Below are 106,076 nucleotides of genomic sequence, written 5' to 3'. Positions count from 1 at the left end.
GCCTAAGCCAATAGCCGCAGACAGCATACCGCAGCCTGCTTATTCTTTTATTGTGTCAAAACAAATAAGTTAAACCTGAATAGCCGATTTACTGGCTGTTCGCAATAAAAACATTTTCGAATGAAAAGATAATTTTAAATCACAATAAGTATGAATATGAGGAAAATTGTTCCGATGATGATGATGGTTGTGTCGCCTTTGATGGGTATGGCTCAAAATCAGTCGGAAATCAATGAAAAGAATTTGGACAAGTCTGTCCGACCGCAAGACGACTTCTATGAGTTTGCCAACGGCGGATGGAAAAAGTTGAATCCTTTACCAGCTTCCCGCAGTCGCTTTGGCACGTTTGATCAGTTGCAGGAAAACAACAACAAGCGTATCAACGAGATCCTGGCAGGACTGAAGAAGAAAAGTCACCCTAAGGGGAGTATGGAGCAGAAACTGGCAGATTTCTACAAATTGGCTTTGGATCTTGATCGCCGCAATAAGGAGGGACTGGCACCTGTGAAATCTATTCTTGGCGAGATAGAAGCTGCCAAGACAGTTGAGGACCTTCGTCAACTCCAATTGAAGTACGCTGTTCAGGGCTTGGGTATGCAGTTCGATGATTATTTCGATGCTGACCAGAAGAATGCAGCCATGAATATCCTGAATATCTCGCAGGGCGGATTGACATTGGGCCAAAAGGACTATTATGTCAATAATGATTCTGCAACAGTTGCCATCCGCAACGCTTATCATGATTTCATCGACAAGATGTTCCAACTTTACGGTTTCAACTCTGACGAATCTGCCAAGCGCCGTGATGCTGTCTATCGTCAGGAAATATTGGTTGCATTGATCTCTAAGAGTATGACGGATCTGAGGGATCCTGAAGCCAACTATCATAAGATGACTTTGGATGAGTTTAATGCGGCCTATCCCGATATTCCTCTGAAGAAATTTACCGATGCTGAAGGGATCAAACCAGAATATGTTCAGACCGTGGTTGTCGGACAACCTGAGTTTATGGCAGGTCTGGACAAGTTGATCACTTTGCAGACTCCTGAAGACATCAAGGCATTGATGGAGTGGAGCGTCATTGAGAACTCTGCAGAATATCTCACTGATGCTATCAGGGAGGCCCAGTTTGACTTCTTCGGCAAGACGATGAGCGGCCGTAAGGAAGACTATCCTCTCTGGAAGCGTGCATCCGATCAGGTACAGGACCAAATGGGCGATGTGCTGGGCAAGATCTATGTCGAGCATTATTTCCCTGAATCTTCCAAGAAATATATGGAGGGCCTGGTGCATAATCTTCAGGTCAGCCTCGGAGAACGGATAGACGCACAAACTTGGATGAGTGACACGACAAAAACTGCCGCACATCAGAAACTTAACAAGTTCCTGATTAAAATAGGTTATCCTAACAAGTGGAAGGATTATTCCAAACTGACTATCGATCCTTCACGTTCTCTTTATGATAATGCCATGGCTTGTGCGGTCTTCCACCATAATCAGCGCATTGAAGAGCGGGCAGGTAAACCTGTTGACCGCGATGAATGGCTGATGACGCCTCAGACGGTGAATGCTTATTATAATCCGACGACCAATGAGATCTGTTTCCCTGCCGGAATTTTACAGTTTCCTTATTTCGACCCGAAGGCAGACGCAGCATTCAACTATGGTGGCATCGGTGTTGTCATCGGTCATGAGATGACCCACGGATTCGATGACCAGGGCCGCCAGTATGATTCTGATGGCAATATGAAAAACTGGTGGACAGCCAGTGACGCAAAGAACTTCCAGAAACGTGCCCAACTCTATGCCAAGTTTTTTGACAATATCGAGGTATTGCCCGGACTCCACGCAAATGGAGAATTGACACTTGGAGAGAATCTTGCAGACCACGGAGGCCTTCAGGTTTCCTTCAATGCCTATAAGAAGGTGACCGCTCAGCATCCTCTGAAGACGGTAGACGGTTTTACACCTGATCAGCGCTTCTTCCTGGCTTTTGCAGGAATATGGGCTGATAATATTACAGACCAGGAGATCCGCAACCGTGTTAAGCGGGATCCTCATGCTTTGGGTAGATGGCGTGTCAACGGTGCTCTTCCTCATATAGACGCTTTCTATAAAGCCTGGAATGTGAAGAAGGGAGACAAGATGTATATCCCAGAGAATGAACGCCTGCAATTGTGGTGATCATTCCGGATCATAATAAAATGCGCAGATATCATTTCATATCTGCGCTTTTTTTGTGCTTTTTTCTATTGTTTGATCGTTGGAATATTTCCCCGTTCTTTCTCGTATGGAGTGTGATTTGTATTACTTTTTTAACCTTTCCCTATTCAAAATGATGGATTCTCTAACTTTTTTTAAGATAAAGTGTTCGTTTTGTCCACAAAATTAAAACATCATGATGATTTATAGATAAAAATAATTATCTTTGTGGCACAAACAAACTCAAAAAGCAAGGTAATATGGGATTATTCACAAAGAAGAGCATCAGCAGTCTCATGGCGGAGGCTTCTGACAAACAGGGAATGAAGAAAACTTTGACAACTGGTGCTTTGATCGCACTGGGGGTTGGAGTTGTTATTGGAGCCGGGTTATTTTCTGTCACGGGTATTGCGGCGGGAGAGCACGCGGGGCCGTCTATTGTCATCTCTTTTGTGATAGCTGCCATCGGTTGTGCCTTTGCAGGATTATGCTATGCTGAGTTTGCTTCGTCCATCCCAGTCTCAGGTAGTGCCTATACCTATTCGTACGCGACAATGGGGGAATTCGTCGCTTGGACCATCGGATGGGACTTGATCCTGGAATATGCCGTAGGGTCCTCTACCATTGCCTCGAGTTGGTCGGGGTATTTTAATGAACTGCTGCACTCCTTGGGTTTTACGTTAGACCAGCAGTTGATGATGACTCCTTTTGAGTCTGTCGTACTTCCAGGGGGAGAAGTTTTACATGGGATTATCAACCTTCCTTCTGTTTTCATCGTGATCATTATGTCCATGATCCTGATCCATGGGACAAAAGGGTCAGCACGATTGAACAACGTCATCGTTGTTCTGAAAATAGCGATTGTGCTGATCTTTATATTTATCGGATTCCACTATATCAACAAGAGTAATCTGACGCCTTTTATTCCCAAGAATGAAGGGAGCTTCGGAAAGTTCGGCTGGACAGGTATTCTCAGGGCGGCGGGAATGATCTTCTTTGCGTATATGGGTTTTGATGCGGTGTCTACTGCTGCCCAGGAGACCAAGAATCCGCAGAAATCTATGCCCTATGGCATCTTGGGGTCGCTATTGATCTGTACGATACTCTACGTCTTGTTTGCCTATGTGCTGACGGGCGTTGCCAATTATAAGACGTTAAGTGGGTCAGGAAGTGACCTCGCTCCTGTAGCAACGGCTATCAATCAGATGGGGAAGCCGGGACCCAATGGCACGATCATTCCTTCCTTCCCATGGCTGAACCGATTTATTGTGGTGGCGATCCTTTTGGGATATTCTTCTGTCATCCTGGTCTTGCTGCTTGGTCAGAGCAGGGTGTTCTATTCCATGAGTCGTGACGGGTTGGTCCCTTCGATTTTCTCGCACCTGCATTCCAAATATAAGACACCGGCCAAATCAAATCTGCTGTTCATGGTTTTCGTCTCTTTGATTGCGGCATTTGTCCCCGGAAAAGTCATCGGGGAGATGAGTAGTATCGGGACTCTGTTTGCATTTATACTGGTATGTCTCGGTATTATTATCATCCGCAAGAATAATCCCAATGCCAAACCTGCTTTCAGGACGCCATGGGTGCCTGTCATTCCTATTCTCGGTGCGCTGGTCTGTCTGGTGATGATGGTTTCCTTGAGTATCGACACGTGGCTTCGTCTCGTCGTATGGATGATGATCGGTTTTGATATCTATATCGTACGTGGATCGAGACACAGCAAACTCTCGGAGAATGATTCCATCCGGGAAAAGCAGAGGACGAGGAATGTCACGACAATGTGCGGACTATGCCTGTGCGTGCTGCTCGCGGTGCTGACGTATGTACATCATCTCTCGGAAGGTGCAAATGACTTGGACTTGATCATCTTCAATCTGATCATCCTTTTCCATTTGGTCTATTATCTGATGTTCCGGTTTGTGTTGAAAATAAAGTCTTGAGGAATACGAATCTGTATTCCTCTATACTGGAAACCGGATTTTTGATGATTGGGGAGACCAAGAGAAGATAGGTCTCCCTTTAGAAATAGAAACTTGGAGATCAGAACACCTGCAGATAACAGGAGTTGTGATCTTAACCCGTCTGTTACGGTTGACTTCACTATTGGAACCACTTGGTGTAACAGTTGTATCGGGTCGAGGCGAGTATACTTGATGTGGAAAGAATCTTATTTGATCTTTGCGCCTAATCTTTTCCCCTTATTCAAGATCCTTTGAGGGATGGACTTCTTCCCTTTGGTACCGGGATAAACTAATTTGCCGATAACCTTGAATCCTGAATAATGCAGTATTTCCTTCATGGCATGATTGGTGTTCGTCGTTTCCCGAAATAGGAAACTGAAGGGCCATATCGTGGTAGAGGCTGTGACGATAATGGCTTTCTTGCCTTTGTGCAGAGCGATAGGGATACCTGACTTGGATTCTCCCATCATCGAAGGAACGATGCGGTCAAACATCAGTTTCATCTGTCCGCTCATGTTTCCCCAATACACGGGAGTGCCTAAGATAAGTGCATCGCACCATTTGATTTCCTCTGCCATGTGATGGCCGTCATCTTCGGGTAAGACGCATGTGCCGGATGCTCTGCATTTCATACAACCGGTACAGGCATGGATCTTCAGATCATTGACGTTGATCCAATGGACGTCTGCTGAATCGACGTGGTCCGCAATAGAGTGGAGCATTTTTGCAATGTTTCCGTTTTTGCGCGGACTACCGTTGATAACAAGTACTCTCATTTTTAATGTTTTGTATAATTGATCGCTACATTTATAAATGTGGCAAACTTACAAAAATAAAATGACTTGAACCTTTTCTGTCTGTTAAATTCGCCCATTTCGGGAATTTCTGATAGGGAATCTCCAGACTGATGGGCATTTTCTGTAGATCATGAATACGACCTCCATATTGTCTTGAATGAACGGGCAAAATCCTCAGATATAGAGTTATTTTACTTTTTGTCAAGTCAAGGCTTTATCATCTCAGAATTTTTATCTAAATTTGTACCTGAGTTTATTAGGGAAAGGATATAAATATGCCATTAAGATTACCGGACAAATTGCCGGCTATTGAAATTCTGAAAAAAGAGAACATCTTTGTCATGGATGAGACAAGAGCTCATAGCCAGGAGATTCGTCCCTTGAAAATTGTTATTCTTAATTTGATGCCTTTGAAGATTACGACTGAGACGGATCTGATCCGGCTCCTTTCCAATACCCCTTTGCAGTTGGAAATCAATTTCATGAGGCTGAAGACCCATATCCCCAAAAATACGCCGGTAGAGCACATGGTCATGTTCTATAAGGATTTCGACGAACTTCGGAATCATAAATTTGATGGCATGATCGTCACGGGCGCTCCTGTGGAGACGCTGGAATTCGAGGACGTAGAATATTGGGAAGAGGTAAAGGGCATCTTCGATTGGGCGCGTACTCACGTGACCTCTACGTTGTATATCTGCTGGGCGGCACAGGCTGCCTTGTACCATTTCTACGGCATTCCCAAATATCCTTTGAAGAAAAAGATGTTCGGGATTTTCCGCTCTCGTATCCTCGATCCGTTACTGCCCATTTTCAGAGGATTCGATGATGTGTTCTATATGCCTCAAAGCAGACACACGGAAGTTCATCGGGAGGATATCGATAAGGTTCCTGACCTGCAGATCATAGCGGAGTCGAAGGAGAGTGGGGTTACAGTGGTGATGTCCCGTAACGGTAGGGATTTCTATCTGACCGGGCATTTGGAATATGCGCCTTATACGTTGGATAAAGAATACAAGCGTGATTTCGGCAAGCGGAATGACGTGGACATCCCGAAAAACTATTATATAGACAATGACCCGCATAACAAACCGCTCGTGACATGGCGGTCTTCTGCCAATTTGTTTTATAGCAATTGGATCAATTATTACGTTTATCAGGAGACACCATACAATATTGAAGATATTAAATAACCTGAAATACAGAACTGAATCGGCGATATCGGGAGTTAATCATGATGAGGAAGTTAGAACTTTTGGCTCCTGCAAAGAATTTGCAGATCGGCATTGCTGCCATTGAACATGGTGCTGATGCTGTCTATATCGGTGCTGATGGATTCGGTGCCCGTCAGGCTGCGGGCAATTCAGTAGAAGATATCAGGCAGTTGTGTGAGTATGCTCACCGGTTTGATGCGAAGGTCTATGTCACGGTCAATACGATCGTATATGATCAGGAGTGGGCTGCTGTCAAGGAGTTGATGGCGAGACTGGCTTCAATCCATGTTGATGGAATACTCATACAGGATATGGGACTCCTGGAGTTGAAAAATCAGACGGGCCTGCCTTTCCATGCCAGTACACAATGTGATGTCCGTTCTGTAGAAAAGGTCCGCTGGTTGAAATCTCTGGGATTCCAGCGTGCTGTCCTGGCCCGTGAACTTTCCTTAACTGAAATCCGTAAGATTCATGAGGCTGTTCCGGATATTCAACTTGAGGTCTTTGTGCACGGCGCGCTTTGCGTGAGTTATTCCGGTGTGTGCTATGCTTCTCAGAAAGCTTTCGGACGTTCTGCCAATCGAGGGAACTGTGCACAGTTTTGTCGCTTGAAATTTGATTTGGTGGACAGCGAAGGAACGGTCATCGAAAAGCAACGTTATATGTTGTCCCTGAAAGATCTTTGTCTGGCAAGTCATCTGGAAGAGTTGGCTGATGCAGGAGCAAGTTCTTTCAAGATTGAGGGTAGACTGAAAGATGCTGATTACGTAAAAAACGTGGTATCTGCCTATTCCCGTGAGTTGGACCAACTTGTCAAGAGACGCCCGGAGGATTACTGCCGTTCGTCACGTGGACGAGTGGCATGGTCCTTTCAACCTGACTTGCAAAAAACTTTTAACCGGGGCTTTACCACTTATTTCCTCAATGGCAGACAGGAAGGAATAAGTGCTATGGATACGCCAAAAGTGACGGGTGAATACGTTGGTGTTGTAAAGGAGGTTCATCGTGGAAGTTTCTCTGTTGCCGGGACAACTTCTTTTGTCAATGGGGATGGACTCTGTTTCTTCAATGAAGGTCACGAGTTGGAGGGTTTCCGGGTAAACAGGGTGGAGAACAACTGGCTCTTTCCGCAGCGCATGCCGGCAGGTCTGAGGAAGGGCATCCGGCTTTATCGAAACCATGATGAGGCTTTCCGGAAAATCCTTGAAGGGCAGACTGCTGAACGGAAGATTCCTCTTCAGTTGAAGTTGTCTGTCACGGATAGAGGTGCCCGACTCGAGGCTACGGACGACAGGTGCTCTGTAGAGACTACACTCGAAATGACTTTCGAAAAAGCGAGAAACAACCAGCGTGAGAATATGAACCGCCAGTTGACGAAATTGGGAAATACCTCCTACACTTGTCAACAGGTGGCGTTTGCTGAGGGAACTACTGACTATTTCGTACCCAACAGTTTGCTGTCAACCCTCAAACGGAAAGTGATTGACGAACTTGAGACAGCAAGCAAGGCGGGGAGGACTCAGTCCAGGGCTGTACAAACTGCAGTTCCTGTGCCTGATAAAAGCAGTACGGAGTCTCCGGCCTTTAATTGGCAACCGGAATACGGGCATTTTCCTTATCTTTATAACATCAGTAACCGGCATGCAAGGGATTTCTATTCCCGTCAAGGCCTGAAGGCAGATGGGACGGCCTTTGAACTTCGAAACCTTTCAACTCAATCGGTTTCACAACCGCTCATCATGCAGTGCCGCTATTGCATCCGGTATGCACTGGGATTCTGTGTGAAGCGGGGCGGAAAGCGACCGACCTGGAAGGAACCTCTGTCACTCGTCTTGCCAGACGGGAGGAAATTTAAACTTGAATTCAACTGTAGAGTTTGCCAAATGAATATATATGCAGAAAACTAGAACCATAGTTCCGATACTCCTGCTCTTGTTATTGCTGACCGGTTGCTATCACCGGCAAGCAAAGCAACAGGGTGCGCCCTTTGTCCAGTACAGTGCAAAGCAACTTGATTCTATTTCCTTTTCTACAACACACCATTACACTTACAGATATAATTTCCTGGTCAAGACAGATTCCCTGGTCCTCTATGCCCAGCAACCGGTGGAAATTGTCAATAATATGAATACGGATTCTTTCGCCGTCAAGCATAATACCTTGTTGGTCGTTTCTGATATTCATATCGTCCCTCAGGATTCCGTAGATTCTGTATGGATACAACTGGGTACTGAAAATGCGCAGTTTGGCTGGATCCATGAGTCCAAACTTCTTCCGAATGTTGTTCCTGACGACCCGATTTCAGAATGTATTTCCTTGTTTTCTGATACGCATCTGATGATCTTCCTGATTATCATCATTGTCATCGGGTTTGCCTATCTTCTCAGGACCATCCTGAAAAAGAATGCCAAAATCGTGCATTTCAATGATATCGACTCTTTTTACCCCACGCTGCTTTGTCTGATCGTTGCTTCGGCGGCAACGCTCTATGCCAGCATTCAGATCTTTGCTCCGGATGACTGGCAGGACTTCTATTTCCATCCCACATTGGATCCTTTTCGGGTTCCGACAATGCTTTCAGTCTTCCTGATTTTGGTGTGGTCGATATTGATAGTCGGTCTGGCAGCCCTCGATGATGTCCGGAAACAGTTACAGTTTGGCGATGCCGTGCTCTATTCTTTTGGTCTGGCTGGTGTCTGTGCCATCGATTATATCCTGTTTAGTTTCAGCACTTTGTATTTCGTGGGATACGTGTTGCTGGCGTTCTATTTCTATTTTTCCATCGTCCAATATCTGAAGCATGATCGGGTGAAATATGTTTGCGGCAATTGCGGCGCAGAACTCAAGCATAAAGGACGCTGCCCTTATTGCGGGGCGATGAATGACTGAGTCGTCAGTCTGATAGGGGCGAGTCACCTCGATTTCCGTGTCTGTCCAATAGCTTTATGTCTTGTCCTCTATTCTAAAGTGATAACCTGAATACTTATTTTAGAGGCTATGTCTGAATGCTGTAGCGACAGCGCATTAGACTTTTGTCAAGAGATATCTGTAGAATGTCCGACAACCCTTTTCCTTCCTTCTTATCTTCTTCAAACACCATTATACTGTTCTTTCTCAAAGGGTTAGAAATTTCCTTATAAATGAGGATTACACACGTTTGAAGAAGTTCGTACCTTTGCAAGCGAATAACAATACCAATTATGAACTATCAATCGATTATGGCCGCTGCCTTATTTGCAGCAACGGCATTGCCCTTGCAAGTAATGGGAAAAGGAGGACCGTCGACAGACCTTTCTGATTCTTCTCGTGTACATGATCTGGATGAGGTCGTCGTGATCCGCCAACCTAAGGAATTTCTCCGACTCCGCCAGCAATCTTTAAGCAGTACAGTGATGACGTACAAGGAGATGTATGCCTTGGGCGTCCGGGATCTCAGGGACTTGTCATCTTACATACCTTCCTTTGTGATGCCTGACTATGGGTCACGCTACACATCCTCTATTTATGTCAGAGGCATCGGAAGCCGTATCAACAGCCCTGCTGTGGCTCTTTATATGGATGGCATGCCGATTATCAGCAAGGCTGCTTTCAACTTCCATACTTATCAGTTGGACCGTGTCGATATCCTGCGTGGTCCTCAAGGTACGCTCTATGGGCAGAACTCTGAAGGCGGACTGGTCCGCATGTACTCCAAAAATCCTTTGTATTACCAAGGTACTGACATCGATCTCGGAATTGGTTCCAGACTGTATAGGAATACTGAATTTGCGCATTATCAAAAATTGAATGATCGATTGGGAATGTCCATAGCCGGTTTCTATGATGGCCAGAATGGGTTCTTCAAAAATCAGACCACTGGCAAACGGGCAGACTTGTTCAACGAAGCTGGTGGCCGGTTGAGACTGGTCTACCAACCCTCCAACCGCCTGAATCTGGACTACACGGCAGATTACCAGTATGTGAATCAGAACGGGTTCCCTTACGGTGTCATGGACCTGGAAAGCGGAAAGACTGCTGCGCCTGCCGCTAACCGCCAGTCTACTTATCGCAGAAACATGCTGAACACAGGTCTGACCGTGACTTACAAGGCTAATCGTTTTGATTTCAATAGTACTTCCAGTTATCAGTACTTGCGGGACAATATGTTCATGGATCAGGATTACCTGCCGCAGGATTTCATGCATCTCCAACAAAAACAGTTGCAGAACGCCCTTACACAGGAGTTTAATTTCAAGAGCAATCGCCCCGTGGGAGGTTTCTGGAATTGGACCGTCGGGACATTCTTTTCCTCTGAATGGCTGCGTACAGACGGACCGGTGTACTTTGATAAAGATATGACGACACCTATAGCAACGGCTATCCAGCAGCAGATGTATTCGGCTATCGTGGGTGCGATGGCTGCCCAGATGATCCAAAAGGGTATGCCTCAGGCTGCCGCCCAAGCTGCAGCCCAGAAAGTTGTCGATGGTGCGGGAGGCGTAAGTTTGGGCGTTGAGATGGGTGCGCCTGGTGTCTATCATACGCCTCAGTATAACCTGGGCCTTTTCCACGAGAGCAGTTTTGATATCACGGACCGCTTGACCGGTACAATCGGCTTGCGCTATGACTTCACACATACCAAGATACACTATCAAACTTCTGCCTATATGTCTATGTCTGCTGACGTGATGGGGACGAAAGCCACCAATCTCCTCTCCACTATTCTTGATGGCAAGACAGACGATGACTATAACCAACTCCTGCCTAAATTCGGACTGAACTACCGGATTGACGAGCAAGGGAGCAATGTTTATGCGACAGTGAGCAAGGGCTATCGTGCGGGAGGTTATAATTTCCAGATGTTCTCTGACATCCTGTCTGCTGAACTCAATGCCAATGCGGCTAATGCCAGGAGTGGGGATTATGTCATTCCTCACACTGACGCAGACTATCAGCGGATTGCAAAGACCATTTCCTTCCGCCCGGAAACGAGTTGGAACTATGAGGCCGGTACTCATCTGAATCTCTTTGACCATTCAGTACAATTTGATTTTTCCGCTTTCTTCATGCAAATCCGGAATCAGCAACTCTCGGTCATGGCCAACAAATATGGTTACGGACGCATGATGGTCAATGCCGGAAAGAGTTACAGTTGTGGTATAGAGGCTTCCCTTCGGGGCGTATCATTCAATAATCATCTGGACTGGGCAGTCACATACGGGTTGACACATGCAGCTTTCAAGAACTATCAGGATAGTATAGAAGAAGACGGGGTAGAAAAACTCGTGGATTACAAGGACAAGAAAGTGCCTTATGTTCCTATGAATACTTTTTCTGCCAGAGCAGACTACCGTTTCGATGTGTCTGCCGGTTGTCTGAAAGCTATTATTTTAGGCGCCAATGTTTATGGTCAAGGCAAGACCTATTGGGATGAACTGAATACTTATTACCAAAAGATCTATGCCGTATTAGGTGCTCATATTGATGCTGACTGGGGATTCATGAAGTTGAGTTTCTGGGGACGTAACCTGACGGATACCAAGTACAATACTTTTTCGTTCCAGAGTTCTGCGTCGGGACAGAACCTGACTTTCGCGCAACGCGGGAATGGTATCCAGTATGGTGTCGACCTGAAGTTTCATTTTTGACCTACGGAAAATGCTGTAGCGACGTTGTGATAAACGTCTGCAATTTGATATATATTTACTGTTTGATGAGGAGCCGTATGCGATAGTCGTGTACGGCTTTTTCATTTCTGTTTTGCGAGGGTTTCATGGAACCTGTCATTCTGTATTCGGGACCGGATACCAGTATTTCTTCAGATATCAGAAATGAAATAAATATGCACAAATATATTAATTTTCATATAGAAACAGTATTAAATTGCAAAATAATGAAACTAAAACGTGCCTTTTGAGAAATATTTGTGTATCTTTGTCAAAAAGAACACAACTAAAAAGATGTAGTATGGTATTGGACATCGAGATGATTAGAAGTTTTTATGCATCTTATGCTGACAGAGTGAATAAAATCAGGCAGTCCCTTCAGCGGCCTTTGACGTATGCCGAAAAAGTGCTGTATTCCCATCTCTATGACTTCGGGCAACTGAGGCCTTACAAGAGGGGTGAAGAATATGTGGATTTCCATCCTGATCGTGTCGCTATGCAGGATGCGACTGCACAGATGGCACTTCTCCAGTTTATGAATGCCGGCAAGTCTGCCGTCGCTGTTCCTGCATCTGTCCACTGTGACCATCTGATTCGTGCTGACATCGGCGCCAATCAGGACTTGTCCACGGCAAGAATGACGAATAAAGAGGTCTACGACTTCCTGAATTCTGCTGCCCGTAAATATCATATCGGTTTTTGGGCTCCCGGAGCCGGCATCATTCATCAAGTGGTACTTGAAAATTATGCTTTCCCCGGTGGCATGATGCTGGGAACGGACTCCCATACACCTAATGCCGGAGGATTGGGCATGGTTGCCATAGGCGTTGGCGGTGCTGATGCTGTAGATGTCCTGACCGGTCAACCTTGGGAACTGAGAATGCCAAAACTGATCGGCGTGCATTTGACGGGACATCTGTCCGGATGGGCTGCTCCTAAAGACATTATCTTGAAGATCCTTGGTATCCTGACTGTCAAGGGCGGAACCAACGCGATCTTGGAATATTTCGGAGATGGCGTCAAGACGCTGTCTACTACGGGAAAGGCGACGATCTGTAATATGGGAGCAGAATTGGGGGCCACCTGTAGCCTGTTTCCTTTTGATGAGAATGCTGACGAATATCTTTGCGGTACGGGTAGACAGGAGGTCGCTGTGCTGGCGCGGCAGAATGCGGCACACTTGCGTGCTGACAAGGAGGTGGAAGATGATCCTGAAATGTGGTATGACCGGATTTTGGAAATCGACCTAAGTCAGATCGAACCTTATTTGAATGGTCCTTTTACACCTGATGCCGCGACTCCCATCAGTCATATGAAAGCCAAAGGACCGGCTAACGGCTATCCGATGAAAGTGGAGGTCGGTTTGGTCGGGAGTTGTACGAACTCGAGTTATCAGGATTTGGCACGTGCTGCCAGCATAGCCCGTCAGGCCGTGGAAAAGCATGTACCGATAAAGGCACAGTTGATCATCAACCCCGGTTCAGAACAGATACGTTGCACGGCAGAGCGTGACGGTCTTCTGGAAGATTTCAGGAAGATCGGGGCAGTGATCATGGCAAATGCCTGCGGCCCTTGCATCGGACAATGGAAGCGTCACACTGACGACCCTAACCGGAAGAACACGATAGTGACGTCTTTCAACAGGAATTTCCGCAGGAGGGCAGATCAGAATCCGAATACTTATGCATTTATAGGCAGCCCGGAGATGGCAACTGCATTGGCGATAGCAGGCAGACTGGATTTTAACCCGATGACTGATACCTTGCTTGACAGTGACGGCAACAGTGTCAAATTGGATGAACCGAAAGGGTATGATTTTCCTCCTAAAGGTTTTGTGTCTCATCTGGAACCTGAGAAGAAAGGGCTTCAGGCACTGGAAGATGAAGGTCTGTTCATTCCTCCTGTCAGCGGTGAGTTGAAAGTGGAAGTCGTCATCTCTCCAACTTCCCAACGGCTGCAAAAACTTGAGCCTTTTGCGCCTTGGGACGGCAAGGACTATGAGGATATGCCGGTATTGATCAAGACGAAGGGGAAATGTACGACTGACCATATCTCTATGGCAGGGCCTTGGCTGAAATACCGGGGACATCTGGAGAATATATCGAAGAACCTGCTGATGGGTGCCGTGAATGCATTCAACGGGGAGAGCAACCGTGTGAAGGATCAGTTGGACGGGCAATACAAGGAAGTATCGGCTGCGGCACTCGACTATAAACAACATGGATTGAATTCGATCGTAGTGGCTGAAGACAATTATGGTGAAGGATCCAGTCGGGAACATGCAGCTATGGAACCCCGATACCTGAATGTGAAAGTTGTCCTTGCCAAGAGTTTTGCCCGCATACATGAGACGAATCTGAAAAAACAGGGGATGCTGGCTCTGACTTTTGCAGACAAGAATGACTACGATAAGGTTTTGGAAGATGATCGCGTCTCTGTGGAGGGACTGAAAGACCTTGCTCCCGGACACCAACTGACAGTGGTCTTGAAGCACGCTGATGGGAGCGAGGATCGCTTTAAAGCCAATCATACTTATAATGAAACACAGATAGAATGGTTCAGGGCGGGTAGTGCACTGAATGAGTTGAAATTGAAAGAACGGAAGAAATCATGAAGAACTTTTTATAGGGACAGAGGGCAGATATGAAAAGACAAACTTCCAAAGCTAATATGGGTGTTGCCCCGATAGAAAAACATTATTGAAATATTGAAGGATTTAAAAGGAAGGAAGACTAAGCGATATGAAAAAAGAATATTTAATCTACAAGTTGTCTGATGAGGTGAAAAGCTCTTGCAAGATTCCTCAGGAAGCTTTTCAGAAATACGGTGTGAAGAGGGGCCTTCGTAATGAAGACGGTACCGGTGTACTGGTCGGACTGACGAATATAGGCAATGTCGTGGGGTATAACCGTGATGCAGAAGGGAAACTCAGTCCCTGTGACGGAAAGTTGTTCTATCGGGGATATGAGTTGGATGACTTGGTCAGCCCGCTGTTGAAAGAAAAGCGTTTCGGTTTTGAGGAGATTGCTTATCTGGTCCTTTCCGGTGAACTTCCTGACAAGGAAGAACTCGAGGCTTTCAAGGAACTTTTGAACGACAATATGCCGCTGGACCATCGTACCATCGTGCATATCATCGATCTGGAAGGTTCCAACATCATGAATATCTTGGCACGCTGCGTTCTGGAAATGTATACTTTCGACCCTAACCCTGATGATATCTCCAGGGATAACCTGATGAGGCAGAGTATCGAACTCATTGCAAAGTTTCCGACGATCGTGGCTTATGCTTATAATATATACCGGCATTCGGTGCAGGGTCAGAGCCTGAACATCCGACACCCTAAAGAGAATCTGAGCATCGCAGAGAATTTCCTCTATATGCTTCGTGGAGGCGGCTATACTAATCTGGATGCAAGAATCCTGGATCTGCTCCTGATATTACAGGCGGAGCACGGCGGAGGTAACAACTCTACCTTTACTGTCCGTGTCACTTCCTCTACCCGAACGGATACCTATTCTTCCATTGCAGCCGGCATCGGGAGTCTGAAGGGTCCTCTGCATGGTGGCGCCAATATCAAGGTCGTCAGTATGCTGCATCATCTGAAGGAACAAATCAAGGACTGGACGAATATCGATGAGATTGATACCTATCTTACCCGGATGCTGAATAAGGAAGCTTATGACAAGACCGGACTGATCTATGGCATTGGACATGCGGTGTACACGAAGAGTGACCCGCGTGCCGTGGAGTTGAAGAAACTCGGTGGCGAACTGGCTAAGGAGAAAGGCCGAGAGGAAGAGTACCAGTTCCTCACGTTGCTCGAGCAGGAGGGCATCAAATGTCTGATGAAGCACCGTGGAGGTACCAAACCTGCTTGTGCCAATCTCGACTTTTACAGTGGTTTTATTTATGAAATGTTGGGGTTACCTGAAGAAATCTACACGCCGATCTTTGCGATGGCACGTATTGTCGGTTGGACAGCTCACCGTATAGAAGAATTGAATTTTGAAGGCCGCCGCATCATCCGGCCTGCCTATAATAATATTCTGAAACAGAAGAAGTATGTGCCTATCAGTGATAGGTAATTGACTTGATGGGTATCCATAGATGGAATCGATTGGGAGCGGACTAAACCCTCCCAATTGATCGTTTATCCGTATTATTGATATACTGTAGAACTGTAAATGCACTGGCCTTTGCAATGATCCTAAAAAACAGTCCTAGAGTTTTTTGCATCATTACTGAAAAACATGAATAGATCGCGGAGTTGGGAAAGTCGGCCTCTATTCTTTTTTCCGCCCTTGCGTATGGCTTGAAAGCGGGTATCGAGGAACAGGTTTTCAACTAATATAAGATTTAAAACTGTCATCCGGTTTTAAGGTTAATTGCCGTATGCTCTGTACCCAATCCTGTCCATATGTCCTGCCCATTTTTACCTTATTATATATGGGAATAGAATTATTGAAAATGATTTGACTTTCGTCTGACATGGCCTGATACTTTTCTTTTCTGTCAGTGCACTTCTTCACATCTGAAGATGCATGTCCATTCACTTTATAAATACTTATCCATTCATTTCGTTGTTGCACAACTATAGGCTCTATCCACAGCTTTATGAGGTATCATTAATAAGTTTTCTGAGGTCCTGTTCAAGTGTTTTTAGGGGTTCTGTTCAAGTGCTTTTAGGGGTTCTGTTCAAGTGCTTTTAGGGGTTCTGTTCACGTACGTCCTTACATTGTCAATACGTACGACATGAGACCCTAATGACGTACGTCCTTACACCCTAATAACGCACGTCAACAGATTAACATAACCGTTTTGTCCACCAAAAGCCCCAAAAGGGAACGAGGAGGGAACGTACAGGGAACGAGGAGGGAACGAGAGGGAACGGATTTGTTTTCGGCTTGTCTTTGATCTCTCTGCAAAAGAACTACAGAGGGACGGTGATTACCGGATACTTTGCCGGTAAGTGGAAACGGGTTGAAGGGTTAAAAAACATCCTGTATCCGGGGGGTGATGTTCCGGATATAGGATGCGTAAGTCTTCGCAGATGTAATAGTCTATCTGATGCCAGCAGATTCGAGAGTTTTAACGACTTTATCATCTACCCATGTGCCGTTCTTCTTCTCGAGGCAGATCTGACGGTATTTATCCAATTTCTCTGCAGCTTTTTCTGCCGCAGCCTGAGCATAAGGATTAGAGGGAGCCTCCTCAGGGGTAATGCGCATAGTGTGGGCAGCCCTGACCAGATCTTTCACCACCTCTCCGCCTACGATAAGTCCTGCAGCGGCAGGGACAAAGGCATCGCTTGCAGGAATATCCCTGCGTTCGGTACATTTCCTCATATCCTTATTCGGACAGATGCAATGGAAGCGGCAACTGATGGTCGGGTCGTCGATCTGTTTCAGAGGTTCTTCTTCACTGTATACTACTTTTAGGTGGGGGATATGCAACTTCCGGAGTTTCTTCCGGACAACTTTTGCCAGGGGATCCATCTTCGTCTTGTTGATGTCTGCAACTCTGAAAGCCGTCGGATCAAGTTTGTCAGCTGCTCCCATGCATGAGAGGATAGGAATATGAAGAGCGTAGCAGCGCTTGATGAGTTCGAGTTTTGCGGTGACGGTATCTACGCAGTCTACCACGTAATCAAAACGCGTCAGGTCGATATCATCGGCGTTGGAAGGCATATAGAACATCTGGTATTTATGCACGATGCATCTCCTGTTGATATCGTGAATCCGCTCCTCGGCAACATCTACTTTATGTTTCCCTACTGTAGAAAGCAGGGCGTAAATCTGGCGGTTGACATTCGTCAGGCAAATGCGGTCATCATCGAAGAGATCCAGTTCTCCTACACCACTGCGGGCGAGGACTTCCGTGACATAACCGCCTACACCGCCGATCCCGAATACGGCTACACGTGAACCGTTGAGGGTGTCGATAGCCGGTTTCCCCAATAACAATTGTGTTCTTGAAAATTGATTTTGCATACCTTTTATAATCTGGCTGCAAAGTTAATGAAAAAAAGTTTTTTGGAAAAATAATCAATGCTGAATCCTTCAAAATAGACCTGAGAAAGGGAAGAAAAAGAAAGACCTTCCAATAGTTGGTGTCCTATTGAAAGGTCTTGTAAGAAGAACCTTGTCTTCGTTAAGGTTCATTCAGAGATCATTTGACATATTTTCCGTTGAGGCTCTCTTTGAGGATCTCGACCAATTCATCCTTGGTGAGTTCGTGATAACCGACATCTGCGATGATCGTGCCTTTGACGATCCCCGGAATCGTATCCTCCGTTGCTCCAAAGTCTTTGATGGACAAAGGCAGTCCGATTTCCTGCATCCAAGTTTTCAACGCATCCAGTCCTTCTTCGGCTACCTGTTGATCTGACTTGCCGGCGGGAGAAACATTCCAGACGTTTTCTGCAAAGCGTTTGAATTTAGGCAGTCCATATTTCATGACCAGGTGATAGTAGGGCAGAGACACTGCAGCCAAGGTAAAACCGTGAGGGGCATGTGTCTGGGCGCCAACAGAATGGCCGATCATATGGACCTCCCAGTCTTGTTTCTTCGCACAACCGATCAAGGAGTTCAAAGCCCATGTTGCCGTCCACATGATGTTCGAGCGTGCCTCATAGTCTTTGGGATTCTTGACAGCTATACGGGAAGCGTGTATCAACCCACGCATCAGACCCTCTGAGATATAATCGGAGGTATTGTCGTCATCTCCCGAGAAATATTGCTCCATGATATGGGACATAATGTCGAAGATACCGGCTTTCATCTGGTTCTCCGGAACGGTGAAGGTGAAGGTCGGGTCGAGGATGGAGAACTGGGGCATCAGTCGGTCGTCAAAAACATGACCGACCTTGAACTTGTTTTTCGCATCAGTGATTACGCTGCCGGCATTCATCTCAGATCCTGTCCCTGCCATAGTCAGCACGACGCCTACAGGGATGATTTTCTGACCTTCGTCCGGGTCCTTTTGATCAATGAAGAATTTCTTCCAGGGATCTTCGGTACAATGGACAGATGCAGCGACTGCCTTGGAATAGTCGCAGACAGAGCCACCGCCTACAGAGAGGATGAAATCGACATTGTTGTCTTGGGCTATCTTGATGCCTCCGAGCAGTTTATCGAGAGTAGGGTTGGACATGACGCCCGGATCTTCTACAACCTTCTTGCCTGCTTGGTGCAGAATTTCCATGATCTGGTCATAGATGCCGTTGCGCTTAATGCTTCCGCCACCATAAATGAACATAACGGTATGTCCGAAACGTTTCAGTTCTTGGTTGAGATTCTTCAGGGAATCTTTTCCAAAATAAAGTTTAGTTGGATTTTGATAGTAAAAATTTCCTAACATGATTTTGTCTTTTAATGAAAAATTATCTTTTATACATGCATCAGGTCACTCATGATCTCATTGGATATATACAGCCCTCCACGAGTGAGAGAGAGCTGTTGATCGGTTATTTTCAAATCGTGTAATTTGAGATAGGGTTCGGCACATTTCAGGAGGAAGTCATGCAACGCTTTGCCGTATTCCACTTCCATCCTTTTCAGGTCGATGCCCTCGCGTGTTCGCAATGCCGTCGTGATGAGGTCATCATAGCGGGTGTTGAGGTCGAGAGTCTCTTTCTCACAGGGAATCTTGCCCGATTGGATGCTTTGAATATACTGTCGCAAGTCGGCGATGTTCCATTGTCTGGATTTCAAATCGTACGAATGGGCAGAGGCCCCGATCCCGATATAGGGTATTTCGTGCCAATAGGAGGAATTATGGCGACTTCTGAAGGGTGAGGCAACCACTGGGCGATTGTCCCAAACTCCCTCTGAAGATGAAGACATTTTCTTGGTTTTAGAATCGGTCTTTCTCCCTTCTCCTTTTTGGGGATTCTCGACCAGTTTTGCGAAATTGCTGATCTCGTATTGCTCGTACCCGCTCTCATTGAGCAACTCGATCAGCGTCTTGTACATCTCCAGACTCAATTCATCATTGATTTCGTGGATCTTTCCTTCTTTCAGGAGGCGAGTGAGGGGAGTATTGTCTTCGTACATCAGAGAATAGGCAGAAATGTGTTCTACCTGCAAGGTCAAAGCTTCCCGGATATCTTCTATCCACTCCTGCAGTGTCTCTCCGGGGAAACCGAACATCAAGTCGATGCTGATATTCTTGAAACCGGCCATGCGCAAGTTGCGGACCGCCTGTTTGATCTGTTCCGCCGTATGACGTCTGTGAATGAATTTCAGTCGTCTGGGAGAAAAGGTCTGGGCACCGATGCTCACGCGGTTGATGCCAAGCGCAATCAGTTCTTGTGCCAACTCTTCTGTGACATCATCAGGATTACATTCGATCGTTATTTCTTTGAAAGTGTTATTCGGTTGGAAGTTTCCGAGAACAGTACCGTGACCGTAGACCATAGCGATGCAGGCAAAAAGTTTCTCCAGGTTTTTCTTTGACAGAAGACTCGGGGTACCGCCTCCCAGATAAACGGTCTGTACAGGTTCCGTAGGTTGGCGCATTGTCATTTCTTTGCAGAGTGCATCCACATAGTCATCCTGGAGTCTAAGAAGGGTCGTACTGTAAAAGCCACAATAGATACACCGGCTGGCACAAAATGGAATGTGTATATAAAGTCCTGACATCTGCTATTGATAGAATTATTATGTTGTAAAGATACATATTTTTTGTTGTTCCCTCATCTATTCTCGGAAGGTTTTTCGTAAATCGATTTGTTTTTTTAGTTATTTTATAGAACTGATCCATTATTCCTCCTGCTTTCAAATACACGGTGAACTTTTCGTTCCTGATGACAAGCTCTGGTGGGAAGGGAATTGTGTCCGATGTTTTGCTCGAATCTTCCGGCAGTAAGGTTGTCAGATGGTCAGGTTAATATGTTTTAAAATCAGATAGTTTTGAAGGGATTCTTTTGAGGTGTGCAATAAAATTATTAAATTAGAGCCCAGAAAGCGGAAGTTTCCCTTTGTACCATGGTCGAATCTATCATTTAAATCTATAACGCTATGAGAGTATATCAAACTAACGAAATCAAAAACATCTCGCTGATCGGCGCGTCAGGTAGCGGCAAGACGACGCTTGCCGAAAGTATGTTGTATGAGGCTGGTGTCATCAAGCGCCGCGGTTCTGTGGAAAACAAGAATACGACGAGTGATTATTTTCCTGTCGAATTAGAATATGGCTATTCCGTGTTTCCTACTGTTTTCCATGTGGAATGGAATAACAAAAAACTCAATATCATTGATTGTCCGGGAAGTGATGATTTCGTCGGTGGAACGATTACTGCTCTGAACGTGACCGATGAGGCGCTGATCCTCATCAATGGTCAGTCATGGCCTGATGTAGGGACTCAGAATAATTTCCAGTATGCCCAGAAATTGAAGAAGCCGGTGATCTTCCTCATCAATCAATTGGACTCTGAGAAATGTGATTTTGAGGATATCGTATCGAATATGAAGGAGTTCTACGGTCCTAAATGTGTCCTCATCCAATACCCTCTTCATACCGGACCTGATTTTAATTCACTGATAGATGTCCTTCTGATGAAGAAATATTCGTGGGGACCTGAAGGCGGAAAACCGGTGATCGAGGAGATCCCTTCGGAAGAGATGGACAAGGCGATGGAATATCATAAAGCTCTCGTAGAAGCTGCTGCCGAGAATGATGATACTTTGATGGAGAAATTCTTTGAGAGTGAGACGCTCACAGAGGATGAGATGCGTGAAGGTATTCGAAAAGGACTGGTGGCTAATTCGATGTATCCCATCTTTTGCGTGAGCGCCAAGAAAGATATGGGTGTGCGCCGTCTGATGGAATTTCTGGGCCATGTCGTGCCTTTCGTGAGTGAAATGCCTTTGCTGCACAATACCAGGGGCGAGGAAGTCAAACCTGTCAGTACCGGTCCGGAGAGTTTGTATTTCTTCAAGACCGGAATGGAACCTCATATCGGTGAGGTGAGTTATTTTAAGGTGATGAGCGGAACCGTCAAACCCGGTGATGACTTGACTAATGCTGATCGTGGCAGCAAGGAGCGTTTGGGACAGATCTATGCTTGCGCAGGGGCTCATCGAATCCCCGTGGAGGGCTTGGAAGCCGGTGATATCGGATGTACTGTGAAACTGAAGGATGTGAAGACCGGCAATACACTTGACGGGAAGGACTGTGACTGGCGCTTTAATTTCATCAAGTACCCTAACCCCAAGTATTCCCGGGCCATCCATGCCGTCAATCAGGCTGAAACTGAAAAGATGATGACGGCCTTGATGAAAATGTCTCAGGAGGATCCGACGTGGATCGTTGAAAACAATAAGGAACTGCGTCAGACGATCGTCCATGGCCAGGGTGAATTTCATCTGCGGACATTGAAATGGCGATTGGAGAATAATGAAAAAATACAAGTTAAATTCGAAGAACCGAAAATCCCGTATCGTGAGACGATCACCAAACCGGCGAAGGCTACTTATAGGCATAAGAAACAGAGTGGCGGGGCTGGCCAGTTCGGAGAGGTACACCTGATCGTGGAACCTTATGCAGAGGGGATGCCTGATCCCGTCGTCTATCATTTCGGGGGGCAGGATTATAAGGTGACCATGAAAGGGAAGCAGGTGATCCACTTGGACTGGGGAGGACAACTCGTCTTCATCAATTCTGTCGTGGGCGGTGCCATTGACGCGCGTTTCATGCCTGCCATACTCAAGGGTATTATGGACTGTATGGAGCATGGTCCCTTGACCGGCAGTTATGCAAGAGATGTCAGGGTCGTGGTCTACGATGGCAAAATGCACCCCGTAGATTCCAATGAACTGTCTTTCATGTTGGCAGCCAGACATGCTTTTTCTGAAGCTTTCAAGAATGCAGGACCGAAGATTCTGGAACCTATCAATGATCTGGAAGTTGATGTCCCGTCTGCTTTTATGGGCGATGTGATGAGTGATCTGCAGGGACGCCGTGCCATGATTATGGGGATGGACAGTGAGGCCGTCTATCAGAAAATCCAGGCAAAGATCCCTGCAAAGGAATTGTCTGACTACAGTATTGCTTTAAGTAGCATGACCGGTGGCCGGGCCAGTTTTACGACCAAGTTTGCCAGTTATGAACTTGTACCCAGTGATGTTCAGAAAGCCCTTATTGAGAAGCATGAAGCTGAACAGTCCGGTGAAGAGAGCGATTGAATGAAGACCGCCCTCTGCCTTATCCGTGGAAGGTATCCGGAGCATGTCCTATATTCCATGCAGAGTATCTTCCCGGAGTTGAGGCTTGAATCACGAAGAATCACTTATAGAGATTATTCCCAAGAATTGGCATCCAGTCGACAGTAGGTATGTTTTCAAGTTTCAAATGTACGTAATTTGAGACTGTAAAAGAGAGGAGAAGGGCGTCAACTCTATAGGTGAGGATTGGTCCTTCTTTCTTTGTGTCTGCCGGTAAAAGTCCACCAGTTTTTTCTGTTTCGGTAAAACAGGTGGATTTATCTTTGTGAGACAGGCAAGTTGAGTTTTGGGAAACGGAGCACCAACAGAGAGCGAGGTATAATTCGAATCTCTGAAAAGTTCTGGATGATGCTCAGCGCATCTGATCCGGTCTTCATAAAGGCCTGTTTCTTAGATAGGTTACGGGTGTGGGAGGTCCTGATTTTTCCCGAATAGGACATTTTTGGCATTATTAAGAATGACTTAATTATATATATATAAATAAAATATGGAAATATGGTTAACTTCTCTTAATTTCATAGAAATCGTTAACAGACGTGTGTTAACAATTTAAGAAAAATACATATCTTTGCGACTATGAAGAAGAGGACAATTTGGACGATAGCAGTTATCATGGGGATTTCATTTCTCGCCTTATTATTCCTGCAATTGAATTATATTGAGGAAATGGCAGAGATGAAGAAGGAGCAGTTTGATGAATCTGTCAACCGTGCCCTCTATCATGCTTCGCGTAATCTGGAGTTGAATGAGACCCTGCAATATCTGGAGAAGGATGTCAATGCGACGGAACTCGCTGCCCACAAGCGCGATTCCGTGACCAATAATGGGAAGTCGAATGGCTCCTCCCAGCAACAGTACAAGCAGATCCCTGTCAATGGACAAGGTTCGATGTATCCTACTTTTGAATTGAAGACCCTTTCACGTAAACCGTCGCAGATTCCGAAGGCAATGATTTTGAGAAATGACCAGAATACGATCACGGAAGCTCAGAAATCGTTGCAGGAAATCGTCAAGAACAGGTATGTCTATCAGAAGTCATTACTGGATGAAGTCGTCTATTCCTTACTCTATTCCGCTTCCGACAAACCGTTGAAGGAACGCATTAATTTCAAACTTCTGGATCAGGATCTGAAGGCGGAATTGATGAACAACGGTATCAATATACCTTATCATTTTGTCATCACGACTGCTGACGGTCGGGAAGTTTACCGTTGTCCGGATTATACCTCGAAAGGGGAGGAGTATACTTATTCCCAACCGCTTTTCAGGAATGACCCCCAGTCGAGTATGGGAATAGGAGTCATCAAAGTTCATTTCCCGACGATGAACAGTTATATCTTCTCGAGTGTCAGATTTATGATCCCGAGTATCATCTTCACCCTGATCCTGCTGGTGACGTTTATCTTGACTATCGGCATTATCTTCCGGTCCAAGCGCTATTCCGAAATCAAAAATGATTTTGTCAATAATATGACGCATGAGTTGAAAACGCCTATTGCCAGCATTTCCCTCGCAGCTCAGATGATGAATGACAAGAGTGTGATCAAGAGTCCTCAGATGATGACCCATCTGGCGGGGATTGTAGATGACGAGTCCAAGCGCCTCCGGTTCCTGGTGGAGAAGGTCCTGCAGATGTCCATGTATGACCGGAAGAAAGCGGTCTTGAAAAAGCGCAAACTCGACCTGAACGAAATGGTCGAACAGATCGGCAATTCCTTTACGTTGAGAGTCGAGCATACGGGAGGAAAAGTCTATACTGAAATAGAGGCGGTGGATTCCACCATCTATGTGGACGAAATGCATTTCCAGAATGTGATATTCAATTTACTTGATAATGCAGTGAAATACCGCAAACCCGATGAGTCGCTCAATGTCTATCTGAGAACGTGGAATGAAGGGAACAAGGTATGCCTTTCTGTCCGGGATACAGGATTGGGAATCAAGAAGGATAATCTGAAAAAGATATTTGAAAAATTCTATAGGGTCCATACCGGCAATATCCATGATGTGAAAGGCTTTGGGCTGGGCTTGGCCTACGTGAAGAAGATGGTAGATCTTCACGAGGGTGAGATCCATGTAGAAAGCCAATACGGCAAGGGGACGACCTTTACGATTAAACTCCCGTTTATTGCTGACGACTAAAGGTTATGAATAGGATTTTGTATTGCTTAAATAAGAGAGATTCGGCTTTGACGACCATGAAAGATTGAATAAGGCTGATCTATATAATGAAGATATTAATATACTTATAAATAAATTAGACTATGGACGAAAAAATCAAGATTTTACTTTGCGAGGATGATGAGAACCTCGGCATGTTGCTTCGTGAATATCTACAAGCAAAAGGTTATCAGGCTACACTTTGCCCTGACGGTGAAGTTGGCTATAAGGAATTTTTGAAGGATAAGTATGACATCTGTGTCTTGGATGTGATGATGCCTAAGAAAGACGGATTCACCCTTGCTCAGGAAATACGTCAGGCTAATTCTGAAATTCCGATCATCTTCTTGACTGCGAAGACACTCAAGGACGATATTCTGGAAGGCTTTAAGATCGGTGCCGATGACTATATCACAAAACCGTTCTCAATGGAAGAACTCGTCCTGCGTATCGAGGCTATCCTCCGCCGTGTACGTGGAAAGAAAAACAAGGAGTCTACGCTGTATCATATCGGTAAGTTTACTTTCGACACTCAAAAGCAGTTGTTGACGATCGGTGAAAAACAGACCAAACTCACGACGAAGGAAAATGAGTTGCTGGCTCTTCTCTGCTCTCATGAGAATGAAATCCTGCAGCGCGATTTTGCCCTGAAGACCATCTGGATCGATGACAATTATTTCAATGCCCGGTCAATGGACGTGTACATTACCAAACTCCGGAAGCATCTGAAGGATGACGATCAGATCGAGATCATCAATATCCATGGCAAAGGGTATAAATTGATCGTTCCTGAGGCAGAGTAAACTGAAACGGCATGGGTCTTTACCGGGTTTGCAGGTTGAATAGGCCTGATATGAAGGATTCTATAGTAAAGATCGGGCTCTTCTAAGAATAAAAGAAGAGAAAAATTTGGACATTAATAAAAAAAGACGTACTTTTGCACTGCATTTGACTTTTCGGGATAACCGGAAGCCAGATGCAGTGTAGTGTTTATATCATTAATTAATTATTTAAGTAGTATGAATCAATACGAAACCGTTTTCATTTTAACTCCCGTTTTGTCTGATGTTCAGATGAAGGAAGCGGTCGCTAAATTCAAGAAACTGCTCACCGATAATGGTGCTGAGATTCTGAACGAAGAGACCTGGGGATTGAAAAAAATGGCTTATGCTATTCAGAAGAAATCTACAGGTTTCTATTGCCTGTTGGAATTCAAAGCAGAGCCATCAGTTGTTGAAACTCTCGAGACAGGCTTCCGCCGTGATGAGAAGGTGATCCGTTTTCTCACAGTGAAACTTGACAAGTATGCAATCCTGTATGCTGAAAAGAGAAGAAACAAATTAGGTAAAGTTAATAAGGAGGCTTAATCATGGCAGAAAATAAATCTGAAATCCGTTATTTGACAGCTCCTTCCATTGATACAAGGAAGAAAAAGTATTGCCGCTTCAAAAAGAGTGGTATCAAGTATATTGACTATAAGGATCCTAAATTCTTGAAGAAATTCCTGAATGAGCAAGGCAAGATCCTGCCACGTCGTATTACAGGAACATCGTTGAAATATCAGCGTCGTCTGGCTAAAGCCATTAAGCGTGCACGCCAGATCGCATTGCTTCCTTATGTAACCGATTTGTTGAAATAATAAGAGGAGGAAACAGAATGGAAGTTATACTGAAAGAAGATATTATCGGACTTGGATATAAGAACGATATTGTTAAAGTAAAGGATGGTTACGGACGTAACTATTTGATTCCGAAAAGAAAAGCTGTTATTGCCTCAGTATCTGCCAGAAAACAACTGGCTGAGGACTTGAAGCAACAGGCTGATAAGATCGCAACCTTGAAGGCTGAAGCTGAAAAGAAGGCTGAAGCTCTGAAAGACGTTTCTCTTAAGATCATCGTTAAGGTTGGTCCTACAGGAGTTACTTATGGTAGTGTGAATGTTGCCACTGTAGCTGATGAACTTTCCAAGAAGGGCTTCGATATTGACCGCAAGATCATTACGATGCATGACATCAAGAAGGTGGGCAGTTATGAAGCAACAATCCATTTCTTCAAGGATGTAGAGTTCAAACTCCCTGTTGAAGTAGCAGCTGAGGAGAACGAAGCACCCAAGGCAGCACCGAAAAAGAAGAGTGCTGAAGCTCCTAAGGCAGAGAAGGCCGAAAAGGCAGAACCTGCTGCAAAAGAAGAAAAACCTGAAGCAGCAGACTCTCAAGAAGCTGAGAAGGAAGAAGCTCCTGCAGCTGAGTAAGACTGCTTTCTATGAGTGTGATTTTATCGCAATCAATTGATATGAAATCCCAGTTACCTGTGATGGTAATTGGGATTTTTTTGTATCTTTGCAGCGAATAAGAAAAAGTACAATTCAATAATATTGTTTTAAAAGATGAAAGCTTTTGTTTTCCCTGGACAGGGCTCACAATTTGTGGGTATGGGTAAAGACCTGTATGATAAGTATCCTTTGGCAAAGAAATTGTTTGACCAAGCAGACGAGATCCTTGGATTCAAGATAACAGATATCATGTTTGCCGGTACAGATGAGCAGTTGAAGGCTACAAAAGTCACTCAACCTGCTGTGTTCCTGCATAGTGTCATTTCAGCATTGTGCTTGGGAGAGGGTGAGAAACCTGCTATGACCGCCGGACATTCTCTGGGTGAGTTTTCTGCTTTGGTCTATTCCAAAGCTCTGTCGTTCGAGGACGGTCTCAGACTTGTTGCTGCCCGTGCCAATGCGATGCAGAAGGCTTGTGATGCTAATCCCGGGACAATGGCAGCCATCATCGCCCTTCCTGATGAGAAGGTCGAGGAAATCTGTCAGAAAGTGTCCGTGAAAGGCAATCAGGTCGTACCTGCAAATTACAACTGCCCCGGACAACTGGTCATCTCCGGAAATCTCGATGCTGTGAAGACGGCATGTGATGAACTGAAAGCTGCAGGCGCCAAGCGTGCACTCGTTCTGAAAGTAGGAGGGGCTTTCCATTCCCCACTGATGCAACCTGCCAAAGACGAACTTCAGGCAGCTATCGAAAAGACTCATTTCGCTGCTCCTGATTGTCCTGTTTATCAGAATGTAGACGGCCAGCCTCATACTGATCCTGAAGAAATCCAGAAGAATCTTATTGCGCAGTTGACTAGTCCTGTTCGTTGGACAAAGAGTGTTCAGAACATGATCGCTGCCGGTGCCGATGAATTTGTGGAATGTGGCCCTGGAAAGACCCTTCGTGGAATGATCGGCCGTATCGACAGAAATGTGAATGCTCATGCGCTAGAGGCTTAATGGGTAAAATTATCCTTTATCAGGTACTTCCCCGTCTCTTCGACAATCACAATACGACGAGGGCAGTATCGGGTACATTAGCAGAGAATGGCTGTGGTAAATTCAGTTCATTCTCTGCAGATGTTTTAGACCGTATCCATCGAATGGGGTTCACCCATATCTGGTACACAGGTGTGATACGGCATGCTACTGTCACAGACTATTCTCCTTTCGGGATTCCGCGTCAGCACCCTGAGATCGTAAAAGGCAAGGCTGGTTCTCCTTATGCCATCACTGACTATTATGATGTCGATCCTGATCTCGCTGATGATCCTGACAAACGGATGGAGGAGTGGAAAGCTCTGATTGAGCGGACTCATCAGGCCGGAATGCGTGTGATTATGGATTTTGTACCTAATCATGTCGCCCGCGAATACCATTCTGTCTGCAAACCAACTGGTGTAAAGGACTTAGGAGAGGATGACGACCCCACCAAATGTTTTTCTGCCGGTAATAATTTCTATTATTGCGGGGCTCAACCTCTGGACCTGAGTCAGGTTCTCAGGGCTCACCCTGTAGAGTCTTCGTTGAAACCTTATTCCGAATTTCCTGCAAAGGCTACGGGAAATGATTGTTTTCAAGTATGCCCTTCGGGGAATGACTGGTATGAGACGGTAAAACTCAATTATGGTGTCGACTACTGTGATCCGAATGGGCGGAGCAATCATTTCCAACCTATTCCCGATACATGGGATAAGATGACACAGATCCTGCTCTTCTGGGCAGGCACCGGCATTGACGGTTTTCGTTGTGATATGGCGGAGATGGTACCTGAGGCTTTTTGGGCCTATGCCATAAAGTCAGTCAAGGAACGTTTTCCCCAACTCATTTTCATTGGAGAAGTTTACAATCCTGATCTGTATCTCTATTTTATTAGTGCCGGTTTCGATTACCTCTATGACAAGGTGGGCATGTATGATGCCATGCGTGCAGTGATCAGGAACGAGAGACCTGCATCTGATATAACTGTCCAATGGCAGAATAAAAATAACATCTTGGGGCATATGCTCTATTTCCTTGAGAACCATGATGAGCAGCGTATCGGTTCTGACTTTTTCTGTGGCAACCCACAGCAGGCTGTTCCGGCAGTCATCGTCAGTGCTTTGCTCCAGCAGAATCCCTTTATGGTCTATAGCGGACAGGAGTTTGGTGAACGGGGAATGGATGAGGAAGGTTATAGCGGCCGTGACGGCAGAACATCGATCTTCGATTACTGGTCACCCGCCACATTGACCCATGCTTATGAGGATGACAATGGTCTGACAGCACAGCAAAGGGAGTTGTCCGTGACCTATGCCATGATCTTGTATACTGCTGCTCACGAGAAAGCAGTGGCTGAAGGAGAGATGTTCGATCTGATGTATGTCAATCCTGCCTCTGATCATTTCGACAACCGGAAACAATTTGCCTTTCTTCGTAAATACGGGGATGAGGTGCTGTTCGTTGTGGTGAATTTTTCTTCGGCCGAAGTCAATGTCAGGGTGAAGATACCCGGACATGCTTTTGATTATTTACATCTTCCCGAGAAGCGGGTTACGGCAACCGATCTTTTCTCAGGGGATATATACACGATGGACTTGTTGAAGGATGGCGAGTACCCGATGACGATAGAACCCTATAATGGCCGTGTCTATAAATTCAATTTAAATATGGATGACAGAGGATTTGCTCTCAATGAGCATCACAAGGAAGAATTTCCGCCAGCTCACACAGCAGAGCATTTGCTCAATCAGTTGATGATACGTAAGTTTGGCTGCGGGCGAAGTCATGATGCCCACATCGAGAGGAAGAAAAGCAAGATCAGTTATATTCTGGACCACCAGCCTTCACGACAGGATATCAAATGGATAGAAGATGAGATGAACCGCCTGATCCAGGCTGACTTGGTCGTCAGGTATGAGTTGGTGGACCGTGAACATATTCCTGAAGGTGTGAAACTCGACTCGCTGCCGGAAGACGCACACGAGATGATACGCCTGGTCCGTATAGGGGATTATGATGTCTGTCCTTGCCTCGGCAAGCATGTCCGCTCCACTTCCCAGATAGGACGCTTTGTCTTGCTGGGAACAAATTGGGACGGCATGAAGCGTTCTTTCAGAATCCGCTATAAGGTGATCCCTTGACAGGCAGTGCTCTGCAGGTTTCAGTAAACTTGGAGTATTGTGTATCAAAAAGGCCCCTGATGATTTCTCATCAGGGACCTTTTGAGTTTTAGAAATAATTTACTTTGTTTCTTGTTCCTCCTTCATGTCTACAAACTGGCCATTCTTGTCGAAAAATTCATATTGCAAGAAAGCTAATTTCTGAGAAGGAATAACGTGTACGCCGAATCCGTATTTGAGTTGCCACTTTAATCTCAAAGAGAAAATTCCCTTATTGATATAGGCGGCGACATAGGGATGTACGTTCAGATAAAATTTCTTGATACCGATCTTGTTGACTAGTCGGTCAATCTTGCGCTCGAGTTGGTCAGTAAACAGGAAACTGGCTTTGATCTTTCCAGTGCCGTTACATGTAGGGCAGGTTTCTTCCACGTTTACTTCCATGACCGGACGTACTCTTTGACGGGTAATTTGCATCAGACCGAATTTGCTCAGAGGAAGGATGTTGTGTCTGGCACGATCCTTCTGCATGTCTTTGCACATGCGCTCGTAAAGCATTTGGCGGTCTTCCGCCATACTCATATCAATGAAGTCGACAACGATGATGCCTCCCATATCACGGAGACGCAACTGTCGTGCCAACTCGTCCGCAGCACCTAAATTAACATCTAAAGCATTCGCTTCCTGATTCTTCTCGTGGGTACGTGTTCCACTGTTGACATCCACCACATGCAGTGCTTCTGCATGATCGATGATCAAATAAGCGCCGTGCTTATAGTTCACGACACGACCAAAACTGGCTTTGATCTGTTTGGTGATATTAAAATTGTCAAAGATTGGAACCTTACCTTTGTAAAGTTTGACTATATCCGTCTTTTCCGGGGCAATGATCGAGATATAGTTTTTTACCTCTTGCTCAACATCTTTGTCATTGACATAAATGCTTTTGTAAGTGGGGTTGAAGAGGTCGCGCAGCAAGGCGACGGCTCTATCAGTTTCTTCATAAATCAGTTGGGGACGCTTTTGGGTCTTCTGGACCTTGACGATAGCATCAGCCCAGCGCTTGGTGAGAACCTTCAGTTCTGCATCCAGTTCAGCAACCCGTTTGCCTTCAGCCACAGTCCTTACGATAATACCGCAATTCCCAGGTTTGATACTGCTTACGAGTTGTTTGAGTCTGGCCCTTTCAGCGCCGCTTTTGATTTTTGAAGATACAGAGACTTTATTTCCAAAGGGGATGAGTACCAAGAAGCGCCCTGCAAAGGATAATTCTGCCGTAAGACGGGGGCCCTTAGTAGAAATGGGTTCTTTAACAATCTGAACCATGACCTCTTGGCCGACTGAGAGCACTTGTGCAATGCTGCCAGCTTTGTCCAGATCTGGTTGGTGGGATGCTTTTGCAAATGGATAAAGTCTCTTGCGATCACTTTGTACCTGTTTCAGATACTTTTGGTAAGAGTTGAATTGACTTCCTAAATCAAGATAATGAAGAAAGGCATCGCGTTCATAACCAACATCTACGAAACAGGCGTTCAGCCCGGGCATCAGTTTTTTGATCTTTGCCACGTAGATGTTCCCAACAGAAAAAGAAGCTTCCCTTGTCTGTTCCTGGTATTCTACCAATTGCTGGTCTTCCAGTAAGGCAATAGCAATTTTTTTCTGTTGTACATCAATTACAACTTCGCTGGTCATTTCTTTCCGTTGAACTAATTTGACCATTTGACTTATTGTCTATTCATGGGGCAAATGCATTACTGTTGTACCTGATAATAGATTAGATTGATATGGCGTGCAAAATCTTTTGCCTGTCATTCTGCATCAAATGGCTCTTAATTTAGAATAAGTAATTAAAAAGGGTGGGCCAAAAAGAGTTGATCCGCTCTACGGCACACCCTCAGTCTGAACAGACTGGAGCTATTTGCTCTTATGTCTATTCTTGCGTAATCTCTTCTTACGCTTGTGTGTAGCCATCTTGTGGCCCTTCTTTTTCTTTCCGTTTGGCATAATACTAAAAATTAAATATTGATATTTTAATTCTGATCTTCAGATAGGTGACGAAGGAATTTATTCATTCTTCATTTCCTGAATAAAACTTTTTGCAGGTTTGAAACTCGGGAGGTCATGGGCAGCAATCGTCATCGTCGTATTCTTGGAGATATTGCGAGCGGTCTTGGCTGCTCTGTGCTTGATGATAAAACTTCCGAATCCGCGCAGATAGATATTCTCCCTGCTCAACAGATTCTTTTTAATGCTGCTCATAAATGCCTCGATGACAGCCGTTACTTCTTTTTTTGACATGCCTGTGGCCATTGCAACTTCTGCTATGATCTTTGCTTTAGTCATTGTATTACAATATCTTTTATTATTTATTTCAATGAATTGCAAAGATAGTGCTTTTTATCGGAATATGAAAATCTATTTTACTTTTTTGCTAAATAATATTTCTAACTGCCTGAAAATCTTACTTTTAAAATCATATTGCTGACTCTGCCGTTTATTTTTTCCTATACGTTCTTTCGATTGTGATAAATTTGTTAACTTTGCAAGATAAACAATTAGCTTTTAAAATATGAAACAAACCAAGATAGTAGCTACTATAAGTGACCTAAGATGCGATAAGGATTTTATACGTAAACTTTTCCATGCCGGCATGAACATTGTGCGCATGAATACGGCACATGCAACTGAAGATGGGATTCGTAAGATTGTGGCAAATGTCAGGGCCGTTTCGCCCCATATCGGCATTATGATTGATACGAAAGGTCCGGAAGTCCGGTCCACTGATGTCAAGGAACCTATACCTTATAAAACAGGGGACATTGTGAAAGTCTTCGGACGTCCTGAAATGGATACTTCCCATGATATCATCAATGTCACCTATACGAATATTACGGATGACGTGAAGATCGGCGACGACCTGTTGTTTGACGATGGTGCCATCGATATGAAGGTGATTGACAATACGGGACCTATGCTGGTTGCCCAAGTCCTCAATGACGGTGTTTTGGGGGCTCATAAGAGTCTGAATGTCCCCGGCGAACATATTGACCTGCCAGCCCTGACCGAGAAGGACAAGCGGAATATACAGTTGGCTATCGATCTGGACATTGACTTCATTGCCCATTCCTTCGTCCGCTCTGCTGATGACGTCAATGCCGTTCAGAAGATACTGGATGCCCATCATAGTGATATCAAGATTATATCCAAGATTGAGAACCAGGAAGGCGTGGACAATATTGATGAGATCATCGATGCCAGTTATGGGATCATGGTTGCCCGTGGTGACCTGGGTATAGAAGTGCCTATTGAGCGTATCCCCGGTATCGAGCGCCGCATCATTCGGAAGTGTGTCATGAAATGTAAACCTGTCATTGTCGCTACGCAGATGCTCCATACGATGATCGGTAACCCGCGTCCGACACGAGCTGAGGTGACGGATATTGCCAATGCTATCTTTTACCGTACTGACGCTTTGATGCTGAGTGGTGAAACGGCTATGGGCAAGTATCCGCTCGAAGCAGTTCAAACGATGGCTCGTGTTGCTGAACAGGCTGAGAAGGACCGGGATCCTTTGAATGACATCGATCCGACGACAGGAAAGCAACCGATAAGCCAACGCCTGTTCCTGGCTCACGCTACAATTGAGGCTACTCGGAAACTGGGTGTCAAGGGGATCATAACGGATAGTGAGACGGGGCAGACAGCCCGTTATCTGGCTTCCTTCCGCGGACCTACTCCTATCTTTGCCATTTGCTATAAGGAGAAGACACAGCGTTGGCTGAATCTGAGTTATGGCGTGGCTGCCGTCTATCAGAAAGGTGAGATCTCCAACCAGGAGATGTTTACTGCGGCTGTCAGAATGCTCCGATTGAAGCATTACTTGGGAATGAAAGACAAAATCGCTTATCTGAGTGGCAGTTTTGGCGAAGGTGGCGGAACGACTTTCGTGGAAATCAATGATGTCCGGAAGGTCTTCGACAAGAGTTATCAGTTCAAGTTGCCTATCGGCTCTGAGAAGAAGGGTGAGAAAACTGCTCCCAAGGCGAAAAAGCAACGGTAAGGATTTCATCCTTGGCACCTGACTGTTGGTGTGAGGAGGTCCGTTGTTTCGGAGCACATTCCAAAAGTCGAATTTAAAACTTTTGAAGTGTGATTCCTGAAGAAGTTCAGGATGTTCCTTTTTCTAATCGAAGTCTCAAGAAAAAAACAACCCCGAAAGTTGAATGAAACTTTCGGGGTTGTTTTTGTGTTATCGGAATAGTACTGTATCTTTAGAGATACGACTGAATGACCGTACCTGACTGAATGTCAGGGTTCATTCTGCACATTCATCGAGGTGGGATATCTTCTTTATTCTCCTTTCATGACGACCACCGTCAAAAGATGAGGCGAAGAAAGCATCGAGGATCTTTGCTGCTGTCATCAGGGAAATGAACCTGCCTGGCAGTACCAGTACATTTGCGTCATTGTGATGGCGTATCAAACTTGCAATGTCTTCATTCCAAGCCAATCCTGCCCTGATATCCGGATACTTGTTCAAAGTTATTGTCATGCCTTCGCCCGTCCCGCAAATGGCTATTCCGGGATAAACCGTATGGTTTTCGATGGCCTGACCCAATTTGTGTGCATAGTCAGGATAGTCTACGCTTTCCAAACTGTCAGTGCCGAAATCCTTGACTTCATATCCCTTTTTAATTAAATATTGAAGGACAAACTGTTTCATAGGAAATCCGGCATGGTCACAAGCTATTCCTACTGTCTTTGTTTCCATAAAAAATCATTGGTTATCATACAGGGCAGGGAAGGTTGCCCTTCTCTGCCCGTACGGATCATTCTGCTAAGAATTCCTTTACTTGTTTGTATACATTCTCTCCAGTGAACCCTAGTTTCTCATCCAGTACCTGATAGGGTGCCGAGAATCCGAAAGTGTTCATACCGAAGATCTTTCCTTCAGTGCCGACAAGTCCTAGAAGTGTACTTGGAAGTCCGGCTGTCATTCCGAAGATCTTAGAGCCTTTGGGCAGTACACTTTCCTGATAGGCCTTGGACTGCTCGCGGAACAGACCTTCTGAAGGTGCGCTGACGACGCGTACCTTGATGCCGTCCTTGCGAAGGAGGACAGTGCCAGCCTCAAGCGTGGAAACTTCAGAACCGGAAGCGACGAGTATGACATCGGGGTTTTCATCAGAGCCGGCAACAATGTAAGCGCCTTTTCTGGCCATCTGATAGTCATTGCCCTCCGGAAGTTTTGCAATCCCTTGTCTCGAGAATATAAAGGTCGTCGGGGAATCAATGTTCTCCATTGCCATCTGCCAGCAAACTGTCGTTTCGTCTGCGTCAGCAGGCCGGAAGACACGTAGACCGTCTTTGCCGTTATGTCTCTTGAGTTGTTCCATTAGCCGCAGTGTCGCTTCTTGCTCGACCGGTTGATGTGTAGGTCCGTCTTCACCTACTCTGAAAGCATCGTGGGTAAAGATGAATTTGACAGGTACACCCATCAGTGCTGCCAGACGTATGGCACCTTTCATATAGTCGGAGAAGACAAAGAAAGTCCCCATAGCGGCAATGACACCACCGTGGAGCATCATGCCCATACACATGTCGGCCATAGCAAACTCGCTGACGCCTGCCTGGAAGAAGGCTCCGCTGAAATCACCTTTTTGCAAACTGTGGGTTTCGTTGAGGAACCCGTTGGTCTTGTCCGAATTGGATAAGTCGGCAGATGAACAGATCATGTTAGGAACTTCATGAGCGAGAACTTTCAGACATGCTGCAGAGGCGGCACGAGTGGCGGATCCGTTCTTCTGTACTACTTTGCTCCAGTCTATCTTTGGAGGACGGCCGCTGAACCATGTATCCATTAAAGTTTTCTTCTCCGGATTCTCTTTAGCCCAGAGGGCTTCTTCCTGATGGCGCTTGGCAACGATCTTCCTCAATTCTGCCTGGCGGTCGGCATACAGTTTCTTGACATCATCGAAGATGACGAAAGGATTCTCGGGATCTCCGCCAAGATGCTTGATCGTATTGATGAAAGCACCGTCTCCTAAGGGGGAGCCGTGAGTCTTTACATTGTGTTCATAACTTGTTCCGTCTGCCTTGAGAGATCCTTTGCCCATCACCGTATCACCGATAATGAGAGTAGGGCGGTTCTTTTCTGCAAGACCTGCGTTCAGAGCTTTGCGGATTTGGTCCACGTCATTTCCGTCGATTTCGATGACGTTCCAGTTCCATGATCTGTACTTCATGGCCGTATCTTCAGCCATGACGATGCTCGTCTCTGTCGAAAGTTGGATACCGTTGCAGTCATAGAACATGATCAGATTGTTCAGTCCTAAGGCGCCTGCCAGTCGTCCTACTTCCTGTGAGATACCTTCCTCTATGCCGCCATCAGAGATGTACGTATAGATCGTATGTTGCATCATAGTCCTGCCCAAGCGTGCTTCCAGAAATTTTTCTGCGACAGCAGCCCCTGCACCAAGTGCATGGCCCTGTCCCAGAGGACCGGAAGTGTTCTCGATGCCTCTTTCCACGTTTCTCTCCGGATGACCGTGACAAGGTGACCCCCATTGACGGAAAGTCTTGATTTCGTCCATCGTGAATTTACCGGAAAGGAGGAGTACTGAATAGAGCATAGGACTCATGTGACCCGGATCCAGAAAGAAGCGGTCACGTCCCGGCCATTCAGGCTGATCAGGATCATAGATCAGATATTCTGAAAAAAGAACATTGATAAAATCAGCGCCACCCATAGCACCGCCCGGATGACCCGAATTAGCTTTTTCTACCATTGATGCAGCCAAGATACGGATGTTGTCAGCTGCATGGTTCATTATTTTTTTATCGTTCATTACTGTTTTATTTTATCGCTCCTACAAAAGTACTATTTTATATTCAATACTACAATGGATTTTGCAGGGATTTTCAATTCCAGAACGTTATTTTTTAATTTTGCATTCTTGAAATTAGCGGGTTTTACAATATCCGGATGCTGAAAATCATTGAAGTCATTGATATTTTTAGAAGTCAGAATTTGTCCGCTTACGCTCTTTGGAGAAGCGCCGTTCAGGCGGATAGACATATTTTGAGAATGTTCCAGGTCAATATTGCAGAGTGACAGGATGATGGATCCGTCTTTCTTCTTGGCTGCTGATGTACTGATGAGAGGGACGGATTCCTGATCCTCGGTATGATTTCCACATACCAGTGAGGTTGGGAGATAGGTGGCGTCCTGAAAACCTTTGTACAAAGAGAAGACATAATATGAAGGTGTCAGAACCATATGACCTTTGCCTATGGTATCAGTGAGGATCATGGACTGCAGGACATTGACGACCTGCGCGATATTGGTCATCTTCACACGATCAGTATGTTTTTGGAAGATATTCAGGGTCAGTGCGGCCACCATGGCATCGCGAAGGCAGTTCTGCTGATAGAGATGCCCCTTGATCGTACCGGGCTCTTCATCCCACCATGTGCCCCATTCGTCCACCATGAGTCCTATCTTCTTCTGCGGGTCGTATTTGTCCATGACGGCAGATTGCTGTTTGATGATGGTGTCCATCTGTTCACAGGTATAGAGGGTTTGGTAATATTCCTTGTTGGAGAAGCGGGTAGCAGAGCCTTTATGTTTCCAGTCTCTTATGGTATAGTAGTGAAGGGAGATACCCTGCATCCGGTTACCGATGTTTTTCATGAGTACATCAGTCCAGTGCGTGTCAGGGCCACTTGCCCCACTGGCAATGCGGAAGAGTTTGGTACTGTCGCTGTAATCTCTCAGATAGGTGTTGTAGCGGCGGAAGAGATCACTGTAGTATTCCGGGCGCATATTGCCACCGCATCCCCAGGCTTCATTGCCTATGCCGAAGTACTTGACTTTCCAGGGGTGGTTTCTCCCGTTTTGCCGGCGAAGTCTGGCCATTGGCGTATCCCCGTCAGAGGTCATATATTCCACCCACTGGGCCATCTCCTTGACCGTTCCACTGCCGACGTTGCCACTGATGTAAGGTTCACATCCGAGCATCTCACAGAGGTTGAGAAATTCATTGGTACCAAAGGAATTGTTTTCTATCGTGCCCCCCCAGTTATTGTTGCGCAGTGTAGGGCGCTGGCTTTGAGGGCCGATTCCATCCATCCAATGATAGTCATCGGCGAAGCAGCCTCCCGGCCATCTCAATACAGGAACTTTCAGATTTTTGAGCGCCTGGAGGACGTCACTGCGATACCCTTTGACATTCGGGATATTGGAGTAGGGACCTACCCATAGTCCCCCATAGATGCAAGAGCCCAGGTGCTCTGCGAATTGACCGTAAATCTCTCTGTTGATTTTCTGTTTGCCTTGATTGGTCTGAATCGTCAAGGTCGCATTCTGACCGCATGCAGCAATGATGACTGCCATTGCAAAGAATGTTGTCGTGAACAATCGTTTCATGTTTATGTTTTGATTAAAGATAATATTTGAGATGATTTTCAGTATATAAGTTAGTTGTATCAGTCGTGATAGAATTCTTTTTCTGTAAACTGCGCAAGTTTGAGGTACTTCTGATAGAGCGGTGCGTACAAACGCGTATTCTCCGGATTCGGTTCATATTCTTTAGAGAACCCGCTGTTCATGGCAGCGCTGGCATCTTCCACTTTGCGGTAGACGCCGGCAGCGGTAGCGGCAAACATGGCAGCACCTAAGGCACAGGCTTGATCGGTGTTGCAGACTTTGATCGGTTTGTTGATCACGTCACACATCGTCTGCATGACAAAAGGCGATTTCAGGGCGATGCCGCCGATCCCTATCACGTTATTGATGGGGACACCTTCCTCTTCAAAGCGGTCCACGATGGCTTTCGTGCCATAGGCTGTCGCCTCCACGAGAGACCTGAAGATCTGCGGAGCCGTCGTGCCCAGTGTAAACCCTGAGATGGTCGCTTTCAGGAATTGGTTGGCGTCAGGTGTTCTCCTGCCGTTCACCCAATCTGTGGCGAGCATTACAGATTCTTGTATGGGGATCTTTTCTGCATCCTTTGTCAGTTGGGGAATGATTTTATCACAGATCTTGTCGAGTTCTTCTTCTGAGAATTTGTCTGCAAAGAAGTTGCGGATGGGGTATTCGAGAATATGCCGGAACATGGCATAGACATCTCCGAAAGAGGACTGTCCTGCTTCGAGCCCGACCATGCCGGGGATCACGCTGCCGTCAACTTGACCACAGATTCCCTTGATGCAATTTTTGCCTATTTCCTGATAGGATGAGACCATGACGTCACAGGTCGAAGTTCCGATGACACGAACTAAGGTATGGGGTGTCACACCGGCGCCGACAGCTCCCATATGACAGTCGTAGGCGCCTCCGGCAACAACGACATTTTCACTGAGACCGAGTTTGTCAGCCCATTCCTTGCAGAGATGTCCTACCGGTTCGGCAGCTGTCTTATTCTTGTTGGAGATATGCTCACGGATGGTCTTCAGTTTAGGCTCCAGGAATTCGAAGTAGTCTACAGGTGGTAATCCTCCCCATTCTGCATTCCACATCGCCTTGTGTCCCTCTGCGCAGCGTGAACGGGTCAGTTGGTCCAGTGCAGTCGTGCCTGTCAGTACGGCAGGCAACCATTCGCAGTATTCGACGATAGAACAGGCTTTTTCTGCCACTGCCTTATCCTCTCGAAGGATGTGCATGGCTTTGGCCCAGAACCATTCTGCCGAATAGATTCCGCCCACATATTTGAGATAATTGACAGGATAGCGGGCCGTTTTCTCATTGATTTCCTTAGCCTCTTTTACAGCCGTATGATCCTTCCACAGGATGAACATGGCATTGGGATCCTCTGAAAATTCAGGCAGCAAAGCCAGTGGCGTCCCGTTCTTATCAGTTAAAGCAGGAGTTGAACCGGTAGTATCGAAAGCGATGCCTACCACCTCTTTAGCTACTTGAGAAGGACATTTACTCAAAGCTTCCTTGACGGAAGACTCGAGGACCTCCAGATAGTCTTTAGGATGCTGACGCCATTGATTGGTTTTAGGATTGCAATATAATCCTTTTTGCCAGCGGGGATAATATTTTACACTGGTGGCCAGGATTTCTCCTGATTCGGCATTTACGATAAGTGCACGCGCTGAATCACTTCCATAGTCGAGGCCGATAACATATTTTGCCATAATAAATTCTTTAGTTAGTTCAGTTATAAGGTATGATCCATCTTTTTGAATTGCATCTTTTCACGAGATGGATGAAAGCATATTGAGTCTTCCATCCAACTATCTTAAAAGAAGTCAGAAGGTCTTACCTTTTGATGCGAGATCTTTTTCATAGAAAGATTCCTTTTCTTCTAGAGATGAATCTTCCAAGTTGTCAGAATATAAATGACCGGACAGATGTATTCCGTCCGGTCATTGTTCATCAGCGGAGAGCTTTATGCAGCAAATAGTAAACTTCGTTCCAGCGCAATTCCTTCTTGAACTGTTCCGGATCGGTGTCCTTGTTGATGATGCAAGCTTCGATGTCTGCTATGACAGCATAATCGCGCCAGAATTCGTCCGTCAGACCGAAAGAGAAACAGGAATGATGTGCCCCACCGGCTTCCATCCAGCATCCCACGCCTTTCTCGAATGTTGGCTCAGGGATCCAAAGTGCTGAAGCGACAGGCAGTTTGGGCAGTGGCTTGCTCTTGATGAGGTTGACATCATCGGCAATGAGGCGGAAGCGGTTGCCGAGGTCTACGATGGTAGCTGTGATACCGTGGCCTTGCTTGGTGGTAAATACCAGGCGTGCCGTCTGACTCTTTCTGATTCCGATGCCGAGGAAGTGAACTTCCAGACGAGGTTTTGCTTCTTCAGAGATGTCCGGATTGACCTCCAGCATGTGGGATTCCAAGATAGCTGTCTTGTCACCGTCGAAATCAAGGGTATAATCCTCCAGAAAAGAGGTGCCAGCTCCTAGTCCCTGACTCATGAACCATGTCGTACGATAGAGTGCGGCGCTCTTCCAGTCACCTTCCGCTCCGAAACCGAAACCGTCATGCATCAGGCGCTGAGAAGCGAGTCCAGGAATCTGATCAAAGCCGCGGCCAGTCTTCTCGACATTGTAATCGCCCAGGTCATCGAAGTTGGTCGTAAATCCTTTGGCACCGAAGTCTTTGAGAACGGCACGGAGGGTCAGTTCTGCCTTTGCAGAATTCCAGATCTTCTTATAACCTTCAGATTTCTTGTCTTTCAAATTGTCTGCTACGGTATATTCCTTGAAATAGACATTGTGTACCAGATCGTCCACTTCAGCGTCTTTGACCTTGTCAAAGTATTGCATGACGGTAGAGAAAGGACAATAGTCTACGTGATAGCCGAGGACCTGTTCGGCAGAAACCTTGTCGCCATCAGTCACGGCGACGTTGTTCATCTGATCACCGAAACGGAGGATCAGGCAATCGTGAGCGTCAGCCCAACCAGCACAGACACGCTCCCATACAGCAATGTGGTCTTGTGTCTTGCCGTCTTTCCAATAGCCGATGACCGTCTTGCAAGGTTTCCGGAGACGGGCGATGATATGCGCATATTCGCGGTCACCATGGGCACTTTGATTCAGGTTCATGAAGTCCATGTCCATCGTGTCATAAGGAATATGCTGGTTGTACTGGGTATGGAGATGGAGGAGGGGCTTCTGCAGAATCTGCAAACCGTGGATCCACATTTTTGCAGGAGAGAAGGTATGCATCCATGTGATGACGCCGACACATTTCTTGTCACAATTTGCTTCAGACATCACAGCAGCAACTTCATTGGTATTATTGGCGGTGCCTTTATAGACCACCTTAATAGGCAGACGACCGGATTTGTTCAATCCGTCTACCATCTCTTTAGAATGTCCATCCACTTGTTTGACGGCGTCTCCACCATAGAGGAGTTGAGCGCCGGTAACAAACCATACTTCAAAATTTTCAAATGTCTTGACCATAGTAATATTTTGTTTTTAGTTATTGAATATTGTATCAGTCTGACCTCTTTCGAGTGTGACAGACTCTATACGATTTATTTCTTCTTTTGTCCATAATAGGCATGAGGACCGTGTTTGCGACTGAAATGCTTCTCGATGAGAAGGGGATTCATCGTCGTATTCGGGTTGACGGAGAACGAGATGAATGCCATCTTCGCTACTTGTTCCCCTACGACGGCATGATAGACTGCCTCGTCAGGGTCTTTTCCCCAAGTGAAGGGTCCATGATTCTTGACCAATACGCCCGGTGTATGGACATAGTTGATATGATCCTTTTTGAACCGGTTGAGAATGACGATCCCCGTATTGTATTCATATTCATCCATTTGATCTTTGGTCATATCAGCCGTGCAGGGGATGGCATCATGGAAATAGTCAGCGTGTGTGGTCCCGATATTCGGAATGTCCTTGCCTGCCTGTGCCCATGCCGTAGCATAGGTGGAATGGGTATGGACGATTCCCCCAATTTCCGGGAAATGACGATAGAGCACCAAATGGGTGGGCGTGTCAGAGGAAGGGTTCAGATCACCTTCTACAACTTTTCCGGTTGCGAGATCGACGACAACCATATCAGAAGCTTTCATCGTGTCATAGTTGACTCCTGACGGTTTGATGACAACCAATCCTTTTTCGCGGTCGATACCGGAAACATTACCCCATGTAAACAGCACGAGATGATGCTTTACTAAATCCAAGTTGGCCTTAAAGACCTTTTCTTTCAGTTCTTCCAGCATATCTTTTATTTTAAATCTATTATAGTTTGAATACAGGATCTTCCAAATAGATCCGTTTATTGAAACGATAAAGTGCAGCCCCTCTTTTAGATGATAGTTTATCTATGAGGTCTGTCTTTTCGATAAAATCCAATTGTTTGAGTCGATTACGGAAATTCCTCTTGTCGATCTTCTCGTCAAGAACCGTTTCATAGACGTTCTGAAGTTGGGTGAGCGTGAAGAGTTCGGGGAGGAGGTGGAAGATCAGCGGTTCTGTATTGATATGCCGCCTTAGCATGGCGATGGTGTCTTTGACCATTTTGTTATGGTCAGAGTACAGTCGAGGCATGTTTTCCAGGTCGACCCATTCCAAGCCATATTGCTTCCGCAGTTGGTCATCATAGTCCTTGACATTGATCAGAGCGCAATAGGCTATGGAGATGACCCGCTCACCGGGGTCACGATTGATGGCACCGTATGCTCCCACTTGTTTCATATAGAGTTGATCCAACCCCGTCAATTCGAGAAGATCCTTGTGGGCTGCCTCTTCCAAACTTTCATTGCTGCCGACGAATCTCCCGTACAGTGACCATTCCCCTCGTCCCGGATCCATCTGACGTTTTCCGATGAGGAGTTTGAGTTGTTTCTTTTCGAATCCCAAGACAATACAGTCCACAGAGACTAAGAGTTTGGAATGTTCTCCATAAAAATTATCCATAACACTGTTGTACTAATTGATGAAGGCAATCCATCCGGACTTTGTGGTCCGGACAAACTGCCGTATTGTTACCAGAAGAGGACGTAGAAAACGACGATCAGTGCCACAACGCCCAAAGAGGCGATGACATCCCACTTGTTCCAACTGCGTCGTGTCTCCTGGCGCTCTTCCTTGCTTTGGGTCAGATAAGTGATACCCTTGAGTTGTTCTTCACTCGCTTGTTTGGTAAAGAAACTGACAGCGATCATGACGATGATGGTCAGGATCAATAGGCAAATCTCGAAGATCAGCCAGTTGGAATCCCAGAACCAACCCAAACCGTTGTGCAGGGAGGTTGCATCCAGTGCATCTTTTACCGGAGCAATCTGAGTGATAAAGCGGACCATACCAATGAGGAATCCAGTAATGATACCGACTTCACCGGCTTTAGGTGTAATCTTCTTCGTGAAGACACCCATTGCAAATACGGCGACGATCGCAGGGGCGAGAATGGACTGGACGTCCTGCAGATATTCATAGAGTCCCTTTCCGGCCATTAGCGGAATCATGCACATTCCGATGATGACGACAGTGACTGTCGCAATACGGCCCACCCATACCAGTCTTTTCTCACTGGCTTCTTTGTGATGTGGCTTGTAGAAGTCGACGGTGTAGAGCGTGGCACAGGAATTGAAGAAAGCACTCAGAGAAGTGACCAAGGCACAAATAAAACCTGTCGTCACGAGTCCCTTGATACCTGCAGGCAGGACGAATTTGACGAGAAGGCCGAACGCTTCGTCAGGGTTGCTCATCGTGAATCCGTCAACATGGTTCTTGGCGAGTGCCATGGCGACCATACCCGGAATCAGGAACATGAATACAGGGAGACATTTCAGATAACCTGCGGCAATGGTGCCCCGACGTGCGCGGCGCATGACGGCCTCATCACTCTCGTGGTCACCCTGACCCAAAACCCTCTGGACGATGTGCTGGTCAGTACAGAAATACCAAAAACCGATGATGGCTGAACCGATAATGACGCCTATGCCCGGAAACTGACTGAAAAGCGGATCATTGGAATCCATGTGTACGAGGTGATTTGTCCCGTAGCCATTGTCCAACGTACTTGCTGCAGCTATCATATTTTGCCAGCCGTGTGCGATATTGCCTCCGCCAAGGACGGCCAGAGACAGGAACAGGACCAGAAACGCACCTATGATCAGGATAGGGGTTTGGATTTTGCTCATGGTCATGACCCCTTTCATCCCACCTATCACGGTGACGATACCTGTGATGATGATCAGTCCGATGGCTCCGACCCAGAAATTGAGTCCCATCAAACTCTCCAGGAAGATACCACCCGTAAAGGCAGTGACACTGACTTTGGTAAGAATATAGGAGACCAGGGTGATGATACTGAGCCAACTGCTCGTGTTCCTTGTGTAGCGGCGACTCAGGAACTCGGGCATGGTGAACACTTTAGCGTGTTGGTAGATAGGTACAAAAAGCCATCCCAACAAGAGGATGCACCAACCTTGCATTTCCCAGTGGGCCATTCCGAAACCGGTTTTGGCTCCTGCTCCGGCCAGGCCGACAAGATGCTCAGACCCGATGTTGGCGGCGAATATGGCCGCACCGATCACCCACCAGGGTTCACCTTTTCCCAGAAAATAACCTCCAGAGGTCTCGTTCCCCTCTCTTCTCTTTTCTTTTGCTATGGCACGCATGACAGCCCATCCGATCAGGATAACTCCCAGGAACAGGACGACCCAGTCCAACCATATGAATTCATGTATTGACCAATTCATTGTTCTTGATTTGTGTTAAGATTGTTGTTGTTTAGATTACTTTTTTACACTGAATTTAAAGGCAAGGTGAGAATAGTATTTTTGTCCAGGTTTCAAATAGGGGTTAGAGAACTCCCATCCTTTGGTCTTCTCCATAATTTTGGTAGGAGAATCCGGATATTTTTGACTTTCCAGGCAGACACTCACATGTTTCGGGTATTTGATGCCGTGTTTGCAAGCAATCCCGGTGCCCTGGAAGTTCCCTGTGTAAACTTGAAGGCCCGGTTCATTGGTAAAGACCTGGAGCAAAATTCCTGTTTGGGGTGAATAGAGACTGGCTGCAACTTTTGTGTCATTGCCCTTGCCATTCTTAAAGGTGTTCAGACACCAGTTATGGTCATAGCCGGTCGCATTTCTGATTTGATCGTATGTCGTGTCTACAATTGTCTTCTGGATGGCATGAGGTGTCCGGAAATCCATAGGCGTCCCAGCTACGCTTTTGATTTCTCCCGTTGGAATATAGTACTTATCCGATGGAGTAAATTTGTCAGCATTGATATATAAAACCTGGTTCGTACCAACTTTTGAAGGATCACCGTTCAGGTTAAAATAGGAATGATTGGTCATGTTGACCACCGTTTCTTTATCTGTCGTAGCCTGGAAAACAATATCCAAGGTGTTGTTGTTCTTTACAGTATAGGTAGCAGTAGCTTTGACGGTTCCCGGGAAACCGTTGGCTCCGTCCGGTGAAGTGAGGGCAAAGACGACGGATGAATCTGTTTGGGCTTTTACGTCATAGATCTTGTTAGCCCATCCTGTGTTTCCACCACCATGGAGACAGTTGCCATGGTCGTTGGCACGTAACTTATAGGTCTTCCCACCTATTGTCAATTTTGCATTCTTGATACGGTTTGCATAGCGGCCTACAGAAGCCCCGAAGTCAGATGGACTGTTTAAGGTATCTGCATATTGGCGGATGTTGTCATAGCCCAGTACTACATCTGTAGGTTTGTTGTTCTTGTCAGGCACTGAGATGGATACCACACGCCCTCCATAATTGGTCAGGCATACTTCCATTCCCTTATTGTTCTTAAGTGTTATCAACTCGGTCTTTTTCCCATTGATTGTTGAATCAAAATCTGCTGGGTGAAGGCCAGATACTGTGGTTTGTGCATTTTGGTTAGCACCACATGAGGCAAGCAACATTGTTGTTATTCCTGCTCCCAAAAATAGATTTTTTAAGTTTCTCATTCCTGAGTGATTATTAAGAGATTTGACTTATTGAGTGTAAAATTAGCAATTTTCTTTTATTCTTTTCCCTTTCATTCTCTTTTTCTTTAAATAATAGTGTAAATATAACACTTTTTAAGAATATGAAGGGAATTTCAGTGGCGTAAATCTGTCTATATCAGCTCCGAAAGAGTCTCTGTATCTGCATCTGTGGAAGTGAGGTTTTATGGGTTCAAATAATATTGTTGTTTTTTTAACGGTAAGTCAGAATCATAATCACTGATTCTTTCACATAATGGTTAATTGTGACCAGATTCTTTAGAACACAAGGACCAAAATGGTGCATTTTGGTCACCGTACAGACTGCCACATATTGCTCCTCCATGTACCCCCCGGAATCAGGTGTCAAGGGACTTTAAGGCCCTAAAATCAGAGGTATACTGTAAACAACAACCATATTATCAGAGTCACTTTATTCCTGAAACATAATAAGATGGTTAAAAGCCCAACTTTATAAAATGATCCGTTTTATGCATTAGTATCACTTTTTCCTTCTTGTTGATGCCTTTTCATATATTCCCTGGGAGACATGCCATAGAAATTTTTAAAGGCGGTAGAAAAAGAGGTTAAATTACTGAATCCGCAGGCATACATGACTTCCGATATGTTTTGATGACCTTTTGTAAACAGACAGGCGGTTTGCTTTAATCGGACATTTCTAATGAAATCATGCGGTGTCTGGTTGGTGAGTTCTTTCATCTTTCTGTAAAGGTGCACACGGCTGATTCCCACTTCATTGGCAATCATCTCGACATTTAGTTCTGTGTTGTTGAGATTCTTGTTTATGACAGACATGATCCTATCCAGGAGTTTGTCATCAGGTGTTTCGATATTTACAGGATTCAAATCGTTATCACGGTCTTCATTTCCGACAAATTTGTTACGGAGAATTTCTCTTTCTTTTAGCAGATTGGTGATTGTCCTTTTTAGGATGTCCATATTGAAGGGCTTTACTATATATGCGTCAGCTCCTGTTTCCAGACCTTCCAGGCGGTCTTCATCACGGCTTTTTGCCGTGAGGAGGATGACCGGGATATGATTGGTGTTGATGTTGGATTTGATTTTTGCACACAAGGTGTTTCCATCCATTACAGGCATCATGATATCACTGATCACCAAAGCCGGGATTTCTTGGCAGATAACCTTTAGTGCTTCTTTTCCATTTCCACAAACCAGAATGTTAAAGTCCTTTCTCAGTTGTAATCTTAAATAGTTGCGAATATCTTCGTCATCCTCAACAATGACTATAGTCTGGCGTTTGCGGGTGGAAAGTTTGTTGAACAGTTCTTCCTTATTAAGTCCTGGTCTTTCCGGAATCGTGTTGTCAGACTGGACTTTCAATGGATGACAGTCATCATTATTTTCGTCCGTTAATTCTTCCGGTGAAAGATGAGCACAGCCTAAAGGCAGAGTGACAATAAATTTGCAGCCTTTCTCACCGTTCTGGTTGTTCCGTGCGATGATCGTACCATGGTGAAGTTCGACGAGAGACCGGGTAAGGTCCAGTCCTATTCCTGTTCCAGGCAGGGTATCATTAGAATTCGATGGGTTCTGGTAAAAACGACGGAAGATGGTTTCCAACTTATTTTCCGGAATATTTTCCCCATCGTCTTTGATAGTGATACGAGCATTTTTCTCGTCGTGAGTCAGGATGATCTCCACATTTCCTCCTGCAGAAGTAAATTTAAAGGCATTGGATAATAAATTCATCAAGATCTTGTCGAAGTTATCACGATCAATGTATACATTCATCGGTTTTTCATCAGAAGTAAATGTGAATTTGATATTTCTGGTTTCGGCCTCCTGTGAAAACAGTCGATAGATATCATCTGTGAAAGCGACAAGATCGGTTCTTTTCATCTGCATATTCATGAGTCCCTTATCTATTTTCCGTAAATCCATCATTTGATTGATAAGGTGCAAGATACGGGTAGCATTCCGTCTTATGATTTCATACATGCTTCTTCTATAAGTATTCTTATCTTCCTTCATCAACGACTGCAGAGGAGTTAGAATAAGTGTCATCGGGGTACGGATCTCATGGCTGATATTCATGAAGGCCTTGATTTTTGCTTCTCCCAACTGTTCCGCGTGGATATGTTCCTGCATACGCAGTCTGGCTTGTTCCTTATGCTTGCGGCTGCTTATCAGCCAATAGATAAGTCCTGTGGCAAGAAGAAGATAAATGAAACGTGCCCAAAGAGAGGCATACCATGCGGAGTGGACAACTACGGAAAATGATTTGAGAGAGGATTCAAGATTATTGTTTATAGCCTTAACCAGAAAATGGTAAGTACCCGCTGACAGGTGGCTGAAAGTAATCTCATTCACTCCAGGCTGCAGACGTTTCCATTTCTCTCCATTTATCTTATATAAATAGGTGATATGGTCAGGGTTATCAAAAGTCAGGGTGGAAAGTTGTATGGAGAAGGAGTTATCAGCCCAGGCGAGATTAAATTTATCGGTGTTGATGACAGGTCGGTCAGTAATCTGATAGAACCCGGATTTCATTCCTGCGATGACATGTTCGCTGCCTACAATGAATCCCGTGATCTTCACAGAGGCATGCCATTGGGGCTGTCGGATCTTTTCTGGATTGAACCATGTGATACCACCTGTTCCACCGAAGATCATTAATTTTCCCTCAGCTGTTTTGCAAGAGGCTCCATCAGAGAATTCATTGCTCTGCAAGCCGTTGTCGACATAGAAGTTCATCGTCCTTCCCTTGTCAGGGTCAAATTTAGAAAGTCCGTGGTTAGTCCCGATCCACAGATTACCCGATTGGTCGGGCTCTATGGAGGCAATGCCATTATCGGGAAGACCATCGTTGATAGTGTATACGTGCAGAGAATGTCGTTTCAGGTTATAGCAACAGAGGCCCTCATTTGTGCCTACCCATATTCTGCCATGAATATCTTCACGGATGATTCTGGAAAAAGTACCATAGTCTGGGCAGTTGCAACCGAAGGTGCTCGTCCAACTGTTATGGATGAGATCCAGGCAGCATATACCTACGGATGAAGCGATGAACAGACGGCGTCCATCACGGGAAAGTTGTAATTTAGAAAGATAATTGTTAGGAATACTGTTTTTGTGCCGGTTCAGATCAGCTCCATTCATCATACGGTAATTCAGGATGCTCTGACTTTTCCTGTCCAGCCGGATCAGTCCCTTTCCCATTGTGGCGAACCACAGGTTTCCCTGTTGGTCAGGGACAATGTCGAAGACACTAAGTTCACCATTTTGTTTCAGGTTTTGGGGATGCCATGCTCCTGATGACGGATCAATATAGCCGCAACCTTCACGCCAGGATCCTGCCCAGATATGTCCTCGAGAGTCTTCAGCCAGCGTAAGGACAGAAAGAGGCAGGTTCGTGTAATGACGGATCAGTTGGAAATGGCTGTTCAGTTCATAGAGTCCATCCTTGTCCGTTCCAATCCAGATATGTTTTTTATGGTCAATAAGAGTACTGATTACACAGTTGCCGCCAATGACATTGTCATGCCCCAGGCGGTAGCCCATATAACCAAATTGAATCCGCTCTGCAGGTTGCATGAAGACACCTTTTTGGAGCATTCCTAACCATAGATTATCATATCTGTCTTCCAGAATAGAACAGATTTTGGTTCTGGACAGATCAATTTCCCTGCTGTAATAAGGATTTTTCTGAAGTGTATTTTTCTGTGGATTGTAAATATATATCCCTTGTCCGTCTGTTCCCAATAAAAGATTTCCTTTATGGGAGAGTGTAAGGCAAATAAGGGGAAGGTGTCCTGTCTGTCGGACTTTCGTAAAGGTGTTGCTATTAGCCGGTTTACGGTAAAGTCCGTAATTGAGCAGGGCGGCATAGATATTTCCGTGTTGGTCTTCACAAATATCCCGAACAGATTCTCTCCGCTGACGATCATTGAAAAAACAGAATATTCGTTTACCTTTGAAGGTGATAAGCCCGTTATTTTCTGTTATGATCCATAATTTTCCACTATGATCTTCCATGGACTTTTCTATATATCTGAATTTCTTGAAAGGGTAGCCCAGGCTCTTGGCTATGCCTCCCCGTATCCGTATCAGGCCATAACCGGATGAACTGGCAATAAGGTCGCCATTATGGCGTTGAATGATGTTTGTAATATAAGTTTTTATTTTTTTCCCATCAGGTCCAACCATCTTTATGCTATGGAACAGACTGCCATTGTAAGTTTCTATGCCACTATTGGTTCCTAAGAAGATCATTCCATTGCGGTCTTGCGTGATGCAATTTACATAATTATTTTTCAGACCGTAGTTTTCTGGTGCTTCTTTTGAGATTGTCCGGAATTGATAGCCATCATAGATGTCTAGTCCGTTGCGTGTGGTAATCCATATAAAACCATCGTGATCCTGGAATACTTGTGTAACGAAATTGCTGACAAGCTGATTGTCTGTGCTGTAGAGTTTTCCGATTTGAGCCATTAAACGCTGCTGGCATAAAAAGAGAATACTGATGAGTATGAAAAGATATTTGTTCTTCATGATTTCGTTTTTGATGAGGCAAATATAATTGTTTTTTTTGAAGAAATGCGTTCAGATTTTTCTTTTGTGTAAAAAGTAGCTCGGAATGTAACATGGTGGAAAGTTTATGATACTTGGTAATAACGGTAAAGTATATGTGTGATTTTAGTGCAGTTTTTAGAGATTATTTATTATCTTTGTCGGAAAGAACTACGAAGGTAAAGTGCCATGATGAAAAGGAAGTTAGTGTTAACCTTTATTTCAATCTTCTTGACTTTAGAATGATCAGGTCAGGAAAAACCATAGGCTGACAGGATATTGAAAAGTGGGCCCGATACTTTAATATTCATAAGGATACTGTGAATGCTATTCTTAGCGATGAAAACTAAGGATTCTCAATGTGTTCAGGCACTTATCTTAAAGGTTCCTCTATGTGAAAAACTATCGTGAGAAACTTAAGTTTAAACATAATGATGCATAAAAAACGATATTTTTGTTTTCTAACGGTCTTGATGCTGTTCTTCACCAATGTTGTCTGGTCACAAGAGAACATACTTTGGTATACCCGTCCTGCTGCTGAATGGCTTGAGGCCCTGCCGATCGGAAATTCCAGAATGGGCGGAATGTATTTCGGCGGAATCGTAAAAGATGAACTTCAGTTGAATAATGAGACTTTCTGGTCGGGGTCTCCATACCAGAACAATGGAAAGGAAGCACTTGTGCACCTTAGAGCAGTACGAGATTCAATCTTCTCGAATGATGAAATGGCCGCCTATCGATTGATTAACCGATATTTTGTGGTTGGTCCTCATGGGATGAGATACCTTACCTTAGGGAGCATGTTCTTGAGTATGAAAGGGCAAGATGCTGCTCTCGTGCGTCATTACTATCGTGATCTGGACCTGAAGAAAGCTGTCGCCCATATTTCCTATTCTATTGGAAATGTGGATTACAAGAGAGAAATTTTTGCCTCTTTGGCTGATAAAGTTATTGTTATGAGATTGGAAGCCAACCGGAAAGGAGCACTCTCTTTCTCGCTGAGACATCATTGCGTGTTAGGAGGATCCCACCGTGTGGAGGGACATACACTGATAGCTACAATTAAAGGAGTCGCACAAGAGGGTGTACCTGCCGGACTTACAGCTGAGTGTCGCTTCCATGTAGTCAGTGATGGCCATATTCATGATTATGGAGACAGTATTGTGATTGATGGAGCCCAAAAGGCAACAATCTATATTACTTCTTCAACCAATTTTGTTAATTATCATGATATCAGCGGAAATCCGTCTAAGCAGAATGTTCAGATACTTCAGCAAGCCTTAAGATACAATTATCCGATGCTCTTGAAGCGACATCAGATGACCTATGGCCGGCAATATGATCGTGTGAGTCTGATTCTTGATCGTTCGGAGAAATCTAGTGAAGAAACTGATCGCCGACTGGCTGATTTTGCAGGAGGGAGGGATATGGCTCTTGTGGCCTTGATGTTCCAGTATGGCCGCTATCTATTGATCTCTTCTTCTCAACCTGGAGGACAACCGGCCAATCTGCAAGGTGTATGGAATGATAAACTTTATGCTCCGTGGGACAGTAAATATACGATTAACATCAATACGGAGATGAATTATTGGATAGCCGGTCCTGGGAATCTGCCTGAGGCGGAGATGCCCCTTTTCTGTATGTTGCAGGACCTCAGCCATACTGGAGCTGTCACGGCACGGGTAATGTATGGTTGTAGGGGGTGGATGGCTCATCACAATACGGATCTTTGGCGTATTGCAGGGCCGGTGGATGGCGCTACATGGGGAATGTTTCCTACAGGCGGGGCCTGGTTGTCTACTCATATCTGGCAGCGTTATCTCTTTTCAGGTGACCAGAGATTTCTCCGTAAGATGTATCCTGTGATGAAGGGTGCGGCAGATTTTCTTCTGGATTATATGCAGATTGATCCTCGTACTGGTTGGTTAGAGACGGTGCCTACTGTTTCACCGGAGCATGGACCAAGGGGGAAAGGAACAACTGTTACGGCCGGGTCAACTATGGATAACCAGATCGCCTTTGACGTGTTTTCTAATGTGCGAAGAGCCACACTACTCCTTTATCCAAAGGATACAATATATGTAGATTCTCTCGATCATGCTTTGTCCATGTTGCCTCCTATGCAGATCGGACGGTATGGGCAATTGCAGGAATGGCTTCAGGATGCGGATGATCCGGATGACCATCACCGGCATATCTCCCAACTCTACGGGCTTTATCCGAGTAATCAGATTTCCCCATATTTGCATCCGGAACTCTTCGAGGCAGCGCGAATAACCCTTCTCGAACGCGGAGATATGGCAACAGGATGGAGTCTGGCATGGAAGATCAATTTCTGGGCGCGTATGCTCGATGGTAATCATGCCTTTAAAATTATCAGCGATATGCTGCATTTACTTCCTGATGAAGAGAAGGCTAAAGATTATCCTAAGGGGAGGACCTTCCCCAATCTTTTTGACGCGCATCCACCTTTTCAGATTGATGGTAATTTTGGCGTAGCTGCTGGAATAGCGGAAATGCTTCTTCAGAGTCAGGATGGGGCTGTACATATCCTGCCGGCATTGCCTGACGCCTGGCATAGCGGACAGGTAAAAGGATTAAGAGCGCGTGGTGGTTTCCTGGTTAGTATAGTATGGCAGAAAAATAAGCTCCGCACCTTGAAAATCAGGTCTACTATTGGTGGCGTGCTGCGCTTGCGCTCTTATGTTCCTTTAAAGGGGGAAGGACTGCGTAAGGCAACCGGGCCATGTCCGAATCCTTTTCTTACCCCTGCCAGAGTGAAATCCCCATTGGTTTCAAAAGACTTTCATGGATCTTTGTTACCAGTCGTCAGGAAAGTTTATGAGTATGATGTAAATACCCGGAAAGGAAATAACTATATTTTCTATCCGGAATAGACTGTGAGACTTTCCCTCAGGTTACTAAAAGGAGTTACAAATCACGGTAATTCCTTTTTTTGTTACTTACACGCAAGTCCCTGTTACCATATAGGAAAGTCTGCCTCATTAGGAATATCTATCTTTGCAACAACAAAAACAGATATTAAAATCATGAGGAAAACTTTATTTGGTATTTTTTCCCTATTATGTTTAGGGATCTCTATTAACGCCATGAATGCTATGAACCCATTAGATTCAGATAGAGATACTCTTTATGCCAGTTTTGATGCGGTGACGGAGATGCGTAATCCTGTATTGTGGGCTGATGTTCCGGATCCGGATGTTATCAGGGTTGGGGATGAATTTTATCTGGTGAGTACAACGATGCACTTGATGCCTGGTGGACCAATCATGCGTTCAAAAGATTTGGCAAGTTGGGAAACCGTAAGTTATCTCTTTGACAGTCTTACAGATTCCCCTAAATATAATATGATAGGTGGAACCGTATACGGTCGCGGGCAGTGGGCTACTTCGCTGCGTTATCACAATGGGAAGTTCTATGCCATGTTTGCTCCTAATGACAATGTGGGTGGGAATACTTATATTTATACTACCGAAGATCCTGCTAAAGGATGGAAACTTCTTTCGCGTATGCGTCATTTTCATGATTCCTCATTCCTTTTCGATGATGACGGCAGAGTTTACGTTTTTCATGACACAGGATGTATTACAGAGTTACGTTCTGATTTGAAGGGAGTACTAAAGGGAGGATTGGATACCTGTGTCATCTGTCGTGATGCTGAAGAAAATGGGCTTCTCGAAGGTAGTCGTGTCATCAAGCATAATGGAAAATATTATTGGCTGATGGTGTCGTGGCCTAAGAATAAGCCTCGCCGGCAAGTATGTTTCCGTGCAGATCATATTTGTGGTCCATGGGAAAAGAAGGTTATCCTTCAGGATAACTTCGCAGGTTTCCTCTACGCTGGACAGGGAACTATCGTAGATGACCAGAAGGGCAATTGGTATGGCGTAGTCTTCCAGGACCGAGGAGCAGTGGGAAGGGTACTTACCGTGGAACCCTGCCATTGGATTGGCGGCTGGCCAATGCTTGGTGATACTAACGGGAAGATCCCTTTCATAATGAAAAAGGCAGTGCCCGGACAGCCCTATCATCCTTTTGTCGTAAGCGATGAATTCGACGAAGGAAAAACGTGTCATCCTGTGTTGGATATTCATTGGCAGTGGAATCATAATCTTGTGAATTCTGCATGGTCATTGACGGACCGACCGGGATACCTTCGGTTGAAGACGTGCCGTATCGTAAGTAATCTCTTTGCTGCACCAAATACTATTTCCCAGCGGATGGAAGGACCAGGATGCTCGGCAGTGGTAAAAATGGATGTCAGTCATCTCAATGATGGTGATCATGCTGGTTTCTGTGCTTTCAACGGGGATGCTTCTTTACTCACTGTAAGCAGAGAAGGAAGGCGGTTGATCCTTAGGCGTACAAATGAAAGTGTGGTGCTTTCAGACCAAGATAAGAAAATAGAAGGTGTGAATTACAGGGATATGGATTCTGTCAGTCTGCATGCTCCGATTATCTATCTTCGGATTGATGCGGATTTCAGATTGCATATCGACAAAGCCCGGCTTTTTTATAGTTTGGATAACCAGAATTGGATACCACTCGGAGATCCCTTTCAGATGAAATATGATTACAGGCGACTGTTCATGGGAACACGCTATGCCATTTTCTGTTATGCGACGAAGAGTCTTGGGGGTTACATCGATGTAGACTGGTTTCACTATTTCAAACAAAGACCTTAATGAAGGAAATCATGGATGTAGTTGAATACTCAAATATTGTACAAAAATTATTTTTTGTTTCATTAATCAGGTTTGTAATACCAAAGAAAGTCTATGTTACAAAATTTTGAGAAGAATTAGAGGATATTAAATAGTTTTGTATTCCGAAAATAGTCAATCATACTTTGAGACAATAAAATCTTAATAATGTTACATATTAATCTAATTCATATTAGTAATGAGAAAAACAAATAGTCTTTTTCAAATCACTTTTCTTGCTCTTATTATATTTCTAATGTCGACAATGTCGGCAATGGGTCAAGGAACTACTATTAAAGGAAACGTCATTGATTCCAATGGTGAACCGCTGATAGGAGCCACTGTTACGATGAAAGGGGACACAAAAGTGTTGACAGTTACCGATTTTGACGGAAACTTTGTTCTGCATGTTCCTCGTAAAAATGTAGTTTTGGTCATTTCTTATGTAGGCATGTTGACCAAAGAAATTCAGGCCTCTGGAGGTTCTCCTTTAAAAATCATGATGAAGGATGATACTCACACCTTAAACGAAACGGTAGTTGTGGGTTATGGTCATCAAAAAAAGGTGAGTGTTGTTGGAGCTATAACACAGACAGATGGCAAGGTCCTTGAGCGTACGGGAGGAGTATCCTCTCTAGGTGCCGCCTTGACAGGTAATCTTCCGGGTGTCATAACAATGTCTTCTTCTGGTATGCCGGGTGATGAGGATCCACAGATTGTTATCCGTGGGGTGAGTAGTTGGAACAATTCACAACCTTTAATACTTGTTGACGGTATAGAAAGACCTATGGGATCGATCGATATTAGTTCTGTCAAAAGTATCACTGTTCTTAAGGATGCATCTGCTACTGCTGTATATGGTGTGAAAGGTGCCAATGGTGTGATCCTGATCACTACTAAACGCGGACAGGAAGGAAAAGCAAGGATAGAAGTATCTATGGACATGACGACTAAGGTTGTATCCAAACTTCCTAAAAAATATGATTCTGCAAGTGCATTATATGTACGTAATGAAGCTATTGAACATGAATTGGGACTTTCTCCAGATTCCTGGAATGATATCACTCCTGCTACAACTATAGAAAAATATGCTCATCCTGCTAATTTAGCAGAATCAGAGCGTTATCCTAATGTTGACTGGCAGAAAGAACTTTTTAAGAATGATGCGTTATCTTATAATCCAAACATCAATATATCTGGAGGTACAAAATTTGTGAAGTATTTTTCCAGTATTGATTTCCTTCACGAAGGTGACCTTTATAAAAAATGGAACAATAATCGTGGTTATCAGTCTGGTTATGGATTTAATCGTATTAATGTACGTTCTAACCTTGATTTTCAGGTAACGAAAACGACCAAATTAAAGGTAAATCTTTTTGGAAGCAATGGAATCAAACAGGGGCCTTATGGTATAGCAAGTAATTCCTTTGCAGAAAGTCAACTTTGGCAGGCTGCTTATTCCGCGCCGCCTGATGCTTTTATTCCTCGATATTCTGATGGTACGTGGGGTTATTATCCAGCAGATACGCAGAGTGCTCCGAATTCAATAACCAATTTGGCTCTTTCGGGTGTAGATAAATATACGACAACCCGAATTAATACCGATTTTACTTTGGATCAGGATCTGAGTTTTATAACAAAAGGCTTGAATGCAAGTGGATTGGTTTCATGGGATAATGCCTTCGTAGAAGATAGGAGAGGTATCAATGACCTCTATCATGATGCTCAGTATAAATGGATTGATCCGAAGACTGGAGAAACTTCATGGGCAAAATCTGTTGATGGCAATACCAATTTTGATTTTCAGGAGGGAATCAAATGGACAATTGATAAGGGTACGGTTTTAGATTATGCTACACAGCGCAATCTTTACTATCAGTTTCAACTAAATTGGGCTCGTCAATTTGGAAAACATAATGTGACAGCCATGGGAGTCTTTAGCCGTCAGGAAAGAACAATGGGTAATGAATTTACTCATTATCGTGAAGATTGGGCTTTTCGTTCTACTTATAATTATGCTGACCGTTATTTCTTTGAATACAATGGTTGTTATAATGGTTCAGAACAGTTTGCTAAGAAAAACCGTTTCGCTTTTTTCAATTCGGGTGCAGCGGGATGGCTAATCAGTGAAGAGAAATTTTTCCAACCTTTAAGAAAATGGGTGGATATGCTGAAGGTACGCTATTCTTATGGTGAAGTTGGTGATGACAATGTTACGAACCAGCGTTGGCTTTATGCTACGCAATGGAGTTATGGCCATACCATAAACCAGGGGTTGTATGAGGATTCCAGTCCTTATACCTGGTATAGGGAGTCTTCTGTGGGGAATCCTGACGTTCATTGGGAGAAATCTGTTAAGCATAATCTGGGCATTGACTATAGTTTCCTTGGAGGTTTATTGGCCGGTAGCATGGAATTTTTCCGTGATACACGTTCTGATATCCTTGTTGCGGGAAGCAATCGCTCTGTACCTTCCTATTTCGGAGCTACTCCTGCTACGGCCAACCTTGGTAAAGTACGTACGAAGGGGTATGAATTAGAATTGAGGATCAATAAGACCTTGATCAATCAGATGCATTTATGGGGTAATTTTAATATGACCCATGCCGAAAACAAAATTTTAGTTTATGATGATCCTGAACTTGAACCAGCTTATCAGAAGACAGCGGGATATGCTATTGGACAAAGTCGTACTTATTTGACGACAGGTTTTGCCAATACCTGGGATGAAATTTATGGTATGACAACGGAAAATACCAATGATAATCAGAAACTGCCGGGAACGTATACAGTCATAGACTATAATGGAGATGGTGTCATAGATTCCAAAGATGCTGCTCCTTATGGTTATACAGGTACTCCTCAAAATACTTATTCTGCTTCTTTAGGATTTGACTGGAAAGGCTGGAGTGTTTATCTGCAGTTCTACGGAGTGAGCAATGTTACTCGTTATGTAGGTTTCAATTCCCTGAATAATAATCTCGATTGCGTTTATGACGAAGGCTCTTTCTGGACGGAAGATAATACCAATGCTGATGCTCCAATGCCTCGCTGGAATTCTAAGCCGAGTTATTATGATGGGACAAGATTCTATTATGACGGGTCATATATCCGTCTGAAAAATGCTGAAATTTCTTATACTTTTACCTCGCCTTGGGTCAAGAAGATCGGACTGTCTAGCCTGAAGGTCTATCTGAATGGTAATAATCTCTGGGTCTGGAGTCGTATGCCTGATGACCGTGAAAGCAATTTCTCCGGTACAGGGTTGGCTTCACAGGGAGCATATCCTACCGTCAGACGTTTTAATCTTGGTCTGAAAATCAATCTCTAATTTTTGACAACAATGAAACATTTGAAATCATATATTATATTAGGTGTGCTGTTCCTTTCTATTGGACTTTCCTCTTGTACAGATTATTTGGATAAGTCTCCTGAATCGGATATATCGGAAACGGATGCCTATAAGAACTTTACAAACTTTCAAGGCTTTGCGGAGGAACTATACAATTGTGTACCGGATTTCGCAAAAGGTTATTGGACTAACTCTTTCAATTGGGGAGAAGATGAGATAATGAACGTAGGCATTGACTATCACATGTGTTATAAGATTGATCAAGGGGATTTTTGGGGCTGGCAGTCTAAATATGATGGCTGGCAGTGTGGTTGGATGGACCGTTCCAATAATTCTACTTCCGGTGATCGATTCAGTCATTCCCTTTGGCCTTTAGCCTGGTATGGTATTCGCAAATGCAATCTTGGCATTGAAAATCTGGATAAGATGAGTGGGACAGATGAGGAAAAAAATCTCATTGCTGGTCAGTTGTATTTCTTTCGCGGATGGTTTCACTTTGAACTTATGCAGTATGTCGGTGGACTACCCTATATAAATAAGGTGTTATCCTCAAGTGAAAAACTTACTCTGCCTCGTTTGAGTTATCAGGCTTGTGCCGATAGTGCTGCCAAAGATTTTCAGAAAGCGGCAGATCTATTGCCTGTAAACTGGGATAATACGACAATAGGAAAACAAACATTAGGTAAGAATCAGTTGCGTATCACTAAGGTTACAGCATTGGCTTATTTAGGGAAGGATTTACTCTGGGCTGGCTCTCCACTGATGAATAAAGTGAGCAAAGGGATAGCCGATTATGATAAGGAATATTGTAGACGAGCTGCAGATGCTTTCGGAAAATTGCTTAATATTGTTGATGGGGGAAATACGCAGTATGGTTTGCTTCCATGGAGTCAGTATTCTGATAATTTTTATACGATTGACCAGAATCATAAGATGCCGGGAGAGTCTGTTGATAATACCATCACAGAAGCAATATTCCGGGGTCCTTCTTATGGATGGAATGATTCTAACTGGCGACAAAGCAAGTGCTATGGCGGAAAAATTCTGACACAAGATGGTGTTACCTTTTTGCCGACAGCCAATTATGTGAATTATTTCGGTATGGCAAATGGTTTGCCACTTTCTGATTCGGAATCAGGTTTTGATAAAACACATCCTTTTAAGAATCGTGATCCGCGTTTCTATAATGATTTTATCTATGATGGATGTAAAGTTATTAAAGGCACTCTGTCTGCAAGTAATGAGAAATATCGTTATGCTGATTTGCAGACTGGGGGTAATCTTCGGGATGTAAAATATGACAGTCGAACGGGTTATCTGATGTATAAGTTTATTGATAGGACGTGTAACCAGTTTGATGATGGTTATGGCTGGAGCCATGGTTTTCATCTCCATATTCCATGGATGCGTCTGGCAGATGTTTATCTGATGTATGCTGAAGCAGCAGCTGAGGCAACGGGTTCAGCTACAGGGAAAGTAACAAGCAGTCTTACGGCCGTTGATGCAGTAAATAAGATCAGAAAGCGTGCAGGAGTTGCTGACGTGGCAACTAAATACACGACTACATTAGATGGATTTATGGGTGAATTGCGTCGCGAACGTGCTGTTGAACTGGCCTATGAAGGACATCGGTTCAACGATCTCCGTCGTTGGCTCCTTTTGGATAAATATCCTTATAATATCAAAACGTCTCAGGAATTCCTTCGGGTTGGGGACATCAATAAGAGCGATCCCTCGCAAGATCAGGTAAGTGGATGGAGTGAATCTTTGATCTTGAAACGCAACTTTACAGAAAAGCATTACTGGTTCCCGATGAAAGAAAGTGATGTCCAGCAATATAAAGGCTTTTCACAGAATCCTGGTTGGTAACCTATAATCAATCTAAAAAAGAACAAATGATGAATCAAATCTATAAAACGATTGCAATTGGCGTTCTTGCATTTCCAATAACGTTGTGTGCCGGTGCTCAGGATAAGGCCGACTATCCAGATTCAATTGCTAATATAGTGAATGTCGCTTTCCATAAGGTGAATAAAAATGACTTAATGGGCGGTGTTTCATCCCTCAATATGATCGACTTGACAGATAAAGATTATAGCACTTATTCGCTTGATAATTTACAAGCCAATGTTGGAGGCTATAATGGTCAACTCTGGAATCAGGGTGATGTCCTGGTTCTTGTTGATGGTGTGCCGAGGGATGCCAATAATGTACTTCCTACTGAAATAGAACAGATTACGTTTCTAAAGTCTGCTTCTGCAATAGCTCTTTATGGGAGTAAGGGTGCTAATGGTGTTGTCTTGATTACTACTAAACGGGGAAGAAACGATGGATTAAAGGTCAGTGCGCGTGCGAATGCTACGCTTTTTGTCCCCAAGCGTTATCCGAAATATCTGGGATCAGCTGAATATATGACTCTTTACGATGAGGCACTTGAAAATGATGGAAAATCAGCGGTATATTCAGATAAGGATATTTACAATTATGCTTCTGGTAAAGATCCATACCGTTATCCGAATATCAACTTTTTTTCAAATGATTATTTGAAGAAGACTTATCAACGTTATGATGGTAATGTGGAAATTTCGGGTGGCGGCACTTTTGCTCATTTTTATACTAATATCGATCTGTATCATCTCAATGACTTGATGGACTTCGGTGAGGGTAAGGACAATGGGACGACACGGCTGAACGTCAGGGGAAATATTGACTTGAAGTTGAATAATTGGATTTCCGGCTGGATTGATGCTGATGCCACATTCTATTCTGTACGTAATGACAATGCCGATTATTGGAAAAGTTCTGCAACCTTGCGTCCGACGAGCCAGTATCCCCTTACGCCATTGATTCCGATATCTATGGTTGAACCCAATGACGAATCATCTCAGATACTGATCAATAATAGTAATAATATAATTGACGGGAAATATCTTCTTGGAGGTACACAGTCTATTCAGACAAACCCTTTTGCTTCAATGTATGCAGGAGGGCACAACACCTATAATTCCCGTCAGTTTCAGTTTGACGGTGGTATTAATATAAATCTGGAGAAAGTGCTGAAGGGACTTAGTTTTAAAACCATGTTCGCTATAGATTATGCTACGGGGTATACAACGACTATTGAGAACTCTTATGCTGTTTATGAGCCGTCCTGGAATGATTATTCTGGAAAGGATTTGATCTCATCACTTACAAAATATGGTAATGATAAGAAAACAGGAACACAGACTACCAGTGGTTCTTCTTCTAAGCAGATGATTCTCTTTAATGCGCAATTTGATTATAATCGGCAATGGGGCCCTCATGGACTTTCTGCTATGTTGCTTTGTAACGGTTATCAGCAGACCATTTCCGGTACTTATCATCGTGTGTCTAATGCAAATTTAGGACTGGATATTAATTATAATTATTTAGGTAAGTATTATGCTGATTTTTCCGGGGCAGCTATTCATTCAGCAAAATTGGCAGAAGGACATCGCGAAGCTTTCTCTCCGGTAGGAACGTTGGCATGGAAAATAAACAAAGAAAATTTTATGAAACGTATTCCATGGATCAACAACTTGGCTTTAAATCTATCCTATGGCTTGATCAATGAAGATATTGATATATCGGATTACTATATGTATGATGACGTTTTTACAGCTACAGGTACCTGGTGGGGATGGAGTGAGAGTGCCAACTCTATGCAAACTTCAGACTCTCAAAGAGGTGGAAATAAAGATTTAACTTTTATAAAGCGAAAAGAATTTCGTATAGGTCTGGATGCTCAATTGTTTGATGGACTACTGACATTGAATACGAATTTCTTTAATATCTGCAGGGATGGCTTGCTTACAACTCCGAACAGTATATATCCAAGTTATTTCTTCACTTACTGGCCTAAATCGTCTTTTCTGCCAAATGTCAATTATAACAATAACCGAAAAACAGGTATTGATTTTACTGTAGATCTGCATAAGAAACTGGGAGAGGTTGATTTGAATCTTGGAATGACGGGTATGACCTTTACATCTCGTTGGACAAAATATTCTGAAAACGTACAGTATGACTGGCTGAAGAATAAAGGAGCTTATACTGATGCTATACGTGGTTATGAATGTCTGGGCTTTTTCCAGGATGAAAAGGATGTGGCTAATAATGCTGTCATCAATAATAACACCAAACCCGGAGATTTGAAATATAAGGATCAGAATGGTGATGGAATTATCGATTCCAAGGATGCCGTTGTACTGGGACATTGGAGTTCTGATTTCTATTATGGGGTGAACCTTACTGCCAAGTGGCGGAATTTTACTCTTTATCTGAATGGAACTGGACAGTGTGGAGGTAAGGCAATTAAAAACAATTCTTATGAATGGGTATATGGTGATGGCAAGTATTCCGATGTTGTCTTAGGACGTTGGACAAAGGAAACAGCAGCAACAGCCGTTTATCCTCGTTTGACTACAGAAGGCGGTGAACTTAATTTCGTTACTTCCAGCTTCTGGATTTACAGTACTACCGCATTTCATATTAATAAAGTACAACTTACATACGATCTTCCCAAACATATATTTGGTAATTCTTTCATCAAAGGACTTTCTGTTTATGTGAGTGGTGCCGATCTGCTTACCATTGCTCATGAAAGGAAATATATGGAAATGAATGTTGGTTCTGCTCCGCAGACACGGTCCTATAATCTAGGTGTAAAGGTAAACTTATAATAATGCAATTAAAGAATAAAATCATGAAAAAGATAAATATTATTGGAGTAATGTTCCTTTCTTTGGTATGCACATCTTGCGGTGATCTCTTTGTGCCTGAGAAGGAGAATAATCTAGGTGTTGATTATATGGATAAAAATGCTTCTTATGCAGAAGGTGTATTGGGTAATGCTTATACAAGGATTCCATGTGGTTCCTTCTCTTTCGATGATGTGGCAACGGATGATGCAATAAGCAATGACCCTACGGATAACTATAGAAAAATGGCAGCCGGAACTTGGACTTCTGATAATAATCCGGAAGAAAAATGGCAAAACTGCCGGGCTGCAATCAAGTATATTAATTTATTCCTTTCACGTGCTGAAAATGTACAGTGGGCTACAGATACCATAGCTTCACACATGTATAAAGATCGTGAAATGGGAGAGGCTTATGGACTCCGGGCCATGTATATGTTCTATCTCCTTCAGGCTCATGCGGGCTATGCGGCTGATGGTACTTTGTTGGGAATACCGATTGTGACTGATCCTGAAACTACAAATGGCAACTTCAATATTCCACGCAATACTTTCAAAGAGTGTATTCAGGCCATTAATAATGATTGTAGTAAGGCTTTGTCCCTTCTCCCTACAAAATACATTGATGGTGGGGAAATTCCTGCGAAATATCAGAAAATTGGTGCTACACAAAATGAATATGATCGTGTCTTTGGCGCTAAATTCAATGGACGTATGGATGGTGCTATCGTAGAAGCTTTTCGTTCTAAAGCTGATTTGCTGGGCGCTAGTCCTGCATTTAATGCCAATTCAGGTGTTACATGGGCTGAAGCAGCGAATAGTGCAGCTATAGTTCTTGACCGGATCGGTGGTGTTGGCGGTATGGATCCTAAAGGATGGACTTGGTATGCAAATACAACTGAAATTGATGGTTTGAAAAATGGTTCTTGTCCTGCTGAAGTGATGTGGCGTGGGGAGAAGTCCCAAGATACGACTTGGGAAGCAAGAAACTTTCCTCCTTCTCTTTATGGGCGTGGGAGAATCAATCCGACGCAGAATTTTGTCGATGCTTTTCCTATGGCTAATGGATATCCTATCACTGATTCTGAGAGTGGATACAATGCAAGTGATCCCTATAGTAACCGTGATCCCCGTTTGGCAGCATACGTTGTTCTTAACGGATCTACTGAGGGTGTGGACAACACGGTCATTACGACAGCATCTGATGGTTCGACTAAGGATGCTCTGAATAAGGTGAATGGGAGTTCTACCCGAACAGGATATTATCTTCGGAAACTTCTTCGGCAGGATGTTAACTTGAATCCAACGTCAGTGACCAAGCAATATCATTATACGCCTCGTATCCGTTATACGGAAATTTTCCTTGATTACGCTGAGGCAGCAAATGAAGCCTGGGGACCTACAGGAACAGGTGGACACGCTTATTCTGCATACGATGTGATTAAGGCTATTCGTTCACGTGCCGGAGTGGGTAAGGATAATGGAGATGCTTATCTGGAATCTATTAAGAATGATAAGGATAAAATGCGTCAATTGATTCGTAACGAGCGCCGTATAGAACTTTCATTTGAAGGATTCCGTTTCTGGGATCTTCGTCGCTGGAAATCTAACCTTAATGAAACGACTACGGGAATGGATATCAACTCTGCTAATAATACATATAAGAAGATTGATGTTGATACTCGAAACTATAAAGATTATCAGTATTATGGCCCGATTCCGTATTCGGAAGTATTGAAATTTAATCAATTAATTCAGAATAAGGGTTGGTAAAATATGTTTTATTCCATAAAAGTCATGTTTTAATGGATAAATAGTATTTCTTTGTAGACTATAATTAAACAATAATAATAATGAAAAAGATAATCACAATAGCATCGCTTGTTTCTGTTCTTGCAGTGCTCTCAATTTTTTCTTCTTGCAAGAATGATGATATCAGCTTTGGCAACTATGACTACCAGACCGTATATTTTGCTAACCAGAATCCGGTGCGCACCATTACTCTCGGCGATGATGTCTATAGTACCGAATTGGACAATGAACATAAATTCCAAATTTATGCAACACTAGGTGGTGTGGAATCAAATTCCAAGAATCGTACCATAAAAGTTGTTGTTGACAATGACTTGGTAAAGAATCTTTATTTTAGTGATGGTTCTGCTGTTCAAGCTATGCCTGCAGCGTATTATTCGCTGGATGGAAATACGATAACGATTCCTTCTGGGAAGATCATGGGTGCTGTGAATATACAACTTAATGATGCTTTCTTTAATGACCCAAAATCTATTGGAGTTAATTATGTAGTACCATTAAGGATGGTATTAGCTTCTGATTCTATTCTTAGCGGAAAAGTCAATCAAGGTGTATCTAATCCTGTGCTCACTAAATCAGATGATTGGTCCATTGTTCCGAAAAATTATACTCTTTATGCCGTAAAATTTAAAAATAAATGGCATGGTGCATGGCTGTCTCATGGCATTGATAATATTAATGATAACGGGACCATTAAAAAGGTAGTTAGGGATGCTGGTAATATAGAGCATGATGAGGTACGTTATATTTCTACTACAGGATATAAAACTTGTAGTTATCCGATTTCTACTCTTGTTACTGTTATGGGGAACGATAATAAAGAAACGACAAAGACATTATCTTGTAATCTTATCCTTACTTTCGATGATAATGATAAATGTACCGTAACTACGAATACTGATAACTGTACGGCCTCAGGTTCAGGAACGTGGACCCATCAGGGTGCTAAGAAAGCTTGGGGGGATAAGGACCGAGACCTGTTGGTCCTTAATTATGAAGTAAAATATAATTATGATTATAGTCCTTCTGTGATGCACTATAAGACTTATGAGTGTGTCGATTCTCTTGTCATGCGAGACAGGGAAAGTAAGTTTGAGACCTTTGATTATAAGTATAAAGAATAATCTTAATATTTTAAATGTCATGAATATTAAAGTTGTAAGATCTTTTTTCTGTGTTGTCACAGGGGGACTGTTTGCAGTTTCATGTGCTAATACAAATATGGACAATATTTCTGTTGATGAGCCGGCAAGTATGTCGGAATATGATTATCTTAATGATTATTCGGCTCTGAAAACTTATATTGATCATGCAAAATATCCTAATTTTAAATTGGGTGCCGGTGCTTCTGCTTCTGATTTGTCTGCTTCTAATATTATGGCTCGTCTTACCTATGCTAATTTTGATGAAGTAACGGCAGGAAATGCTTTCAAATATGCATCTTGTGTAGCGGCAGATGGTACTATGGATTTTTCCAATGTTCAGAAGTTTATTGAGCAAGCGAGTAAAAATAATGTATCTGTATATGGACATACCCTTGTATGGCATGCACAACAGCAGGTTTCTTATCTCAAAGGGTTGATTACAGATCCCAATGCAGCTAATTATATTTTACATGTCACAACTCCGGAAGCTAAGAAGGATGTCTGGAATTGGCAACTATTTGCCCATACGACCAAACCTTTGAAAGTGGGGAAGAACTATACCTTAAAGATGCGTGTCAAGACCTCAAAAGATTATACAGTTACTTGCTGGCCTTCAATAGATGGTGGTGATGCACAGTATTATCCCACGCCGACGATAAACTCGACGACGGAATGGACAACCATCAGCTCTAGTTTTAAGGCTAATATCGCTATTGATCAGTTGGGATTCCAGTTTGGGACTTTTCAAGGAGATCTCTATCTTGATGATGTGAGTCTTACAGAAGAGGGGAGTACGGAAAATCTTTTGTCTAATGGTGATTTTTCGGATGATGACTTGACTTATTGGACACATCCAAGTTGGCTTGATGAAACTGTCAAACGGGAAAAAGAGGAATCAGGTGGCAGTTCTTCTTATTCAGATGAAAAGGTCAGGGATACTTTAACTTGGGCTATGAATAATTGGATTAAAGGCATGATGGGAGCATGTGCTGGTAAGGTCAAAGCATGGGATGTTGTCAATGAACCGATGTCTGATATTCACCCTGATAGTTTAAAGAGTGGAGCTGTTGAAGGTGATACAAAGAAGAATTTCTATTGGCAGGATTATTTGGGAAAGGACTATGCTCGTATTGCTGTGAAACTTGCTCGTAAATATGGTCCAAGTTCTTTAAAATTGTTTATCAATGATTATAACCTTGAAGCGGCTTACAATGACAATGCAAAATGCAAGGGACTAATTAATATGATTAAATATTGGGAGAGTGACGGTGTAACTAAAATAGATGGCATCGGCTCGCAAATGCATGTTTCCTATTCTATGAATTCTGCAACGCAGAAAAAAAATGAAGATGCATATATCAATATGTTGAAACTTCTGGCTGCTTCAGGGAAACTTGTCCGTATTTCTGAATTGGATATGGGATGTCTGGATACAGATGGCAATAAGATCCTGACAGAGAATATCACTGATGCAGAGAAGAAAGGTATGGCCGCTTATTATAAATTTATCGTAGAGAAATATCTGGAAATCATTCCTCCTGCCCAACAGTATGGAATCTGTCAATGGAGTGTCGTTGATTCTCCTTCATCCTCTGGTTGGCGTGCGGGTGAACCAACGGGACTATGGGATGCAGCATATAGCCGTAAACCTACTTATGGAGGATTTGCAGATGGATTAATGGAAAAATAATTTTTCATTGTTAGTATGTCTTGGCATATTGAAGAATAAATCATAACTTTGTGTATGAAAAGATATAAAATGTCTTATTTTGAGATGTGTAGTGTACAATAGGGAGACCTAAACTAACTAAAAATATGAATAAAAAGATAATCCTATTTTTCTTTGCTTGTCTGTTGACAATGTCGGCTTCAGCAAAAGTAGATCCAAACTTTTATATTTTTCTCTGTTTCGGACAGTCAAATATGGAAGGTAATGCAAAAATTGAAGAGCAGGACCAACAGAACGTTGATCCTCGTTTTCTGATGATGGCGGCAGTTGATGATAAAAATCTCGGTCGTAAGATGGGGAATTGGTATACAGCCTTTCCTCCTCTTTGCCGTCCGAATACAGGTTTGACGCCTGTTGACTATTTTGGACGGACAATGGTAAAATACCTTTCAAAAAATGTCCGTGTGGGAGTTATTACGGTAGCAGTCGGAGGCTGTCACATTGAGACTTTCATGGAAGACTCTATCAGAAACTATGTGAATCACCGTGCTCCGCAGTGGATGAAAGGTATGCTGAAAGCTTATGATAATGATCCGTATAAGCGTCTTGTCATGCTGGCCAAGAAAGCTCAGAAGGAAGGCGTCATCAAGGGTGTTTTGCTTCATCAGGGAGAATCGAATACAGGAGATGAGACTTGGCCTTCAAAAGTGGCATGCGTTTATAATCAACTCATCACTGACCTCCATCTGAAAACTGAGGATGTTCCTTTGCTTGCAGGTGAAGTTGTTCGTGCTGACGGCAAAGGCCGTTGTGCTTCTATGAACAAGATCATAGACATACTGCCTCAGACCATTCACACAGCTCAGGTCATTTCTTCCGAAGGTTGTACGAATGGTCCTGATTTTTTGCATTTTGATGCAGCTGGTTATCGAGAGATGGGCCGTCGTTATGCTTATAAGATGTTGGCATTACTTGGATATCCAGTTTATCAAGAAGTAAAAGTACCGGAAGATGCGAAAACTTCTATTTATGCCGAACCGGGTAATGAGTTTCCGAAGGTGGATAGTAAGAACTGTGCATGGTTTCGTATATTTGCTCCGCAGGCTCAGGTTGTAAAGGCAGATATATGTGGAAAGAGATACGATTTGCAACGTGATGCCAAAGGTTTCTGGACCGGCGGTACTGCTCCGTTGCCTGTAGGCTTTCATTATTATTTCTTGAATATTGATGGAGTGAACGTCAATGATCCGGCTTCAGACACCTTCTTCGGTTGTTGCCGCCAAAGTAGTGGAATAGAAATTCCTGAAGGTGATGCTGGTAATTATTATCGTCCCCAGCAAGGTGTTGCAAAAGGTCAGGTCCGTTCCTTCCAGTACTATTCTGAATCCAAGAAGGAATGGCGTCGTGCTATGGTCTATACGCCGGCAGAGTATGAAACATCGGGTAAGAAACGTTATCCTGTGCTTTATTTACAGCATGGTATGGGAGAGGATGAAACGGGATGGAGTCATCAGGGTTTTATGCAGAATATCATGGATAATCTCATTGCCGAAAAGAAAGCTGTTCCGATGATTGTTGTTATGGAGAGTGGGGATGTAAAAATGCCTTATGATACCAAGCGTTTTACCATGGCTGATTATGGTGCCAGTTTTTATGAGGTAATGATCAATGATCTTATTCCTGCTATTGATTCTAATTTCCGTACTTTCACTGACCGTGATCATCGGGCTATGGCTGGTCTTTCCTGGGGCGGACACCAGACTTTTGACATCGTGTTGAACCATCTTGACAAATTCTCTTATATGGGTGGATTTAGCGGTGCTATCTTTGGACTTAATGATCAGACGATCAAGACCGTATATGATGGGATTCTTTCCCGTCCTGATGAGTTTAATAAGAAGATTCATTATCTCTTCCTTGGTTGTGGATCTGAAGAAAACATGGGTACTCTCCAATTGATCACGACATTGCAGAATGCCGGTCTCAAGGTTGATTCTATGGTTTCACCGGGTACTGCACATGAGTGGCTCACATGGCGGCGCTGTCTGGAGCATTTCGCCCAGCATCTGTTTAAGTAAAGCCGATTTTACATAAGGTTAAAATGGATGTTCTCTTGGTATAGAATTATAATTTTGTTGATTTAATAAGAAAACGCTGTGCTGTCATGGCACGGCGTTTTACATGGAACGATATGACCGTTTTTTAGTCCTTAGATCAAAATGAATAGAATAAATATTTTATCAGTTTTATTGCTTCTCTTGCCTGGAAGCATGAAAGCTCAGATGGCAACTTTCCACTATTTTTGTTATCAGGGTGAGGATGTGCGATTCCAGCAACCAATTAATAAGAATAGGGAATACTTTAATCCGATTATTGCAGGGTTTCATCCTGATCCTTCTTTTTGCAAGGCAGGTGATACCTATTATCTTGTAAATTCATCCTTTTCTTACTTTCCTGGAGTTCCGATTTATGAGAGTAAGGATCTTATACATTGGTGGCAAATCGGGCATGTGCTGGATCGTATTTCGCAGGATCCTCTGGATCATCAGAATGTTTCGGGTGGTATTTTTGCTCCGGCTATTTCGTATAATAGTAGTAATAAGACTTTCTATATGATTACTACTAATGTAGGGAAAGGCAATTTCTTCGTAAAGACAAAAAATCCGGAAAAGGGCTGGAGTGATCCGATATACCTTCCTCAGATAGATGGTATAGATCCTTCTTTCTTTTTTGACAGAGACGGGCAGGGCTATATCGTGCATAATGCTCCTGTCTGTGGAACGGCTGCCTATGAAGGGCAGAGAGCCATACGTATTTTCCGTTTCGATGTAGAGGGGGACAGTATTATTGGAAAGCCGAAGGAAATTATCCGTGGAGGAACGCATGTAGATAAGCATCCTGTCTGGATTGAGGGACCCCATCTTTATCGTATTGGCAAATACTACTATTTGATGTGCGCTGAAGGTGGTACTGGAACAAATCATAGTGAGGTGATTTTCCGTGCCAGACACCCGATGGGGCCATGGGAGGAGGATCCTGAAAATCCTATATTGACACAGCGTGAGAGTGTGGATCCTGATCGAGCAGACAGGGTGACCAGTACGGGACATGCTGATCTCTTGGAAAGTAAATCTGGAGACTGGTGGTCAGTTTTCCTGGGTTGTCGGCCTTATAGAGGTGATTTGTATAATACTGGGAGGGAGACATTCTTGTTGCCTGTGACATGGAAGAACGGATGGCCGGTAATCCTGAAGAGGGGGAAGGCTATACCTACAGTAAACGAAATGCATCCCTGGCAATGGAAAATAACAGCTGCGAAGACGATTCCGGTTACTGGCAATTTTACTTTCCGTGATGATTTCCATGGACAGAAACTTAACCCTTGTTGGACTTTCCTCCGTAATCCATCTTCTTTTTATACATTAGGACAGGATGGACTGAAGATTTCCGCTTTACCAGTAGCAATTTGGCAGGATGATTCACCTTCTGCCTTGTTTTATCGTCAGCAACATACAACGTTCAATGCTGAGACAGAGGTCGTTTTTTCTCCGGAAAATGACAAACAATTTGCAGGTTTCTGCCTTTTCCAGAATGAACAGTATAATTTTACTTTTGGTAAAACTGAAATAAATAATCGTTTGGCTATTTTGTTGACTCGAACAGAAATGAAGCCGGTAACGATTGCGACAGTCTTTATAGATACGAAGGATGCTGATATGCCGGTCAAATTGAAAATTCATGGTGAAGGCCAATACTATGATTTCTATTATTCATTGGGCAATGGAAAATGGAAAGTCTTGGCTCGTGGGGTGGATGCTTCTAATTTGTCTACTCATGAAAGTGGTGGTTTCGTCGGCACAATGATTGGTTTATATGCTTCGAAGAAATAGCGATGGTTGATATTTTGAATCTCGGAATAGCCTACCTTGAGTAGTGTATGGTATTCTTGTGTTTGTCAGACTGAGAGGGCAATGGAGATTATTTGAAATAATATTGTCCTTTATGCTTTGTACGCCGGCCATATTCTATAGCGTGGTGGGGACAATGATGATAGCAGTTGAAGCAACTCAGGCAGGAGCCGTCGTGCTTCCAATGTGGTTCTTCACCCTTTCCTCCCATCAAGTCTCCGGTGGGACAGACCTGAGCACAGATGCCACACCTCACGCAGCGGTCACTCACCACATGGAAGGGTTTGTCTGTAATAAGAACTTTCTCAAAGAATGCTCCGAGGAGCTGTGAGTTGATCCAGGACCAGCGGCCTTTATGTAAACGGAAAACACCCTCTTTCTTATCAAAGACCTCCTCGCAGATGACTTTCAGCATTTCATTGGCTTCGGTTTTCTTCTTGATCTCTTTTTCTTTCGTGTCAATATCCATGAACGGTAATCCTACATACGTCTCTGGCATGAGGATGGAATAAGCAGAGTCAACTTGATGAACATGGATACTTTTCAGTGACCGGTTAGCAGACAGAGCCTTGTTCAAATATCTGTCGACGGTTAATCCGATATTATCACCTGCCGTGACCACTGCGTAGGTAAAGGGTTTCTCTGCGCTTTCGACCGTGAGGCGGGATAGAAATGTTCTTACGATCGTTGGAACACGCCAGCCATGTACCGGGAAGACAAAGCCCATGCGTTCTCCCTTCTTGAGGATGAAGGGCTTTCTGCTTCCCATGACTTCCGGTATGGAAATCAGCACATCCTGGGTTGCTGCAGCTAATTTCCGGGCCACCCACTGAGAATCACCTTCTGCTGAAAAATAGAATATCATAGGTCTCTCCGTTAATATGAAAAATGGATAGCACGCCTCCATGCTATCCATTATAAATGATATAATTTTCTTAAATTATTTAGCTTCTTTCATGTTTCCCTCAATATAGAGACGGGTCATTTCAACAACACCATTGGTGCGGACCGTAATGGTCTTTTTAAAATGACCGGGAAACTTACCTTTACCATTATAGGTTACTGATAATTCTCCCTTTTGACCTGGCATAATGGGTTTCTTCGTGTAACTGGGAATGGTACAGCCACAACTTGCAACTGCCTGGTTGATAACTAATGGTTTATCTCCCTTATTTATAAAGGTGAATGTTGTTTTCTGAATGGGTTGGGACTCAGAAAAAGTGCCGAAATCATGAGATAGCCTGTCAAATTTGATCTCTGCTTGTGCACTGACACTTAAAGTGCAAACAAGCATTAATAGCATACTTAAAACTAACTTTTTCATATTGTTATCACTTGATTTATAATTCGTTCGATGCAAAGGTAAATAGAAAGTTTAGCATAAGTTCTGTTTTTTACAAAAATTAATGCTTTTATTTGGCATTTATCTTGATTTATTGTATTTTTGCAAATCAGAATTGAAAATACTTAATATGTATAGAACGAATACGTGTGGGGAGTTGCGCCTTTCGGACTCTGGAAAAGAGGTAACACTGGCCGGCTGGGTTCAGCGTTTAAGAAAATTAGGGGGGATGACTTTTGTTGATCTCCGTGATCGTTATGGTATTACCCAATTAGTTTTTAACGAAGCTAAAGACAGCGTGTTGTGTGATCAGGCTAATCAGTTAGGTCGTGAATATTGTGTTCAGATCAAGGGAATAGTCCGTGAACGTGCCAGCAAAAATCCTAAAATGGATACGGGCGATATTGAAATCATTGCTGAGGACCTCAACGTCCTTTCTCCAAGTTTGACACCACCGTTTACGATTGAGGATCATACGGATGGGGGAGATGATCTTCGGATGAAATACCGTTATCTTGACCTCCGGCGGCCTTGCGTAAGAAAAAATCTGGAGTTGCGCCACAGGATGACTATTTTAATTCGTAATTTTCTGGATGCTAAGAAGTTTATTGAGGTAGAAACGCCTGATCTGATCGGAAGTACTCCCGAAGGAGCTCGTGATTTTGTCGTTCCTTCCCGTATGAATCCGGGACAGTTCTATGCGCTGCCACAGAGCCCTCAACTTTTGAAACAACTACTGATGGTGGCTGGTTTTGACAGATATTTCCAGATTGCCAAGTGCTTCCGTGATGAGGACTTGCGGGCTGACCGTCAACCAGAGTTTACACAAGTAGATTGTGAGATGAGTTTTGTGGATCAGGATGATGTGATCAATCTGTTTGAAGAGATGTGCAGGATGCTTTTTAAGGAGATCCGTGGCGTCGAACTGCCTAAACTGCAGCAGATGACATGGCAGGAGGCGATGAGGCGTTTTGGCAGTGACAAGCCTGATCTGCGCTTTGGTATGGAGTTTGTTGAGCTTCAGGATTTCTTTAAAGGAAAAGGCTCTTTCAGTGTCTTTGATGAGGCAAAATATATCGGTGGTATCTGTGCTTCAGGTTGTGCCGGATACAGTCGTAAACAACTGAATGAACTGACAGATTATGTCAAGTCTCCGCAGGTAGGAGCCAAAGGACTTGTCTACATCAAGTATAATGCAGACGGGACCATCAAGAGTTCTATAGATAAGTTTTATACTGAAGATGTCCTATTGGATATCAAGGCCAAGATGGGTGCCAAGGACGGTGATCTGGTGCTGATACTGAGTGGTTCGAATGCAAATAAGACACGTATTCAACTCTGCAGTTTGCGCTTGTTGATGGGAAGTCGTTTGGGTTTGCGAGACAAGAACATATTCAAATGCTTGTGGATCATTGATTTCCCGCTTTTTGAGTGGAGTGAGGAAGAACAGCGATTGGTTTCCACTCATCATCCTTTTACGATGCCGAATCCCGATGATATTCCATTATTGGATGAGCACCCTGAAAGAGTACGTGCAAAGGCTTACGACTTTGTCTGCAACGGCACGGAAGTTGGAGGCGGAAGTATTCGTATCCATGATACCAAACTTCAGGAAAAGATGTTCAAGGTACTTGGTTTCACCAAAGAACGCGCTGAGGCTCAGTTTGGCTTCCTGATGAACGCTTTCAAATACGGAGCACCTCCTCATGCAGGACTGGCTTTCGGTTTGGACCGCTTCACCAGTATCCTCGCAGGTTTGGATAGCATCAGAGATACCATTGCCTTCCCCAAGAACAATAAGGGACGCGATGTGATGCTGGATGCCCCATCAGAATTGGATTCCAAACAATTGGAGGAACTGTCAATTAAGGTCGCTAAGACTGAAAAGTAATAAGGATTCCTTTTTTCTCCCGATTTCTTAATAAGTAAGGGAGGAAAAAGGAATTTTTTTTGATATAAGTCAAGAATTTTGTTCTTTTTTTCTCCTAATGGCTTTAATACGAAACATTTAGGTTAATAATAATGTAAATCTTAAAAAAAAGAACTATCTTTGTGACGAACTCATAAATAGAATAGGTGGACAGTTTTACTTTGGTAAAGGCCCTGACTAATTTTAAAGATTAACAAATATGAGAGAAAAGAAAACAAGAACAAGTGCTGCTAAGAAAACAGTATCCAAGGCAGCAGAAACGAAGACAGTTCTGGCATTGAACCCCGAGAATGCAGGATTCAAGGCAGGTGATGTTTATCAGGCACTTGCAGCCGCAGGAAAGGCCCTGACGGTAGCTGAGATTGCTAAGCAAGCAAAGATCAGTGAAGAAGAGGCCCTTCTGGGTATTGGTTGGCTCTTTAAAGAGGGCAAGATCAAAGACGAGGACAACAAATTGATCCTTGCTTAATACCACACTCTAAAAGGCCACAAATGTCATGGACATCTGCGGCTTTTTTTATACCCTTTTTTGAATGAGGTCTCACCTGTCTCAGATGAAGTGTCGAATGAGCGGTGTTTTAGATGAAAAGCAATGGGGTATATACCCTTGAAGTATTCGCTTCTACGGTAGCGAAGAGAGGAAGAATAGACCAAATATTCTCTTGTTTCCGAAGTTACCGATGCCTCCGGGACTGATACAGATGAAAGTTGTATAGTCCTATGTCTCACTTTGATCCGGTGAGAATCAGCGAAGGGATCTGTTTTTGTCTCATTTTATGTCCCATTTGTTTCTTTCATCCTATTTAGAGGACCCTTGACGTTGATTTGCAACATAAATGAAAGTTTATGAGACGTGATATCGCGTTTAATTCAAAAGATTTTGATACCTTTGCTTTATCTGATAGCAGACGGCTCCTCGTTAAAAGAATTGGTACGATGGTCTGATCTCGAATGACCTACCTGATCTAGATGACTGTCAAGGAATCAGTCAATATAACATGAAAATCAAAATAATCATTTAGGAGTTGAAAATCCAGACACGGGAGTTTAACCTTATAAAGAAACGAACACATATTTATGAATAGAAAATGTTTATTAGGCTTTGATGTCGGTTCATCATCTGTAAAAGTTTCATTGACAGATACAGAAACCGGTGAGACCCTTTCTTCAGCTTTTGCGCCGGAAAAAGAAGCACCGATGATTGCAGAAAAACCGGGATGGGCTGAGCAAGAACCGGAGTCCTGGTGGAGCTATGCCAAGACGGCACTGTTTGCCGCTATGAAGAAAGCCGGAATAGCAGGAGAAGACATAGAGGCGATAGGGATTTCCTATCAGATGCATGGTTTGGTCTGTGTAGATAAATTTCAGAAGGTCCTGCGGCCTGCCATCATCTGGTGTGATTCCCGTGCAGTTCCCTTTGGAGATAAGGCCTTCGAAGAATTGGGGAAGGAGAGATGCCTCGGACACCTGTTGAATTCCCCGGGGAATTTTACAGCCTCAAAACTGGCATGGGTGAAAGAAAATGAACCCGATATATTCGATCAAATAGATAAAATCATGCTTCCAGGGGATTATCTTGCCATGAAACTCTCCGGTCGCATCCAGACGACAATAGAAGGGCTCTCGGAAGCTGTTTTATGGGATTTCAAAGAGAAGGCACCGGCGAAATTCCTAATGGACTATTTTGGTTTTCCTGAATCCATACTGCCGGAAATCGTACCTGTATTTTCCCGTCAATGCACAGTCAGCCGTCATGCTGCAGAAGAGACAGGGTTAAAAGCCGGTACACCTATTTCTTATCGCGCAGGTGATCAACCAAACAACGCCGTCAGCCTGAATGTGTTCGATCCCGGAGAAATCGCTTCCACGGCAGGCACTTCAGGAGTTGTATACGGTGTCTTGGGAGAGGTCAACTATGATCCCGAAAGTCGGGTAAACACTTTTGCACATGCCAACTATACCCCTGACAAGAACCGTCTTGGTGTCTTGTTGTGCATTAACGGTACAGGTATCCTGAATGCTTGGGTACATCGGAATATCACATTGGACTTGAGTTATGCGGAAATGAACAGATTGGCGGCTGAAGTACCGGTAGGATCAGACGGTGTCATCATCATACCCTTTGGAAACGGAGCAGAGCGTGTCTTGCAGAACAGGGAGATCGGTTGCAGCATCCATGGGCTGAATTTCAACGCGCATAACAGGGCACATATTATCAGGGCAGAACAGGAAGGAATCGTCTTCAGTTTTTGCTATGGGATGGAGATCATGGCAAAGATGGGAATGAATATCAGTAAGATTCATGCCGGACATGCCAATATGTTCCTGAGTCCTGTTTTCTGTGATACACTGGCAAGTGTCAGTGGGGACTGCATCGAACTGTATCAGACTGACGGCAGCGTAGGAGCGGCCAAGGGGGCAGGTATCGGTGCAGGAATCTATAAAGATCACGATGAAGCTTTTGCCTCCTTGAAACGGTTGGCCGTTGTCGAACCTGACGAACATCATCGGGATGCCTATCTCAATGCCTATGCGAACTGGAAAGAACAATTGAATGAAATCATACAGAGTTAAACCTAGAACTATTAAATCAAAACAACTATGACAAAAGAGTATTTTCCGCAAATTGGAAAAATCCCATTTGAAGGGACGAAAACAAAGAATCCTATGGCTTTTCATTACTATGACCCTGAGAAAGTGATCATGGGCAAGAAAATGAAAGATTGGCTGAGGTTTGCTATGGCTTGGTGGCACACCTTAGGCCAGGCTTCATCGGATCAGTTTGGCGGGCAGACACGCACTTATCCGTGGGACAAAGCAGACACTGCCATCCAAAGGGCCAAAGACAAAATGGATGCCGGTTTTGAGATTATGGAGAAACTGGGTATTCATTACTTCTGTTTCCATGACGTTGATCTTTGTGATCCTTCTGATGACATCCAGGAGTACGAAGACAATATGAAGGCGATTACGGATTATGCCCTCCAGAAAATGAAAGTATTTCCGGATATTCATCTCCTTTGGGGGACGGCAAATGTTTTTGGAGACAAGTGCTATATGAATGGTGCTTCAACAAATCCTGATTTTGATGTCGTGGCCCGTGCTTGCGTACAGATCAAAAATGCCATTGATGCGACGATTAAACTTGGAGGGTCTGATTATGTGTTCTGGGGTGGCCGCGAGGGCTATCAGAGTTTGCTGAATACGGATATGAAGCGTGAGAAGGATCATTATGCTACGATGCTGGCTGCTGCCAGGGACTATGGCCGTTCTCATGGTTTTAAGGGGACCTTCCTGATAGAACCGAAGCCGATGGAGCCTACAAAGCATCAGTATGATACAGATGTAGAAACGGTTGTCGGGTTCCTCAGGGCTCATCATCTGGACAAGGATTTCAAGATTAACATAGAAGTGAACCATGCAACGCTTGCCGGACATACTTTCTCTCATGAGCTGGCCTGTGCTATAGATGCAGGCATGCTTGGATCCGTTGATGCTAACCGTGGTGACTATCAGAACGGCTGGGATACGGATCAGTTTCCTATAGACAATTGGGAGTTGACTCAGGCCTGGATGCAAATCCTGCGCAATGGCGGTCTGCATAATGGCGGATCAAATTTTGATGCTAAATTGCGTAGGAATTCTACGGATCCTGATGACATCTTTATTGCTCATATCAGTGGTATGGATGCCTTCGCTCGTGGATTGGAGAATGCTGCTGCCATTTTGACGGAGAGTCCTCTGCCTCAAATGCTAAAGGAGCGATATGCTAGTTTTGACCATGGGGAAGGTAAAAAGTTTGAAGATGGTGAGTTGTCTCTTGAACAGATCGTCGACTATGCCAAAGGTCATGGTAAACCAAAATTGATTTCAGGTAAACAGGAACTGTACGAGATGATCGTGAATTTGTACTGTAAATAATTTTATTTACAAATTGATCTGGTAAACGATTGTAAATAAAGGGAGTAGGACCATTTGGCCTTACTCCTGTTTCGTTCTATCCATAAAATGATTTTGTTTGGGAGGCAAGGTAATCGTATTTGTAACTAAACGGAAGTAATGACATTTTGTTTTCTGTTTGTGTCTGCCTAAAAATGATAAGATTATTTTGTAAGTTAGAAAAAATCAATTATCTTTGCATATCATAAAAATATACATTTATGACTCAAAATCATAATCACCTGGTAATTATGGCCGGAGGTGTGGGGAGCAGATTCTGGCCGATGAGTACTGTAGAACGACCTAAACAATTTATAGATGTCCTGGGGGTGGGACGCTCCTTACTCCAACTGACCTATGATCGTTTTGAGGGCATCTGTGATCCCCGGAATATATGGGTTGTCACGAATAAGAAATATGCAACCCTGGTAGAGCAACAGCTTCCTGAAATTCCAACCGGGAATATTTTGTTGGAACCATGCCGTCGCAATACGGCACCTTGCATAGCTTATGTGAGCTGGCGTATCAAATCCATGGACCCTAAAGCTAATATCGTGGTGACTCCTTCTGATCATATTGTCACAAACGGCTCTGAATTTCGGCGGAGTATACTTTCTTGTATGAAATTTACAAGTGAGACAGATGCGATTGTCACTTTGGGCATAAAACCTTCCCGGCCGGAAACGGGTTATGGCTATATCAAGGCTGATCTGGAATCCAGTAGCGCGCGGAATAGTGAAATATTCCGTGTGGATAATTTCCGGGAGAAGCCTGATTTGCAGACAGCCAGAAAATATCTTCAGGAAGGTGATTATTTCTGGAATGCAGGAATCTTTATCTGGCGGGTAGAGACTATTGTCAATGCCTTCCGGGTTTACCAACCTACTTTGTCGGCTGTCTTCGAGAGTCTGATGGATGTTTACGGTACTGAACATGAACAGGAACAGATAGATCTCCGCTATCCGGAATGTGAGAGCATCAGCGTAGACTATGCCATTATGGAAAAGGCAGAGGAAATTTTTGTGTTTCCAGCTGATATAGGGTGGAGTGATCTGGGCACCTGGGGCAATCTGCTGGCCCATACTCACCATGATCTTTATGGCAACAGTCTGATCGGTAAGAATATACAGGTGTTTGACACAAAAAACTGCATTATCCATACCACTCAGGAAAGAAAAGTGATTGTCCAGGGATTGGATGGCTATATCGTTGCAGAGAAAGACAAACAGTTGTTGATTTGCAAACTCTCGGATGAGCAGAGCATCAAGCAATACAATGGGCAATCATAAAGGAAAGAGCCTGGCCGATTGCTGTCAGGTGCAAGATTAATATAACACTTTGGACATGGAAAGAAGAGTAGCCCTTATCACTGGTATTACAGGTCAGGACGGGTCTTATCTGGCTGAGTTCCTGATCATGAAAGGCTATGAAGTGCACGGTATTCTCCGTCGCTCTTCATCGTTCAATACCGGCCGTATCGAGCACCTATATCTGGATGAGTGGGTGAGGGATATGAAGAAAAAGCGCCTGGTCAACCTCCATTGGGGGGACATGACCGATTCATCCTCCCTGATCAGGATTATCTCCGAGGTACATCCGACGGAGATCTACAACCTTGCTGCCCAGAGTCATGTCAAGGTGAGTTTTGACGTGCCGGAGTATACGGCTGACGTCGTTGGCGTGGGTGTGCTCCGCTTGCTGGAGGCTGTCCGCATCTGCGGTCTGACACATTCCTGCCGGATCTATCAGGCGAGCACTTCCGAACTCTTCGGGAAGGTCGTGGAGGTCCCCCAGAAGGAGACGACGCCTTTCCATCCCCGTTCCCCTTATTCGGTAGCTAAACTCTATGGCTATTGGATCATGCAGAACTACCGTGAGAGTTATGGGATGTACTGTTGCAACGGTATCCTGTTCAATCACGAGAGTGAGCGGAGGGGCGAGAACTTCGTCACCCGCAAGATCACACTGGCTGCCTGCCGTATAGCTGAAGGCTATCAGGACAAACTCTATCTGGGTGACTTGAGTGCGCGCCGTGACTGGGGCTATGCCAAGGACTACGTCCAGTGCATGTGGCTGATGCTGCAACAACCTGAACCTGACGATTTCGTCATCGCTACGGGTGAGATGCATACCGTCCGTGAGTTCTGTACGCTGGCTTTCCACGATGCGGGCATAGAACTCGACTGGAAGGGCGAGGGCATTGCCGAACAGGGTGTCGAGCGCTCTACTGGCCGGGTGCTGGTAGAAGTGGACCCGAAATATTTCCGCCCTGCAGAGGTGGAACAATTGCAGGGTGATCCTTCCAAGGCCAAGCGTGTCCTGGGATGGGATCCCCGGCAGACAACATTTGAGCAACTTGTCAAACTCATGGTCGACCATGACCGCAGTTATGTGAAGAAACTCTATCTGCGCGCTCAAATGCCGGAATGACATAACCGGAAAATAAACTTTATCAATCATGTCAGTATTGGATAAGAACAGTAAGATATATGTTGCAGGCCATCATGGCCTGGTGGGATCGGCCATCTGGAAAAACCTGGAGTCACGTGGCTACCACAACCTCGTGGGCCGTACTCACCGTGAACTGGACCTGACGGACCAGGATGCCGTGAAGGACTTCTTCGACCGTGAGCGTCCTGACGCCGTTGTCCTGGCGGCTGCCTTCGTGGGCGGCATCATGGCAAATTCGCTCTATCGGGCGGACTTCATCATGCAGAACATGAAGATGCAGTGTAACGTGATCTCCAATGCCTACAGCCATGGGGTGAGGAAACTTCTGTTCCTCGGTTCTACGTGCATTTATCCCAAGGATGCTCCCCAACCGATGAAGGAGGACGAACTCCTGACTTCTCCTTTGGAGTACACCAATGAGGAATATGCCATTTCCAAGATTGCCGGACTGAAAATGTGCGAGAGTTATAACCTGCAGTACGGCACGAACTATATTGCGGTGATGCCGACGAACCTCTACGGACCGAACGACAACTTCCATCTGGAGAACTCCCACGTGATGCCTGCGATGATGCGCAAGATCTACCTGTCAAGGTTGATCCATGAAGGCAACTGGGATGCGATCCGTGTGGACATGGACAAGCGTCCGGTGAACCCGAACGTGAAGTTGAGTGCTGTGATCGGTGAGGGCAACGTGGACGGGAAGAGTCCGAAGGACCGTATCCTGAAGGCGCTGTCATTCTATGGCATTGAAGACAACAAGGTCACCCTCTGGGGGACGGGAAAACCCCTGCGGGAGTTTCTGTGGAGTGAGGACATGGCGGATGCTAGTGTCTATCTGTTGCTGAACGTCGATTTCAGCGACATCATCGGCATCAAGAAATACTCGAGTGTTTTCTATGGTGTCAAGACCGACGGTCCCGTCAACCGGAACAACAGCGAAGGGCGCGGTGGAGCCATCCCTTCATTGGGAGAGATCCGCAACTGCCACATCAATGTGGGGACAGGCAAGGAACTGACGATTCGCGAACTGAGTGAGTTGGTGGCGAAGACGGTCGGTTTTCAGGGACAGATCATTTTTGATTCTTCCAAACCTGATGGTGTCATGCGCAAACTCATTGACGTGAGCAAACTCCATCGTCTGGGTTGGCATCATCGGGTAGAGATCGAAGACGGAGTGAAACGACTCTATGACTGGTATCAAGAGAGTTTGACCGGTAAATGATTCTGAGGAAGTCGAACACCGGACTTTAAATCTTTGGATAGACATTTACAACATAAAAAAGCGATTGTCCCTGTAGGATGATCGCTTTTCTTTTTCACTCTCTTTCAGATTCCCTGAGGCAAAAATGAATGAAGTAAGATGAGACAGAGGGGGAATAGAAGTTACACAAATCCGACACAAAGTGTGTCATTTTGATGAATGGGTAAAATCTCCTATACGTTAAAGTTGTACCACTTCATAAAGTAGAGTTGAAGTACACCTCCTTATTTTTCTCCGGTGATACGTTTGCGTCTTTTGATCAACCACCTGATAATCAGAAAAAGGCAGCCAGCTCCGACCAGAACGAAGATGACAGATTTGATACTCTCCATATAGAGTGCTATTTTGTCATCCAATTGCTCTTCAGGAACGATGGAATGGAGATACCATCCCAAAGCTGCCAGGATGCAATTCCATATACCAGCCCCAATCATGGTATAGAGGATAAACTTCCAATATTTCATCTTGCTCATACCGGCAGGTATGGAGATCAGATGCCGGATGCCGGGAATTAGTCTGCCGGTGATAGTGGCAACCATACCGTGTTTGTTGAAGTACCTCTCACTTCTCTCTATTTTCCCTTGGTTCAGAAGGCAGAGATGTCCGATTCTGCTATTGGCAAATTTGTAAATGACAGGTCTGCCAAGATAATAACCGGCAATATAATTGATCGTGGCACCGCAGGCGGCCCCGAGGACACCAAAGACAATAACCAGAAAGATGTCGAGATTTCCGGCAGCGGCATGATAGGCTGCGGGGGGAATGACGAATTCAGAGGGGACCGGAAGAACCGTACTTTCCAATAACATCAACAAGAAAACAGTCCCGTAATTCAAATCATTCAGCAATGAAGACAAAATACCCATACAAACAATATAATTAGAATAAGATCTTAGAAAAATAAATGGATTCGTATCGCGGCTTACCTGTTAGTGCAATGTTTCCAAGTAGGTCATGTATTGTGACGGTTCCATGCCATCAGGGAAAAATTTGCCTAATATTTTCTTGGCTTCTTTCGGATTTTTCTCAACCGCGATTTTCAGATACTTACGATATTCCTCGTCTTTCTGCAGTTCTCTGGCGCAGGCAGCAAGATAAGAGAACCCCTTGTTCCAGTTTTCATGGGGCGCAAGAAGAATGGTCTGGAACATTTCGTAGGCTGTCAGGAAAAGTCCGTTTTCGTAAAAGGACACTGCAGAACGGAAGAAAACTTGGGGAGATGTCGTATGGTCTATTGCTTCCTCATAGCATCGCTGACCTTCCTTATACATTTTGTTCTCGAGATAGATATGACCTTTGAGAACTTTCAATTCATCTTTGTCACAGTTAGGCATGGTCATCGCTTCATCAATATAGCGAATAGCCTCTTCCAGATGCCCGAGTTTACTCTCCGTGAAAGCCAACTGCTCGTAAATTTCTTTGATGTCAGGATTATCCTTATCAGAAAGCAGTTCCGCTTTTTTAATATGGATAAGAGCAGCACCGGGTCTGTTGAGATGAGACAAGGTAATTCCCAAAAAAAGTTCGCCCGTTTCACTGTCAGGGACCAACTGGGTATATTTCTTGAAAAATTTTTCAGCCTCGGCATAGTTGCCGAGAGAATACAGACCGTTTGCCTTATTCAGGATAGCCTCTTCATTCTCTGTATTGATGGCAATGGCAAATTCGCTACTTTGGATAGCATCCTTGTAGTCCCCCTGCAGAAATTGAGAAGAAGCCAACTTGTTCCACAGATCTTCAGAAAAAGGATTCTTCCCCAGCATTTCCTCGTAGATCTGATTGGCTTTGTCATAATCCCCTAATCCTACGGCTATGCTTGCATACAATTCTTCATAGTCGGACTGGGAAGTCTCTTTACATTTGTCCAGCCATTTCTTGGCCAAAGTGAAGAAACTGTAGTCTGAGAATAACGTCGCCACATCGAAATAGTAATCTTGAATGGAAATATCCTCTTCGTCTTCTTCAGCCTCGACAATAGAAATTTGGTCCAGAAGATAGCGGTCGGCTTTTTCCGGCTCTTGCTGGACGATCATGATCTCCGCATTGAGATAGAAATAGTCAGCGTCAGACTTGTCTTGAATCTTATCGGCATATTTCTTGGCTTTCTCAGCGTCATTCTTGACCAATAGAAAATACCTGGACAGAAAAGCCAAAGGTTCAATGGCACCTGGAAAGAGTTGTAGAGCATAGCGGGCACCTTCTAAGGCTTTCGCCTCATATCCGCTCGCCTGATAATATTCACAGATTCGGATCAGATCATCTGAATCCATGAAAATCTGCTCACCTTTGCCTCTCGCCTGTTCGTATTCCCTAAGTAACCGGCGGAAGTCAGGGGTATCGTAATAACTGTTTCTCATTCAGTCTTTTTTCTTCATTTTTGCCCAAGTATCTTTCAGGTTGACTGTTTTATTGTAAACCAGATGCTCGGGTGTGGAGTCCAGATCAGCCATGAAATAGCCGATTCTCTGGAACTGGAGGTATTCTCCGGGTTTCTTTTCTGCAGCGTAATCCTCCACGAAGCAATCATTCAGGACATGCAGGCTGTCGGGATTCAGTAGTTCTCTGAAATCGCGTTCATCGGACGACGGATCTTCTATCGTAAAGAGTCTGTCGTATTCCCGAATCTCAGCCTTATGACAGTGGTCTTGGCTGACCCAATGGAGTGTTCCTTTGACCTTCCTGTTGGCACCCGGCATTCCGCTTCGGCTCTCAGGATCATAGGTTGCTTCTATCTCGATGACCCGTCCTTCAGCATCTTTCTTGCAACCTGTACATTTGATGATGTAGGCATTCTTCAGACGCACTTCTTTTCCCGGAGTCATGCGGAAGAATTTTCTAGGAGCATCCTCCATGAAGTCGGCACGTTCTATCCACAGTTTCTTAGTAAACTGGATGGTATGGCTGCCGGCTGCTTCGTCTTCGGGATTATTGATGGCGACCATGTCTTCTGTCTTATCTTCAGGATAGTTGGTGATCACCAGACTTACCGGATCCAGTACGGCACTGACACGGATGGCACGCTCATTGAGGTCTTCGCGTACGCTAGCCTCCAAGAGCGCAATATCATTGAGGGCATCGAATTTTGTATACCCAATAGAATCTATGAATTTACGGATACTTTCAGGTGAAAAACCTCTTCTCCGCATCCCGCACAATGTCGGCATCCGGGGATCATCCCACCCATTGACAAGTTTTTCATCCACTAAGGTGTGGAGTTTGCGCTTTGACATGACCGAGTAAGTCAGGTTCAATCTGTTGAACTCGATCTGTCGTGGGCGGTTATCATCCATTTTATCATCAGTGCCGTCCATTTCCTTGAGAAAGTCGACGAAGAGATTATACAAGGGACGGTGAGGGACGAATTCAAGTGTGCAGATGGAGTGGGTGACACCCTCGAAATAATCGCTTTGGCCATGGGCGAAGTCATACATCGGATAACAGTGCCATTTGGTACCGGTACGGTGGTGAGGAGTTTGGATGATTCTATAAATGATAGGGTCACGCAGCAGCATGTCCGCATTCGCCATATCCAGTTTGGCGCGGAGCACCATAGAACCTTCTACAGCTTCAGCCGTGTTCATGTGTTGAAAGAGGCGCAGGTTTTCTTCTATCGGGCGGTCTCTGTAAGGACTTGCTGTCCCAGGAGTCGTCGGAGTGCCCTTCTGCTCGGCAATCTGTTCACTGGTCTGTTCATCGACATAGGCTTTGCCCTGCCGGATCATCCAAATGGCGAAATTCCATAATTTCTCGAAATAGTCAGAAGCATAATAAATATGTCCCCATTTAAAACCGAGCCATTTGATGTCATTGAGGATATTTTCTACGTATTCATTATTCTCCTTGCTGGGATTCGTATCATCGAAACGAAGATTACAGACACCATGATATTTTTCGGCAATCCCGAAATCCATACAGATGGCTTTAGCATGGCCGATGTGCAGATACCCATTAGGCTCAGGCGGGAAACGAGTCTGTATACGTCCCCCGTTTTTACCTTTTGCAAGGTCTTCCTGAACGAGTTTTTCTACAAAGCTGATGCTTTTCTTTTCTTCGCTATTTTCTTCTTTTTTTATAGCCATGACGATAAAACTATAGATAATTACAATTCATTGCAAAGGTACTAAAAGATTGTATATACCCAAAGGTTCAGTAATAGTTTTTTTTCTTTATGTGAATGAAGGTTTATATTTCGAAGAAAACCCTAAGAATATGTTTTTAAACATATAAAAGAATTTGCAGAAGAAAAAGAAATATTTTACCTTTGTAACATTATCCTGAATACAATCTTTTTACCTTAAAAAAGCTAATACCTATTGAGATAAGCGTTCTCCTTTGTGAAAAGGGGAACGCTTCTGTTTTTTCAGCATTTGGAACTCGCCCTTAATTTATTAAAATAATTAAAAAATCAATGAAAGTTGAGGATGTTATTTTTGTATGTTCCTAACTTTACTTGAGATGATTTTTTTAGGATTTCGTATCGCCCACATCCTATAACAATAAAAAAGACGTGTTCGGCACGTCTTTTTTATTGAAATTATCTTTGTAAACAGAATGTTTTCTTTCGGCAAATACAAAAACTGTCCGCTTTATTTGATACCCCTTTCATTCAAAGCTTTGGTATATTTTGCAGCGTTCTTCATATGCTCGGCATAGGTGCGGGCAAAATTATGGGTACCGCTGAAGTCTTCCTTCGCGCACATATAGAGATAATCGTGATGGACATAGTTGAGGACGGCATCGATTCCCGCAACGGAAGGTATGCAGATCGGTCCTGGTGGCAGTCCCGGATTCTTATAGGTGTTGTACGGACTGTGGATATAGAGAAGATTGTTATAGATACGCTTCAAGTCGAATCTTTTCCAAGCAAACTTGATGGTAGGGTCTGACTGTAACGGCATTCCATCAGGATATTTCGCATTCCGGACTTTCAGACGGTTATAGTATAGACCGGCAATCATCGGTTTTTCCGCGTCGTTGTTGGTCTCGGAGTCTACTATACTGGCGAGGGTAATTACCTGGATGGGAGTGAAGCCCATTGCTTCAGCCTTTTTCCGACGTTCGAAATTCCAGAATTTCTTGCTTTCTTTCTGCATTCTGTCCAGGAATTTCGGAATACTGATGTCCCAATAGATATCATAGGTGTTGGGGATGAACATACAGGCAATGGTAGTCGTATCATAACCGTACTGCCGACACAACTGTTCATTGGTAAGTGAATCATAGAGTTGCTCTTCATCCAGCATCAATTTCTTGCTGATGTCATAAGACAAGTCGCCTAAAGTTCTCACAGCAGACGGGATGGTCAAGTCGACAGGAGTCTGTTGGCCATTTCTCAAATGTCTGAAGAGGGTGAGGGCACCTTCCCCTTTGGTGATGGCATAGCGACCGGTCCGGATATGCTTGGCATAATCAAAGTGCCGTACGAGTGTACGGAAGGCAAAAAAACTATGACCGTTGGCAATAGGTTTGAGTTTATTGTATACAGAGTCGATACTATCGTCTTGGTCAATGTAAATATACGATGTTTCTGATTTTACAGAAAAAGAAGAAAAGAAATAGTAATACACTATTCCCATTATCACTACTAAACATGTCGCAATGGCAATAACATACTTTTTACAAGTCTGATGTTTCATTTTTCTCATCTTTTAAAATCGCTGCAAAGGTAGTAATAAATTGAGAAATAGGGAGAAGAATTATTATTTATTATATACCTTTGCATAAAAAATTAAGAGTATGAAATTAGAGTTTAATATTATTTATCATACGGCATGGGGACAGTCTGTACATTTGGTGCTGAACTACATCAGTGACAAAGGACGCCAAAGTAAGGAGAATTTGCCTCTGCAGACAAATGATGGGTATTTATGGACTTTGGAGACTCACGTTGTAGATTTTCTTCAACCTGCTGCTGCATACATGTATTATTGGTATCAGATAGAGGATGAGAAGGGAAATGTATTGCGGAAAGAGTGGACCCAATGCCCAAGACTCTATGTTTATCATCCTATGAAAGATTATGCTTTTCTGGATTCCTGGCAGGATGAGCCTTATCCTTGTCTTGGTGATGCCGGAACTTCAGATACAGGAAACTTGGGATCACTGGATTTGAGCCAGCTGCTCCCTCATCTCAATATGGCCGTATATGCCCGTACGGTCATCTTCCGCGTCATTGCACCGAATCTGGAAAAGGGTGAATCTGTTGCAATCTGCGGGAATCATCCGGTCTTGGGCAATTGGAACAAACAGAGGTATCTGCTCATGAAACGCATTGACCAACGGGTGTGGAGCCTGAGCGTGGACGTGTTTGCTGTAAGTACTTCTTTGGAATACAAGTATGTGGTCATAGATGATGAAACTCATCAACTCAAGCAGTGGGAGACAGACGAGAACAGGACTGTCGGATTAGATCGGCTAAAGGATAACACGGTATTGGTCCTGGATGACAGTTTGCTGCGCGTCAAGAATAAATCCTTGAAAGCGCGTATCACAGTGGAAACAGATCAACCTGAAAGAGTGATGGAGGCTTTCAGCCAAATGCCTGTCAAAGTCCGGAACTTCAGTTGGCTGCAAACCTATGATACTTATATTTTTGATCTTGACGGCACTCTGCTGAATACCCTCCGGGATCTGGCCGCAAGTTGTAATTATGCCCTCCGCACTGCCGGAATGCCGGAAAGGACAGTGGACGAGGTGCGCAGATTTGTTGGCAACGGGGTGAAGAAACTTATGGAACGGGCAATACCCGGGGGATTGCAGAACCCGAAGTTTGATTCTACCTATCAGACTTTCCGCAAGCATTATCTTGTCCATAGCCTGGATACGACCCAACCTTATCCCGGCATTCCCGAGATGCTGAACAGATTATCTAAGAACGGGAAAAACGTTGCAGTCGTGAGCAACAAATTCTATACGGCTACCCAGGAACTTTGCCGCCACTTTTTCCCACAGGTGAAGGTCGCAATAGGCGAGCGGGAAAACATTCACAAAAAACCGGCTCCTGATACGGTTCTCGAAGCTTTGAGGCAATTGAAGTGTACGCGTTCCGGTGCCGTTTATATCGGTGACAGTGATGTGGACATCATGACGGCGAAAAACTGCAAGATGCCTTGTATTAGTGTGCTTTGGGGATTTCGCAATCGTGAATTCCTCCTCACGCACGGTGCCTCCCATTTAGTGGAGTCTCCTGAAGAAATTTTCTAAGGAAAAAGAAATCTACCTCTGCTACAGCATTTTTCTAAAGAGAAAATGCTGATAGCAGAGGATTTCATAACCCTCTCTTATCTTTAAAGAGAGTGTAATTTGATATAATTTTGAATAGCTGTCTTATAGGTATCTGAGATAGGAATATAAGTTTCACCGAACTTAATTCTGAATCGGTCTATCATTGGGATAGAAGGCATGTGCACAATATAGGAACGATGTACACGCATGAACTCAGGATTAGGAAGGAATTCATCCAGTCTCTTCATATTCATTAGGCAAACTACTGGTTGACGGTTATTCTTCAGGAAGAATTTTACATAGTCTTTCTGTCCCATAACGTATAGGATTTCGTCAAATTTGATTTGTACAGTTTTGTATTCACTGTTGACAAAAAAGAAACGGTCTTTACTGATCACTTCTTGCTTTGTTTGTGTCTCTTTCTTCATGAATCTGTATATTTTAATTGAAAATATTAATCGTTTCACTCAGAAGGCAATTTGTTGCCTCTTTAAATTATTTCTACTGTATAAGCATATCCCTCGAGTCGGTACATCCCTTATTCTTTCAGGAAGGTATCCGAAAAATAGTCTTGCTTTGAAAATGAAGTTCTTGGAAATATCCGGTTTCCATCTTTTTACCGGTAGGGTTATATAAGAGCGTAACTCCTGAATGATGACTAAGAGCAAGGAAGCAGTACATGCTGAATCTACCTGCCTGAGATACAATCCACTTTTCAGGCAGAGACAGTTTGTTGCCCCTGCAATACGGCTGGAACTATCTTCAACAATAATTCCCCCGCTGTTCATTAGGCTTTATTTTATCACTCTTCTCCATTTCAATCTTTCTGTTCAGATGCTAATTAGACGGATTGCAGTGACAAAAGTTTATTTCAGAAGAACAATATTAACATTTGTTTGTTCTTCTATTTCTCATTATTGAAATGGTACAGTCTCGCAATATATTTTCCTAGGATATCGAATTCAATATTGACGATGCTGCCAATGTGCATGTCGCAGAAATTGGTATGATCGTGCGTGTATGGTATGATAGCTACTGTGAAGGTATCATCTGTGGGTTTGCAGACCGTGAGGGATACGCCGTTGACACACACGGAACCCTTGTCAACCGTCAGATACCCCTTTTTTGCCATCTCCTTATTTAAAGGATATTGGAAGGTGTAATAGGTAGAACCGTCAGCGTCTTCCACCCCGATGCATTTTGCCGTTTCATCCACATGACCTTGTACGATGTGCCCGTCCAGGCGACCGTTTATGGGCATCGACCGTTCGACATTGACTTTGTCATCAACTTTCAGCAAACCTAAATTGGAACGGTTGAGCGTCTCCTGCATTGCCGTTACCGTATAACTGTTATCTCCTTTGCTGACCACCGTAAGGCAGACACCGTTGTGACTGATGCTTTGGTCTATTTTCAATTCTTGAGCAAAAGGGCAGGTCAACGTGAAATCGATATTTCCTTGAGTCTTCTTGATGGCTGTAACAGTAGCCATTCCTTCTATAATACCACTAAACATAATATTTAATAATGCGATGAGATAAATAAAAAACAGGAATCAATAATGACTCCTGTTTCTATGAAAAAGGGACCGCTCGACGATGTGATGAAAACTCCGAGTTTTAACATTTGAGTGTACCTTTAGTTTTTGTAATCCACCGGATTCCGAAGAATTTCCTCGCCTAAACGAATGATATGGCCCGCCATAGACTAAAGAACGACCCGGTTTTCGTATTAATTTGATGAGTATCCCAATCGAATCGAAACGATCCCCAATATCTTTACTTTCAATCTACAAAGTTACTCATTCTGTTTTAATTTTCCAAATATTCTATTGAATATTTTTCGGAGTTGGGCAGGGTCATCGATGATGTTGTGGATGATCTTCAGGTTCTTCTCGTTGGAACTGCCGGGAATCCATAGATGTATGTACCCATTGCGGGAGTACTTTTCGTTCATATGCCCTAGAAAGTCCTGCCATTGTTCTTCTTCGCTTTTCTGGGGATCGTTCTCCAGTTCGTATTCGATAGCCCGGCGGAATACGACCTCAGGTTCCAGATCCCGGTCTGCTTCGGCAATGATTTTTCCATAGAGACTTCTCGGAGCCCGACTCATCGATGCCCTATGGTCTTCTACGGCTTCTTTCATCACTTTGATTTGTTCAGGTGTGAACCACTTCTTCAACCGTGCATCGCTTGCGAGGATCTTTCCTCCTGTGATGTGGTGAATAGCCCGAGGTCCTATCATTCCCAAGTCATGATAGGCGGCTATCGTATAGACCATATCGATATTGGTTCCGGTCGTTCTGGATAAGGCCAGACTATTTTGGATGACACGTGTCACATGCTCCAGACCATGGCTCTTTCCGAACTGGTTGTAGCGGGGCAGTATCTGTGTCTCGATAAATTCCATTAGATCTAAACTGACTTGTTGTTGCATAATGTTATCGGTATTTGATGGATCGTCGTTATAGGCGAAAATAGCGGGATCTGCTTTTCTGAGATCCGTCAAGAGTTGTATGGTACCTGCGTTTTGGTGCTTTCTCAGATAAGGATCACACTGAAGGCAACGATCAGCCCGAACAAGAACATATTCCGGGCATTCATGCCCAGAATTCTGTTAAGTTCTTTGCCATGATTGAGTTTTTTCATCCTCAGATAGGTATTGTAATGCAGCGTACCGTAAAGGATAAGAAGCGCAATGGAGAGGACCACTTTCCATTCCTGAAAATAATGACCGGATGTGTAGTTGGCCAAAATAGCAACCATGATCAGTAAGGCAACCAAACCGTCGACCAGATACAGTCGTTCAGCATTCTTTGCTCCGATCTTGACGACAAGTGTCATTTTTCCATCTCTCTTGTCATTGTCACGGTCACGGTAATTGTTGACGATGAGCAGGCTGTCGACAACCAGTCCGCAGGCTATGGAAGCGAATAAGATTTCCCAAGTGATCTGTTGAAATTGGATAGGCAGGTCCAGAAAATAGGTGAAACATACCGGTACTATTCCGAAGAAGAGGAGAACCAACAAATCACCGAGTCCCAAATAGGATAACTTTGTGGTATAGAGGAAACAGAAGAGGACGCAGAGTACGCCTATGGCAATCATCCACATCCCGCCGAAAAAGATAAGGGGAAGACCGGTCGCACAGGCCAAAAGGGTAGTGATCACAATTCCTGTCCGCATCCTCGGCAGAGTGATCCAACCTTCTGAGCAGGCTCTCTTGGGGCCCAGTCGCGTAGCGCGGTCGTCGTTGCCTTTCAAGCCGTCGAAGTAATCATTGATGAAATTGGCATCGATTTGCATGATGAAGGCAAATAGAAAGCACAATATGGCAGGTAAGATTTGGAAATAGTCAACTCCGGCATCCCTCCAAGCAAACGCAGTACCGATCATCACTGGTACGGCAGCCCCCGAAAGGGTCTTGGGGCGTGCAGCCAGAATCCAAGCTTTAAAAGAATTGGTCTTTATATCTGATTCATTCATAATACAATCTTTTCTGATCTTGTTTTCAGGTTATCCGGTCCAGGTTGTCAAAGCTTCGGGACAACTGATCTATAGTTGTTCTCAACCTGCCCGGCAGGTTATGTTGATCCTGACGTCAGTCGGTTGTGGTCCTGTAGGTCCGGGGAAAGATACCCGGATGCTCTTTTCAGGGCATTAATTGAAGAAATTCCAACTCACACCGAAACGGAAGATCATCGGATTCAGCGGATAATGAGGGGTATAGAAATATTCCTTGTTCCCGCTTTTCCCATTCAGGTGGCTGTACATCGCAAAGAAACGCGTATGCTTCAGGTGGAAGTTGATATACGCATCAAGCATGGGATAGTTGCCTACCTTCACCCTTTGATTGTTTTGGTCTTGCACTGTGAACTGTCCTATGGCCGGACTGTAATCAGGTGCATAATAAGAGGTGAAGTAATTCACGTCAACACCCAAATCTGTGTCGAGCACCCGTGCGATTTTGAAATGAATGTACAGATTGGTATAGATATTCAGAGTAGGTACGGGGAGGGTGTTGTCATCCGAGGACTTTTGGAATGTCAGGACGTTGTCCCAATGCAGGATCCGGTATTGGAAATCTTGGAAGAGTTGTGCCGTGATAAGACTCATATTTCCACCTTTCTGCTTTACGCTTACATCGTTTCCGGTTCGGGTATAGTCATCGCCCGATTTGACGATATTGTAAGATTGCACGAAGTAGGTGTAATTCTGCAGGTTATCATAGCCGATCCGAAACTTGGTCTTCGTCTTCTTGATCGTGAAATCACCCATCAGCCTGCTGTGGATGATCTTGTCAAGGTCGTCATTATCCCACCATAAGTGGCGGGAATGGTAATGCCTGAAATAGAAGGTGGGGTTCGTGCGATGAAAGAAGCCGTTGGCAGCTAACTGGACTGTATCTCCGAACAATTTAAAGTTCAGATCTGCCTTGCCGTCCAGTAATAGGTTCTGGGCATCTTCGCCTGCAACGCCGATCTCAGCAGTTAGATTGTAGTGCAGCAGACTGCCTTGCGTCTTGCTCAGTTGTCCGCCTACGCTTAATGTGTGTTCATTATATGTGCTCCTGCCGGTTCCGACAGAGTCGGGGAGTTGGAAATGTCTGAAATCATAACTGACGAAAGCCTTCAGTCCGGCTTTGGCATACTTGTTGAAGCCTTCGAGCAAGGCAATGGCAAAAGTGTTCTTGAGTTCAAAATGACGTGTCACGTCATAGATGGAATCACCGACATTGAATTTCTCTTTTGCCGAATAAGTGTTGAGATAATATTGATCCGGTGTCTGGTAGGCCTGGTAGATGCGGCGGTAGTTATCAAATTTTACAGTATGTATAAAACTCGTTACCGGCACGTATTCTTTTTTGGTCCAAGAAGTATCTTCTTCCGTTTTCTTCGCCTTCGCCAAAAGACTGTCAGAGGCTGCCTTCCCATTGACAGCTATCCGACTTGTGGAATCTTTTGAGTTTACGGCTGCCGGTTCGTTTCCGGCTATCTTGGCATTCTCAGGTCGACCTTTCGTCATCTCGTTCTGAGCTTTGTCATAAGCCTTTTTGTCGAAGTGACGGCCTTCCTGTTTGGCCTTGTCCTGCTCTTCTTTTTCATTCTTGAGCGCTTCATTTTCTTTTTTCGAAGCGATGGCAAATTTCTTGGCTTTGATCTCTTCAGGGGTCATCGGCACAGTACGACTGAATCCGATGCTGTATCTATGGGTGAAGAAGATATGCTGATTGTCGTTCCTGTTCCAGTTCTGTTGCAGTACTGTCGGTATTTCGTCCGTCTCGTAATCTTCGTTGAAAGTCTCAGGATGCGTAATGTAGTCATCGTTCGTGATTCCCCCGTTTTCCGCAACTTTCTGGTGGTTGAGGGAGATGAGGAGATGTGCCTGATACTGGTCACCGATATAGGAAGCCCAGGTCGTATAACCGAAATGGGAAGTACTCTGATTCTGGTAATAGCCCCTCCCGTATTTGTAATCGAAGCGGAATCCCACTCCGATTTTCTTGCCTGCATTGACGGCAAAGAGCGCCTTGAAATCGTCTTCTCCGTTTGTCCGGTTACCACATTCATTGAGGGTCACGTTGGTGATGGGCGAGTAGGTGTTGGTGAAATGCTGCAGTCCTACAGGTCTGACAAGGAAATCATAAGGTTGGGTAAAGATAAACTGGTCAGGTTCGGGGCGGTCAATAAATATCCGGGCGATACGCGGAGAGCCGAGGTTCCCCAAAGTATTGTATTCACCGCGTAACCCACTCGTGAATGTCGAGTTCATATACATATAGGACATCGTATCCACTTCTGCCGCAGTACGGTCACCGAATCGCTCATCTACCGTCCATACATGTATGCCTTTGGGAATCTCTTTCTCGCTTCCCAGAGAATCTTTCCGGTTGCGATTACGGTTATTCATGTTAGTGACATCCCCGTTTGCATCGATTCCCTGTATTGAATTATTGTTCTGATTATTATAATTGTTCTGATTATTATAATTATCGTCGGAATTGACCTGTGCCGAAATAGGTATCGCAGTACAAATCAGAAATAGAGCCAAGATAAGTTTTCTCATTTATGAAAGAGTCGAAGTAAGACTTCAATAAATTTCACGGCCACAGCCGCAAGCATCAGGATAATGGCAAAGGTCTTCATATGGCTGAAGAGATAGAAGCAAACTCCCACAACTGCAAGGATCATGAAGATGATATTCAGGATATTCCTGAATTTGAACAAAGGTGTCCTGTCTTCCCGGATGGGTTTGAGTCTCCGCAGGTGTTTGAACTGGTTCTGCTCTTGATTGGGATTTTCCATATTATGAATCCTTAGTTCTTAATGGGTTATTCACTTTTCTGTTCTTCCTTTTCCTGGAACATAGCGGTGACTTGCTTGAAAATCTCGTCTTTCCGGTCAATCGTTCCTTTCCTGAATTTGCCGTACATTCTGGCTAAATCATTCTTTTTCTTGGTCAGGGCATATTTATCTGAAATGATCTCTTCTGCAGGGGCATTGAAACCTCCGGGGCGGCCTTCTTCATAACTATAACTGATCCGGCTGAGCGTCATGTGCAAGTGATTGTCACTGCATTTGGCAATGATCGTATACAGAAACTTTGTCCGATCCAAAGAGATAAAGGTGTTTCTGAAAACCATCCATTCTCTGACGGTAGCGGCTATGATCCCTTTGCTGTTGCTCACCAAAGCTACACGACTGCCTTCCAACTCGTCTTTCCCTTTAGTCAGTTGATTCAAATATTGGTATACGGAATCATAAATTTCTTTCTTGCTGCGTCCGGGTATATTTTCATCCAAAGTGAATACCACTTTTCCCTTCTTGTCTGTCGGTACAGCTCCCGAAAGATATTTGGGATCCTCTTTCAGTTTGACGGGTAGCTGTTGCTTGACCGGTTTTTTCTCGGGCGCTTTTTTGCTGGACTTCTGAGAAGAAGAACTGGTCTGGTTGTTCTGTTGGTCAGGAATGGTCCAATCAGAATTGTTTGTTCCGTCTTGGGTTCTTACAGTATCATTTGAAGAACGCCATTCCGTGTTTTCCAATAACGGTTTACACACCTCGACAGCCTTAGCCTCCATGGACAGAGGAAGGCATAGCATAATGATAGCGAATGCTTGCTTCATAATTCTTAACTATCTATTGTTTTAATATACAAAAGTAACAAAATATATCCTATTCACGGTTGAATAAGTAATATTTAACTTTTGGGCACGACTTCATTTCAAGTGAAGTCAAATCAGGTTATTCGAGGGAGGCTTGGGGTGAAATAAAAAGATCAGGAGTAGACTGTAGATGAGTCCACTCCTGATTTCATTTAGAAAGTTAAGAAGTATCCCTCTGTTTTAAGCAGGTAAGAGTCGTTTGAAAGATTTCTCTTGCACTGTCGCTGCGGTTACTGCCGGGATAGAAGAGGAGCGGTAGCCAACTTTACCTATTGATTATCTGGAGATTGTCTCTGATGGTTGTGTCCTCCCATGCCGCCATGGCCACGCTTAGGCATCATCTGCTGATAAGTCTGATATTGGCTGTCAGAAAGAATGCCTTTCAACTTCTTTTCATAGTCCTGTCTTCTGGACATGCGCTCCTTCATTTGAGCTTTCATCTCATCAGTCATCTGAGGCCGTCCATTTGTGTCGGAAGAACCATTGCCGTTCCTCCCTTGGAGTTTTCCAAAATCAGGTCTCTGGAACAAGTCTTGGTATTCCTTGTTCAAAGCTTCAACTTTGTTTTTCTGCTCTTTGTTCAGATTCAATTTATTTGTCATCTGGGAGAGCATTTCCTCAGATGTCATCTGTTGAGGCGCTTTACGCCCGTAGCCGTTTTCACCTTGTGCCATAACCATAGTCATGGATAAGAGGGCTGCAAAAGTCAAAAGAAACTTTTTCATAATGATAGAGTTTTTTAATTCAGAGTTCATATATTTTTTGTTCATTTGCTTTGACGTAATGGAAGCGGGAAAGTTTATTCGGGAGAACCTTTTTTTCTGTTAAATATCTGATGGATTTGATATTCTATTGATAATGATTCGGTTTCGTGATTCTCTGCATGGACCTCAATCCCATTATGTGGGTGAAACACAAAAAGAATATTGCATTTAAATGAATGACAAACCTGATAAGAAAAGGATAACTCTTCCAATAGAACCATCATGGTCTTAACTGAGCACAAAGGATTTTACACAAAAAAGCTGCATGGAAAGGAACTGTTCCTTTGCATGCAGCCGTCAGTAAATTATCCTGCAATATTTGCTATTCTATTTGAGTTTGACGCGAACTACCAGATACGGTGGGCGTCTGAGGTCTTTTCCTCCATTGAATCCCGGCAGTCTGTTCCACTGTCCGACAGTCGCATATAGATAACCGTCAGAAGTGCAGGCCAATCCGTCGGGCCAACCTAACCTCTTGTCGCGGACAATCGTTTTAAACTGGCCATCGGGTGTACGTTTGACGAGTGCCATTTGCTCATAAGCTGAGAAATAAATATTTCCATCTGAGTCTTCTGCGAGTCCGTCGCAGGAAGGACGGTCTCCTTCATAGCGAACGACACGTTCCAAGTCACCTTCAGAGATTGAGAAATCTGATAAGGAATCAGTAGAGATGCTGTACAAGCCCCGGCCTGTAATGGAAGTCCAGAAGAGTCTGTTGCCTATGAGGGCTATGCCGTCGGCACCTCCTGAGGGCAAGGTAATGTTATTTGGGTGGTAAGCTCTGGCTTCGCCTTCCAGAAATGCGACATAACCTTTCTGTATACCTGTGGAATAATGATTTTCCAAAACCTCTCTGGATTTTCCGGAGGCTATATCTACGACCAGCAACGACGGTGTCGTCCCGAAAGAAGAATTGGCAATATAGACTGTTCCCTTCTTTCCGTGTTTCAGGTCTACCCGCAGGTCGTTCAGATGCATGTCCTGCCTCAGGACCGGTGTCGAGATTGGAATGGAAGCCAAGACCTTACCGCTGGTCGCAAAGCAAACAACTTTAGCTGCACCTTCAGGGATGCCGTCTATACCTGCTCGTTTTCCATCGTCTACTACCCAGATATTCCCTTTGCTGTCTGTTGTCATGCCGTGAGGAGAAACCAACCAATCTTTGTAAGGACGATTTGAAGGATAAGTCATTTCCTTATTTGGAAAAGGAATGAGTTTGCCGTTTTTCAATTCTGCCAATGCGCAACCTTTGTGGTTGTCCGCATGTCTTGGAAATCCGAGAAAAACACGTCCGCCTGTGACCGCAATGCCTGACATGTCAGGATCCGGGGGCATGATACGTGCTACAACTTCCAAAGACTGAGCGAACGCGCTGTTCGTCATAAATCCTATTAGAAATAGGATGCTCAATACTGTTTTCCTGTTCATTTTACCTTAAATTAAAAAGTCCCGTATTTCTCTTTTTTCGAATTGATCTCTTTCTGTCCAAGGCATGACTACTGATGAGAATAGGCAGATACGGAATACTGCCTATACGGTTTTCATATGTCGATACCCATGATATAATCATTCATGTAGAAGCCGTGGCCTATGGGGAAATCTCCCTCTTTGATTTTCTTCATTCCCATGTGGAGGTAGAATCCGACGGCTGGATTGGACCGGTTGACATTGAGTTCTACCCGGCAAGGAACTTGATTTACTTTCTTGATGTACTTCAAGGCTTCGTTGAAGAGTTGTCCCCCTAAGTGAAGTCCTTGGTATTTGGGGAGAACATAGAGTTTTTGAAGATGATAGGTGTTCTTACCATCCGGTTGGAAGGACACGTATCCTGCAGGTTCACCTTTGACATACAGAAGAAGATAAGTATGCTGCTGTTCTGTCATCTGCCGATAGATGTTCGGAAGTGAATACATCCAATCCATCATGTAATCGTTTTGTTCTGGTGAAAGGATTTTTTTATAGGTCTTGGGAAAGACCTGCTCTGCCATATTATGGATAAGTTGGCAATCTTCAGTCGTTGCTTTTCTGACAGTATACTGGAGGTCCTCAGGTTTTTCAATGCATTTATCCAAGGCGCCTTCAAATGCTTTCCGGTCAAGGTCCTGTCCGATAAAGACGAGTTTGATCATTCTGTCACCATATTTCTCATCCCAGTCCCGGCGCAGGTTATCATCCTGTTGAAGTTGTTGCAGGAGTTCCTCCTTGGGCATGGTCGCATACCATTGACCGACATTTTTGAGGGTGATCTGTGATCCGGCTTGTTCGAATAGGTAGCAGTTGTCGGGTTCATCATAAAACCAGCAAATTCCCTTACAGCGAATCACTTTTTTCATCAGACGGCTGGAAATGAATTCGTCAAATTTGCCGAGATTGAAAGCCGGGCGGCGCTGATACACAAAGGTCGTGATGCCATATTCTTCCTTTTCTCCCTCAGATTTGTTTTGAGTCTGCTGGGTTTCGCATGAAGGATTCTCATCATTGCTGCCCTCCAGTGCCTTGATCCATGTAGCGGAATTGGCAGCCTTATCAAAATTGAACTTGTGCGTATGGATGAGTTGGGAGATTGGTACATCGCAATAATCGCAGGGGATGATCTCTGCTTCAGGCTGGATGGAGTGGATGACCGCCTTGATGAGGTTCTGGTCTTCAGTGCTGATTTCCGAAGCTTTATTGAGAAGGATGAGATTACAAAACTCAATTTGCTGGATGACCAGGTTCTCGAGGTCATCTTCGGCGATGTGACTGTTCTCCAGGGCATGCCCATTGTCGAATTCTTTCTTCAACCGGACAGCATCGACGACAGATACGATGCAGTCAAGGACTGGCTTCCCTTTCTTGATCAGATCAGGGGCAAAGTCAGGAATGGAGCAGATGGTCTGAGCAATCGGGGCAGGTTCACATATTCCACTGGCTTCAATGACGATATAGTCAAACTGACCGGTATTGGCGATGTCGCAGAGTTGCTGGATGAGGTCCATCCTGAGTGTACAACAGATGCAGCCGTTCTGCAGGGCAACGAGGCTCTTCTCGTCCTGTCCTACAATTCCTCCATGCTGAATGAGTTCTGCGTCGATGTTTACCTCTCCAATATCGTTGACAATGACGGCAAATTTGATGCCTTGTTCATTCTTCAGAATACGGTTGAGTAAGGTGGTCTTTCCACTCCCCAGATATCCTGTCAAGAGCAGGACAGGGATATCCTTGATTTCATGATTTAAAGGTTGTTTATCCTTAGGTTCCATTTTTTAGAAAATTTATATTCTGTTCTTTAGGTCTTGCTTCATCTTTTCCAGTCTTTCCTTGCGGGCCTGTTCACTAAGACGCTTGTGCTTCTTCATATCCAGATAGGATCTCAGTCCGAACCAGACCAAACCAATGAAGAGGATGAAGAATATGGCAATCGTAAGATAGAGTGTTGTTTTTGACATTTTGTGGTGATTTATTTGTTTAAATGATAAGGGTAATTTGAGCCATTATAATGACTACTTACTCGTTTGTCAATGGAAATCCCGATACTGCTGCTGCATTTTAGTCCTTCTTTTTTGATTCCTTTGGTCCGGTCAGTTCCCGGAGTTCGAACGGGATCGAACAGAAATCGATCTGTTGGAAGCGTTATCCTTTTTCCATTATGCAAAGATACGAAAAAAAACAATAATCCATTAAGGTTATAGGAAAACGATAGGGGATGACGTCTCATTCCTTTTTCAGTTCTTGTCTCATTGTTATCCTGTGACAAGGAAGTGATAGCCGGTAGGGTTTGGGACAAGAAAACAATAAAGGGTTCACTCCCGAAAAGTGAACCCTTTGATTATTTCAGATGAAACCGGCAATTAGCCGGATCTTCAAATCATTTTCTGGTCATTGCATTTTTGTGATGATCTCCTTGCCTGCCTCAACAGCTTTCATGTTGAGCGGGATCAGATTGTAATGCCTCTCAGGAAGAGTCTTGTACAAGGCCTTTTGCAGTCCGTCAGGAGTGATCATCGGACAAACTTTGAGGAGTCCGCCGAGAACGACCATGTTGAAAACATGAGCGTTCTTCATCTCTGCCGCTTTATCCATGGCATTAATACGGTAGACGCTGATATCCTTCCGTGAAGGGAGATCGATGATACCATATCCGTCATAGATGAGGACACCTCCAGGTTTTACTTTGGGCTGAAATTTATTCAGAGACGGTTGATTGAGGACAATGGCGATGTCATAACGACTGAGAATAGGGGAGGATATCCGACTGTCACTGACAATGACGGTCACATTGGCTGTTCCTCCTCTTTGTTCAGGGCCATAGGCCGGCATCCAAGTCACTTCCTTGCCTTCCATTAATCCTGAATAAGCCAGTATCTTACCCATAGAGAGAACGCCCTGGCCTCCAAAACCGCTGATAATAATTTCCTTTTTCATTTTCTTTATCAATTATCCTTGTGATGGCAAAAGTCACTCACCCTTTTCTTGGAATGAGTCCTTTTGCCATATCTAAGGGATTCATATCTATTTGTCTATTGTATCTTTCAAATCACCTTTGGGATAAAAAGGAAACATGTGGTCTTCCATCCACTTGTTTGCTTCAGCGGGCTTCAGTTTCCATCCACTACTGCAAGTACTTACGATCTCTACAAGGGAAGAACCTTTTTTGGCCATTGAAGCTTCGAATGCTTTCCTGATAGCTCTCTTGGCTTTGATGATGGCTCCGGCAGTTTCCACACTCTGACGTGTGACATAGCAGGTGCCTTCTAATTGGGCAGCCAGTTCAGTGATCTTCAGAGGATAACCATGCAGAATAGGATCCCTGCCATAAGGGCACGTGGAAGTTTTTTGTCCTATAAGTGTGGTTGGGGCCATCTGTCCTCCTGTCATTCCGTAGATTGCGTTATTGATGAAGACGATGGTGATATTTTCTCCACGGTTCAATGCGTGTAAGGTCTCGGCTGTACCGATGCAAGCCAGATCCCCATCACCTTGATAAGTGAAGACCAGTCTGTCCGGCCAAAGTCTTTTCACTGCAGTAGCCAGGGCTGGTGCTCTGCCGTGAGCAGCTTCCTGCCAGTCAATATCGAGATAGCGGTAAGCAAATACCGCACATCCTACAGGGCATATTCCTACAGTTTTCTCTTCCATGCCCATATCTGCGATGACTTCGGCAACGAGTTTGTGCACGACTCCGTGGGAACATCCTGGGCAATAGTGCATGGTGTTGTCGTTCATCAACTTTGGTTTTGTGTAAACCAAGTTTTCTGGCGATATAATCGATGTATCCATATTATTTTTCCTTTTCAATCAATTTTGTTTTCAAGGCATTCACAATTTCTTCAGGCTCAGGGACTATTCCTCCCAGTCTTCCGAAATGTTCTACAGGCAGGACACCATTGATGGCCAGTCTGACGTCTTGCACCATTTGTCCGGCATTGATTTCTGCTACCAGAATGCCCTTCTTTCCTTCGGCAACCTTACAGAGTTGTTTTGAAGGGAAAGGCCAAAGTGTAATAGGGCGGAATAATCCGGCTTTGATGCCTTGCTCACGGGCGAGTTCTATGGCTTTTTCTCCAATTCTAGCCGCACTTCCGAAAGCGACGATGATATAGTCCGCATCGTCCGTCTGCTGGGTGTCAAACCTGACTTCCTTTTCTCTGATGGTCTGGTATTTCTTTTGCATCGACAGATTGCGCTGCTCCATGATCTCAGGTTTCAATTCCAGAGAAGTGAGGATATTGGGTTTTCTGTCAAGTGTCCTTCCTATCGTAGCCCAAGGACATTCCTTTCGAATTTGTTCTTCGGTTTTACGGGCTTTGAAAGGAGGCAGAATAACTTTCTCCATCATTTGCCCGATGACACCGTCGCTCAGGATCATTGCCGGATTGCGGTAACGGAAAGCGAGTACAAATGCCAGATCTACAAAGTCTGCCATTTCCTGCACTGAGGCCGGAGCTAATACGATGGTATTGTAGTCACCGTTTCCACCACCTCTTGTTGCCTGGAAATAGTCACTCTGTGAAGGTTGGATGGTTCCTAAGCCAGGACCGCCACGCTGTACATTCACGAATACTCCAGGTATCTCGGCTCCTGCCATATAGGCTATACCTTCCTGCATGAGGGCGATGCCAGGACTTGAAGAGGTCGTCATTACCCTTTTTCCAGAGCCTGCTCCACCATAGACCATATTGATGGCTGCCACTTCACTTTCGGCTTGAAGGACAACCATACCGGTTGTTTCCCAAGGTTTCAACAGGGCGAGTGTTTCGATGATTTCACTTTGAGGTGTGATAGGATATCCGAAAAATCCATCTGTCCCACAACGAATAGCAGCGCGGGCCAATGCCTCGTTTCCCTTCATGAGGGTTACTTCTTGTTTTTCTTCCATTATTAATAAGTCTCCACTTTTTTCCTGTATACAGTGATACATGCATCCGGACATACAATGGCACAACTGCAGCAACCGATGCAATCTTTGTCCAGTTGCGGCTCCACATAAGGATAGCCATGTACGTTAACTCTTTTTTTTGCAATGGCGATAACACCGTTGGGGCAGGTTTGCACACATAATGCGCAGCCTTTACAGCGATCGGTATTCACCACAATAGCTCCTTTAATTTTCATCTTTTATTCTTTATTAGATGTTTGCTTGATTTTCGATTGAAGCAGATCGTAACAAATGAAAGCAGATTACCTTTTACCTTTTCCGTTGATGACAAAGGCAATATTGGAGACCTGATCATATAGACTGATCTGTAGTTTAATGATTTTGTTCAGGGATTGTAGTAGTCTTTACAATAAAAGTTCAGAATATCATCCAGCATCCTGATTGCGTCTTTGGCAGGACTTTCCGGATCTAATTCTATAGCTTCAAGATAACAATTCATAGCATGTTGCCAGTCTTGCTGCTTTCGATATTGGTTTCCTTTATGATACCATTCCTCACTTGTCATATTTAGGGTCCGCTGATTTATTTTCATCAGCCGATGGCGAGAACGGGAGTTTTCTCAGCCACCAGGCTTTGATTTCTAAAGATCCCGGTATTTTCCGGGATTATTCTGATGATTTCCATCATTTCAATAA

The 106,076-nt window shown here is 44.2% G+C and carries 74 protein-coding genes and 2 pseudogenes; 37 read left to right on the top strand and 39 right to left on the bottom strand.

Going from position 1 to position 106,076, the window contains the following annotated elements; all coding sequences use genetic code 11:
• Positions 1-150: 150 nt before the first annotated feature.
• Entirely contained in the window at positions 151-2,184 is a 2,034-nt protein-coding gene (locus NG821_RS02550) for a M13 family metallopeptidase (protein WP_252760088.1), read from the top strand.
• Positions 2,185-2,462: 278 nt separating this feature from the next.
• Positions 2,463-4,145 carry an amino acid permease gene (locus NG821_RS02545; protein WP_252760087.1) on the top strand — a complete coding sequence of 561 codons (1,683 nt, stop codon included), beginning with the start codon at positions 2,463-2,465 and terminating at the stop codon, positions 4,143-4,145.
• A 227-nt stretch (positions 4,146-4,372) separates the two neighbouring features.
• On the opposite strand, the gene NG821_RS02540 is transcribed toward NG821_RS02545, so the two are convergent.
• Positions 4,373-4,942: a flavodoxin family protein gene (locus NG821_RS02540; protein WP_252760086.1), complete on the bottom strand. Its 570-nt coding sequence runs from the start codon at positions 4,940-4,942 to the stop codon at positions 4,373-4,375.
• Positions 4,943-5,238: 296 nt separating this feature from the next.
• Between NG821_RS02540 and metA the strand changes: the two genes are divergently transcribed.
• From metA to NG821_RS02510, 6 genes are all read left to right on the top strand, one after another.
• Positions 5,239-6,156: a homoserine O-acetyltransferase MetA gene (gene metA / locus NG821_RS02535; protein ID WP_252760085.1), complete on the top strand. Its 918-nt coding sequence runs from the start codon at positions 5,239-5,241 to the stop codon at positions 6,154-6,156.
• A gap of 44 nt (positions 6,157-6,200) precedes the next feature.
• Complete coding sequence (locus NG821_RS02530) at positions 6,201-8,084, top strand: peptidase U32 family protein (protein ID WP_252760096.1); 1,884 nt, start codon at positions 6,201-6,203, stop codon at positions 8,082-8,084.
• Positions 8,071-9,066, top strand: a complete 996-nt coding sequence (locus tag NG821_RS02525) for a zinc ribbon domain-containing protein (protein WP_252760084.1) — start codon at positions 8,071-8,073, stop codon at positions 9,064-9,066. The genes NG821_RS02530 and NG821_RS02525 overlap by 14 nt, the downstream gene beginning before the upstream one ends.
• 311 nt (positions 9,067-9,377) lie before the next feature.
• Positions 9,378-11,804 (top strand): TonB-dependent receptor, encoded by a 2,427-nt coding sequence (locus NG821_RS02520; RefSeq protein ID WP_252760083.1) that lies wholly within the window; start codon positions 9,378-9,380, stop codon positions 11,802-11,804.
• A gap of 319 nt (positions 11,805-12,123) precedes the next feature.
• Complete coding sequence (locus tag NG821_RS02515; protein WP_252760082.1) at positions 12,124-14,436, top strand: aconitate hydratase; 2,313 nt, start codon at positions 12,124-12,126, stop codon at positions 14,434-14,436.
• 127 nt (positions 14,437-14,563) lie between these two features.
• Positions 14,564-15,910 (top strand): citrate/2-methylcitrate synthase, encoded by a 1,347-nt coding sequence (locus NG821_RS02510; RefSeq protein ID WP_252760081.1) that lies wholly within the window; start codon positions 14,564-14,566, stop codon positions 15,908-15,910.
• 975 nt (positions 15,911-16,885) lie between these two features.
• Here the strand turns inward: NG821_RS02510 and NG821_RS02505 are convergent.
• The 3 genes from NG821_RS02505 to hemW form a co-directional block, all read right to left on the bottom strand.
• Entirely contained in the window at positions 16,886-17,815 is a 930-nt protein-coding gene (locus NG821_RS02505) for a tRNA threonylcarbamoyladenosine dehydratase (RefSeq protein ID WP_252760080.1), read from the bottom strand.
• 178 nt (positions 17,816-17,993) lie between these two features.
• Positions 17,994-19,184, bottom strand: coding sequence for an iron-containing alcohol dehydrogenase (locus tag NG821_RS02500; RefSeq protein ID WP_252760079.1), 1,191 nt, complete (start codon positions 19,182-19,184; stop codon positions 17,994-17,996).
• A gap of 29 nt (positions 19,185-19,213) precedes the next feature.
• Positions 19,214-20,467 carry a radical SAM family heme chaperone HemW gene (gene hemW, locus NG821_RS02495; RefSeq protein WP_252760078.1) on the bottom strand — a complete coding sequence of 418 codons (1,254 nt, stop codon included), beginning with the start codon at positions 20,465-20,467 and terminating at the stop codon, positions 19,214-19,216.
• Positions 20,468-20,845: 378 nt separating this feature from the next.
• Between hemW and NG821_RS02490 the strand changes: the two genes are divergently transcribed.
• From NG821_RS02490 to NG821_RS02455, 8 genes are all read left to right on the top strand, one after another.
• Positions 20,846-23,011: an elongation factor G gene (locus tag NG821_RS02490; protein ID WP_252760077.1), complete on the top strand. Its 2,166-nt coding sequence runs from the start codon at positions 20,846-20,848 to the stop codon at positions 23,009-23,011.
• A 615-nt stretch (positions 23,012-23,626) separates the two neighbouring features.
• Positions 23,627-25,192 (top strand): sensor histidine kinase, encoded by a 1,566-nt coding sequence (locus tag NG821_RS02485; protein ID WP_252760076.1) that lies wholly within the window; start codon positions 23,627-23,629, stop codon positions 25,190-25,192.
• A 122-nt stretch (positions 25,193-25,314) separates the two neighbouring features.
• Positions 25,315-26,013: a response regulator transcription factor RprY gene (rprY, locus tag NG821_RS02480; RefSeq protein ID WP_252760075.1), complete on the top strand. Its 699-nt coding sequence runs from the start codon at positions 25,315-25,317 to the stop codon at positions 26,011-26,013.
• A gap of 216 nt (positions 26,014-26,229) precedes the next feature.
• Positions 26,230-26,577: a 30S ribosomal protein S6 gene (gene rpsF / locus NG821_RS02475; RefSeq protein ID WP_252760074.1), complete on the top strand. Its 348-nt coding sequence runs from the start codon at positions 26,230-26,232 to the stop codon at positions 26,575-26,577.
• A gap of 2 nt (positions 26,578-26,579) precedes the next feature.
• Positions 26,580-26,849: a 30S ribosomal protein S18 gene (rpsR, locus tag NG821_RS02470; RefSeq protein ID WP_252760073.1), complete on the top strand. Its 270-nt coding sequence runs from the start codon at positions 26,580-26,582 to the stop codon at positions 26,847-26,849.
• Positions 26,850-26,866: 17 nt separating this feature from the next.
• Positions 26,867-27,460 (top strand): 50S ribosomal protein L9, encoded by a 594-nt coding sequence (gene rplI, locus NG821_RS02465; protein WP_252760072.1) that lies wholly within the window; start codon positions 26,867-26,869, stop codon positions 27,458-27,460.
• A 135-nt stretch (positions 27,461-27,595) separates the two neighbouring features.
• Positions 27,596-28,486 (top strand): ACP S-malonyltransferase, encoded by an 891-nt coding sequence (fabD, locus tag NG821_RS02460; protein WP_252760071.1) that lies wholly within the window; start codon positions 27,596-27,598, stop codon positions 28,484-28,486.
• Positions 28,486-30,648: an alpha-amylase family glycosyl hydrolase gene (locus NG821_RS02455; RefSeq protein ID WP_252760070.1), complete on the top strand. Its 2,163-nt coding sequence runs from the start codon at positions 28,486-28,488 to the stop codon at positions 30,646-30,648. Before fabD ends, NG821_RS02455 begins: the two co-directional genes overlap by 1 nt.
• Before the next feature lie 99 nt (positions 30,649-30,747).
• On the opposite strand, the gene NG821_RS02450 is transcribed toward NG821_RS02455, so the two are convergent.
• Positions 30,748-32,319, bottom strand: coding sequence for an Rne/Rng family ribonuclease (locus tag NG821_RS02450; protein WP_252760095.1), 1,572 nt, complete (start codon positions 32,317-32,319; stop codon positions 30,748-30,750).
• A gap of 372 nt (positions 32,320-32,691) precedes the next feature.
• Positions 32,692-32,970: an HU family DNA-binding protein gene (locus tag NG821_RS02445; protein ID WP_252760069.1), complete on the bottom strand. Its 279-nt coding sequence runs from the start codon at positions 32,968-32,970 to the stop codon at positions 32,692-32,694.
• Between the two features lie 226 nt (positions 32,971-33,196).
• Here NG821_RS02445 and pyk point away from each other — a divergent pair, with 226 nt between their 5' ends.
• A complete protein-coding gene (pyk, locus tag NG821_RS02440) occupies positions 33,197-34,687 on the top strand; it encodes a pyruvate kinase (protein WP_252760068.1) in 1,491 nt (496 codons plus the stop codon).
• Positions 34,688-34,942: 255 nt separating this feature from the next.
• On the opposite strand, the gene rpiB is transcribed toward pyk, so the two are convergent.
• The 10 genes from rpiB to NG821_RS02390 all read right to left on the bottom strand — a co-directional run bounded on the left by rpiB (position 34,943) and on the right by NG821_RS02390 (position 51,597).
• The gene (rpiB, locus tag NG821_RS02435) at positions 34,943-35,398 is read right to left on the bottom strand and encodes a ribose 5-phosphate isomerase B (protein WP_252760067.1); all 456 of its coding nucleotides are present in this window, start codon (positions 35,396-35,398) and stop codon (positions 34,943-34,945) included.
• A gap of 58 nt (positions 35,399-35,456) precedes the next feature.
• Positions 35,457-37,475 (bottom strand): transketolase family protein, encoded by a 2,019-nt coding sequence (locus NG821_RS02430; RefSeq protein ID WP_252760066.1) that lies wholly within the window; start codon positions 37,473-37,475, stop codon positions 35,457-35,459.
• A gap of 32 nt (positions 37,476-37,507) precedes the next feature.
• Entirely contained in the window at positions 37,508-39,055 is a 1,548-nt protein-coding gene (locus tag NG821_RS02425; protein WP_317233069.1) for an alpha-N-arabinofuranosidase, read from the bottom strand.
• A gap of 59 nt (positions 39,056-39,114) precedes the next feature.
• A complete protein-coding gene (locus NG821_RS02420; RefSeq protein WP_252760065.1) occupies positions 39,115-40,770 on the bottom strand; it encodes a ribulokinase in 1,656 nt (551 codons plus the stop codon).
• Between the two features lie 241 nt (positions 40,771-41,011).
• Positions 41,012-42,559: an L-arabinose isomerase gene (gene araA / locus NG821_RS02415; protein ID WP_252760064.1), complete on the bottom strand. Its 1,548-nt coding sequence runs from the start codon at positions 42,557-42,559 to the stop codon at positions 41,012-41,014.
• A 74-nt stretch (positions 42,560-42,633) separates the two neighbouring features.
• A complete protein-coding gene (locus NG821_RS02410) occupies positions 42,634-43,332 on the bottom strand; it encodes an L-ribulose-5-phosphate 4-epimerase (protein WP_252760063.1) in 699 nt (232 codons plus the stop codon).
• Positions 43,333-43,351: 19 nt separating this feature from the next.
• Positions 43,352-44,029 (bottom strand): NUDIX hydrolase, encoded by a 678-nt coding sequence (locus NG821_RS02405; RefSeq protein ID WP_252760062.1) that lies wholly within the window; start codon positions 44,027-44,029, stop codon positions 43,352-43,354.
• Between the two features lie 68 nt (positions 44,030-44,097).
• The gene (locus NG821_RS02400; RefSeq protein WP_252760061.1) at positions 44,098-45,816 is read right to left on the bottom strand and encodes a sodium:solute symporter; all 1,719 of its coding nucleotides are present in this window, start codon (positions 45,814-45,816) and stop codon (positions 44,098-44,100) included.
• A gap of 36 nt (positions 45,817-45,852) precedes the next feature.
• Positions 45,853-47,046 (bottom strand): aldose epimerase family protein, encoded by a 1,194-nt coding sequence (locus NG821_RS02395; protein WP_252760060.1) that lies wholly within the window; start codon positions 47,044-47,046, stop codon positions 45,853-45,855.
• A gap of 507 nt (positions 47,047-47,553) precedes the next feature.
• Positions 47,554-51,597, bottom strand: a complete 4,044-nt coding sequence (locus NG821_RS02390) for a hybrid sensor histidine kinase/response regulator transcription factor (protein ID WP_252760059.1) — start codon at positions 51,595-51,597, stop codon at positions 47,554-47,556.
• Positions 51,598-52,049: 452 nt separating this feature from the next.
• Here NG821_RS02390 and NG821_RS02385 point away from each other — a divergent pair, with 452 nt between their 5' ends.
• The 10 genes from NG821_RS02385 (at position 52,050) to NG821_RS02340 (ending at position 72,927) form a co-directional block, all read left to right on the top strand.
• Positions 52,050-54,512: a glycoside hydrolase family 95 protein gene (locus NG821_RS02385; protein WP_252760093.1), complete on the top strand. Its 2,463-nt coding sequence runs from the start codon at positions 52,050-52,052 to the stop codon at positions 54,510-54,512.
• Positions 54,513-54,734: 222 nt separating this feature from the next.
• A complete protein-coding gene (locus tag NG821_RS02380; protein WP_252760058.1) occupies positions 54,735-56,321 on the top strand; it encodes a glycoside hydrolase family 43 protein in 1,587 nt (528 codons plus the stop codon).
• A gap of 217 nt (positions 56,322-56,538) precedes the next feature.
• The gene (locus NG821_RS02375; RefSeq protein WP_252760057.1) at positions 56,539-59,670 is read left to right on the top strand and encodes a SusC/RagA family TonB-linked outer membrane protein; all 3,132 of its coding nucleotides are present in this window, start codon (positions 56,539-56,541) and stop codon (positions 59,668-59,670) included.
• A gap of 12 nt (positions 59,671-59,682) precedes the next feature.
• Positions 59,683-61,560: a RagB/SusD family nutrient uptake outer membrane protein gene (locus NG821_RS02370; protein ID WP_252760056.1), complete on the top strand. Its 1,878-nt coding sequence runs from the start codon at positions 59,683-59,685 to the stop codon at positions 61,558-61,560.
• A 29-nt stretch (positions 61,561-61,589) separates the two neighbouring features.
• Positions 61,590-64,394 carry a SusC/RagA family TonB-linked outer membrane protein gene (locus NG821_RS02365; protein WP_252760092.1) on the top strand — a complete coding sequence of 935 codons (2,805 nt, stop codon included), beginning with the start codon at positions 61,590-61,592 and terminating at the stop codon, positions 64,392-64,394.
• 23 nt (positions 64,395-64,417) lie between these two features.
• Positions 64,418-66,184 carry a RagB/SusD family nutrient uptake outer membrane protein gene (locus NG821_RS02360; RefSeq protein WP_252760055.1) on the top strand — a complete coding sequence of 589 codons (1,767 nt, stop codon included), beginning with the start codon at positions 64,418-64,420 and terminating at the stop codon, positions 66,182-66,184.
• 80 nt (positions 66,185-66,264) lie between these two features.
• Entirely contained in the window at positions 66,265-67,347 is a 1,083-nt protein-coding gene (locus NG821_RS02355; RefSeq protein WP_252760054.1) for a DUF5627 domain-containing protein, read from the top strand.
• Between the two features lie 97 nt (positions 67,348-67,444).
• A complete protein-coding gene (locus NG821_RS02350) occupies positions 67,445-69,058 on the top strand; it encodes an endo-1,4-beta-xylanase (RefSeq protein WP_252760053.1) in 1,614 nt (537 codons plus the stop codon).
• Between the two features lie 125 nt (positions 69,059-69,183).
• Positions 69,184-71,115: a sialate O-acetylesterase gene (locus NG821_RS02345; protein ID WP_394802049.1), complete on the top strand. Its 1,932-nt coding sequence runs from the start codon at positions 69,184-69,186 to the stop codon at positions 71,113-71,115.
• Between the two features lie 141 nt (positions 71,116-71,256).
• The gene (locus NG821_RS02340; protein WP_252760052.1) at positions 71,257-72,927 is read left to right on the top strand and encodes a glycoside hydrolase family 43 protein; all 1,671 of its coding nucleotides are present in this window, start codon (positions 71,257-71,259) and stop codon (positions 72,925-72,927) included.
• Between the two features lie 88 nt (positions 72,928-73,015).
• On the opposite strand, the gene NG821_RS02335 is transcribed toward NG821_RS02340, so the two are convergent.
• A complete protein-coding gene (locus NG821_RS02335; RefSeq protein WP_252760051.1) occupies positions 73,016-73,810 on the bottom strand; it encodes an EFR1 family ferrodoxin in 795 nt (264 codons plus the stop codon).
• 75 nt (positions 73,811-73,885) lie between these two features.
• Positions 73,886-74,269: a DUF1573 domain-containing protein gene (locus NG821_RS02330; RefSeq protein WP_252760050.1), complete on the bottom strand. Its 384-nt coding sequence runs from the start codon at positions 74,267-74,269 to the stop codon at positions 73,886-73,888.
• Positions 74,270-74,417: 148 nt separating this feature from the next.
• Between NG821_RS02330 and aspS the strand changes: the two genes are divergently transcribed.
• The 7 genes from aspS to NG821_RS02295 all read left to right on the top strand — a co-directional run bounded on the left by aspS (position 74,418) and on the right by NG821_RS02295 (position 83,832).
• A complete protein-coding gene (gene aspS, locus NG821_RS02325; protein WP_252760049.1) occupies positions 74,418-76,178 on the top strand; it encodes an aspartate--tRNA ligase in 1,761 nt (586 codons plus the stop codon).
• Between the two features lie 238 nt (positions 76,179-76,416).
• On the top strand, positions 76,417-76,686 hold the full coding sequence (locus NG821_RS02320) for a winged helix-turn-helix domain-containing protein (RefSeq protein WP_252760048.1): 270 nt from the start codon (positions 76,417-76,419) through the stop codon (positions 76,684-76,686).
• 608 nt (positions 76,687-77,294) lie between these two features.
• Entirely contained in the window at positions 77,295-78,791 is a 1,497-nt protein-coding gene (locus tag NG821_RS02315; protein ID WP_252760047.1) for a xylulokinase, read from the top strand.
• Positions 78,792-78,818: 27 nt separating this feature from the next.
• Positions 78,819-80,138: a xylose isomerase gene (xylA, locus tag NG821_RS02310; RefSeq protein ID WP_252760046.1), complete on the top strand. Its 1,320-nt coding sequence runs from the start codon at positions 78,819-78,821 to the stop codon at positions 80,136-80,138.
• A gap of 239 nt (positions 80,139-80,377) precedes the next feature.
• Positions 80,378-81,445: a mannose-1-phosphate guanylyltransferase gene (locus NG821_RS02305; RefSeq protein WP_252760045.1), complete on the top strand. Its 1,068-nt coding sequence runs from the start codon at positions 80,378-80,380 to the stop codon at positions 81,443-81,445.
• A gap of 55 nt (positions 81,446-81,500) precedes the next feature.
• Positions 81,501-82,586: a GDP-mannose 4,6-dehydratase gene (gmd, locus tag NG821_RS02300; protein WP_252760044.1), complete on the top strand. Its 1,086-nt coding sequence runs from the start codon at positions 81,501-81,503 to the stop codon at positions 82,584-82,586.
• A gap of 28 nt (positions 82,587-82,614) precedes the next feature.
• Positions 82,615-83,832, top strand: a complete 1,218-nt coding sequence (locus NG821_RS02295) for a GDP-L-fucose synthase family protein (protein WP_252760043.1) — start codon at positions 82,615-82,617, stop codon at positions 83,830-83,832.
• Between the two features lie 263 nt (positions 83,833-84,095).
• Here NG821_RS02295 and NG821_RS02290 read toward each other — a convergent pair whose 3' ends face one another.
• The 4 genes from NG821_RS02290 to mltG form a co-directional block, all read right to left on the bottom strand.
• The gene (locus NG821_RS02290; protein ID WP_252760042.1) at positions 84,096-84,737 is read right to left on the bottom strand and encodes a DedA family protein; all 642 of its coding nucleotides are present in this window, start codon (positions 84,735-84,737) and stop codon (positions 84,096-84,098) included.
• 63 nt (positions 84,738-84,800) lie between these two features.
• Positions 84,801-86,228, bottom strand: a complete 1,428-nt coding sequence (locus NG821_RS02285; protein ID WP_252760041.1) for a tetratricopeptide repeat protein — start codon at positions 86,226-86,228, stop codon at positions 84,801-84,803.
• The gene (locus tag NG821_RS02280; RefSeq protein ID WP_252760040.1) at positions 86,229-87,950 is read right to left on the bottom strand and encodes a glutamine--tRNA ligase/YqeY domain fusion protein; all 1,722 of its coding nucleotides are present in this window, start codon (positions 87,948-87,950) and stop codon (positions 86,229-86,231) included. It abuts the gene before it with no gap.
• A 507-nt stretch (positions 87,951-88,457) separates the two neighbouring features.
• Positions 88,458-89,507: an endolytic transglycosylase MltG gene (gene mltG, locus NG821_RS02275; protein WP_252760039.1), complete on the bottom strand. Its 1,050-nt coding sequence runs from the start codon at positions 89,505-89,507 to the stop codon at positions 88,458-88,460.
• Between the two features lie 100 nt (positions 89,508-89,607).
• On the opposite strand from mltG, the pseudogene NG821_RS12645 reads away from it, so the two are divergent.
• Positions 89,608-90,261: pseudogene (locus NG821_RS12645) on the top strand (carbohydrate-binding module family 20 domain-containing protein); the annotation flags it as partial.
• Between the two features lie 147 nt (positions 90,262-90,408).
• Entirely contained in the window at positions 90,409-91,074 is a 666-nt protein-coding gene (locus NG821_RS02265; RefSeq protein ID WP_252760090.1) for an HAD family hydrolase, read from the top strand.
• Positions 91,075-91,157: 83 nt separating this feature from the next.
• Here NG821_RS02265 and NG821_RS02260 read toward each other — a convergent pair whose 3' ends face one another.
• From NG821_RS02260 to menA, 4 genes are all read right to left on the bottom strand, one after another.
• Positions 91,158-91,523 carry a LytR/AlgR family response regulator transcription factor gene (locus NG821_RS02260; RefSeq protein ID WP_252760038.1) on the bottom strand — a complete coding sequence of 122 codons (366 nt, stop codon included), beginning with the start codon at positions 91,521-91,523 and terminating at the stop codon, positions 91,158-91,160.
• A gap of 476 nt (positions 91,524-91,999) precedes the next feature.
• Positions 92,000-92,611: a riboflavin synthase gene (locus tag NG821_RS02255; protein ID WP_252760037.1), complete on the bottom strand. Its 612-nt coding sequence runs from the start codon at positions 92,609-92,611 to the stop codon at positions 92,000-92,002.
• Between the two features lie 281 nt (positions 92,612-92,892).
• A complete protein-coding gene (locus NG821_RS02250; RefSeq protein WP_252760036.1) occupies positions 92,893-93,531 on the bottom strand; it encodes an HD domain-containing protein in 639 nt (212 codons plus the stop codon).
• A 104-nt stretch (positions 93,532-93,635) separates the two neighbouring features.
• Positions 93,636-94,580: a 1,4-dihydroxy-2-naphthoate octaprenyltransferase gene (gene menA, locus NG821_RS02245; RefSeq protein WP_252760035.1), complete on the bottom strand. Its 945-nt coding sequence runs from the start codon at positions 94,578-94,580 to the stop codon at positions 93,636-93,638.
• A gap of 19 nt (positions 94,581-94,599) precedes the next feature.
• Here menA and NG821_RS02240 point away from each other — a divergent pair, with 19 nt between their 5' ends.
• Positions 94,600-94,758: a hypothetical protein gene (locus tag NG821_RS02240; RefSeq protein ID WP_252760034.1), complete on the top strand. Its 159-nt coding sequence runs from the start codon at positions 94,600-94,602 to the stop codon at positions 94,756-94,758.
• Here the strand turns inward: NG821_RS02240 and NG821_RS02235 are convergent.
• The 13 genes and pseudogenes from NG821_RS02235 to NG821_RS02175 form a co-directional block, all read right to left on the bottom strand.
• Positions 94,755-97,160: a putative porin gene (locus NG821_RS02235; protein WP_252760033.1), complete on the bottom strand. Its 2,406-nt coding sequence runs from the start codon at positions 97,158-97,160 to the stop codon at positions 94,755-94,757. The genes NG821_RS02240 and NG821_RS02235 overlap by 4 nt on opposite strands.
• A complete protein-coding gene (locus tag NG821_RS02230) occupies positions 97,157-97,399 on the bottom strand; it encodes a mechanosensitive ion channel protein MscS (protein ID WP_252760032.1) in 243 nt (80 codons plus the stop codon). Before NG821_RS02230 ends, NG821_RS02235 begins: the two co-directional genes overlap by 4 nt.
• 26 nt (positions 97,400-97,425) lie before the next feature.
• Positions 97,426-98,220, bottom strand: coding sequence for a DUF4468 domain-containing protein (locus NG821_RS02225; RefSeq protein ID WP_252760031.1), 795 nt, complete (start codon positions 98,218-98,220; stop codon positions 97,426-97,428).
• A 308-nt stretch (positions 98,221-98,528) separates the two neighbouring features.
• Complete coding sequence (locus tag NG821_RS02220; protein WP_252760030.1) at positions 98,529-98,984, bottom strand: DUF4890 domain-containing protein; 456 nt, start codon at positions 98,982-98,984, stop codon at positions 98,529-98,531.
• Positions 98,985-99,350: 366 nt separating this feature from the next.
• On the bottom strand, positions 99,351-100,451 hold the full coding sequence (locus NG821_RS02215; protein ID WP_252760029.1) for a major royal jelly family protein: 1,101 nt from the start codon (positions 100,449-100,451) through the stop codon (positions 99,351-99,353).
• 113 nt (positions 100,452-100,564) lie between these two features.
• Positions 100,565-100,945, bottom strand: coding sequence for a GNAT family N-acetyltransferase (locus tag NG821_RS02210; protein WP_394802050.1), 381 nt, complete (start codon positions 100,943-100,945; stop codon positions 100,565-100,567).
• 135 nt (positions 100,946-101,080) lie between these two features.
• Positions 101,081-102,265 (bottom strand): annotated as a pseudogene (locus NG821_RS02205) (GTP-binding protein); the annotation flags it as partial.
• Positions 102,266-102,277: 12 nt separating this feature from the next.
• The gene (locus NG821_RS02200) at positions 102,278-102,451 is read right to left on the bottom strand and encodes a hypothetical protein (RefSeq protein ID WP_252760028.1); all 174 of its coding nucleotides are present in this window, start codon (positions 102,449-102,451) and stop codon (positions 102,278-102,280) included.
• Between the two features lie 430 nt (positions 102,452-102,881).
• Complete coding sequence (locus NG821_RS02195; protein WP_252760027.1) at positions 102,882-103,427, bottom strand: 2-oxoacid:acceptor oxidoreductase family protein; 546 nt, start codon at positions 103,425-103,427, stop codon at positions 102,882-102,884.
• A gap of 87 nt (positions 103,428-103,514) precedes the next feature.
• A complete protein-coding gene (locus NG821_RS02190) occupies positions 103,515-104,282 on the bottom strand; it encodes a thiamine pyrophosphate-dependent enzyme (protein ID WP_252760026.1) in 768 nt (255 codons plus the stop codon).
• Position 104,283: 1 nt separating this feature from the next.
• A complete protein-coding gene (locus NG821_RS02185; protein ID WP_252760025.1) occupies positions 104,284-105,381 on the bottom strand; it encodes a 3-methyl-2-oxobutanoate dehydrogenase subunit VorB in 1,098 nt (365 codons plus the stop codon).
• Between the two features lie 2 nt (positions 105,382-105,383).
• On the bottom strand, positions 105,384-105,617 hold the full coding sequence (locus NG821_RS02180; protein WP_252760024.1) for a 4Fe-4S binding protein: 234 nt from the start codon (positions 105,615-105,617) through the stop codon (positions 105,384-105,386).
• A 149-nt stretch (positions 105,618-105,766) separates the two neighbouring features.
• Positions 105,767-105,946 carry a tetratricopeptide repeat protein gene (locus NG821_RS02175; protein WP_252760023.1) on the bottom strand — a complete coding sequence of 60 codons (180 nt, stop codon included), beginning with the start codon at positions 105,944-105,946 and terminating at the stop codon, positions 105,767-105,769.
• Positions 105,947-106,076 lie beyond the last annotated feature (130 nt).

The sequence above is a fragment of the Segatella cerevisiae genome (assembly GCF_024054555.1).
Taxonomy (GTDB): Bacteria; Bacteroidota; Bacteroidia; order Bacteroidales; family Bacteroidaceae; genus Prevotella; species Prevotella cerevisiae.
Note: the sequence above shows the minus strand (reverse complement) of the source record. Positions and strands in the feature narration are given on the sequence as shown.

Bases quoted from the DNA above. Each gene is read 5' to 3' on its own strand.
- NG821_RS02485 (WP_252760076.1), top strand. From the start codon at position 23,627: ATGAAGAAGAGGACAATTTGGACGATAGCAGTTATCATGGGGATTTCA.
- NG821_RS02255 (WP_252760037.1), bottom strand. From the start codon at position 92,611: ATGTTTAGTGGTATTATAGAAGGAATGGCTACTGTTACAGCCATCAAG.
- NG821_RS02280 (WP_252760040.1), bottom strand. From the start codon at position 87,950: ATGGCTATAAAAAAAGAAGAAAATAGCGAAGAAAAGAAAAGCATCAGC.
- NG821_RS02540 (WP_252760086.1), bottom strand. From the start codon at position 4,942: ATGAGAGTACTTGTTATCAACGGTAGTCCGCGCAAAAACGGAAACATT.
- NG821_RS02210 (WP_394802050.1), bottom strand. From the start codon at position 100,945: ATGGATTGGATGTATTCACTTCCGAACATCTATCGGCAGATGACAGAA.
- NG821_RS02305 (WP_252760045.1), top strand. From the start codon at position 80,378: ATGACTCAAAATCATAATCACCTGGTAATTATGGCCGGAGGTGTGGGG.
- NG821_RS02345 (WP_394802049.1), top strand. From the start codon at position 69,184: ATGAATAAAAAGATAATCCTATTTTTCTTTGCTTGTCTGTTGACAATG.
- NG821_RS02455 (WP_252760070.1), top strand. From the start codon at position 28,486: ATGGGTAAAATTATCCTTTATCAGGTACTTCCCCGTCTCTTCGACAAT.
- NG821_RS02405 (WP_252760062.1), bottom strand. From the start codon at position 44,029: ATGGATAATTTTTATGGAGAACATTCCAAACTCTTAGTCTCTGTGGAC.
- NG821_RS02385 (WP_252760093.1), top strand. From the start codon at position 52,050: ATGCATAAAAAACGATATTTTTGTTTTCTAACGGTCTTGATGCTGTTC.
- NG821_RS02530 (WP_252760096.1), top strand. From the start codon at position 6,201: ATGAGGAAGTTAGAACTTTTGGCTCCTGCAAAGAATTTGCAGATCGGC.
- NG821_RS02220 (WP_252760030.1), bottom strand. From the start codon at position 98,984: ATGAAAAAGTTTCTTTTGACTTTTGCAGCCCTCTTATCCATGACTATG.
- NG821_RS02525 (WP_252760084.1), top strand. From the start codon at position 8,071: ATGCAGAAAACTAGAACCATAGTTCCGATACTCCTGCTCTTGTTATTG.
- NG821_RS02520 (WP_252760083.1), top strand. From the start codon at position 9,378: ATGAACTATCAATCGATTATGGCCGCTGCCTTATTTGCAGCAACGGCA.
- NG821_RS02330 (WP_252760050.1), bottom strand. From the start codon at position 74,269: ATGAAAAAGTTAGTTTTAAGTATGCTATTAATGCTTGTTTGCACTTTA.
- NG821_RS02250 (WP_252760036.1), bottom strand. From the start codon at position 93,531: ATGCAACAACAAGTCAGTTTAGATCTAATGGAATTTATCGAGACACAG.
- NG821_RS02195 (WP_252760027.1), bottom strand. From the start codon at position 103,427: ATGAAAAAGGAAATTATTATCAGCGGTTTTGGAGGCCAGGGCGTTCTC.
- NG821_RS02545 (WP_252760087.1), top strand. From the start codon at position 2,463: ATGGGATTATTCACAAAGAAGAGCATCAGCAGTCTCATGGCGGAGGCT.
- NG821_RS02445 (WP_252760069.1), bottom strand. From the start codon at position 32,970: ATGACTAAAGCAAAGATCATAGCAGAAGTTGCAATGGCCACAGGCATG.
- rplI (WP_252760072.1), top strand. From the start codon at position 26,867: ATGGAAGTTATACTGAAAGAAGATATTATCGGACTTGGATATAAGAAC.
- NG821_RS02175 (WP_252760023.1), bottom strand. From the start codon at position 105,946: ATGACAAGTGAGGAATGGTATCATAAAGGAAACCAATATCGAAAGCAG.
- NG821_RS02365 (WP_252760092.1), top strand. From the start codon at position 61,590: ATGAATCAAATCTATAAAACGATTGCAATTGGCGTTCTTGCATTTCCA.
- NG821_RS02290 (WP_252760042.1), bottom strand. From the start codon at position 84,737: ATGGGTATTTTGTCTTCATTGCTGAATGATTTGAATTACGGGACTGTT.
- NG821_RS02395 (WP_252760060.1), bottom strand. From the start codon at position 47,046: ATGAGAAACTTAAAAAATCTATTTTTGGGAGCAGGAATAACAACAATG.
- mltG (WP_252760039.1), bottom strand. From the start codon at position 89,507: ATGAAACATCAGACTTGTAAAAAGTATGTTATTGCCATTGCGACATGT.
- NG821_RS02225 (WP_252760031.1), bottom strand. From the start codon at position 98,220: ATGAAGCAAGCATTCGCTATCATTATGCTATGCCTTCCTCTGTCCATG.
- NG821_RS02380 (WP_252760058.1), top strand. From the start codon at position 54,735: ATGAACCCATTAGATTCAGATAGAGATACTCTTTATGCCAGTTTTGAT.
- hemW (WP_252760078.1), bottom strand. From the start codon at position 20,467: ATGTCAGGACTTTATATACACATTCCATTTTGTGCCAGCCGGTGTATC.
- NG821_RS02450 (WP_252760095.1), bottom strand. From the start codon at position 32,319: ATGACCAGCGAAGTTGTAATTGATGTACAACAGAAAAAAATTGCTATT.
- NG821_RS02505 (WP_252760080.1), bottom strand. From the start codon at position 17,815: ATGCAAAATCAATTTTCAAGAACACAATTGTTATTGGGGAAACCGGCT.
- NG821_RS02185 (WP_252760025.1), bottom strand. From the start codon at position 105,381: ATGGAAGAAAAACAAGAAGTAACCCTCATGAAGGGAAACGAGGCATTG.
- NG821_RS02430 (WP_252760066.1), bottom strand. From the start codon at position 37,475: ATGAACGATAAAAAAATAATGAACCATGCAGCTGACAACATCCGTATC.
- NG821_RS02370 (WP_252760056.1), top strand. From the start codon at position 59,683: ATGAAACATTTGAAATCATATATTATATTAGGTGTGCTGTTCCTTTCT.
- NG821_RS02230 (WP_252760032.1), bottom strand. From the start codon at position 97,399: ATGGAAAATCCCAATCAAGAGCAGAACCAGTTCAAACACCTGCGGAGA.
- NG821_RS02295 (WP_252760043.1), top strand. From the start codon at position 82,615: ATGTCAGTATTGGATAAGAACAGTAAGATATATGTTGCAGGCCATCAT.
- NG821_RS02350 (WP_252760053.1), top strand. From the start codon at position 67,445: ATGGACAATATTTCTGTTGATGAGCCGGCAAGTATGTCGGAATATGAT.
- NG821_RS02390 (WP_252760059.1), bottom strand. From the start codon at position 51,597: ATGAAGAACAAATATCTTTTCATACTCATCAGTATTCTCTTTTTATGC.
- NG821_RS02490 (WP_252760077.1), top strand. From the start codon at position 20,846: ATGAGAGTATATCAAACTAACGAAATCAAAAACATCTCGCTGATCGGC.
- NG821_RS02265 (WP_252760090.1), top strand. From the start codon at position 90,409: ATGCCTGTCAAAGTCCGGAACTTCAGTTGGCTGCAAACCTATGATACT.
- menA (WP_252760035.1), bottom strand. From the start codon at position 94,580: ATGAATGAATCAGATATAAAGACCAATTCTTTTAAAGCTTGGATTCTG.
- NG821_RS02190 (WP_252760026.1), bottom strand. From the start codon at position 104,282: ATGGATACATCGATTATATCGCCAGAAAACTTGGTTTACACAAAACCA.
- NG821_RS02320 (WP_252760048.1), top strand. From the start codon at position 76,417: ATGAGAGAAAAGAAAACAAGAACAAGTGCTGCTAAGAAAACAGTATCC.
- NG821_RS02260 (WP_252760038.1), bottom strand. From the start codon at position 91,523: ATGAAGAAAGAGACACAAACAAAGCAAGAAGTGATCAGTAAAGACCGT.
- NG821_RS02180 (WP_252760024.1), bottom strand. From the start codon at position 105,617: ATGAAAATTAAAGGAGCTATTGTGGTGAATACCGATCGCTGTAAAGGC.
- NG821_RS02420 (WP_252760065.1), bottom strand. From the start codon at position 40,770: ATGGCAAAATATGTTATCGGCCTCGACTATGGAAGTGATTCAGCGCGT.
- NG821_RS02550 (WP_252760088.1), top strand. From the start codon at position 151: ATGAATATGAGGAAAATTGTTCCGATGATGATGATGGTTGTGTCGCCT.
- rpsF (WP_252760074.1), top strand. From the start codon at position 26,230: ATGAATCAATACGAAACCGTTTTCATTTTAACTCCCGTTTTGTCTGAT.
- aspS (WP_252760049.1), top strand. From the start codon at position 74,418: ATGTATAGAACGAATACGTGTGGGGAGTTGCGCCTTTCGGACTCTGGA.
- NG821_RS02515 (WP_252760082.1), top strand. From the start codon at position 12,124: ATGGTATTGGACATCGAGATGATTAGAAGTTTTTATGCATCTTATGCT.
- xylA (WP_252760046.1), top strand. From the start codon at position 78,819: ATGACAAAAGAGTATTTTCCGCAAATTGGAAAAATCCCATTTGAAGGG.
- araA (WP_252760064.1), bottom strand. From the start codon at position 42,559: ATGGTCAAGACATTTGAAAATTTTGAAGTATGGTTTGTTACCGGCGCT.
- rpiB (WP_252760067.1), bottom strand. From the start codon at position 35,398: ATGGAAACAAAGACAGTAGGAATAGCTTGTGACCATGCCGGATTTCCT.
- NG821_RS02375 (WP_252760057.1), top strand. From the start codon at position 56,539: ATGAGAAAAACAAATAGTCTTTTTCAAATCACTTTTCTTGCTCTTATT.
- NG821_RS02425 (WP_317233069.1), bottom strand. From the start codon at position 39,055: ATGAAACGATTGTTCACGACAACATTCTTTGCAATGGCAGTCATCATT.
- NG821_RS02400 (WP_252760061.1), bottom strand. From the start codon at position 45,816: ATGAATTGGTCAATACATGAATTCATATGGTTGGACTGGGTCGTCCTG.
- NG821_RS02235 (WP_252760033.1), bottom strand. From the start codon at position 97,160: ATGAGAAAACTTATCTTGGCTCTATTTCTGATTTGTACTGCGATACCT.
- NG821_RS02200 (WP_252760028.1), bottom strand. From the start codon at position 102,451: ATGTCAAAAACAACACTCTATCTTACGATTGCCATATTCTTCATCCTC.
- NG821_RS02215 (WP_252760029.1), bottom strand. From the start codon at position 100,451: ATGAACAGGAAAACAGTATTGAGCATCCTATTTCTAATAGGATTTATG.
- NG821_RS02410 (WP_252760063.1), bottom strand. From the start codon at position 43,332: ATGCTGGAAGAACTGAAAGAAAAGGTCTTTAAGGCCAACTTGGATTTA.
- NG821_RS02340 (WP_252760052.1), top strand. From the start codon at position 71,257: ATGAATAGAATAAATATTTTATCAGTTTTATTGCTTCTCTTGCCTGGA.
- rprY (WP_252760075.1), top strand. From the start codon at position 25,315: ATGGACGAAAAAATCAAGATTTTACTTTGCGAGGATGATGAGAACCTC.
- metA (WP_252760085.1), top strand. From the start codon at position 5,239: ATGCCATTAAGATTACCGGACAAATTGCCGGCTATTGAAATTCTGAAA.
- rpsR (WP_252760073.1), top strand. From the start codon at position 26,580: ATGGCAGAAAATAAATCTGAAATCCGTTATTTGACAGCTCCTTCCATT.
- NG821_RS02285 (WP_252760041.1), bottom strand. From the start codon at position 86,228: ATGAGAAACAGTTATTACGATACCCCTGACTTCCGCCGGTTACTTAGG.
- gmd (WP_252760044.1), top strand. From the start codon at position 81,501: ATGGAAAGAAGAGTAGCCCTTATCACTGGTATTACAGGTCAGGACGGG.
- pyk (WP_252760068.1), top strand. From the start codon at position 33,197: ATGAAACAAACCAAGATAGTAGCTACTATAAGTGACCTAAGATGCGAT.
- NG821_RS02500 (WP_252760079.1), bottom strand. From the start codon at position 19,184: ATGTTAGGAAATTTTTACTATCAAAATCCAACTAAACTTTATTTTGGA.
- NG821_RS02355 (WP_252760054.1), top strand. From the start codon at position 66,265: ATGAAAAAGATAATCACAATAGCATCGCTTGTTTCTGTTCTTGCAGTG.
- NG821_RS02315 (WP_252760047.1), top strand. From the start codon at position 77,295: ATGAATAGAAAATGTTTATTAGGCTTTGATGTCGGTTCATCATCTGTA.
- fabD (WP_252760071.1), top strand. From the start codon at position 27,596: ATGAAAGCTTTTGTTTTCCCTGGACAGGGCTCACAATTTGTGGGTATG.
- NG821_RS02360 (WP_252760055.1), top strand. From the start codon at position 64,418: ATGAAAAAGATAAATATTATTGGAGTAATGTTCCTTTCTTTGGTATGC.
- NG821_RS02510 (WP_252760081.1), top strand. From the start codon at position 14,564: ATGAAAAAAGAATATTTAATCTACAAGTTGTCTGATGAGGTGAAAAGC.
- NG821_RS02335 (WP_252760051.1), bottom strand. From the start codon at position 73,810: ATGATATTCTATTTTTCAGCAGAAGGTGATTCTCAGTGGGTGGCCCGG.